Below are 111366 nucleotides of genomic sequence, written 5' to 3' on the forward strand. Positions count from 1 at the left end.
CATGTCGGCGTAGCGGTAGGTGTCCTCCACGAACGCGCAGGTCACCCGGATGCCGGCGACGTCGAGCACCCGCTCGCGGATCGCCGCGAGGTCCGGCGGGCAGCCGGTGCGGGTGGTCTTCTCGACCAGGCTGTCCAGCGACTTCAGCCGGGTCTTGACGTGCTCGACCGGCCCGTAGCCGTGGGTGGCCTCGAACTCCTCGCGCAGGATGGTGATCTTGGTGAGCACCTCGTCGATGCCGAACTTGTACTGCAGCAGGAACGCGTCGAGGCGCCGCTGCACGCCGCGCACCACGTCGTCGGGACTCGTGCCGGGCTCCGGCTCGCCGACCAGGGCACGGAAGAACTGCAGGTACGGCCCCGGGGCCGTGTGCCCGGCCGGTGGGGCGGGTGGCGCGGGCGCGGGGTCGGCGGGCGGGGGCATGGGGACAGCCTGCCGTAGTGCTGCCCGGAGCCGGAAGGAACGAAGTCCAGCGCTCCTCCCTGCCGTGCCGCGTCCTTGCAGGTCAGCGGGCTGCCCGGTCAGGCTCGACCGAGCTCGTTCCTTCCGGCTACGTCGCGGCGGGCGAGGTCAGGCCCGGCGGCGCCAGCGCGCGCGACCCGCGCGGTCGCGCAACCGCCCGACGGGGGTCCATCCGCCGCGCAGGCCCTCGGCGTCGGGCTGCGGGGCGCGCACGTTGCCGTCGTGGTCGGCGACCCGCGGGCCGCGGACCGCGACCCGGTCGACCAGCGGGTTGACCAGGCGGTCGTAGACGACCGGCATGAACCGGAAGCCGGTGACGGCGAGCAGGTTGACCGGGCCGACGTGGGTCATCCGGCGCGGGTGGTCCAGCGCGCGGACGCAGGCCGCGGCGACCCGCTCGGGGAGACGACCGGCGGCGGGGCGGACCCGGCGCTGCCGCCGTAGGTCGCGGCCTGGTGGTAGATCGGGGTGTCGACAGCGCCGGGGAGGACGATGCTGACGCCGATCCCGCGCTCGCGGCGCACCTCGAGCTGGAGGCCCCGGACCAGGCCGAGCTGGCCCCACTTGGCGGTGCAGTAGGCCGTCATCGACGGCACCGACATCTCCGCGAGCAGCGAGCTGACGACGACCAGCTGGCCGCCGCCCTGGCGCCGGAAGACCGGCAGCACGGCCTGCGCGAGGTGGACGGTGCCGATCACGGCGGTGTCGACGACGGCGGCGAAGACGTCGGCCGGCACCTGCTCGACGGTGCCGTAGGCCATGGTCTGGGCGGAGGTGACGACACCGTCGAGGCGGCCGTGGTCGGCCACGCAGCGCTCGACGGCGGCGTCCACGGAGGCGGCGTCGGTCACCTCGAGGGCGACCCCGGTCGTCCCCCCGCCGAGCTCGGCGGCCACCGAGGCCACGCGGCCGGCGTCGCGGGCGCCGACGACCACCGTGTCGCCGCGCTCGACCAGCTGGCGGGCGGTGGCCAGGCCGATGCCGGAGGTGCCGCCGACGACCAGGACGACGCGGGGACCGGACGGGGTGGAAGGCATGCGTCGAGGCTAGGCCGGGACCGGGGGAGGGTCCGCTCACCCTCCTGCGGAGGCCGGAGCGGTCAGGCTGGGGGGATGACTCCCCCGAAGATCGCCGGGCTCGCCCTCCGCTCCCTGGTCCCGCTGCCGGTGCTGCCGCGCTCCGTCCCGGCCGGGCAGGTGGTCGTGGTGACCGGCGCGTCGAGCGGGATCGGGCGCGCCACCGCGGTCGAGGCGGCCCGCCGCGGGCACCACGTCGTCCTCGCCGCACGCCGCCAGGAGGTCCTCGACGAGGTCGCCGCCGAGTGCGACCAGGTGGGGGCCGCGTCCACGACGACGGTGGCCACCGACGTCGCCGACGACGGGGACGCCGCGGCGCTGCTGGCCGCCACGCAGGAGGCGCACGGCCGGGTCGACGCCGTGCTGCACTGCGCCGGGGTGGTCACCTACGGCCGGGTCGAGGAGACCGGGGCCGGCGACTTCGACCAGGTGCTGGCCACCAACATCTCCGGCACGGCCAACGTCGCGCGGCACACGCTGCGGCTGATGCGCGAGCAGGAGCGCGGCACGCTGGTGCTCGTGGGGTCGTTGCTCGGCCACGTCGCGGTGCCGGAGATGACGCCGTACGTCGTCTCGAAGTGGGGGGTCCGTGCGCTGGCCCGCCAGCTGCACATCGAGAACCTGGACCTGCCCGACGTGCACGTCTGCCTGGTCTCGCCGGGCAGCGTCGACACCCCGATCTACGACAGCGCCCTGGACGCGGCGGGCGGGGTGAACTCGGCCCCGCCGCCCGCGATCAGCCCGGAGCGGGTGGCCGGGGCGGTGCTGGCGCAGCTGGCCTGGCCGCGCTCGCAGACCCAGACCCAGCTGAGCAACTACGGGCTGATGCTGGGCTTCGGGCTGGCGCCGTGGGCGTGGGACCGGGTGGTCGGCCCGGCGTTCCGGCTGGTCTCGCGCCGCACCTGAGGCCTCAGCGCAGGCGGCGTACGGCGAACCGGTCCCCGGGGTCGGCGATCGCGTCCTGCGCGGCGACCAGCGCGATCTCGCGGGTGCCCGCCGCCACCGTGGCCTCGAGGACCGCGAACACCGCCGACGTGGTCAGCGACAGCGCGCGCTCGGGCGAGCCGGTCGTCCGCAGGTGGGCGAGGTAGAGCGCGGCGGTCACGTCGCCGCAGCCGTTGGGCGCGATCGGCAGCAGCGGGGTGGTGACCGCCCAGGCGCCGGCGTCGGAGACGGCGACCACGTCGAGCGTCCCCTCCGCGGTCTCGTCGTGCACGACGCTGGTGACCAGGACGTCGCGGGGGCCGCGCGCCCGGACCACGTCGACCGCGGCGAGCACCTCGTCGAGGGTGCGGGTCGTGGTGCCGGCCAGGAAGTCCAGCTCGAAGTGGTTCGGCGTGACGACGTCGGCGGCGGGCACGACGGTGTCGCGCATGAACTCCGGGATCCCCGGGCGCACGAACATGCCGCGCCCCACGTCGCCCATCACGGGGTCGCAGCAGTACACCGCCGCCGGGTTGGCCGCCTTGACCCGCGCGACCGCGTCGAGGACGACCTGGCCGACGGCGGGGTCGCCCAGGTAGCCCGACAGCACCGCGTCCGCCTCGCCCAGCACCCCGCGCTCCTCGATGCCGGTGATCACGTCGGCGACGTCGGAGGGCGCGAGCAGCGGCCCGCGCCAGGCGCCGTACCCGGTGTGGTTGGAGAAGTGCACGGTGAGCACCGGCCAGACCTCGTGGCCCAGCCGCTGCAGCGGGAAGGTCGCCGCGGAGTTGCCGACGTGGCCGTAGGCCACCGAGGACTGGATCGAGAGGATCTTCACCCCCGGATCGTCCCGCCCCGCCGTACGCCCCGGCAAACCCACCCGCCGAGATGACGCTCGCGGACAGCCGAGATGACGCTCGCGGCGCCTCGAGGTGACGATTCCGGCCCTCCGGGAGCCGGGTCCGGACGGGCTCAGGCGTCGGGGATGCGCCAGTCGAGCGGCGTGCCGCCGCGCTCCGCGAGCAGCCCGTCGACCGTGCTGAAGGGCCGGGAGCCGAAGAACCCGCGGCTGGCCGACAGCGGCGAGGGGTGCGCCGAGGTCACGCACGGCACGTCGCCCAGGTACGGCTGCAGGGCCTGCGCGTCCTTGCCCCACAGGATCGCCGCGAGCGGTCCGCCGCGCTCGGCGAGGGCGCGGATGGCGGCGCCGGTGACGTCCTCCCAACCCTTGCCGCGGTGCGAGGCCGGCTCGCCGGGCCGCACGGTGAGCGACCGGTTCAGCAGCATCACGCCCTGGTCGGCCCAGGCGGTGAGGTCGCCGTGGGAGGCCGGCTCGATGCCGAGGTCGTCGTGCAGCTCGCGGTAGATGTTGACCAGGCTGCGCGGCACCGGCCGCACGTCCCGCTCGACGGCGAAGCTGAGGCCGATCGGGTGGCCGGGGGTCGGGTACGGGTCCTGGCCGACCACGAGCACGCGTACGTCGGCCAGCGGCCGCTCGAAGGCGCGGAAGACGGCCTCGCCGGCGGGGAGGTACGGCCGGCCGGCCGCGAGCTCCTCGCGCAGGAACCGGCCCATCGCGCCGATCTGCTCGTCGACCGGGGCCAGGGCCTCGGCCCAGTCGGGGGCGACGAGGCCCTTCTCGACGAGTCCTGCCAGTGCGCTCATGCCCGGGACGCTACCGGCGCGCCCGCCCACCCCCGGGGTGTCCGCAAGCGTCACCTCGAGGCGCCGCGAGCGTCATCTCGGCTGTCCGCGAGCGTCATCTCGGCGGGGCGATGGACCGGTCCGCGGGGGCGGGCCTAGGTTCTGGCCATGTCCTCCAGTCACGCCGCACCCGCCCGGATCACCCACCTCGTCGCGGGGAGGGCGTGGGAGGGGACCGCGGCGCGGACCAGTGCGGTGCACGACCCGGCGACCGGGGAGCAGACCGGGGAGCTCGACCTGGCCTCGGCCGACCTGGTGGGCGAGGTGGTCGCCGGCGCGCACGCGGCGTGGCGCGAGCAGTGGGCCGACGTCTCGCTGGCCCGGCGCACCTCGGTGCTGTTCCGCTTCCGCGAGCTGCTGCGCCGCGACCAGGAGAAGATCGCGGCCCTGATCACTGCCGAGCACGGCAAGGTGCTCGACGACGCGTTCGCCGAGGTCGGCCGCGGCCTCGAGGTCGCCGAGCTGGCCTGCGGGATCCCGCACCTGCTCAAGGGCGGTCACACCGACAACGCCTCCGCCGGCGTCGACGTCTTCTCGCTGCGCCAGTCCCTCGGCGTGGTGGCCGTGATCTCGCCGTTCAACTTCCCGGCGATGGTGCCGCTGTGGTTCGTGCCCCTGGCCCTGGCCTGCGGCAACGCCGTCGTCCTGAAGCCGTCCGAGAAGGACCCGTCCGCGACGTTGGCGATGGCCGCGCTCTGGACCGAGGCCGGGCTGCCGGACGGCGTGCTCAACGTCGTCAACGGCGACAAGGAGGCCGTCGACGCCCTGCTGACCCACCCGCAGGTCAAGGCCGTCAGCTTCGTCGGCTCGACCCCCGTCGCCCGCTACGTCTACGAGACCGGCACCGCCCACGGCAAGCGGGTCCAGGCCCTCGGCGGCGCCAAGAACCACATGCTGGTGCTGCCCGACGCCGACCTCGACCTGGCCGCCGACGCCGCGGTCAACGCGGGCTTCGGCTCCGCCGGCGAGCGGTGCATGGCCGTCTCGGCCCTGGTCGTCGTGGAGCCGGTGGCTGACGACCTGGTCGCGCGGATCGCCGAGCGCGTGGGGCGGCTGCGTACGGGCGACGGGCGTCGTGGCTGCGACATGGGCCCGGTGATCACCCGCGAGGCCCGCGACCGGATCGCCTCCTACGTCGCGGCCGGCGCTGAGGACGGCGCGACGGTGGTCGTCGACGGTCGCGAGGGGGAGTACGACGCCGACGGTGACGGGTTCTTCATCGCCCCGAGCCTGGTCGACCACGTCACCACCGACATGAGCGTCTACACCGACGAGATCTTCGGCCCGGTCCTGGCGGTCCTGCGGGTCGCCTCGTTCGACGAGGGGCTGGAGCTGATCAACGCCAACCCGTACGGCAACGGCACCGCGGTCTTCACCCACGACGGCGGCGCCGCCCGCCGCTTCCAGCGCGAGGTCGAGGTCGGGATGGTCGGCGTCAACGTGCCGGTGCCCGTCCCCGTCGCCTACTACTCCTTCGGCGGCTGGAAGAGCTCGCTGTTCGGCGACACCCACGCCCACGGCACCGAGGGCGTGCACTTCTACACCCGCGGCAAGGTCGTCACGCAGCGCTGGCCCGACCCGAGCCACGGCGGCGTCGACCTCGGCTTCCCGAGCAACACATGACCCGAGGCACGCAGCCGCACCCGCTCGTGGTCACCCTGGTCCTCGACGACGACACCACCGCCCGGTTCGAGGCCGAGCGCACCGCGCTCTTCCCGGCCGGGCGCACGAAGGTCGGCGCCCACCTGACGCTGTTCCACGCGGTGCCCGGCGAGCGCCTCGACCTCGTCCGCGCGCAGGTGGCGGAGCAGGCGCGCCGCGCCCCGTTCACGCTGCCCGTCACCGAGGTGATGGCGCTCGGCAAGGGGGCGGCGTACCGGCTCGACAGCCCCGACCTGGTCGCCCTCCACGCCGACCTGCAGCGCGCGTGGTGGGACGACCTGACCAGACAAGACCGCCAGCCGCTGCGCCCGCACGTCACGGTGCAGAACAAGGTCGACGCCGACGTCGCCCGCGCGACCGTCGACCGGCTGCGGGCCGACTTCACCCCGTTCACCGCCACGGGCGAGGCGCTGGCCGTCTGGCGCTACGTCGGCGGGCCGTGGGAGCCGGTCGAGCGGTACGCGTTCGCGCCGCCCGCCCCCTGAGCCGCCAGGGACTGTCCCGTCCCCGGCCCGTCAGGGGGCGAGGCTGCGCGAGCCGCCGGAGCCGTACCGCCGGCGCGGGCTGGTCCCGATCACGCCGGGGTCGCCCGGCGCCACGTCGCCCGAGGTCTCGTCGAGCCACTCGTCGAGCGCCGGCCAGGTCGTGGTCGCCGCGGCGCGACCGGTGAGCAGCCCGAGGTGCCCGCCGGGCACGATCTCGAAGCGGGTCTGCGGCGCCCCGGTCAGCAGCGGCTCGACCGCCTTGACCGCGGCGACCGGGGCGATCCGGTCGTTCGCGCCGGCGACGACCAGGACCGGGACCGCGACGTCGGCGAGGTCCACCTCCAGCCCGTCGGCCGCGTAGGTGCCGCTCGCGAGCCCGGTGCCGCCGAGGAAGCGGTGGTAGAGCTGCCCGTACGCGCGGCCGGGGTAGGCCTCCATCCGGCGACGGAACCGCTCGACGGCCTGCAGCTGCGCCCAGTACTCGCCGTCGTCGACGTGCACCGCCAGCGCGAGCGGCCGGGCGACCAGGCGTTGGACGGGCGGCAGCTGCACGGCCCAGGAGGCCAGCGGCGGGGTGCCGCCGAGGGCGCGGTAGCCCTGGCGGAGCAGCCCGCCCCCCTCGGTGGGGTCGATCAGGGGCCGCGCCGGCGCCACCATCGGGACGAGGTCGGTGTCGACCGGGGACCCCAGCACGGTCACGGACGCGAGCGGCAGGTCGGCGTCGTGCGCGGCGGCCAGCAGCGCCATCGTGCCGCCGAGGCTCCAACCGACCAGGTGCACCGGCCGGCCGCCGGCGTGCGCCGAGGTCTCGCGGACCGCGGTGGTCACGGCCTCGGTGACGAAGGGGGCGAGGGCCAGGTCGCGGTCGCGGAAGGGGACCCGGCCGTACTCGACCAGGTAGGTCGGCCGGCCGCCGCCGACCAGGTGCTCGACCAGGGAGCAGCCGCGGCGGAGGTCGTAGGCGAGGTCGGGTGCGGCCAGGGACGCCACCAGCAGCACCGGGTCGCCGTCGGTGTGCGCCGAGCCCGGGCGGTAGTGGTGCACCGTGGCCAGGTCGTCCTCGTGCACCGTGGTCCGCGGGTGGGGGCGCAGGTCGGCGACCCCGCCGCGCAGCACCCGCCGCCCCAGGGTGCCGGCCGCGGCGACGAGCTGATGGGGCTTGGGCACCAGGTCCATGTCCCGACGGTAGCCGAGCAGGGCCGGGTCCGGGTCCGTGCCCGGCACCACCCGGCGCGCAGGGGTACCGGGTGGTGCCGGTGCCCGGGGCGGGGGAGTAGACAGCCCCCATGAGCACCCCCGTCCGTCGTACGGCCCTCGGGGCGCTCGCCGCGCTCGGCGCCGTGGCTGCCCACGACCTGGTCCAGAAGAAGCACGCCGTGCTGCGCAACTTCCCGGTGGTGGGCCACGCCCGCTACCTGGTCGAGCGGCTCGGCCCCGAGCTGCGGCAGTACGTCGTGGCCTCCAACGACGAGGAGCGTCCCTTCAGCCGCGACCAGCGCCGCTTCGTCTACGCCTCGGCCAAGATGGAGAACGCCTACGTCGGCTTCGGCACCGACAACGACGTCGAGCGGACCGTCGGCTACCCGGTCGTCCGGCACCGCACCTTCCCCGAGCAGCCCGTGGGCGTGATGCCGCACGACGGCGACGACGTGCACCTGCCCGGCGCCAAGGTGCTCGGGGGTCCGCGCGGGCGCCGGCACGCGTTCCGCCCGGCCTCGCTGGTCAACATCTCCGGGATGAGCTTCGGCTCGCTGTCGGGACCGGCCCTGGAGGCGATGAACCGGGGGGCGCACGCGGTCGGGGCGTGGCACAACACCGGCGAGGGCGGCCTGTCGCGCCACCACCAGCACGGCGGCGACCTGGTCTTCCAGGTCGGCACGGCCTACTTCGCCTGCCGCGACGACCAGGGCCGCTTCGACCTCGACGCGCTGGCCGACCTGGTGGCAGCCAACCCGGTGGTGGCGGTCGAGATCAAGCTGTCGCAGGGCGCCAAGCCGGGCCTGGGCGGGATGCTGCCGGGCGCGAAGGTCAACCACGAGATCGCCGAGGCGCGCGGGATCGAGGTCGGCGAGGACTGCGCCTCGCCTGCCCGCCACACCGCCTTCCACGACGTCGACTCGATGCTCGACCTCGTGGAGCGGATCGCGGACCGCACGGGCCTGCCGGTCGGGATCAAGTCGGCGGTCGGCGACCTGCACTTCTGGGACGAGCTGGTCGCGGCGATGGCCGACGGGACCCGCGGCGTCGACTTCGTGACCGTCGACGGCGGCGAGGGCGGCACGGGCGCCGCGCCGATGCTGTTCTCCGACTCGGTGGCCTACCCCTTCCGGCTGGGCTTCGCCGAGGTCCGCCGCCGCTTCGACGAGGCCGGGATCGCCGACCGGGTGACCTTCATCGGCTCCGGCAAGCTCGGCATCCCGGAGAACGCCCTGGTCGCGCTGGCGCTCGGGGTCGACCTGCTCAACGTCGGCCGCGAGGCGATGCTGGCCGTGGGCTGCATCCAGGCCCAGAAGTGCCACACCGACCACTGCCCGACCGGCGTGGCCACCCAGAAGGTCCGCTACACCCGCGGCCTGGACCCCACCGACAAGAGCGTGCGGGTCGCCAACTACGTCCGCTCGCTGCGCCGCGACCTGTCGAAGGTCGCGAGCGCCGTCGGCGTGCCGCACCCGGCGCTGATCACGACCGACGACCTCGACGTGCTCGAGGGCGACCGGCGGCGCACCGGCCTCGGCGAGCTCTACGGCTACGGCCCCGGCGGCGGCCGGCTCGGCGACGCGCTGACCGAGGACCTGCGCCGCCTGATGGCCGGTGGCGGGCCCGGCCGGACCGAGGTCAGCTCCCCGGCGGGTTGAGCTCCTTGTCGTGGACGTTGTCCACGTCGCTGAGCATCCGCATGAACTCCGCGGCCCAGGCGGCGACGTCGTGGGCCAGGATCGTCTTGCGCATCGCCTTCATCCGCTTGGTCAGCTCCTTGTCGCCGGCCTCGAAGGCCTGGAGCAGCGCGGTCTTCATGCCGTCGATGTCGTGCGGGTTGACCAGCCACGCCTGGCGCAGCTCGGCGGCGGCCCCGGCGAACTCCGAGAGGACCAGCGCCCCGTCGTCGTCGAGGCGGCAGGCGACGTACTCCTTGGCGACCAGGTTCATCCCGTCGCGGTACGGCGTGACGACCATGACGTCGGCCATCCGGTAGAGCGCCGCCATCTCCTCGCGGGGGTAGGAGGAGTGCAGGTAGCTGATCACCGGGCGCCCGATCCGGCCCAGGTCGCCGTTGATCCGGCCGACGAGGCGGTCGATCTCGTCGCGCAGGATCCGGTACTCCTCGACCTGCTCGCGCGAGGGCACCGCGACCTGCACGAACACCGCGTCCTCGACGTCGAGGTGGCCGTCGCGCACCAGCTCGGAGAAGGCGCGCAGCCGGGCCACGATGCCCTTGGTGTAGTCGAGCCGGTCGATGCCGAGGAACACCTTGCGCGGGTTGCCGAGCTGCTCGCGGATCGCCGCGGCGCGCTCGGCGACGGGCTCGGAGCGGGCCAGGGTCTCGAAGCCCTTGGCGTCGATCGAGATCGGGAACGCCTCGGCGCGCACGGTCCGCCCGTCGGGCAGGTAGACGAGCTCCTTGTGCGTCTTGTGCCCGACCCGCTGGCGCACCAGGCGTACGAAGTTCTGCGCGCCGCCGGGCAGCTGGAAGCCGAGCAGGTCGGCGCCGAGCAGGCCCTCGAGGATCTGGCGACGCCACGGCAGCTGCTGGAACAGCTCGGCCGGCGGGAACGGGATGTGCAGGTAGAACCCGATGCGCAGGTCGGGACGCAGCTCGCGGAGCATCTGCGGGACCAGCTGCAGCTGGTAGTCGTGCACCCAGACCGTGGCGCCCTCGGCGGCCAGCGACGCGGCCTTCTCGGCGAAGCGCCGGTTGACCGAGACGTAGACGTCCCACCACTCGCGGTGGAACTCCGGCTTGGCCACGAGGTCGTGGTACAGCGGCCACAGGCAGCCGTTCGAGAAGCCCTCGTAGAAGCCCTCGATCTCCTCGGCGGTCATGCTCAGCGGGACCAGGTTCATCCCGTCGTCCTCGAACGGCTCGAGGTCCTGGTCGGTGCCGCCGGGCCACCCGATCCAGGTGCCGTCGTTGGCCCGCATCACCGGCTCGATGGCCGTCACGAGACCGCCGGGCGACTTGCGCCAGGTGGTGCTCCCGTCGTCGTTCTTGACCCGGTCCACGGGCAGGCGGTTGGCCACGATCAACAGGTCTGAGGTCACCTCGTCACCCTAGGGCCTGGACCTGCACCGCCCGGTGCACTCCTGGGGGTGAGAACGGGGCGCGGGCCGGGTACGCCGGGGGTCGGTCGCCGGGGTCAGTCGCCGGGGTAGCGGATCCCGACCTGGGCGCGGACGGCGTCGAGCTGTCGCATCAGCGCCGTGGTCTGCGCGTGCGGGACCATCGGGCTCTCACGCAGCCCGGCGCGCAGGCAGCGGCCGACCTCGGCGGCCTCGTTGCCGTAGCCCCGGCCGAGCACCTCGCCGACCGGTGCGAGGTGCTGCTCGCCGCCGCCGTGCGCCTCGCCCTGCTCGTCGTCGCCGGCGGCCGGGACGAACACCGCGCCGTCGGGGTGGTGGAAGGAGCCGAGCAGGTCGATCCGGCCGCGGTCGGTGGCCAGCGCCGCGGTGCGGTCCGACCACGAGGTCAGCGACGCCGACGAGGTGGCCAGCGCGCCGCCGGGGTGGCGGGAGAGCACGGTGACGTCGAGGTCGACGGCGTCGTCGGAGAGCGCGGCCAGGGCGGTGGTCTCCTCGGCCGGGCCGAGCAGCAGGTGGGCCAGGGTCAGCGGGTAGATCCCCATGTCCAGCAGGGCGCCGGCGCCGAGGGCGGGGTCGACCAGGCGGTCCTCGGGCCCGGCGTCGACGCGGAAGCCGAGCTCGGCGCGCAGGTGGCGCGGGGTGCCGTACGCCCCGGTGGCCAGCGCCTCGACGAGCCCGAGGACGACCGGGTGGCAGGCGGTCCACATCGCCTCCATCAGGAAGCGGTCGTGCTCGGCGGCCAGCGCGACCATCGTCTCCCAGTCGGCGGCGCGCAGGGCGACCGGCTTCTCGCAGAGCACGTGCTTGCCGGCCTCGAGCGCCAGGCGCACGTGGTCGAGGTGCAGCGAGTGCGGGGAGGCGACGTAGACCACGTCGACGGCCGGGTCGGCGACCAGGGCGGCGTACGACCCGTGCACCGCGGGCGGGTCGACCGGGTCCGGCCCCAGCACGTCGTGGACCAGGGCGGCGGCACGGTCGGCCGAGCGTGCCCCGACCGCCGCGAGCCGGGCGCCGGGCACGTGGGCCAGGTCGGCGGCGAAGGTGCGGGCGATCTTGCCGGCGGCCAGGACGCCCCAGCCGACGGGACCGGGGGTGCCGGGGGAGGGTGTGCTCACCGGCGCGACGCTAGTCCACCGCGGGCGGAGGCGGGTGTCGCGGCGTTGCGAATGACATCGCTGTGGTTCGACGCCTACAGTGAGCGTCGCACCACTCGACGATCAGGGAGAACACCGCGATGGACGCTCAGCGCGACACCGGGGCCGAGCAGGCCGGCGGCCTGCCACCAGCCTCGCTCAGCGAACGCGACCAGGCGATCCTCGAGTTCGAGCGCCAGTGGTGGAAGTACGCCGGCGCCAAGGAGACCGCGGTCCGCGAGCAGTTCGACATGAGCTCGACGCGGTACTACCAGGTGCTGAACGCCCTGATCGACCGTCCCGACGCGCTCGAGTCCGACCCGCTGCTGGTCCGCCGGCTGCGTCGCCTGCGCTCGCAGCGCCAGCGCCAGCGCTCGGCCCGCCGTCTCGGCTTCGAGGTCTGAGGCCCATGAGCACTCCGCGTCGTACCCCGTCCACGCACCCGTCCCGGCCCGCGCCCCGCCGTGCGCGCAGCGAGCGCGGTGTGGCCCTGCCCTCCCCGGTCGTCCTGCTCTCGATCGTGGCCGTCGCGATGGCTGCGGTGGCCTACCTGTTCACCCAGGGGTCCCCGGAGACCGAGCGCGAGGTCGCCATCGTCAGCCGTGACGAGACCCCCAGCGCCGCGCCCTCGCCGACCGAGACCCCCTCGCCCAGCCAGGAGCCGAAGGCCGAGCCCGAGAAGAAGACCCCGCCGCCGGTCAAGCGCGACCAGATCTTCGTGACCGTCTTCAACAACTCCGGGATCACCGGGCTCGCGGGCCAGGTCGGCGGCACCGTCTCCGAGGCCGGGTGGCAGGTCGCCGGCACCGACAACTGGTACGGCTCGGTCACCGCCACCACCGTCTACTACCCGCCGCAGCTCGAGCGGGCCGCGCGTCAGCTCGCCCTGGACGTCGGTGTCGACCGGGTCCAGCCGGCCGTCGCCGGCATGGGCGGCGACCGCCTCACCCTGATCCTCACCGCACCGCTGGGCTGATCACCGGGCCGCGGCCCGGACGGGGCCGGGTGCGTGGTTGGCTACCTCCCGTGGAATTCACCACCGAGCGCGGGGAGCAGCGCTACGCCGCCCTGGTCCGTGCCCTGCCCGACGTCGTCGTCGGCCTCGACTTCGACGGCACGCTGGCCCCGATCGTGGAGGACCCCGAGTCCGCCCACATCCACCCCGACGCCGCGGCGGCGCTCCTCGAGCTGGCCGACCAGGTCCTCGCGGTCGCCGTGATCACCGGCCGGCCGGCCCGGCAGGTGCTCGACCTCGGCGGTCTCGAGGAGGTCGGCCGCGGCTTCGCCGAGCGGGGCTGCGAGCTGTTCGTCTTCGGCCAGTACGGCCACGAGCGCTGGAGCTCGTCGTCGACCCGCGTGGTCTCGCCCCGCCCGCCGGACGGGCTGGCCGCCTTCGAGCGCGACCTGCCGGCCGTGCTGCGCCGCCACGACGCCGCCGAGGCCTGGGTGGAGGAGAAGGGCCTCGCCGTCGCCGTGCACACCCGGCGGCTGCCGGACGCCAAGGAGGCCTTCGAGCGGCTGCTGCCGGCGCTGCGCGAGCTGGCCCGGGCCCACGACCTGACCCTCGAACCCGGACGCAACGTGATCGAGGTCCGCTCCCCGGGCGCCCACAAGGGCCAGGCCGTCGACCGGCTGGTCGAGGAGCTCGACGCGCAGGGCTTCGCCTTCGCCGGCGACGACCTGGGCGACCTGGAGGCCTTCGAGGCGCTCGGCCGGCTCGACGACCGTGGGCTGAGCACGCTGCGGGTCTGCTCGGCCTCCGACGAGGAGAGCGCCCTGCTGCCCCACGCCGACGTGGTGGTGCACGGCCCCGACGGCGTGGTCGAGCTGCTGCGCCAGCTGGTCGCCGACGCCGGCACCCGCCGGGACTGACCCGCCCCGGGCGGCCTGGGGGGCGTACCGGCCCGGCCGGCGCGCCGCCACGTGCCGGGCGACTTGACGCGTGAGTTCCCGGTCAGTGGTCGACGCAGCAGGCCTGCTGGTGGCGGGCCTCGTACGGCACCAGCCCGCGCGCCCCGCGCTGGACCAGCAGCACGCAGCCGCGGTCGGTCCAGGTCGGGCGGGCCCAGCCGTCGAGGTGCAGGACGCTGTCCGGGGACACCTCGCAGCCGGCCAGGCCCTCGACCCGCTCCACGGCGGTGGTCGACTCGACCTGCCGGACCGTCAGCGATCCGGCGAGGCGGTCGTGGCCGGCGAAGCGGACCAGCCTGCCGGAACGGCGCTGCTCGTGCTCGGCCAGCGCCAGCCACGCGCCGCCGGGGTCGCGCCCGGGACTGGTCAGCCGGATGCTGGCCGTCTGCACCACGACCGCGGAGGCCGCCAGCTCGCGGCCGGCCCGGGTGAGCAGGGCGGCCGCCAGCGTGGTGTCCAGGTCGGGCGTGGCGTGCCACGTCGCCACCACCACCACCCGGGGCCGGGGGCCGGGGGCCAGGTGGGTGCTGGCTACCGCCGGCTCCGGCACCCGGCCCAGCGTGGCCGCCCGCACCCACCCGCACACCCGGTCGACGAGGGCGTCGGCCGCGGCGTGGTCACGGCAGCCCGCGTCGACCGCCAGCCGCAGGGCGGCGACCGGCGCGGGGGCGAGCAGGGAGGCGGGGGCCACGGCGACGCTCATCGGACCGGTGCCACCCAGACCGGGTTCGTGTAGAACCACAGGTCCGCCCACGGGTCGGCGTCGCCGACGACGTCGATCGCCGGCCCGGCCGGGTCCACGTCCGCGCCGAGGAAACCGGGCTGCTGACGGTTGCCGTCGGTGCCACGCAGCCGCACGTAGAAGGCCTCGTCGGCCTCCCCGAGGTCGTAGCGCAGCCGGAAGGTGCCGGTGCGGCCCGAGGTGTCCCACTGCTTGACGACCTTCGTGTCGGGCGCCAGGAAGCGGTCGGGGTCGGCCGTGGCGGAGCCGGACCGGGTCTCGACCGCGCCGCGGACCAGGTCCACCCGGTTCAGCGACGGGGTGAAGCCCGCCCAGTTGGGCAGCGGCTGCGAGGTCACGGTGACCACGAGCTGGACCCGCTCGCCGCGGCGCGGGGCCAGGGTCCCGCCGAGGGTCGCCTCGCGCATGCCGTCGCGACCACGGGCGCGGACCGTGACGTCGACGGCCTCGACCAAGCGGCCGTGGTCGACCCAGATCCGTCCGGCGCGCATGCCCGCCATCACCGCGGCGTAGCCGCGACGGGTCGCCCCGACGTGGGTGCGCCCGTAGAACCCGGGCCAGAAGTCGCCGGCCGCCAGGTTGATCTCCCCGGCGTAGACCGGGTCGCCGTAGCGGCCGTCGGCGTCGAACTGGGTGCGGTCGGAGCCGTCGGGGCGCCGGGAGGTGTCGCTCCAGTTGACGTGGGAGTCGGAGTTGGCGCTGATCGACCAGGGCTTGCCCTCGGCCAGCAGGCTGTCCCACAGCCCGCCGACGGTCGAGGTCATGAAGTCGAAGCCGCCCCAGGTGCGGTAGCTCTCGGGCGGGAACCCGGGGAAGGAGTCCGGCCGGGCGGCGTTGCCGTAGTACCCACGGGCCTCGCCGGGGCCGTACCCGGCGGGCAGGCCGGCGGCCTGGTGGCCCGGGGCACCCTCGAAGCCGATAGCGATCCTCGGGTCGGCGTCGCGCCAGGCCCGGATCTCGTGCGGGCTGTCGATGCCGTTGCGGGAGGGGTGGTTGGCCAGGAACAGGGCGTCGTCGACGCGGCGGCGGTCGACCTGCCGGCCGAGCCACTGCACGCCGGCCACGGCCAGGGCCTCGTCGGGGTCGGTGGCCACGCCGCCGTCGAAGCGGTTCTCGAACTGCTTGAGCACCGTGACCTCGTTGTCGCCGGGCGCCACGAAGACGGTGCCGTGCTCGGCGGCGGGGATGTTCCACTCCAGGCCCTGGAAGATCAGGGTGCCGGCGAGCTCCTCGCGCGCCGCGCGGATGTCGGGGTTGACCAGGTCGACGCCGAGGCGGGCGTGGGTGGGGCCGCCGTGGTCGGTGATGACCATCCAGTCCAGGCCGTACGCCGCGCCGTGCTGCGTCTGGTCGAGCACGGTGTACTGCCCGTCCGAGGAGTGCTGGGTGTGGATGTGGTGGTCGCCGGCCAGCCAGAACCGGACCGGGCCGCCGCCCTTGCCGGGGCGGGCGACGGGCGAGGGGGCGGCGGCCGCGGACCCGGCGCCGACCCCGGTCATCCCGGCCATCCCGAGCGCGGCGGTGCCGCCGGTGACGCCGGCCATCCGCAGCAGGTTGCGGCGCGACAGCTCCGACGGGGACAGGTCCCGGTCCGGGACGCCCTCGGCGTCGGCGGCCGCGACGGACGCGGTCAGGCCGTCGACCGGACGGTGCTCGTGCGGGTGCTCGTGCGGGTGCCCGTGCGAGTGGGTCTCGGCGTGCGCGTGGTCGGGGGTGTGGGCATCGTGCTCGTGCTCGTGGGTCATCGGTGGTTCTCTCTCCGAGGGGGTCGCGTGGCCTGGGCGCCGGACCCTGAGGGGCCACGGTCGCCCTCGTCGTCGGCCGCACGGCGGACGGACGGTGAACCGTCGGCGCCGTCCGCATGTCGGTACGGGGTGACGCATGCTGAGACGGGGGCCTGTACTGTCGAGCGCAGCTCATCAAGAGGGACTGAGGGAACGGCCCGTCGAAGTCCCGGCAACCGCCACGAGCCTCCGCCCAGCTACCCGCCCGGACCCCCGGACGGCAAGCAGGGGTGAGTGGAAACGGTGCTAACTCCGGCCCGGTGCGAAAGTCGCCCGGGGAAGATGAGGAGGAGGTTTCTCATGAGCGCCCTGACTGCCGAGAAGACCGGGGTCCCCGACCCCGACACGAACGGTGAGACCGCCGGCCTGCGCGAGCGCGCGTTCGGCAACGCCACCGGCCTGAGCTGTCGCGAGTGCGGCCACGAGGTCGAGCTCGGCCCGCACTACGCGTGCCCGGAGTGCTTCGGCCCCCTCGAGGTGGCCTACGACTTCCCGACCGTGACCCGCGAGGAGATCGAGGCCGGCCCGCGCAACATCTGGCGCTACAAGGCGCTGCTGCCGGTGCCCGACGACATCGAGCAGAGCCCCAACATGGAGCCCGGCTTCACCCGGCTGCTCCGGGCCGGCAACCTCGGCCGGGAGCTCGGCCTGAGCAACCTGTGGGTCAAGGACGACTCGACCAACCCGACGAACTCCTTCAAGGACCGCGTCGTGGCCTGCGCGCTGAGCGCCGCGACCGAGTTCAAGGCGAAGGTCTTCGCCTGCCCCTCGACCGGCAACCTGGCCAACGCCGTGGCGGCCGCCGGGGCCCGCGCCGGGATCAAGACCGTGGTCTTCATCCCCAGCAACCTGGAGAAGCCCAAGCAGGTCAACTCCGCGGTCTACACCGAGCAGCTCGTGGCCGTCGACGGCAACTACGACGACGTCAACAAGCTGGCCTCCGAGATCGCCGGCGAGGAGGACGGCTGGGCGTTCGTGAACGTCAACGTCCGCCCGTTCTACGCCGAGGGCTCCAAGACCCTGGGCTACGAGATCGCCGAGCAGCTCGGGTGGCGCCTGCCCGACCAGGTCGTCATCCCGGTCGCCTCCGGCTCCCAGCTGACCAAGGTGCACAAGGCCTTCGGCGAGCTGGTGCGCCTCGGCCTGGTCGAGGACAAGCCGGTCAAGATCTTCGGCGCCCAGGCCACCGGCTGCTCGCCGGTCTCGGTCGCCTTCAAGGACGGCGTCGACGCGATCCGCCCGGTCAAGCCGGACACCATCGCCAAGAGCCTGGCCATCGGCAACCCCGCGGACGGCATCTACGTCCTCGACGTCTGCCGCACCACCGGCGGCGCGGTCGAGGACATCACCGACGACGAGGTCCGCCAGGGCATCCTCCTGCTGGCCCGCACCGAGGGCATCTTCACCGAGACCGCCGGCGGCACCACCGTGGGCGTGCTGAAGAAGCTGGTCGAGACCGGCCAGCTGGACCCCGACGCCGAGACCGTGGTGATCAACACCGGGATGGGCCTGAAGACCCTCGACGCCGTCGCCGACCACGTCGGTCCCGCCGCCACGATCGCCCCGTCGTACGCCGCGTTCGTGGCCACCGGCATCGCCTGAGCCGGGCCCACGGCCCGCGCTGCACCACCCGTCCGTACCCCCGACACCCGAGGAGACCTGCACCCGTGAGCGTGTCCGTCCGCGTCCCGACCATCCTGCGCAGCTACACCGGGGGTGACTCCGAGGTCTCCGCCGAGGGCGCCACCCTGGCGGAGGTGCTCGACGACCTCGACGCGTCGTACGCCGGGATCCGCGCCCGGATCCTGGACGACAACGGCAAGCTGCGCCGCTTCGTCAACGTCTACGTCGGTGACGAGGACGTGCGCTTCCTCGACGACCTGGCCACGCCCACGCCCGACGGCGTGAAGGTCTCGGTCATCCCCGCCGTCGCGGGGGGCTGATCGCGTCCCGACACGCGCTGCACACGACGACGACACACGCCGTTCAAGCGCGTGTGGTGTAACCGTCCGGTGACCCATCGACAACGACTGATCGTTCTCGGCGTGGGGGCCGCCGTCGCCGGCGTGACCGGCGGAGGCGGCTTCTACGGCGCCCGCGAGCTGCTCCACCGCCAGGCCGAGCACGCCCGTCGGCTGATCGGCAAGCCGCTGGGGGAGACGCCGCCGCAGGCCGACCGGGTGTGGAAGAGCTCCTACGAGGGCCGCCCCGTCGAGCTGCTGCTCCTCGGCGACTCGATCGCCGCCGGCCTCGGCGCCGACCGGCGCAAGGAGACCCTCGGTGCGCGGCTGGCCAAGGGGCTGGCCAAGCGGCTGGGACGCCCCGTACGCCTGCGCACCGTCGCCGTCGTCGGCTCGGAGTCCGCGGCGCTGGCCGCCCAGCTCGACGGCCTGCCGGCGACCTACCGGCCCGACGTGGCGGTGATCGTCGTCGGCGGCAACGACGTCACCCACCGGGTGCCGGTGGCCGACAGCGTCGAGTCCCTCGCGGTCTGCATCCGTCGGCTGCGCGCGGTCGGCACCGGCGTCGTGGTCGGCACCTGCCCGGACCTCGGCCTGCTGCGCCCGGTGCCGCAGCCGCTGCGCAGCCTGGGCTCGCGCGCCTCGCGGCAGCTGGCGGCGGCGCAGGAGGTGGCGGCGGTGGTCGCCGGGGCGTACGCGGTGTCCCTGGCCCGGGTCGTCGGCCCGTTCTTCATCACCAACCCCGACGAGATGTTCAGCCTGGACCGGTTCCACCCCAGCCCGCTGGGCTACAAGCGCACCGCCAGCGCCCTGCTGCCCTCGGTGCTGGCCGCGCTCGGCGCGGCCGAGGAGGTCCCGTTCGGGCACCTGGCCCCCGTCCCGGTGTGACCCAGCCGGTCGCGCGGGCCGGCACGGCACGAGGATGGGCGACGTGAGCACCCGACCGACCGTCCTGCTGGCCACCTTCGACCTCCTGCCCGCCGGCGAGGGCGGCGGGCACCTGCTGCCCGAGGCGCTGGGTGCCGCCGGCGTCGACGCCTCCTGGGCGGTGTGGAGCGACCCGGCGGTCGACTGGGCCGCGGCCGACCTGGTGGCGGTCCGCTCGACCTGGGACTACCACCGCCGGCTGCCCGCGTTCCTGGCCTGGACCCGCCGGGTGGAGGCCGACGGCCACCTGCTCGGCAACGCCGCGGTGATGGCGTGGAACGCCGACAAGTCCTACCTGCTCGACCTGGCCGAGGACCTGCCGGTCGTGCCCACCGAGCTCGTCGACGCACCCGGCCTGGTCCCGGCGCTGGAGGCCGGGCTCGCGCGCCACGGCACGGTCGTCCTGAAGCCCCGCACGGGGGCCGGCGGCACCGGCGTCGTGGTCGCGTCGCGGTCCGACGACCCGCGGCTCTCCGCGCTCGGCGGGGACGCCTGGCTGCTGCAGCCGTTGGTGGCCTCGGTGCGCACCACCGGCGAGCGGTCGCTGTTCGTGCTCGACGGCCGGGTCGTCTCGCAGGTCGACAAGGTCGCCGCGGGCGAGGACGACGAGGTGCGGGTGCACCCGCGCTACGGCGGCATGATGCGCCCGGTCGCCCCCGACCCGGCGGCGGTCGCGCTGGCCGAGCGCACGATGGCGGTGGTGGGGGAGCGCCACGGCGGGCCGCTGCCGTACGGGCGGGTGGACCTGCTCGAGGTCCACGGCGAGCTGTGCGTCAGCGAGGTCGAGGTGATCGAGCCCGGGCTCTACCTGGACCTGGTGCCGGGCAACGCCACGGCGTTCGCCGCCACCGTGGTGCGGGCGCTGGCGGCCCGCTGATCCCGGGCGTACCTCGCCGTGACGTTTGCACTCGACGGGGCCGAGTGCTAGACATTTCGCTGGCACTCTTACCATGAGAGTGACAAACCGAAGCGGTGCAAGCTGAGGTCCACGCGCCGGCGAGAAAGGGTTCGCCGGAGCCGCTGGACCGTCCGTCGCGGGCAGCCCACCGACTCGGTCCCACCGACTCTAAGCGTGAGGAATCGCAGGAGTTATGCCGAAGCTGATTGCATTTGACGAAGAGGCCCGGCGCGGCCTGGAGCGTGGCATGAACACGCTCGCCGACGCCGTGAAGGTCACCCTCGGTCCCAAGGGCCGCAACGTGGTCCTGGAGAAGAAGTGGGGTGCCCCCACGATCACCAACGACGGTGTGAGCATCGCCAAGGAGATCGAGCTCGAGGACCCCTACGAGAAGATCGGCGCCGAGCTGGTCAAGGAGGTCGCCAAGAAGACCGACGACGTCGCCGGTGACGGTACGACCACCGCGACCGTCCTGGCCCAGGCCATGGTCCGCGAGGGCCTGCGCAACGTCGCGGCCGGCGCGAACCCGATGAGCCTCAAGCGCGGCATCGAGGCTGCGGTCGCCGCGGTCTCCGAGAAGCTGCTCTCGATGGCCACCGACATCGAGACCAAGGAGCAGATCGCCGCCACCGCGTCGATCTCCGCCGCGGACCCGATCGTCGGCGAGATCATCGCCGAGGCGATGGACAAGGTCGGCAAGGAAGGCGTCATCACCGTCGAGGAGTCGAACACCTTCGGCCTTGACCTCGAGCTGACCGAGGGGATGCGCTTCGACAAGGGCTACATCTCGGCCTACTTCGTCACCGACACCGAGCGGATGGAGACGGTCCTCGAGGACCCCTACATCCTGATCGCCAACCAGAAGGTCTCGAACGTCAAGGACCTCCTGCCGATCCTCGAGAAGGTCATGCAGTCGGGCAAGCCCCTGCTGATCCTCTCCGAGGACGTCGACGGCGAGGCGCTCTCGACCCTGGTCGTGAACAAGATCCGCGGCACCTTCAAGTCCGTGGCCGTCAAGGCCCCCGGCTTCGGCGACCGCCGCAAGGCCATGCTGCAGGACATCGCGATCCTCACCGGCGGCCAGGTCATCTCCGAGGAGGTCGGCCTCAAGCTCGAGTCGACCGGCCTCGAGCTGCTCGGCCAGGCCCGCAAGGTCGTCATCACCAAGGACGAGACCACCATCGTCGAGGGTGCCGGCGACCAGGACCAGATCGCCGGTCGGGTCAACCAGATCCGTGCCGAGATCGAGAACTCCGACTCCGACTACGACCGCGAGAAGCTGCAGGAGCGCCTGGCCAAGCTGGCCGGCGGTGTCGCGGTGATCAAGGTCGGCGCGGCCACCGAGGTCGAGCTCAAGGAGCGCAAGCACCGCATCGAGGACGCCGTGCGCAACGCCAAGGCGGCCGTCGAGGAGGGCATCGTCGCCGGTGGCGGCGTGGCGCTGGTCCAGGCTGCGGCCGAGGCCTTCGCCAAGCTCGAGCTCGAGGGCGACGAGGCGACCGGTGCCAACATCGTGCGCTACGCGACCGAGGCCCCGCTGAAGCAGATCGCGATCAACGCCGGCCTCGAGGGCGGCGTCGTGGCGGAGAAGGTGCGCAACCTGACCCCGGGTCACGGCCTCAACGCCGCGACCGGCGAGTACGTCGACATGCTCGCCGAGGGCATCATCGACCCCGCCAAGGTCACCCGCTCCGCGCTGCAGAACGCCGCCTCCATCGCGGCGCTCTTCCTCACCACCGAGGCCGTCGTGGCCGACAAGCCGGAGAAGGCCGGGGCCATGCCCGACCCGTCCGGCGGCATGGGCGGCATGGACTTCTGAGTCCCGCCGCTGCGTGAGCAGCACCCGCACCACCTGCACCACCCGACGGCCCGTCCGAGCACTGCTCGGGCGGGCCGTCGCCACGCCGAGATGACGCTCGCGGACAGCCGAGATGACGCTCGCGGACAGCCGAGATGACGCTCGCGGACAGCCGAGATGACGCTCGCGGCGCGTCGAGATGACGCTTCCGGCGCCCCGTCGTAGCCCGGGTCGTCCCGGCTACCAGGAGTACGCCGGGGTGCCCGCCTCGCCCGGGTCCGGCTGGCCCCGGCCCTGGCCCTGCCTGTCGCCGACGCCGGTCTGGTCGTCCCGGTCCTCGGCCCGTTGACGGCGCTCCTGGCCGCGGTCGTTGCGCTCGCGCAGCTCGCCCTGCCGGGCGGCCTGCTCCTGCTGGCCGGCGCCCTGCCGGCCGTCGGAGCCGGGGGGCGCCTCCGGGGGTGCCTCCGCCTGCTCGTCGGAGTCCGCGGCCTCCTCGGCCGCTGCCTGCTCCTCCAGCGCCGCGAGGGCCTCCGCGGCCCGCCCGTCGCTGGCGGGGCAGTCGGCCAGCGCCCGGACGCCCCGCGACGGTGCGCCGGCCGCGCCGTGGGCCAGCGCCAGGTCGGTCCGCACCCGGCACTCTTGCGCGGCCGGAGCCAGGGCCAGGGCGTCGGTGTAGCCCCGCACCGCCCCGGCCGGGTCGCCGGCGCGGAACCGCGCGGTGGCCTCGTCGTACGGCGCGACCCACGGCTCCAGCACGTTGAGCGTGCGGTTGGCGGCGTACGCCTCCACGGCCCGGGCGGGCGCGCCGTCGTCCAGCGCCCCCCGGCCCTCCGCGTCGTGGTGCAGCACCACCGCCACCTCGAGCGAGAGCGCCGCGGCCGCCAGCGCCGGCAGGACGCCGGCCAGCAGCAGGCGCCGTCGCCAGGCCTCGCGCCCGCTCACCGGGCCGCCTCCCGCCGCGCGGCCCGCCCGAGCGCCGCCTCGTGACGGGCCTCGAGCCAGCGCCGCCAGCCCAGCCGCAGCTCGGGCAGGGCCAGCAGGAGCAGCAGCGCCCCCCAGACCCAGCCGAGCTGCCGGCCGGGTACGGCGGGGGCGACGTCGGCGTACGCGTCGCCCCGCAGCCGCTCGGCCGCCGCGTCGATCGCGGCCTCGCCGGCCGGCGTGACCTCACCGGTGCGGGGCAGGTAGTCGCCGCCGACCTCGTCGGCGATCCGGGTCAGGGCGACGTCGTCGCGCCGGGAGACCGCGGGCGCCCCGGTCGCGGGATCGGTCACCGGGCCGCTGCCGTCGGGGAGCGGCATCCGACCGCCGGCCGGGGTCCCGTAGCCCAGCACCAGGGCCGCGTCGGCCGGGCCGGCCAGCGCCGCCCAGGACCCGGCCGGGCCAGGCGCGGTGTCCTCGCCGTCCGTGAGCACGACGAGCAGCTGCTGCGGGTCCGGCGTCGCGGACCCGGCCGGCGCCCGGTCGGCGGCGCCGCCGAGGATCCCGGCGAGCAGGGGGACGGGCCGGGCCAACGCCGAGCCGGCGCCGGTCGTCGGCGCCTCGGGGCGGAGGGCGTCGAGCTCGGCGCCCAGCGCCTCCCGGTCGGTCGTGAGCGGCAGCTCGACCTCGGCCCGTGCGCCAAAGGCGACCAGCGAGAACCGGGCCGCCGGCAACGCACCGGCCAGGGCCGCGACGTCGGCCCGGGCGGCGAGCAGCCGCGACCCGGCCGGGTCGTCGTCGGCCGCCATCGAGGTCGTCCGGTCGACGGCGACGACCACCTCCAGCGGGGGCGTGCCGGTCTCGTCCGGTGCCGCCACGTCGCCCACGCCGAGGAGCAGCGCCGCGAGCACGCCCAGCAGCGCCAGGCGCCGCAGGCCGACCAGCACGAGGACTCCGAGCCGCCTCATCGCGCACCCCGGCCGGCCGTGCGGCCCCGGCCGCCGAGCGCCAGCGCAGCGCCGACGACCCAGGCCAGCACCACGAGCACGACCCCGGCGCCGGCCACCACGGCCGCCCACCCGGGGGCGTCGGCCCGTACGGAGCGCGGCGGCAGCTCGACGCGCGCGCGCTCGAGGGCGTCGATACGCGCCACGACCGCGTCGGTGCCGCCGTCGCTGCCGACCAGCGCCAGCAGGCCGCCGGTCGCCTCGGCGGCCCGGGCCAGCTCCGCGCGCGCCGCCTCACGCCCGGGCCCGGCGAGGTCGGGGGCGCCGACGGCGTAGACCAGGACGTCGCGGCGGGCGGCGTACGCCGCGGCCCCGTCGAGGTCGTAGACCGACGCCCCCAGCGGGTCGTTGTCGGAGGACAGCACCACCGCCCGGGCCCGCTCCTCCTCGGGCCGGTCGAAGCGCTGGGCGCACGAGACCAGGCCGTCGCCGATCAGGGAGGCGCGCGGGTCGGGGAGCTGGACCCCCGCGAAGTACGACTCGTCGCCCCCCGCGAACGCCCGCTCCGCGACGGCGAGCTGGTCCAGGACGTAGTCCCGGTCCTCGGTCAGCGGGAACACGGTGACGGCCGCGCCGCTCCACAGGGTGAGCCCGACCCGGTCGCCCTCGAGGTCGCCGACCACGTCGCGGACCGCACGCACCACCTCGACGTTGTCGTCGTCCATCGACGCGGAGGCGTCCAGGCAGAGCATCACGTCGCGGCTGCGCTCCTCGCCCCGCTCGGTCCGCTCGACCTGCGGCCGGGCCACGACCACCGCCGCCCCGGCCACCGCCACCAGCGCCCCGAGCGCGAGCAGCGCACCGAGCGCCCGCCGCCGCCGTACGAGCACGCGGTGCCGCGGCAGCGCCCGGAGCCGCGCGACGTGCGCGACCAGGACCGGGTCGGGCCGCCCGGGCCGCCCGGGCCGCCGCGCGCGGCGGACCCGCCACCCCCACCACGCCAGCAGCACGACGACCAGGACCAGGACCGCGGGCAGCACCAGCGGCCAGGCGAGCGCGTCGGGCCACCGCAGGGCGATCACTCCCACGTCGTCACCAGCGTGCGGGCGCGGGCCAGGGAGCCTGCGAACCGGTCCCGGGCCAGCGCCTCGCCGGGCGCGAACTCCGGCGGGTAGACCTCCGCGAGCAGCGCCGCGAGCTCCTCCGGGCCGTCGCGCCGGGCGTCGGCCAGGGTCATCGCCCGGGCCGGCCTGCCGGTCACCGCGGCCAGGTAGGCGCGGACCGCGTCGCTGACCTCCTGGTGCCCGGCCCGCGGCGACCTGCGGCCGGCGGCGACGGCGTCACCCACCTCGTCGAGCCGCGCCAGGGCGTCCTCCCGGGCGGTACGCCGGGCCCGTCCCGCCGCCGGCCGGTCGCCGTCGCCGGGTCGCCGTGGCCGGGTGGCCACGAGCACGACGACGTAGTAGAGGACGACCAGCAGCACGGCTCCGGCGGCGACCAGCGCCCACGGCACGGCGTACCCGACCGGGCCGGCGACGTCGCCGACGGCCCGCACGTCACCGGCGGCGGCCACGGCGGTGCCTCTCGAGCAGGCGCAGCACCGCGCGCACGGCGTCGTCCTCGTCGCCCACCCGCTCGTACGACGCCCCCGCCGCCGCGGCCGCCTCGGCCAGCGCGCGGGTGCGGACGGCGGTGCCGGCGGCGTGCTCGGACCGCAGCCGGCGGTCCTCGCGCAGCCAGGACGGCAGCGGCGCGCCGGCGTCGAGGTCCCACGTGCCCCCGGCCAGGGCGGGGTCGGTGGGGTCGAGCTCGCCGATCCCGGCGACGAGCACCTCGTGCTGCGCGACCAGGCGTCGCAGCACGACCACCAGGTCGGGCGAGGCGTCGACGTCGTCGCAGACCACCAGCAGGATCGTGCGCCGCCGCACGGTGCGGGCCACGTGCTGCAGCAGCCCGACGAGGTCGGTGGGGGCGGCCTCCGACGTGGTCGCGGCGTGCGCGGCCTGCAGGCAGCGCTCGAGGTGCGCGGCCCCGCCGGCCGGGCGCAGCACGTGGTGGCCCCCGGCGTCGCCGTGGGCCAGGGACACCGCGTCGCCGTGGCGCACCGCCAGCCAGCCGACCAGGCCCGCGACCAGGGCGGCGAGGTCGCGCTTGGCGGTGGCTCCGGCACCGGTGCCGTCCGGGCCGGGGCGGCGGTGGGCGGCCATCGACCGGCCGGTCGGCACCACCAGCAGGGCGGTGTGGCGGCGGTCGGCGACGTACCGCTTGACCAGCAGCTCCCCGCTGCGCGCGGACGCCTTGGGCTCCAGGTCCTTCGGGTCGTCCCCGCGGACGTAGGGGCGCAGGTCGGCCAGCTCGATGCCGCGACCGGTGTGCACCGCGGCGTACCCGCCCTCGAGCATCCCGCGCACCAACCGGTGCGCGGGCAGCGCCAGGCGGGCCTGGACCCGGGGGACGAGGGCGGTCACCGGGCGGGTCAGGGGGTCGGGACGGCGGCAAGGACCGCGTCGACGACGACCTCGGGGCGCACCCGGTCGGCGACGGCCTCGAACGACAGGTGCAGCCGGTGGCGCAGCACCCCGTGGGCCAGCTCCCGTACGTCCTCGGGCACGACGTAGTGGCGCCCGTGCAGGACCGCGAGCGCCCGGGCGACCTGGAAGAACGCGATCGAGGCGCGCGGGCTGGCGCCGGTCTCGACGTAGCCGCCGAGCTCGGGTCCGACCAGCGACCCGACGGCCCGGGTCCCGGCCACCACGTCGACGATGTAGCGGCGCACGGCCGGGTCGACGTAGACCCGGTCGACCAGGGCCTGCAGCGCCTCGACCTCGCCGGGGCCGACCACCGCTGCGACCGGGCTGGTCTCGCGGCCCAGCGTGCCGGCGTCGACCCGGTCCAGCACCCCGACCTCCTCCTCGGCGGTCGGGTAGTCGAGCACCTCCTGGAGCAGGAACCGGTCGAGCTGGGCCTGGGGGAGGACGTAGGTGCCCTCCTCCTCGAGCGGGTTCTGCGTGGCCAGGACCAGGAACGGGCGGGGCAGCGGGTGCACCTCACCGGCGATCGAGGTCTGTCGTTCCTGCATCGCCTCGAGCATCGCCGACTGCGTCTTGGCGCTGGCCCGGTTGATCTCGTCGAGGAGCACGACGTGGGCGTGCACGGGGCCGAGCTGGGTGGTGAAGGTGTGGTGGCGCGGGTCGTAGACCTGGGTGCCGACGATGTCGCTGGGCAGCAGGTCGGGCGTGCACTGGATGCGGTTGAACGACGCCCCGACGGCCTCGGCCAGGGTCGAGGACGCCAGGGTCTTGGCCAGCCCGGGGACGCTCTCGACCAGCAGGTGACCCTCGGCCATCAGGGCCACCAGCAGCGCCCGTCGCAGCCGGTCCTGGCCGACGACCCGGCTGGCGAAGGCGGCGGTGACCCGGCCGAGGACGTCCGCGGCCGCCGCCAGCTCGTCGGGGGTCAGCGGGTCGGCGGCGTGAGCGGCGGGACGGGTGCTGCCGAGCGACATCGGCCGCGCTCCTCACGCTCCGGGACCAGGGGCAGCCGGGAACGCCCCGGGGGAGCGGCCGGCAGGCCCCATTGTGGGGGGTACGGGGGTGCACCGTCCCCCGCACCGCCGAGATGACGCTCGCGGACAGCCGAGATGACGCTCGCGGCGCGTCGAGATGACGGTTCCGGCGCGCCGCACCCCTCGACGTCCCTCAGCGGAAGACCCAGTGCCGCAGCGCGACGAAGCGGAGCACGGTCACGGCGAGGTTCGCCGCGGTCAGCACCACCACCTCCAGCGCCGCGGAGCCGTTCGCCGACGAGGGCAGCGCCGCCAGCGCCAGGGACGTCACCACCAGGCCGGCACCGAGCACCACGAGTCCGCCGGCCTGGTGCTGCAACGCCCGGTCGGGTCCGCGTACCCCGAAGGTGAACCGTCGGTTGGCCGCAGTGTTGGCTACCGCGGTGAGCAGCAGCGCGAGCACGTTCGCGGCCTGCGGTCCGGCCGGCTCGCGCAGGACGAGGTAGAGCCCGGCGTACGCCAGCGTCGAGAGGACCCCGACGACCAGGAACACCGCGAGCTGGCTGCCCAGGCGCCCGCGTCCGGCGTCGGCGCTCGTATGCCCCAGCTGCTCGGCGACCTCGCGCAGCGGCAGCCGGCCGCGCAGCAGCGCCGTGCCGAGGCGGGCCACGCCGCGCAGGTCGTCACGGGCGGTGCGCCACACGTCGACCGTGCTCCCGGGGTCGTCGCGCCAGTCGACCGGCACCTCGTGGATCCGCAGGCCGGCCCGCTCGGCCAGGACCAGCAGCTCGGTGTCGAAGAACCAGCCCTCGTCCTCGACCAGGGGCAGCAGCTCGCGCGCCACCTCGCGGCGTACGGCCTTGAACCCACACTGGGCGTCGCGGAACCGCGTCCGCAACGACCCGCGCAGCAGCAGGTTGTAGCCCCGGCTGACCACCTCCCGCCGCGGCCCCCGCTCCACCCGGGAGCCCCGGGACAGCCGCGAGCCGACCGCCAGGTCGGAGTGCCCGCTGACCAGGGGCGCGACCAGCGGCAGCAGCGCGTTGAGGTCGGTGGACAGGTCGACGTCCATGTAGACCAGCACCGCGCTCCCGGACGTCGACCACACGCGGCGCAGCGCCCGTCCGCGGCCGCGCTCCTCGAGCCGCACCGAGCGGACCTCCGGGTACGCCGCGGCCAGCGTCCGCGCGATCTGCGGCGTCCGGTCGGTGCTGGCGTTGTCCGCCACGGTCACCGTGAAGCTCCACGGCATCCCGCGCAGGTGCTCCACCACCCGTCGCACGCTCTCGCCGAGCTGCTCCTCCTCGTCGAGCACCGGGATCACCACGTCGAGGACGGTGGCGGCCTCGGCCTGCGCCTTCCGGGCGCCCTCGCCGTGCAGGTCGACGGCGGTCACGCCGTGCCTCCCGACAGGTCGTAGAGCGTGGTGCCGTCCACGGTGGTGGCCGTGAAGGTCGCCTCCACCCAGTCGGTGATCTCGCTGCTGCCGTCCCCGCCGGGCGCCGTCCCGCCACCCTCGGTGGCCAGGAACCAGTGCACCTGCCCGTCGGCGACCAGCTCCTGGAACTCAGCCAGGGTCGGGCTCGGGTCGGAGCCGTTGAACCCACCGATCGGCATCACCGAGCGCTCCGTGGCCAGCTGGTAGCCGGAGGCGTTCATCGCACCGACCGTGGCGGCCACCCAGGTGTAGTCGTCGGCGTCCTCGAGCAGCACCGCCGTCAGCTCGGCGGACGGGGTGGTGGCGCTGAGCAGGCCGCCCCCGCCACGCGACGTCCCGCCCGTCGGGGGCGCACCGGTGGGACCGCCGGGCACCCCGCCGGGCGGGGGCGTGCCCGGGAACCCGCCCGTGCCGCCCCCGGGCATCCCGCCCGTGCCGCCCCCGGGCGTCCCGCCGGGGCCGCCCGCCGGCATCCCGGGCATCCCGCCGGGGCCGCCCATCCCGCCGGCGACCTCCGGGCCCGCGCTCGGGATGGAGCCGGTGTGCGGGGTCGCGGCGGTGTCGACGGCGTACGCCGCCGGGCCGCCCAGGGAGGCCAGGACCCCGATGGTCACCGCGGCGGCCACCAGGACCCGCGGCAGGAGGGACCGGACCGCGAGCCCGACGGCCGCGAGGAGGCCGCCGACGAGCACGACCCACCGCAGCCACGGCAGGAAGTCGGCGCTGCGCCCCAGCAGCACGAACGCCCACGAGGCCGTGGCCGCGACGGCCAGGCCGAGCAGCGCCGAGGCCGTCCGGGTCCGGGCCTGCCACAGCGCCCACGCGCCGGTGCCGACCAGCGCCGCGACGGCCGGCGCCAGCGCCACGCCGTAGTAGGCGTGGAAGATGCCGGCCATCAGGCTGAAGGTCAGCCCGGTGACCAGGAGCCAGCCGAGCCAGAGCAGGACCGAGGCGCGGGCCAGCGGGTGGCGCCGGGTGCAGGCGAGGGCGGTGAGGCCGAGCAGCAGCGCGGCCGGGACCAGCCAGGAGGCCTGCCCGCCGTTCTCGGCGTCGAAGAGGCGCAGCAGCCCGGTCTGGCCCCACCCGCCCCCGCCTCCGACGGACCCGGTCTCGTCACCCGTGAGCCGGCCGAGACCGTTGTAGCCCAGCGTCAGCTCGAGGATGGAGTCGCCCTGCGAACCCCCGACGTAGGGCCGCGACCCCGCCGGGACGAGCTCCACGACGGCCACCCACCAGCCGCCGGCCACGACCATCGCGCCGAACGCCACGAGCAGGTGGGCCAGGCGCCGCACCAGCGGCACCCCGGCGAGCAGGAGGTAGACCAGGGCGAGGGCGGGCAGCACCAGGAAGGCCTGCAGCATCTTGGTCAGGAAGGCCAGGCCGACCAGCGCGCCGCCGAGCGCGAGCCAGAGCGCCGGCCGCCCGGTCCGACCGGCCGCCACGGAACGGCCGGCCTCGACCCCGCGCAGCGTCGCCCACGCCGAGCCCGTCAGGAGCAGGGTCAGCAGGGCGTCGGGGTTGTCGAAGCGGAACATCAGCACGGCCACCGGGGTCAGCGCCATCGTCGCGCCGGCGAGCAGGGCGGCCTCGTCGGAGCCGGTGGTGCGCCGCACGACGCGGTGCAGCAGCGCGACGGTGGCGACCCCCATCAGCGCCTGGGGCACCAGCAGGCTCCACGACGACAGCCCGAAGAGGCGTACCGACAGCGCCATCGGCCACAGCGACAGCGGCGTCTTGTCCACCGTGATCGAGCCGGCCGCGTCGCTGGCGCCGTAGAAGAAGGCCGACCACGACTCCGAGCCGGCCTGCGCGGCCGCGGCGTAGAACGAGTTGCCCCAGCCGTTGGCGCCGAGGTCGACCAGGTACAGCGCGGCGGTCGCGAGCAGCAGGACGACGTACGCCGGGCGCGCCCACCGCGGGCGGTCGCCGCCGGGCGAGCCGAGATCGGACCCGGGCGTACGGGCGGGGGTCGGCGGACTGGCGGGAGGGACCGCCGGGAGCGGCGGGCGCATGTCGGTCGAGGTCATGGCGACCACGCTCGGCGGCGGCGCTGGCACGGGCGTGTGGTCGTGCTGTGGCGACGCTGTGAAGTCCGGAGCACGGGGCGAGACGCGCCGCAAACGTCACCTCGAGGCGCCGCGAGCGTCATCTCGGCTGTCCGCGAGCGTCACCTCGGCGGGGCTGTGCCAGGCTGGCCGCGTGGCGGGCGGGGACGGGTTCGAGGCCCGGGTGGAGCCGCTGCTCGAGCCGCTGCGGCGGTTCCTGGCGCGGCGTACCGACCCCGACACCGCCGAGGACGTGCTCGCCGAGACCCTGCTGGTGCTGTGGCGCCGCCGCGACGAGCTGCCGGTGGGGGAGGGTGCGCTGCCGTGGTCGTACGCCGTCGCCCGGCTGTGCCTGGCCAACGCCGACCGGTCCGCGCGCCGGCGTCGGCGCCTGGCCGCCCGGGTCGCGGTCGTCGACCCGCCCCCGAGCACCACCGACCACGCCGACCACGCCGACCACGCCGGGGACCCCGGTGACCCGCGCGCCGACCTCGTCGCGCCCGCCCTGGCCGCGCTGCCGGCGACCGACGCCGAGGTGCTGCGGCTCTGGGCCTGGGAGGAGCTGGCCCCCCGGGAGATCGCGGTGGTGCTCGGGACCACGGCGAACGCCGTCTCGTCGCGGCTGTCCCGCGCCCGCACCCGGCTGGCGGCCGAGCTCGCGCGACAGGACGACGCAGGTGCCGGACATAGGCCGACGACGAGGGGGGACCGATGACCGACGACGACCTGCGGGCGCTGCTGCGCGCCGCCGACCCGGCGCGTGCCCTGCCGCCCCTGACCGACACCGAGCGCACCCGTGCCCTGGAGGCCGCCATGACCGAGCACGACCCGCACCGCACGCCCGACGGGTACGCCACCCGGGAGGCCGGGACCCGCCACCGCCACCCGCTGACCTGGGTGGTCGCCGCGGCCGCCGTCCTGGTCGTCGCCGGCGTGGGGTGGGCCGGGGTGCGCGCGCTCGGCGGACCGGAGGAGGTCGCCGGTTCCGAGGCCGGTGCTCCCACCAGCACGGCGCCGACGGCCGACCCCGACCCGACGACCGACGTGCCGGGGCCGACCGGCGAGGCGGTCCGGCTCACCGTCCCCGACACGGGGCTCGGCGCGCGCTGCATGGTGCCGGACGCGCGGGTCCTGCAGAACCAGGACCTGGCCTTCGAGGGCACCCTGACCGAGTCCACCGACGCGGGCCTCGTCTTCGAGGTCGGCACCTGGTTCCGCGGCGGCGAGGCCGCGACGGTCGAGGTCGACCCCGTCGACGACCGCCTCCGCCAGCTGCTGCTCGCCCCCGAGTTCACCGAGGGCGACACCTACCTGGTGTCCGCCTCGGGCGGGTCCGTCACGCTCTGCGGCTTCAGCGGCGAGGCCGACCCGGGCCTGCGCGCGCTCTACGACCGGGCGTTCTCCTGAGAACCCCGGGCGGCGTCGGCGGTGCAGGCACGGCCGGGCTGCTCCTCGCCGCCGGTGCCGGCAGCCGGATGGGCCTGCCCAAGGCGCTGGTGCGCGACCCCGACGGCCGGCCCTGGCTCGACCGCGCGGTCGCCGTGCTCCGCGACGGCGGTTGCGACCGCGTCGTGGTCGTGCTCGGCGCGCGGGCCGAGGAGGCCCGTCCGCTGGTGCCCGCCGGGGCCGAGGTGGTCGTGGCCGACGGGTGGGCCGAGGGCCTCTCCGCCTCCCTGACCGCCGGCCTCACCCACCTCGGCCAGCCCGCCGACCAGCGGCCCGCGGCCGCGCTCGTGCTCCTGGTGGACCTGCCCGACCTCGTCCCCGCCGTCGTCGTCCGGCTGCTGCCGGAGGCGGCGCCCGGGGCGCTGGCCCGCGCGGCGTACGACGGGGAGCCCGGCCACCCGGTCGTGCTGGGCCGCGACCACTGGGCCGCGGTGACGGCCACCGCGGAGGGTGACGAGGGCGCGAGGGCGTACCTGCGGGCGCACCGCGCCGAGGTCCGCCTGGTCGAGTGCGGCGACCTCGCCACGGGGGCCGACCAGGACCGCCCGGCGCCCTCCTAGAATCAGCGTGTGACGCCCACGCACCTGCTGACCTCGCTGGCCTCGCTCTCGGCGCCGACCCTGCTCCCCGCCGCGCTCGAGCCGGGCGACGTCCGCGGGATCGTGTGGAGCATCCTGGCGACCGTCGTCGGCGTCGTCGCGCTGGTCCTCGGGGGGCGCCAGCTGCGCACCTGGGTCGCCGGCGGTCCGGTGCACCGGCAGTGGCCGACCGTGGAGGGCGTCGTGGTCGGCACGACGGGACGGCCGCGCGCGTTCACCGGGGAGCAGCGGGTCACCGAGGGCGCCCGCTACCGGGTGGTGCGGCACCCCGACCAGGACGGTGTGCAGACCGAGACGGCCGTCCCGCCGGCCGTACGCCGCCCGCACCCGTCCGGCGCCCCGGTCACCCTCCACGTCGACCCGTCCGGCCGGTCGACACCCGTGGCCGCGCACAGCCTGCTGCCGCGGATCGTGGCGCTGCTCGCCCTCGGCGTCGTCCTGCTCGGTGGCGTGCTCGTCCACTGGTTCTTCTGAGGGTGCGGCCCTGACGGTGCGCCTCCAGCCGCTCGCGCGGCGCCGGCTCGCGGGCCTCGGCGCCGCGGGTGAGTCCTGGCTGGCCGCGCTGCCCGGCCTGCTCGACGAGCTCGAGCAGGAGTGGGGCGTCCGGGTGGAGCGGCGCTCGCTGCCCGGCGGCAGCAACGGGCTGGTGGCCCCGGCCACGACGGCCGACGGGCAGGCGCGGGTCGTCAAGGTCGCCGCCCCCGGCGTCGACCTCGCCCGCCAGGCGGAGGTGCTGGGCGCGGCCGCGGGCCGGGGCCACGTCCGCCTGCACGCGCACGACCGGCGGCGCCAGGCGCTGCTGCTGGACGGCCTCGGGCGGTCGCTGGCGCAGACCCCGCTGCCGGTCGAGGACGTCGTCGCCGCCCTGACGGCGACCCTGGTCGAGGCGTGGGCCGCGCCGGCCCCGCCGCTGCCGGCGCGGGTCCGCGACCGCGCCGCCGACCTCGCCCGTGGCCTGGACGACCTCGCCGCCCGGTCCGAGCACGACGCGTCGCCCGCCGTCCTCGACCACGCCCGCCGGTGCGCCGCCCGCCGGTCCGCGGCGCACGACCCGGCCCGCTGCGTGGTCGCCCACGGCGACGCCCACCCCGCCAACCTCCTGCGCGCGCCGGACGCGCCCACCGGGTGGCTGCTGGTCGACGCCGAGGGCACGGTCGCCGAGCGGGCGTACGACGTGGGGGTCGCCCTGCGCGACCTCTCCTCGGCCCTGCAGGAGCCCCCGACGGCCGCAGGACGGCTGCGCGGCTGGTGCGTCCAGGCGGCCGCCGCGACCGGCACCGACCCCGACGCGGTGTGGGACTGGGCCTTCCTGGAGCGGGTCTCGACCGGCCTCTACGTCACCTCGATCGGCTCGCGCGCGGTCGGCCGCCCGATGCTCACCTCGGCCGCGGCGGTGCTCGCGGGGCGCTGAGCAGGCACCCCGGCAGCACCCGGTCCGGGACGGGTCAGGCCCGGCGGATCCGGATCGCGCCCTTGGCGGTGGACGGGTCGACGACCTTCCCGCCCTGGGTGACGACGACCTCGCCCGCGGCCACCATCCGGCGCGCGGCGCGGCGGGCCGGCTCCATCAGCTCGCGCCAGCCCTCGTCGTCGGTGGGCCCGACCGCGCGGGCCGCGTCGGAGGGGCAGATCGTCTTCCCGCGGGCGCGGGCGGCGAGCAGGTCGCGGATGCTCTGCTCGAGCGCCTCGTCGGTACGGCTGACGCCCCGCTTGCGGCAGGCCGTGGAGCAGTAGCGCACCTGGTCCCAGTCGCGCTCCCACTTCTTGCGCCACTCGATGGTGCGTCCGCACGACGCGCAGGTCTTCGGCTCCGGGGTGCTCACCGCTGCAGTCTGCCCGCGCGCCGCGGGCCCGCGCGGGTGGTCCCGTCCGCCCTGGGGGCGCCGCGAGCGTCACCTCGAGGCGCCGCGAGGGTCATCTCGGCTGTCCGCGAGCGTCATCTCGGCGGTGACCAACCACACGCCAACAGCCCCCGACCTAGGTTGTGAGCATGGTGACACTGGCGTCCTCCCCGGACCTGTCCCCGGCCTCCATGGCCGAGCGCCTGCGCGGGACGGGCTACCTCGCCGACGCCGAGCTGGCGACGGTGGCCTTCCTGGCCGTCAAGATGCAGCGCCCGCTGCTGCTCGAGGGCGAGCCCGGCACCGGCAAGACCGCTCTCGCGGAGGCGCTTGCGGAGTCGTTCGGGCTCCCGCTGGTGCGGCTGCAGTGCTACGAGGGGATCGACGCCAGCCAGGCCCTCTACGACTGGGACTTCCCGCGCCAGGTGCTCCACCTGCGCGCGCTCGAGGCCGCCGGCGGTGCGGGCAGCGGGGTCGAGGAGGCCGAGAAGAGCCTGTACGACGAGCGCTTCCTGCTGGCCCGCCCGATCCTCGCCGCGCTCCAGCAGAGCCCCGCGGTGCTGCTGGTCGACGAGGTCGACCGCGCCGACGACGAGTTCGAGGCGTTCCTGCTGGAGGTGCTCTCGACCTACCGGGTCTCCATCCCCGAGCTCGGCACGGTCGCGGCGACCGAGCCGCCGCTGGTGGTGCTCACCTCCAACCGCACCCGCGAGCTGCACGACGCCCTGAAGCGTCGCTGCCTCTACCACTGGATCGACCACCCCGGCCTCGAGCGCGAGGTCGAGATCATGCGCTCGCGCGCGCCCGAGATCGGCCACGTGCTGGCCCGCCAGGTCGTCTCGCTGGTCCAGGACCTGCGCGCGCGCGACGACCTCGAGAAGCCGCCGGGCGTCGCGGAGACCCTCGACTGGGCCCGCGCCCTGGCCCACCTCGGCGCGACCGAGCTCGACCTCGAGACCTCCGCGGCCACGCTCGGGGCGCTGGTGAAGTACCGCGAGGACGCCGACAAGGTCCGCCACGCCCTGGACCAGGTGATGCGCACATGACGGTCTCGGTCAGCGCCGGGCTCCTGGGCCCCGGACCCGACGAGATCCTGCTGGCCTTCACCACCGCGCTCCGCGCGGCGGGCGTGCCGGTGACCTCCGACCGCTCCCAGACCTTCCTGGCCGCCACGTCGGTGGTCGGGCTCGACGACGTCTCGGCGACCTACGCCGCGGGGCGCGCGACGCTGTGCGGCTCGCCCGACGACCTCGACCGCTACGACCAGGTCTTCGAGGCGTTCTTCGACCACCGGGCCGGGCTGCCCCGCGCCCGGAACGCCTCCCCGCCCGACCGGGCGGTGCCGACCACGCTGCCCCTCGACGACCCCGCCGGCGGCGGTGCCGGCGAGGAGGAGGCCGACGACGTGGTGCGGGCCAAGGCCAGCGGCGCCGAGGTGCTGCGCCACCGCGACGTCGCCACCCTCGACGCCGGGGAGAAGAGCCGGCTGGCGGCCATGTTCGCCACCCTCCAGCCGCGCCCGCCCCGCCGCCGCACCGCGCGGCACCAGCGCTGGCACCGCGGCGAGGTCGACGCCTCGCGCACGCTGCGGGCCAGCCTGCGCCGCCTCGGCGAGCCGACCGAGATCGTGTGGCGCCGCCGCACCACCAAGCCGCGCCGGGTGGTCCTGCTGGTCGACGTCTCCGGCTCGATGAGCGGGTACGCCGACGCGCTGCTGCGCCTGGCCCACCGCACCACCACGGTGCTGGCGGCCCGCGGCGGCCAGGTGGAGACCTTCACCGTCGGCACCCGGCTGACCCACCTGACCCGCGCGATGCGGCTGCGCGACCCCGAGCGCGCGCTGGTGGCCGCCGGGGACGCCGTCTCCGACTGGTCCGGCGGGACCCGCCTGGGCGAGACGCTCAAGGTGTTCGTGGACCGGTGGGGCCGGCGCGGGCTGGCCCGCGGCTCGGTCGTGGTGATCTTCAGCGACGGCTGGGAGCGCGGCGACTGCCGGCTGCTGGGCGAGCAGGTGGCCCGGCTGCGGCGCGTCTCGCACCGCGTGGTCTGGGTCAACCCCCACCGCGGCAAGGACGGCTACGAGCCGGTGCAGGCCGGCGTGCTGGCCGTGCTGCCCCACGTCGACGACTTCCTGGCCGGGCACTCCCTGGCGACGTTCTCCGAGCTGGTGGAGGTGGTGGCCCGTGCGTGAGGTCCTCGAGGAGCTGATGACCTGGTGGGAGGCCGGCGAGACCGTCGGCGTCGGCACCGTCGTCGCGACGTTCCGCTCCGCGCCCCGCCCCCCGGGCGCCTCCATGCTGGTCGGCCCCGACAAGTCCGCGGTCGGCTCCGTCTCCGGCGGCTGCGTCGAGGGCGCGGTCTACGACCTCGCCGGCACCGTCGTCGGCACCGGCGAGGCCGTGCTGGAGCGCTACGGCGTCTCCGACGACGACGCCTTCGCCGTCGGCCTGACCTGCGGCGGGATCCTCGACGTGTTCGTCGAGAAGGTCTCGAGGGAGACCTTCCCCGAGCTCGGGGAGATCGCCGACGACATCCGGTCCGGTCGCCCGGTCGCCCTGGCCACCGTGGTCGACCACCCGGACCCCGCCTGGGTCGGGCGCCGGCTGGTGGTCCGTCCCGACGAGGCCGGCGCCGGCTTCGGGATGGGCTCGGCGCGCGCCGACGACGCCGTACGGGACGACGCCCTCGGGCTGCTCGCCGCCGGCACCAACGCGACGCTGACCTACGGCCCCGACGGGGAGCGCCGCGGCGAGGGCATGCGGGTCTTCGTGTGGGGCTTCGCCCCGAAGCCGCGGATGCTGGTCTTCGGCGCGATCGACTTCGCCGCCGCGGTGGCCCGGGTGGGGGCGTTCCTCGGCTACCACGTCACCGTGTGCGACGCCCGGCCCGTGTTCGCCACCCGCAGCCGCTTCGCCCACGCCGACGAGGTCGTCGTCGACTGGCCGCACCGCTACCTCACCGCCGAGCAGGAGGCCGGCCGCGTGGACCAGCGCACCGTGGTCACGGTGCTGACCCACGACCCCAAGTTCGACGTCCCCCTGCTCGAGGTGGCGCTGCGCCTGCCCGCGGTCGCCTACGTCGGGGCGATGGGCTCGCGGCGCACCCACGACGACCGCACCGAGCGGCTGCGCGAGGCCGGTCTCACCGACGAGGAGCTCGCCCGGCTCTCCAGCCCGATCGGCCTGGACCTCGGCGCGCGCACGCCCGAGGAGACCGCGATCAGCATCGCCGCCGAGATCGTCGCCGCCCAGTGGGGCGGCACGGGCGACCGCCTGGCCACCCGCGCCGGCCGGATCCACCACTAGGCCCGCCGTGCACCCCGACGACGCACGCACCTCGACGGCCCCGCCCCGCGGGCGTAGGTTGACCGCACCTGCCCGGGGGAGCCACCGATGACCGTCACCGACGCGCGTCGCCAGGGCGTGGTGAAGTTCCACGCCCCCGAGCTGGTCGTCGGTCACGGTTCGCTGGCCGAGGCCGGCTTCAGCGCCGCCCGGCTGGGCGCGCGTCGGCCCTTCGTGGTCACCGACCCCGGCATCATCGAGGCCGGCTGGGCCGACGAGCTGCTGGGCCACCTCCGCGACGCCGGGCTGGACCCCGTGCTGTGGCACGCGCTGACGCCGAACCCCAAGGACCACGAGGTGCGCGCGGCGTTCGCGCGCTACGTCGAGTCCGGCGCCGACGTGGTGGTCGGGATCGGCGGCGGCTCGGTGATCGACGCCGCCAAGGGCGTCGCGGTGCTGCAGGGCAACGGCGGCGACATCCTCGACTACGCCGGCGTCGACCGGGCCACCCGGCCGATCCCGCCCCTGGTGATGATCCCCAGCACGTCGGGCACCGGCGCCGACGTCTCGCAGTTCTGCATCGTCACCGACACCGAGCGGTCGGTGAAGATCACGATCATGGGACGGGCCCTGGTGCCCGACATCTCGATCACCGACCCCCGGCTGCTGGTGACGATGCCCGAGGACCTCAACGCCGCCACCGGGCTGGACGCGCTCACCCACGGCATAGAGTCGTACGTCTCGCTGGCCCACAACCCGCTGGCCGACGTGCACGCGCTGAACGCCGTCGGGCTGGTCTGCCGCCACCTGCGCTCGACGATGACCCACCCGCGCTCGGAACCGGCCCGCGCCAAGATGGCGCAGGCCAGCCTGGAGGCCGGCCTGGCCTTCACCAACGCGATCCTCGGCGCCACCCACGCGATGAGCCACCAGGTCGGCGGGCTGCTCGACGCGCCGCACGGCGTGGTCAACGGGGTGCTGCTGCCGCACGTGATCCGCTACAACGCCCGCGCCACCCCGGACCGGTTCGTGGCGCTGGCCGCCCAGGCCGGGCTGCCGGTCTTCGGGATGCCCGGGGAGGAGGCCGCCGAGCTGCTCGCCGAGCACGTGCGGCGGCTGGCCGACGACGTCGGCGTCCCGCGCGGGCTGCGCTCGCTGGGGGTCACCGAGGAGGACGTCCCCGGTCTGGCCGTGACGACGCTCGGCGACGCCTGCCTGAGCACCAACCCCCGCCTGGCGTCGGCCGCCGACGTCGAGGCCCTGTTCCGCGCGGCGCTGTGAGCGGCCAGCCGGTCGGCCCGACCCGGTCCGACCCGCCGCGCCCGGACCCGCCGCGCCCGGACCTGGCCACGCTGACCGGGGTGCGCTCCGGCAAGGGGTCCTACTACCGCGCCTACGTCCGCTCCGACGAGCGGCTGCAGCAGGCCGTCCGGGCGATGGACTCGATCTCGCGGGCGCTCGTGCGCACCGTCCAGGGCCCCCGGGGGCTGCTCGAGGAGGTCGTCCGCGCGGTCGGCACCCACCTGGCCGCCGAGTGGGTCGTGCTGGCCCTGGCCGACGGCCAGCTGCCCGGTGCGCGACCCCGCTTCCTGGTCCTGCACCGCGACGGGGTGCCCGTCGACGACGAGCGGCTGCTGCCCCCGCCGGTACGGCGCGAGCTGGGCGCCGTGCGCGCCGGGCACGCCCGCCACACCGACGACTCCGGGTGGGTCCGTGTCCCGATGTCGCTGGAGGGCCGCCCGATCGGCAGCCTCGCCGCCCGGCACGGCCTCGCCGTCGACCCCGAGCCCAGCGACCTGTCGGTGCTGCGGATCCTGGCCAACCAGGCCGCGGTCTCCCTGCACACCTCCGAGCAGTACCAGGCCGGCGTCGCGCTGCACCGCCGCGCCCAGCGGGTCTACGACGAGGCGCAGGCCCAGGCCCGCGACCTCGCGCTGCGCACCGACGAGCTCCGCCGCGTCGAGCAGCGGCTCCTGCTGGCCCACCAGCGCGAGATCGTCGACGCCGAGCGGCACCGGATCGCCCGCGAGCTGCACGACAGCGTCACCCAGTACGTCCTGTCGGCCGGCATGCAGCTCGAGGTCGCCCGCGGTGAGCTCGCGGCGCTGGGGGCCGGCGCGGCCACGGCGACGGTCTCGGTGGCCACGGCCAAGCAGCTCGCGGCCCAGGCCGTCGAGCAGCTCCGCCGGGCGATCTACGCCCTCAGCCAGTCCTCGCGCGACACCGTCTCCACGCTGCCCGAGCTGCTGGCCGACGTCGCCGAGCACCACCGCGGCCACCTCAAGGTCCAGGTCCGGGTCGAGGGCGACGTCCAGGGGCTGCCGGCCGACGCCGACCACGAGATCGCCCGCGCGGTGGCCGAGGCGCTGTTCAACACCGCCACCCACGCCCGCGCCACCCGCGCGGTGGTGCGGCTGCGGTACGCCCCCGACGAGCTGCGGGTGCACGTGGCCGACGACGGCTGCGGCGACCCCACGACGCTGAGCCGGGTGCTGCGCGTGCAGCGCACCGACACCAGCGGCCGGCACCGGGGGCTGGCCAACATCGAGAGCCGGGTCCTCGAGCTCGGCGGCCGGATCGCGTTCCGCCGCGCCCGGCTGGGGGGCGTGCGCATCGAGCTGCGCGTGCCGCTGCCGATCGACCTCCCGGCCACCGCGGGCACCATCTCGGGCCTGCTCGACACCGCCGCGTCCGCGACGCCGCGCCCCTCCGTACCACCCGTGCACGACCATCCAGGGAGCACCGCATGAGTCCCACCTCGACCCGACCCCGTACGCCCGACGCCGCCGGCGGGACCACGCCGGCGGCTCCGGTGCGGATCATGCTCGTCGACGACCACGCGATCGTCCGGCAGGGACTGCGCTCGATCCTGGGCCGCGAGTCCGACCTCGAGGTGGTCGCCGAGGCCTCGACCGCACCCGAGGCGCTGGTCGTCGTGCGCCACGCCCGCCCGCAGATCGTGCTGCTCGACCTCAAGCTCTCCACCTCCTCCGACGCCGAGGGCCTCGAGCTGTGCGCGCAGCTGGTGGCCGAGCACCCCGAGGTGCGGGTGCTGGTGCTGACCACGTTCCTCGACGAGCAGCTGGTGCTGACCGCGATCCGGCTCGGTGCGAAGGGCTACGTCGTCAAGGACGTCGACACCACCGGCCTGATCCGCGCCATCCGCGACGTCGCCCGCGGCGAGAGCGCCTTCGACCCCCGCTCGGCCGCGGCGATGGTGCGGGGCCTGAATGCCCCGGCGCCCCAGGAGACCACCTCCTCGCTGACGGCCCGCGAGACCGAGGTGATGGCCCTGCTGGCCCGGGGCCAGTCCAACGGCGAGATCGGGAGGTCGCTCTACATCTCCGAGACCACCGCGAAGTTCCACGTCGGCAACATCCTGCGCAAGCTCGGCGTCTCCCGGCGCGCCGAGGCGGTCTACGAGGCCAGCAAGCTCGGCGTGATCTGAGCCGCTCACGCGCCGGCGTGCCACCGTTCGAGCGCCTCGCGCTCGGTGATCTCGGCCTCGACCCACGGCGCCGGCGGGGTGACGACCCAGCGCCGCGGACCGCGCGAGACCAGGGCCCGCGCCCGGGCGCGGACCAGGCGGGCCACGACCAGGTCGGGGTCGTGCAGGTCCCGGCCGGTCACCCGGGTGACCTCCAGGCCGGCGTCCCGGAGGTCCTCGTCCTTGACGGCGTCGCGCGACGACCGACGGTCACCGCGGTGCTCTGCGCCGTCGTACTCCACGACGAGCCCGGCCTCCTGGTCGAGCAGGTCGGCGACCCCGAGGAGGCGACCGGCCGGGTCCCGCACGGCGCAGTTGACCAGGACCGCGGCGGGCAGGCCCGCGCGGCCGACGGCGAGGAGCCGTAGACGGGTCTCGGCGGGGGAGCGGCTGTGCTCGGAGGCGAGACGAAGCGCCGCCCGTACCTGACGCAGCCCGGGCAGCCCCGGTCGGGCCAGGAGCTCGCGCGCGAGGCGTACGGGGCTGCTGATCGCGGCGGCCATCGCCATGTCGGCTGCCACGACCGCCTCGACGAGGTCGGGAGCCAGCCGCATCGCGTCGACGACCGCGCGGTCGCGTCGGGTGCGGCGGGCTGGCCCGCGGGTCACCTGCTCGGGCCCGAGACGGGTACGGACGACCAGTGCACCCGCCCCGGGGCGGAGCCGGGCGACGGGTCCGAGGTCGAGGGGGACCGGGAGGCGGGTCCGTCCGTCCGGGGCGAGCCCGTCGAAGAAGCTCCCGCCCCACAAGCGGCAGGCGGCCCACCCCGTCACAGCACCCCCGGGCGGCAGCCGGGCGGCCTGCTCGGCGATCCGCTGCTCGGGCAGCTCGTCGCTCACGCTGCTCGGGACGAACAAGCCTCGCGACGTCCGCCGCCAGCCCGGTCCGGCAGCCTGGCCACGCGTCGGCCCCGCCCGGCCCGCGGGGTCGACCGGGACCGGGTGGACGACGTCGTCCCGGGGCGGGCATCGGGGGTCCCAGCGGTGCATCCCCCGAGCCTGTCGGGTCGTGGGGCGAGCTGCCGCGCTCGTCCACAGGGTTCCCGTCCGCGTTGACACCGCACGCAGGCGCCGCGCCCTCCAGGACCTGCGAGCGGTGTCAACGCGGGGCGTACCCCTGTGGAGGACCCTCCGGGTGCCTCAGCGGTCGAGGACCAGCCACCCGCCGTGGTGCTCGTCGACGGCGTACGCCCGGGCGCGGCCGTCGCGGACGGCGGCCTCGCCCCAGGTGACCAGGTCGGCGACGCCGACGGTCCGGACGTGGCCCCAGGTCTCGTCGGCCTCGTCCTCGAGGGGAACCGCGACGACCACGCGGTGGCGGGCCAGGCGCAGCGCCTCGGCGACGACGCGGTCGCCGTGGTCGGGCTCGAGGTGCTCGAGCAGGTGCAGGGCCAGGACGGTGTCGGCGCCACGGTCCGGGCCGGGGTAGTGGGCGGCGTCGGCGACCACGGTCGTCAGCGGCACCGCCAGGCGCGTGGCCACCCGGTCGAGCAGCGCCACGGTGCCGGACGAGACGTCGGAGGCGGTCACCCGCCACCCGGCGCGGGCCAGGCGCAGCGAGAGGAACCCGAAGCAGGAGCCCAGCTCGAGGACGTCGTGCCCGACGACCAGGGAGGTGGCGCGCTCGTAGACCGGGGCGTACTCCTCGATGGTGCCGTGCCCGGAGCCGCCGGCCGCCACGGCCGAGTCCCGCGCGACCTCCTCCTCCACGCGCGCCATCGTCGCGCGGTAGAACCCCTCCCAGGCCGTCAACGGGTCGGCCTCGCCCGAGAGCACGATCCCGGTGAAGAGCCGCTCGAAGAGGTCGGCGCCGCGCAGCCAGCCCGGTCCGAACAGCTCGGCCGCCAGCAGCCCGGCCAGGTCGTCGTCGACCTCGGCGGGGGCGAGGACGTGCTCCAGGTGGACCAGGTCGCCGCGGACCGCGAGGTCGAAGTGCGTCGTACGCACGGTGCGCAGCGCCCGGCGCGGACGCTGCGGCCCGACGGCCCGCACCTCGACCAGGCCGTCGCGGTAGACGCCCCGCTCGCCCGGGAGGGCGGGGGCGAGGGGGTCGATCGGCGGCACGGGGCCGGGGGCCAGGCTCACGACGCCCCCGTCACCCGCAGCGAGGTCGACGCCTTCTCCAGCCCGGACAGGTTGCGCACGACCTGGACCCGGTCGCAGTACTCGGCGTAGGCCGGCAGGTCGCACCCGCCCAGGCCCCAGCTGTAGCGGGGCTCCGGGGTGAGCCAGATGGTCGACCGGGCGCGGCGGGTGAGCTCCTCAAAGGCGCGCATGCCGGGGTCGTTGCCGTTGCCGCGCCCGTCGCCGAGGACCAGCAGGGTCGTGCGGCGGGTGACCACGGAGCCGTACTGCTCGAGGAAGGTCTCGAACGCCGAGCCGTAGTCGGAGTCGGCGTCCACGTCGAGCACGCCGCCCGCGGGCAGGCCGGCCATCACCAGCGACAGCGCCTCCTCGATCCGGTGCTCGGCGAAGAGGTCGCTGATCTCGACGAGGTCCTGGACGAAGGCGAAGCTGCGCACGGACGCGGCCACCGACTGCAGGCTGTGCACGAGGTGGAGGGTGAAGCGGGCGGTCGAGCGGACCGAGAGCGAGACGTCGGCCAGCACCAGCAGGCGCGGCCGGTCCTCGACCTTGGCCACGGTCACCGGACGGAAGGGGACGCCGTCGTACTTCATGTTCGAGCGCATCGTGCGCCGGCCGTCGACGACGCCCCGGGCGGCCGCGCGACGCCGCGGGCGGGGCGCGCCGTGCAGGCTGCGCAGCAGGCGCCGCAGCGCCTCCTCGAGGTCGGCGCGCTCGCGCTCGTCGACGGTCTCGGCCTGGGCGGCCTCGATCTCGCGGCCCTCCAGGTCGCGGTCCAGCGACATCAGCCGCTCGAGGTGGTCGCGCAGGGTCTCGGGCAGCTTCTCCATCCACGGGGCCAGCGCCTCGCGGAGGGCGGCCAGGCTGGCGCCCTTCTCGTCGTCGGTCGTGTCCTCCTCGGAGATCTCGTTGACCCGCTCGTCGATCCACGACAGCAGCGCGATCTCCTCGGCCACCGACAGCTCGACGTCCAGGCGCAGCCCGGGGGCCGAGACGAGGTCGCCGGGGTTGCCGGGGTTGTGCATCCGGCTGGTCGACAGCTGGACCCGGGCCATCTCGCCGGCCTGGTCGGTGGTGTCGTTGGACAGCACGATCTCGTCGGTCAGCGCCGCGACGTCGATCTTGTTGGCCTCCTGGTGCAGGTTGAACTGCTGGGCCATGTCCTCGGGCTTGAAGAACTCCTTGATGTCGTCGGGCTTGCCGTGCGAGTGGCCGTCCTCGGGGACGTCGCCGGGCTCCTCCGAGAGCGTGAAGTCGTGCAGGTCGCCGTCGTCGGTGAGGTCGTCGTGGGCGTGGCCGTGACCGTGGCCGGTCTCGTCCTCGACGACGGCGCGCAGGCCGAAGAACTTGTCGAAGACGTCGTCGAAGACCTCCTGGTCGCGGCGGTCCTTGACCAGGCTCACCGCGAGCGCGGCGTGCAGCACGCTCCGCTGCTCGAGCACGCTGGGCTGGGCCACGGCGTGCATGGCGTCGATCACCTCGGCGGTGCTGATCCGGACCCCGTGCAGCCGCAGCAGGCGGACGAAGCGGTGCAGCGCGCCCTCCACGAGCCGGCGCCCCTCAGACCGGCCGGCGGCGGGTGGGGAACGAGCGGGCGCCCTGGCTGCTGGGGACCTTCTTGGCCGGGGCGCTGCCGGCGGGCTTGGTCGGCCGCCCGTTGTAGCCGCCCTCGTGCCGCCCGGGCTGGTCCTTGGCCGCGCGCTTGGCCTTGCCGTCGACGTCGCCGTCGTCGGCCACCGGGGTCCGCGCGGGCGCGGCCGGGGCGGGCTCGTCGTCGTGGCCGTGGCCGTGACCGTGGCCGTGACCGGTCAGCGAGTCGGGCACCGTCGCGTTCGGGTCGACCATGCGCGGGATCGCGTCGAGGGCCTTGGTGAGGTCGCGCTCGTACTTCACGACGACGTTGAGGGTGGAGGAGAGGACCTCGGCGGTCAGCTCCTCGACACCCAGGACCGCCAGCGTGCGGGCCCAGTCGATGGTCTCGGAGATGCTCGGCGCCTTGCGCAGCTCCAGCTCGCGCAGGGAGCGCACGATGCCCACCAGGCGTACGGCCAGCGACTCCGACAGCCCGGTGTCCTTGGAGCGGATGATCTCCAGCTCGCGCTGGGCGCCGGGGTAGTCCAGGAACAGGTGCAGGCAGCGCCGCTTGAGCGCCGCGGACAGGTCGCGGGTGTTGTTGGAGGTGAGCACGACGTACGGCTTGTGCTTGGCCACGACCGTGCCGATCTCCGGGATGGAGATCTGGAACTCGGCCAGCAGCTCGAGCAGCACCGCCTCCAGGGCCTCGTCGGCCCGGTCGACCTCGTCGATCAGCAGCACGCAGGGCTGGTCGGAGTCGATCGCCTCGAGCAGCGGTCGGGGGGCCAGGAAGCGCTCGGAGAAGAACACCGAGTCCTGGGCCGCGATCTTGTCGACGGCCTCGGCCAGCGTGTTCGTGTCGGCGACGACCTGGCCGATCTTCTCGCGCAGGATCTGGGTGTAGAGCAGCTGCTTGCCGTAGTCCCACTCGTAGAGCGCCTTGGTCTCGTCCTGGCCCTCGTAGCACTGCAGCCGCAGCAGCCGGCGCCCCGTGGCCTGGGCCAGGCTCAGCGCGAGCTGCGTCTTGCCGACCCCCGCGGGTCCCTCGAGCAGCACCGGCTTGTCGAGCCGGGTCTGCAGGAAGACCGTCGTGGCCAGCCGGTCGTCGACCAGGTAGCCGTGCTCGGCGAAGCGGGCCTTGGTGTCGGCGACGTCGGCGAAGTCGGGGGCGGGGTCGGCGAGGGTCAACGTCAGCTCCGGGAAGTGGTGGGGGTGGTGGTGCGGGAGACGGGTCGGGCGGCGCCGCGGTGCGGCGCCGCCCGGGGAGGACGGCTCAGATGAGCAGGTCGTCCAGGTCGCCGTTCATGCAGTGGTCGACCACGGGCTGCACCGTCTCGAAGGTGCACTCCTTGGCGTTGCCGGGCGTGCAGGCGTCGCCCAGGACGTGGTTGGTGATCCGGGCCACGTCGGCCTCGTCGCCGCTGATCACCTTGGCGTTCTCGTAGAACGCGGTCGGGCCCTGGCCCAGGCGGTTCTTGGAGTAGCTGTCGGCGGTCACGTCGACGAACCGCTCGGTGATCCCCACGTCGCGCAGCAGCCGGATCGAGGCGGCGAGCGCGGCGTCGGCGGCCTGGATGTCGGTCATGCCGTGGGTGTCGATGTCCATCGCGCGGGCGATGTCGGCGAACCGCTTGTACTGGCTGGGCATGTTGAACGCCCAGACCCGCGGCAGCGCGATCGCGTTGTTGAGGCCGTGGTGGGTGTCGTAGAAGGCGCTCACCGCGTGCGAGATCGAGTGGATGATGCCGAGGCCGCCGGAGTTGAACGCCTGGGCGGCGATGTACTGGGCGTACATCATCCCCTCGCGGCCGGCGAGGTCCTGGCCGTTCCACACGGCCTGGCGCAGGTGCTCGTTGGTCAGCTTGATCGCGTGCAGCGCGTTGCCGAGCGAGGGCTGGAAGTTCAGCCGGGAGACGTACGGCTCGGAGGCGTGCGCGAGCACGTCGAACCCGCACTGGGCGGTGTAGTCGACCGGGCAGTCGAAGTAGAGCACCGGGTCGTCGATCGCCAGCGAGGTCACCGAGGCGTCGTCGAAGGCGACGTACTTGTGCGGGTTGTCCGGGTCGGTCGTGGTGTCGGTGATGACGTAGGCCCAGGACGTCTCCGAGCCGGTGCCGGCCGTGGTGGAGACCGCGATGTGCGGCGGGTTCTTCGGGTTCTCGGACATGTTGAAGCCCTCGAACTCGTTCACGTTGCGGCCGTCGTGGGCCACCGAGACGCGGGCGCCCTTGCAGGCGTCGTGCGAGGAGCCGCCGCCGATGGAGACGAACGAGTCGCAGGCGTTCTCCTGGTAGAGCTTCACCGAGTCCATGACGTTGTAGTCCTTGGGGTTGGACTCGACCTTGTCGTAGACCACCACCTCGAGACCGTGGTACTTCATCGACTCGACGATCTTGTGCACGATGTCGGTGCCGCGCAGGCCCGACGTCATGACGAGGGTCTTGCGGAAGCCCATCTTGAGGGCCTCCGGGCCGATCATCTCGTGCGCCCCCGGCCCCATCAGGGCTCGGGGGAACGGGTGGAACTCCTTGATCGGGAACGGCTTGAGCAGCTCGTCGACCTGCATGTCGGATCCTCCTGGGGGTGTGGCGATGGGCTCTCGGCGGACGCTAGGAGTGACCCACCCCACACGCCAGACGAGGATCCGAAGACTCCTCCGCGGGCGGGGGCCGACCCTGCCCGTCCGGGCAGGTGCCCCGGGTCCCACGGACGGCGCGCCCCGGGGCCCGGTGGTCGGGGCGGCGGGGACCGGTCACGATGGCCCGCGATGACCACGCCGCCCCCCGCCTCCACGCCCGTCCCCGAGGGCACCGGTCTGCGCCTGCTGCCCGGTGCCCGGCTGGGCTCCCGCGCGCCGGACGGCAGCCGGACCCTGACGGGGTACGGCGCCGACCGCGTCCTGCGGCTGGTGCCCCGCGCGGCCGGGATCGTGGCCGGGCTGCCGGCCCTGCTCGAGGACCCGGTCGGCCGGCGGCTGGCCCGCACCCTGCTGGACGCGGGCGTGGCCGAGCCGTGGTGGCCCGACGCGGCGCCCGCCGACGACGCCGAAGAAGCCGGCGACGCCGGGGCCGGGGCCGGGGCCGGCGTGACCGTCGTGGTGCCGGTGCACGACCGCCCGGACGAGCTGGCCCGGCTGCTGGCCGCGCTGCCGGGAGGCCCGGGTGGGGTGCCGGTCGTGGTCGTCGACGACGCCTCGGCCGACCCCGGCCCGGTCGCGGCCGTCGCCGCGGCGCACGGCGCCCGGCTGCTGCGGCACCCGGTCAACCGCGGGCCGGCCGCGGCGCGCAACACCGGCCTGGCCGCCGTCACGACCCCGCTGGTGGCCTTCGTCGACTCCGACGTGGTGCCCGAGCCGGGCTGGCTGGGGACCCTGCGCCGCCACCTCGACGACCCCCTCGTGGCGGTGGCCGCCCCCCGGGTGCTCGCGCTCGAGGGGCTCCCGTCGGCGGACCGCCTGGCGCGGTGGGTGGGGGCGTACGAGACCGACCGCTCGTCGCTCGACCTGGGACCCCGCGCCGCCCAGGTCCGCCCCCGGGCGCCGGTCTCCTACGTCCCGAGCGCCTGCTGGCTCGCGCGGGTCGAGGCGCTCGGGGACGGGTTCGCCGAGGAGCTGCGCAGCGGCGAGGACGTCGACCTCGTCTGGCGCCTGGTCGCCGCGGGCTGGCGGGTGCGGTACGAGCCCGCGGCGCGGGTGCGCCACGACCACCGTGCGGGGCCGGCGGCCTGGCTGCGGCGCAAGGCGTTCTACGGCGGCTCGGCGGCCGACCTCGCCCGCCGCCACGGCGACGCCGTGGCCCCGGTCGTGCTGACGCCGTGGGCGGCGGTCACGGCCGTCGCCCTGCTGGCCCAGCGCCGCTGGTCCGTGCCGGTCGCGGCGGCGGCGTGGGGCACCGCGACCGTCGTGCTCGCCCGCCGGCTGCCCGGCGAGCGACCCGCCGCGGACGCCGCCGTGCTGGCCTCCCGCGGGGTCGGGGCGGTGCTGACCCAGACCGCCGCGTCGCTGACCCGCCACCACTGGCCGCTGGCCGTCCTGGCCGCCACCCGCTCCCGGCGGGCCCGCCGGGCGCTGCTGGTCGCGGCGCTGGGGGAGGGGCTGTGGGACCACCACCGGGTCGGGGCGACGCAGTCGCCGGCGGCCTACGTCGTCGCCCACCGTCTCGACGACCTCGCCTACGGCGCAGGGGTCTGGGTCGGCGCGGTGCGCGCCCGCTCGCCCCGGGCGCTGCTGCCGGTGCTGCTGCGCCGGCGCACGGGTGGCTAGTCCGGCGCGCGAACGCGTGAGGCCCGTCACAGGTCCGGTGCTAGGTTCGCCAGGACCGAGGTAACGGCACCGGGAGAGTCGATGGGGACAGACGAGCTGCACACCCGGAAGGTCCAGACGCTCAAGGCGTGGACCTCCTTCGTGGAGAACGGCGACTCGGCCGACTCGCTGGTGCGGCCCGAGATCCTCTCCAGCTGGACCCGCTCGGTGGCCGCGGTGCCCACCGGGGTCGAGGCGGCGCCGATGGCCGACGAGGACGAGACCGCGTCGCTGTGGCAGGACTCCCCGCTGCAGGAGGCGGTGGCCGGGGTCGAGGCCGAGCTGCGGCGCACCGCCGCGGACGGCGACCTGGTCCTGGCCGTGACCGACGCCCAGACCCGGATCCTGTGGACCTACGGCGGACGCGTGATGCGACGCAAGGCCGAGGCCGTCAACTTCGCTCCCGGCGCTCGCTGGGACGACCAGTCGGTCGGCACCAACGCCCTGGACCTGGCCACCCGGATGGCCACCCCGTCGATGGTGTTCTCCGCCGAGCACTACGCCCCGATCGTGCACAACTGGGTGTGCTGGGCCGCGCCCGTCTTCGACCCCCACAGCGGGCGCCAGATCGGGGTCATCGACCTGTCGACCACCTGGGACCGCAGCCACCCCATCGGGCTGGCCACCGCCCGGGTGATGGCGCGGCTGATCGAGTCGGCGATGCCGCGCTCGGCCCACCAGCCGACCGCGCTGGAGGACCTCATCGGCCAGGGCGACGACGCCGGCCCGGTCGGCGGCGCGCTCGAGGCCGAGCCGGGCCTGGTGATGCGCCTGCTCGGCACCGCCGAGGTGCGCCACGACGGCCAGCGGCTGCTGCTCAACCGTCGCCAGACCGAGATCCTCGCGCTGCTCGCGCTGCACCCCGAGGGCCTCTCGCTGGACCGGCTGCACGCGCTGGTCTACGGCGACCAGGCCGTCACGCTCTCCACGCTCAAGGCCGAGGTCTCGCACCTGCGGGCCGCGCTCGGGGGCCAGCTGGCCTCGCGGCCGTACCGGCTCACGATGCCGGTGACCACCGACGTCGACCGGGTGCTGGACCTGCTGCGCGCGGGCCAGGTCGCGCGCGCCGTCCGGGCCTACGGCGGCGACCTGCTGCCCGGCACCAACAGCCCGGCGCTGTCCGAGCTGGCCGACTACGTCGCGGTCGCCCTGCGCGAGGCGCTCCTGGTCGACCCGGAGCCGGCCGCGGTGCTGCGCTACTCCGACCTCGCCCCGTACGACACCGAGGTCGTCGAGACCTGCCTGTCGGTCCTGGGGGACCGGCACCACCCCGCGAAGCCCCTGCTCAAGGGCAAGCTCGCGGCCGCCTCGCGCTGAGCCCGGGCCGCCGCGGCACCCCAACCATCGGCCAACCGTCGCGACCTAGCGTCAGCATCACGAGAGACCCACGTCACACGCGGGTCCGGTGACCGCCCGTGCTCACGCACGGCAGCCCACGCAAGGGAGCGAGCAGGCCATGGCGAAGATCAGCCTCACCGTCGACGGATCGAAGGTCTCCGACGACGTCGAACCCCGTACGACCCTCGTGCAGTACCTGCGCGAGAAGCTCGGCAAGACCGGCACGGTGGTCGGGTGCGACACCAGCAACTGCGGCGCGTGCACGGTGCACCTCGACGGCACCTCGGTGAAGTCCTGCAACGTGCTGGCCGTGCAGGTCGACGGCGCGTCGGTGACCACGATCGAGGGCCTGGCCAAGGACGGCCACCTGCACCCCGTCCAGGAGTCCTTCCGCAACTGCCACGGCCTCCAGTGCGGCTACTGCACGCCGGGGATGATCATGCAGAGCGTCGCCCTCCTGGAGGAGAACCCCGACCCCACCGAGGAGGAGATCCGCCTCGGGCTCGAGGGCAACCTGTGCCGCTGCACGGGCTACCAGAACATCGTCAAGGCCGTGAAGGAAGCGGCCGGCACGCGCGCCGGCGCCTCCACCGCCGGTGCCGTCGCAGAGGAGATGGACTCATGACCACCACCCAGGACCGTCCCGTCGTCGCCAAGGAGATCGGGCAGGAGCGCCGCCGCAAGGAGGACCAGCGCCTGATCACCGGGCGTACCCGGTGGACCGACAACATCGTGCTGCCCGGGATGCTGCACCTCGCGATGGTGCGCAGCCCCTTCGCCCACGCGAAGATCACCTCGATCGACAAGACCGAGGCGGAGGCCTCGCCCAACGTGGTCGCGGTGCTGACCGGCGCCGACCTCGGCGAGAGCCAGGGCGTGCTGATCAACGCCTGGGCGATCACCACCGACCAGGTCACCCCGACCCACCTGCCGTGCCCCAGCGACAAGGTCAGCTTCGCCGGCGAGATCGTGGCCGTCGTGGTGGCCCGCACGCAGGCCGAGGCCCGCGACGCCGCCGAGCTCGTCGACGTCGAGTACGAGGAGCTCCCGGCCGCGCTGGACCTGAAGAAGTCCGCCAACGACGAGGTGCTCGCGCACCCCGACCTGGGCACCAACAAGTCCGCGTTCTGGAAGTTCGACTCCCTCGAGGCCGGCACCGGCAGCGGCATCGACGAGGCGATCGAGAAGGCCCGTTCCGACGGCGTCGTGATCGAGCGCGAGTACCGCCAGCAGCGCCTGATCCCGGCGTTCATGGAGCCCCGCTCCACGGTGGTCGACCCGACCGGCGAGCAGATCACCATGTGGTCGGCCACCCAGGTGCCGCACATCCTGCGCTTCGCGCTGGCCGCGACCACCGGGGTGTCGGAGTCCAAGATCCGCGTGATCGCCCCCGACGTGGGCGGCGGCTTCGGCGGCAAGCTCCAGACCACCCCGGAGGAGTGGCTGACCTTCGCCATCGCCAACCGCCTGGGCAAGCCGGTGAAGTTCACCGAGACCCGCTCGGAGAGCCTGATGGTGGCCCACCACGGTCGCGACCAGTGGCAGAAGCTGACCCTGGCCGCCGACAAGGAGGGCAACGTCCTCGGCCTCAAGGTGGACCTGCTCGCCGACCTCGGGGCGTACGTGTCCCTCGTCGGCGGCGGCGTGCCGGTGCTCGGCGCGTTCATGTTCAACGCCATCTACAAGTTCCCGGCCTACCAGTTCAACTGCCAGACGGTGCTGACCAACAAGACCTGGACCGACGCCTACCGCGGCGCCGGACGGCCCGAGGCCACCTTCGGCATCGAGCGGATGATGAGCGAGCTCGCCGCCGAGCTCGACATGGACCCGCTCGAGCTGCGCGAGAAGAACTGGATCAAGCACGAGGAGTTCCCCTTCACCACGGTGGCCGGGCTCGAGTACGACACCGGCAACTACGAGGCCGCCACCGCGCTTGCCCGCGAGATGTTCGGCTACGACGACCTGCGCGCCGAGCAGAAGCGTCGTCGCGACGCCGGCGACAAGGTCCAGCTCGGCATCGGCATCTCCACCTTCACCGAGATGTGCGGCCTGGCCCCCTCCCGGGTGCTCGGGCAGCTCAACTACGGCGCCGGCGGCTGGGAGCACGCGTCGGTGCGGATGCTGGCCACCGGCAAGGTCGAGGTCGTGACCGGTGCCTCCGCGCACGGCCAGGGCCACGAGACGGCGTTCAGCCAGATCGTGGCCGACCGGCTCGGGGTCGCCTTCGACGACGTCGAGGTGCTGCACGGCGACACCCAGATCGCGAGCAAGGGCCTGGACACCTACGGCTCGCGCTCGCTGGTCGTCGGCGGCGAGGCGCTGGTCAAGGCGGCCGACAAGGTCATCGAGAAGGCCAAGCCCGTCGCGGCCCACCTGCTCGAGGCCTCGGTGGACGACATCGAGTTCGAGGGAGGCCGGTTCACGGTCCGGGGCACCGACCAGGGGATGGCCATCGGCGAGATCTCCGCGGCCATGTTCTCGGCGCACGACTACCCCGAGGGCATGGAGCCGTCGCTGGACTCCGAGGCCACCTACGACCCGGTGAACTTCAACTACCCCCACGGCACGCACCTGTGCGCGATGGAGGTCGACACCGAGACTGGTGCGGTCAAGATGCGCAAGTACGTCTGCGTGGACGACATCGGCAACGTGATCAACCCGATGATCGTCGCGGGCCAGGTCCACGGCGGCCTGGTCCAGGGCATCGCGCAGGCGCTCTGGGAGGAGGCGGTCTACGACGACGCCGGGACCCTGGTCTCCGGCTCGTTCGTCGACTACCTGCTGCCGACGGCGGCCGACACGATGAACTACGAGGTCGACCACACCACCACCCCGTCGATCACCAACACGCTCGGCACCAAGGGCGTGGGCGAGGCGGGCACGATCGCCTCCACCCCGGCCGTGGTCAACGCCGTGGTCGACGCCGTGCGCCACCTCGGCGTGAACGACATCCAGATGCCCTGCACGCCCGAGCGCGTCTGGAAGGCCGTCAACGGCGTCGGAGCGGGGGGCGAGGACCCGACCGAGGGTGCCGCCGCCGCGCACTTCGACCCGGCGACCGGCATGGAAGGCACCACCGACCGCACCACTGGAGGGACGCAGGCATGATCCCCGCACCGTTCGAGTACCTCGCGCCCACCACGGTCGAGGACGCCCTCGCGGCCCTCGCCGAGCACGGCGACGACGCCAAGATCCTCGGGGGCGGCCAGAGCCTCCTGCCCGTGCTCCGGATGCGCCTCAACGCACCCGAGATGGTCATCGACCTCGGCAAGATCGAGTCGATCCGGGGCATCCGCGACGACGGCGACGCGATCGTCATCGGCGCGATGACCACCCACGCGGCGGTCGGCTCCGACCCGCTCGTGGCCGAGCACGCCGCCCTGGTGAGCAAGGCCGTCGAGCACCTGGCCGACGCCCAGATCCGTCACCGCGGCACCTTCGGCGGGGCCCTGGCCCACGCCGACCCGGCCGGCGACCTGGGGGCCCCGGCGCTCGCGCTCGGCGCCCAGTTCGTGATCGCCGGTCCGGGGGGCACGCGCACCGTCGAGGCCGACGACTTCTTCGTCGACCTCTTCGAGACCGCCATCGGCGAGGACGAGATCCTCACCGAGGTCCGCATCCCCAAGCACACCGGGTGGGGCGCGCACTACGAGAAGTTCGTGCGGGTCGCGCACCAGTGGCCGATCGTGGCCGTCGCCGCGGCGGTCCGGGTCGAGGGCGGCGTGATCGCCGAGGCCCGCGTCGGGCTGACCAACATGGGCAACACCCCGCTGCGTGCGCGCAGCGTGGAGGCGGCCCTGGTCGGCGTGCAGGCCACCGAGGACGCGGTGCGGGAGGCGGCCGGCAAGGCCGCCGACGGCACCAACCCGCCCTCGGACCTGAACGGCGAGTCGTCGTACCGCAAGCACCTGGCCACCGTGCTGACCCGGCGCGCCGTCGTGACCGCGGCGGGGGGCTGATCACTCGATGGACCTGTCCCACTCGTTCACCGTCCCGACCCCGGTCGACGCCACCTGGGCGCACTTCCAGGACCTGGGCGCGCTCGCGGAGTGCTTCCCCGGGGCCACCATCGGCGACTACGACGAGCAGAACTTCTCCGGCACGGTGAAGGTCAAGCTCGGTCCGATCGCCCTGGTGTACTCCGGGAGCGGCACCTTCGTGGAGAAGGACGACGAGGCCCACCGGTTCGTGGTGGACGCCAAGGGCAAGGACAAGCGAGGCAACGGCACCGCCGGCGCCAAGGTGACGCTGTCCATGCAGGACGCCGACGGCGCCACCGACGTGCAGGTCCTCACCGACCTCAACGTCACCGGCAAGCCGGCGCAGTTCGGCCGTGGCGTGATGCAGGACGTCTCCGACAAGCTGCTCGGCCAGTTCGTGGCCTGCTTGGAGAAGACGCTGTCGGACGGACCCGCCGAGGCCCCGGCCGCGGCGGGGACGGAGTCGGTGGCGGGGACCTCCGCCGGCGACGAGGCGCAGGGGGAGCCGGCCGTCGTGGCGGCCTCCCCGGCGGCCTCCGGGGGCGAGGCCCCGGCGACGGCTCCGGCCGCCCCGCGGCCGGCGGCGCCCCGCCCGGCACCGGCGAAGGAGGACGACGCGCTGGACCTCGGCGCGGCGGTCATCCCGATCCTGGTCAAGACCTACGGACCGCAGGCCGCGATCGCCCTCGTGATCGCGGTGCTGGCCTACCTGGCGGGCAAGCGCCGCTGACACGCAGACAGTCCCTGACGAGCTCGTCGCGGATCACCTCGATCCAGCACGACCTCGTCAGGGACTGTCGCTGTCTCAGCCCTGGACGGGGGGTCCGGTCAGGACTGGTCCTCCTCGGACAGGTCCCCGGCCCACAGGGTGTGGAACGTGCCCTCGCGGTCGGTGCGCCCGTAGGTGTGCGCGCCGAAGTTGTCGCGCAGGCCCTGGATCAGCGCGGCCGGCAGCCGGTCGCGGCGCAGCGCGTCGAAGTAGGCCAGCGACGAGGCGAAGGCCGGGGTCGGCACGCCCACCCGCGCGGCCGTCGCGACCACCTCGCGCCAGGCCTCCAGCCCGTCCCGCACGGCGTCGGCGAAGTAGGGGTCGACCAGCAGCGAGGGCAGGTCGGCCCGCTCGGCGTAGGCGTCCACGATCCGGTTGAGGAACTGGGCCCGGATGATGCAGCCGCCGCGCCAGATGGTGGCCATGTCGCCGAGGTCGACGTCCCAGTCGTTCTCCTCGCTGCCGGCCTTGATCTGGTCGAAGCCCTGGGCGTAGGCGACCACCTTGGAGGCGTACAGCGCCGCGCGGACCTGGTCGACGAACGTGTCCCGGTCGACCTCGACGCGTGCCAGGTCGGAGCCGAACGTCTGGGCCGCCGCCGCGCGCTGCTCGGTGTGGCCGGAGATGCTGCGGGCGAAGGTGGCCTCCGCGATGCCGGTGACCGGCACGCCAAGGTCGAGGGCGCTCTGCACGGTCCAGCGCCCGGTGCCCTTCTGCTCGGCGGCGTCCCGCACGACGTCGACGAAGGGTGCCCCGGTGTCGCCGTCGGTGTGGGCGAGCACGTCGGCGGTGATGTCGATGAGGAACGACTCGAGGTCGCCGTCGTTCCACTCACGGAAGACCTGCGAGATCTCGGCCGGCTCCAGCCCGCCGACGGTGCGCAGCAGGTCGTACGACTCCGCGATCAGCTGCATGTCGGCGTACTCGATGCCGTTGTGCACCATCTTGACGAAGTGCCCGGCTGCGCCGGGGCCCACGTGGGTGGTGCACGGGGTGCCGTCGACCTCGGCGGCGATCGAGGTGAGCACCGGGCGCAGGCGCTCCCAGGCGTGCTCGGAGCCGCCGGGCATGATCGAGGGGCCGTTCAGCGCGCCCTCCTCGCCGCCCGAGACGCCCATCCCCACGAAGTGGAGGTCCTTCTCGGCCAGGGCGGCCTCGCGGCGCACGGTGTCGTCGTAGTGGGCGTTGCCGGCGTCGACGACGATGTCGTCGGGGTCCAGCAGCGGGACCAGCTCGTCGATCACCGCGTCGGTGGGGGCGCCGGCCTTCACCATGATCACGATGGCGCGAGGCCGCTCGATCGCGGCCACGAACTCCTCGAGGGTCTCCGTCGGCACGAAGTCGCCCTCGTCGCCGAACTGCTCGACGAGGCTCGTCATCTTCTCGGTGGTCCGGTTGTGCACCGCGATGGTGTGGCCCTGCCGGGCGATGTTGCGCGCGAGGTTGCGGCCCATCACCGCCAGGCCGGTCAGGCCGATGGTGGCGCGGGCGTCGGTCGTGGAGGTGGTGTCAGCCATGTCCGGTCCAACCGCGCGGGGCCCGCTGGTGTTCCGGACCGCCGGCCACCGGGCCCGGTGGCGGGGTCAGAACACGTTGAACGGGCGGAACTGGACCGACAGGCGCGGCCCGGCGGAGGCCACCTTCGGCACCGCGTGCTCCCACGTGCGCTGGCAGGACCCGCCCATCACCACGAGGTCGCCGTGGCCCATCTCGAAGGACCGGGACGCCCCGCCGCCGCGCGGGCGCAGGGCGAGCCGGCGCGGGTCGCCGACCGAGACGATCGCGACCATCGTGTCGTGGGTGCTGCCGCGGCCGATCGTGTCGCCGTGCCAGGCCACCGAGTCGCGCCCGTCGCGGTAGTAGCAGCAGCCGGCGGTGCGGAACGGCTCGCCGAGCTCGGGCAGGTAGTGGGCGCTGAGCGCCTCGCGCGCCGCGGTCAGCACCTCGTGGGGGAGGTCCTCGTCGATCATGTAGGTGTGCACCAGACGGGGCACGTCGACCAGCCGGTCGTACATCTGGCGCCGCTCGGCGCGCCACGGCACCTCGCGCACCAGCGCCGCCATCACCTCGTCGGCGCTCGGCAGCCAGCTGCGGCGGACGTCGACCCACGCCCCGTCGCCGAGCACGACCCGCTCGACCCCGTCGAGCACGAGGTGACCCCCTGCCGGGCGGGCCTGGTCGGCCTCGTCGGCGGCGTCGGCGAAGAGCGTGGTCTGGAAGTCCATGCGACGATCGTACGCCTCGGGTCGAACAGGTGTTCGACGCAGGTCTCCGCGTGTCGGCCCGGGTGGGCCGGTCAGCCGAGCGAGCGCTGGATCTGCTCGACCGTCTCGTCGGCGAGCGCCTCGACCCTCCGCCGGATCACCAGCGGCACGACCACCTTGAGCGGGAAGGAGAAGTCGAAGGTGGCGCGGTAGCGCACCGCCGTCCCGGTGCCGTCGGCCTCGAACCACAGGTGGTCCGTGGCGGTCGTCCGCCCGTTGCGCCCCCGCAGCTCCACCTCGGACGGCGGCCGGTGGGTGACGGTCTCGTAGACCAGCTCGACGCGGCGCCCGAGGAACTCCGAGGTGTTCGCCCACGTCGTGCCGGCCCCGCCGTCGCCCGCCAGCCGGGTGGTGGTCACCGTGCCGGGGTCCCACTCCTGGGTCGTGGTGAAGTCGGCGAAGTAGGCGAAGACCTCCTCGACGGGGCGGGGGACGGTGAACCGACGCTCGACGTGCATGCCGTGAGACTAGGGCGCCGACCCGATGACGGGTGGTCCGTGTCGCGCCCCGGTGGGATCCTGGTCCCGTGACCACCATCGAGTCCGCGCTCGACCTGGCTGCCGCGCACGGGCTGCACCTGGTCGCCGAGGGGGCCACGGTCGACGAGGCAGGCCTGGACTACCGGGTCGTCAAGGCCGCGGACGACGCCGGTCTCCGCTGGGTGCTGCGCCTCCCGCGTCGCCCCGACGTCTCCGCGGGGATGGCTGCCGAGGTACGCATCCTCGACCTGGTCGCCCCGGTGCTCGCCGCCGGTGGCGTCGCGGTGCCGGACTGGCAGGTCTGTGCCGCCGACCTGGTCGCCTACCCGCTGCTGCCCGGCGCGCCCGGTCTGACGCTGTCGGCGAGCGGCGAGCCCGTGTGGCACATGGACCCCGCCAGCCCGGACTACGCCGCCCGCCTGGGACGTCTCCTGGCTCGCCTGCACGACGTGTCGCCCGAGCAGGCCGCGGCGGCGGGGGTGGAGGTGCGCACCCCGGCCCAGGTCCGGCAGGCCTGGCGGGACGACGTCGCGAGGGTGCACGACGCCTTCCCCGTCGCGGCCGGGACGGCCGCGAGCTGGGAGGACTGGCTGGCCGACGACGCCTGCTGGCCCGAGGAGACCGTGATGACGCACGGCGAGATCTACCCCGCCCACGTCCTGCTCGACGACGACGGCGCCGTCGTCGGTGTCCTGGACTGGACCACGGCCCGCGTCGACGACCCGGCCCGCGACCTGTCCGCCCAGTACGGCGCGGCGGGCCCCGACCTGCTCCGGGCCACCCTGGAGGCCTACGCCGACGCCGGCGGGCGCGTCCACCCCGGTCTGGCCGACCAGGCCAGGCACCTCTGGGACGCCGCCCCGATCGCCTACGCGCTGCACGCGCTGCTCACCCGGGACGACGGCGATCTCGCGGCCGCGGCCGCGCTGCTGGACCCGCGGGGCTGAGCCGCCCACGGGGTGGCCACCGGTCAGGGGGGACCGGGCAGGCTGGGGGCATGACCACCGCCCACGAGGCCGCCCCGCAGGTCGCCGCCCGGGTGCGGAACCTGACGAAGTCCTACGGCTCCGGCGACGCGCGCGTCGTCGCCCTCGACGACGTGAGCGTCGACCTCGAGGCCGGCCGCTTCACCGCGGTCATGGGCCCGAGCGGGTCGGGGAAGTCGACGCTGATGCACTGCTGCGCGGCGCTCGACCGGGGTGACTCCGGGTCGGTGGTGATCGGGGAGCAGGACCTGACCACGCTGAAGGACGCCGCGCTGACCCGGCTGCGGCGCGAGGAGGTCGGGTTCGTCTTCCAGTCCTTCAACCTCGTGCCGACCCTCACGGCGCGGGAGAACATCCTGCTGCCGCTCTCCATCGCGGGCCGCAAGCCGGACCCGGGCTGGTTCGACGTCGTCATCGACACCGTCGACCTCCGCCCACGGCTGACCCACAAGCCGAACGAGCTCTCCGGCGGCCAGCAGCAGCGCGTCGCGGTCGCCCGGGCGCTGATCAGCCGCCCGCGGATCGTCTTCGCCGACGAGCCCACCGGCAACCTCGACTCGCGCTCGGGCGCCGAGGTGCTCTCGCTGCTGCGGGCCGCGGTCGACGACCACGGCCAGACCGTGGTGATGGTGACCCACGACCCGCTCGCGGCGGCGTACTGCGACCGCGTGCTCTTCCTCGCCGACGGCCGGGTGGTGCACGACCTCGAGCGGCCCGACCGCGAGCAGGTCCTGTCGGTGATGGCCGACCTGGCCGCCGCGCCCCCGCAGGTCGGCTGAGCGCGTGCTCGTCGCCAGCCTCAAGAGCCTGCTCGGGCGCAAGGTGCGCCTGGTGATGAGCACGTTCGCGATCGTCCTGGGCGTCGCCTTCGTCGTCGGGTCGCTGGTCTTCTCCGACACCCTCGACCGCAGCTTCACCGCGCTCTTCGACGCCACCGTCGGTGACGTCGTGGTCCGGCCCGCCGGCGGCGGCGGGACCGACGGCGTGCCGGGCACGGTGACGGTGCCGGCCGGCCTGGTCGACGAGCTCGCCGCCCTGCCCGGCGCCGCGCGAGCCGACGGCAACGTCGCGGCGATCGGGGTCTACGTCGTCGGCGCCGACGGCAAGGTCGTCGGGGGCGTCGGCCCGCCCGCGCTCGGGGAGAACTTCAGCGACGCCCCGGCCGCCGGCGGGCTCGAGGGCCTCAGCATCGTCGAGGGCCGCGCGCCCGCCGCCGAGGGCGAGGTCGTGCTGGACACCCGCACCGCCGAGCAGGCCGGGTACGCCGTCGGCGACAGCGTGCCGCTGCTCACCGCGACCGCCACGCCCCGGCTCGAGGTCGAGCTGGTGGGCCTCTCCGGGTTCCCCGGCGGTGGCTCCCTGAACGGCGCCACGCTGGCCTCGTTCGCCACCCCGGTGGCCCAGGACCTGTTCCTGCAGGGCGAGGACGCCTTCAGCGACGTGTGGGTCACCGCCGCCGACGGCACCTCCCAGGAGGAGCTGGCCGCGCAGGCCTCGGCGGTGCTGCCCGACGACGTCGAGGCCGTGACGGGGGAGCGGGCCGCCGACGAGGCCGCCAGCGGGCTGCTCGAGGCGGTGTCGTTCCTGACCACCTTCCTGCTGATCTTCGCCGGCATCGCGCTGGTCGTCGGCGCCTTCCTGATCGTCAACACCTTCTCCATCCTGGTCGCCCAGCGCAGCCGGGAGCTGGCCCTGCTGCGGGCCCTGGGCGCCTCCCAGCGCCAGGTGACGGGCTCGGTGCTCCTCGAGGCGCTCCTCCTGGGCCTGCTCGGCTCCACCCTGGGCCTGGGGCTCGGGGTGCTGCTGGCGCTCGGGATCCGCGCCGTCTTCAGCCGGGTCGGCCTCGACCTCGCCGGGCAGGGCCTGGTCTTCGAGCCCCGCACGGTCGTGGCGGCGTACGGCGTGGGCGTCGTCGTCACCCTCCTCGCGGCCCTGCTCCCGGCGCTGCGCACCGCGCGGATCGCCCCGGTCCAGGCGATGCGCGACGACGTGGCACTGCCCGAGAGCTCGCTGCGCGCCCGCTTCCTCGGCGGGGTCGCCCTGGCCGTCGTCGGGGCCGGGGTGCTGGCGGCCGGGCTGTTCGCGACCGTCCCGCGGCCGGGCTGGTGGGTCGGCGCCGGCGTGCTCCTGGTCCTGCTCGGGGTGGCCGCGGCCAGCCCGGTGCTCAGCCGCCCGCTGCTGCTGGGTGCCCGCGCGGCGTACGCCCGGGCCTTCGGCAGCATCGGCAACCTGGCCGGGCAGAACTCCCTGCGCAACCCCCGGCGGACGACCGCGACGGCCTCGGCGCTGATGATCGGCCTGACCCTGGCCTGCACGATGGCGATCATCGGCGACTCCGCGAAGGCGTCGGTCGACCGCGCCGTCGAGGAGGGCTTCGTCGGCGACTTCGTGGTCAGCAACGTCTTCGCCGGCGCCTTCTCCCCGTCGGTGGCCGACGAGATGGCCGACGTCGACGGCGTCGCGGAGGTGGTGCGCCAGCGCGTGGTCCGCGCCGAGGTCGGCGGGGTCGGGACCCAGGGCGTCGTCGGCACCGACCCCGGCAGCCTGGTCACCCTCGAGGTGGACGTGGTGGACGGCGAGACGGACCTCGCCCGGGGCACGGTGCTGCTGGAGGAGGGCTTCGCCGCCGACGAGCGCCTCGGCGTCGGCGACGAGCTCACGGTCGACGTGCCGGCGGGGGAGCGGTCCTGGCGGGTCGCAGGGCTGTTCGCCGAGAACCCGATCGTGTTCTTCCCGGTGCTGACCTCGGTGGCGACGCTCGACGGCGCCGGCTTCACGCCGCAGGACAACCTGGTCGTGGTCGACGCCGACGACCGCCTCGACGCCGCCGGGCGCGACGTCGTGCAGTCCGACCTCGAGGCCGTGGTGGCCGACCAGCCGATCGTGACCGTCAAGGACCAGGCCGCGTTCGCCGCCGAGCAGCGCGAGCCCGTCGACCAGTTCGTGCTGCTGATCTTCGCCCTGCTCGGCCTGGCGCTGCTGATCGCCGTGCTCGGGATCGTCAACACCCTGGCCCTGTCGGTCCTGGAGCGGACCCGCGAGATCGGGCTGCTGCGGGCGATCGGGGTCACCCGGGTCCAGCTGCGCTGGATGGTGACCCTGGAGTCGGTGGTGATCTCCCTGCTCGGCGCCGTGCTCGGCGTGGTCCTCGGCGTGGTGTTCGGGATCGCGCTGATGTACGCGCTGCGCGAGGAGGGCCTGGAGGTGATCAGCGTGCCGGTCGGACAGCTCGCGCTGTTCCTCGCGCTGTCGGTCCTGGTCGGGATGCTCGCCGCGGTGCTGCCGGCCCGACGGGCCGCCCGCCTCGACGTGCTCGGGGCGATCGCGACCGAGTGACCCGGGCGACCGGGCGACCGGGCGACCCCGGGGATGCCCCCCTGGGTGTCGGTCGCCACCACCCCGGTCCCGCCGGCGAGACCGGGGACCGGTGTTCCCGCGTCGTGCCCTGCTGACCTGCGAGGACGTGGTCGTCGGCCGGTCCGTCAGGGGTGGACGGGCTTGTGCGGTTCTGGTGACGGGGGCGCCTCCGCGCGCCTAGGGTGGCGACGTGACCGAGACGACCACCGATCGCCGCGCCGACGGCCGGGCCCTGAAGCACGTGCAGGTGCGCGAGTACGTCCGCGACCTGGTGGCCGGGGCCGCACCCGGTGCGGCGGCGCCCTCCGAGCGCGAGCTGGTGGCGATGTTCGGCGTGGCCCGGATGACCGTGCGCCAGGCCCTGGACACCCTGGTCACCGAGGGCGTGCTGGAGCGGATCCCCGGCCGGGGCACCTTCGTGGCCCGCCCGCAGCGCAACCGCGGCCGGATCAGCGGCTTCACCGAGGACCTCCGTCGCCGCGGCGTCCTCGCCGAGTCCCAGACCCTGCTGGCCCGCCGCGAGCAGGCCGGTCCCGGCGTCGCCCGCGCGCTCAGCCTGACCGAGGGCGACGCCGTCATCCACTGGCGCCGGCTGCGTCGCGGCGACGGCACCGTGGTCTGCGTCGAGGACGCCTACCTCACCGAGATCCTGCTGCCCGGCTTCCTGCAGCAGGGCATGCCGACCAGCCTGTACGCCGACCTCGAGGCCCGCGGGCTGCGCCCGACCTGGGCCGAGGACTCCATCACCGCCGACGTCGCCGGGCCCGAGGAGGCCGCGCTGCTCGAGATCGAGCCCGGCTCGGTCGTGCTGCGCCACTCGCGCCGCGCCGTGTCCGGCGAGAAGGTCGTCGAGGTCTCCCGCAGCGTCTACCGCGCCGACCGCTTCACGCTCTGGCTCCAGATCTGCGGCTGACCCGCCGAGATAACGCTCGCGGACAGCCGAGATGGCGGTTCCGGCGCCTCGAGGTGACGGCTCCGGCGGGGCTCAGCCGCGCCACGACCCGAGCGCGCCGAGCGGGGCCGCGACGGTGTCGGTCTCCTCGCAGACCCAGTGCGCGTCCGGCCCGCCGAGGTCGGGCTGGATGTAGAGCGCGTGCTCCGGGGCGTCCTCGCAGCCCAGGCACAGCGGCCACCGGCCGACCGTGTCGAGCAGCGCGTCCTGGACGTCCTGCGCGACGAGCCCGGCGACGTACACCTCGCCGGCCGGCCACTGCTCGGCCCACCAGGTACGCGAGGAGCAGGCCTCCTCGAGCGCGGAGACGGCGGCGGGGCTGGCCTGGCGCCGCGCCTCCAGATCGGCCAGGACGCGCGCGCGGGCGGCGAGGATGAGGGCGACGTCCATGGGCCAAGTCTGCGTGGCCGGGCAAGGCGCCCCGGCGAGCGGCCCGCGACGGCCTACCCTGGCGCCATGAGCGACGTCGCGGCCGGGGGCCACCCGGGCTCCGCCGGGCCGCTGCCGGTCCGGGGCCTGCTGGAGGTCGCCGTGACCCACCCGCGCGACGTGCCGGGGTGCGTCGAGGGCGGGGCCGACCGGCTCGCCGTGGTCGCGCCGGGGGCGTCGTACGCCACCGCGCCCGAACCGGCCCTCGTCTCGGCCGTCGCCCGGTCCAGCGGGCTGCCGGTACGCGCCCTGCTGCGCCTGCCGCCCGCCGACGGCGCCGCACCGTACGCCGCCGACCCGGCCTCCCTGGACCAGCTCGCGGACCTCGCCCGGGAGTACGTCGCGCTGGGCGCCGAGGGCGTCGTGCTCGGCTTCCTCGACGCCGACCTCGAGGTCGACGTGTGGGCCTGCCGCCGGCTGCTGGCCGCGGTGCCGGGGACGCCCTGGACCTTCCACCGCGCCATCGACGACACCCTCGACCCGGTCCGCTCCTGGGGCCGCGTGGTCGACCTGCCCGGGGTCACCTCGGTGCGCTCCGGTGGCTCCCCGCAGGGCCTCGCGCACGGCTACGAGGACCTCCTCGCCCTGGCCCGGCGGTCCCTCGAGGTCGCCCGGCTGCTGATGCCGGCCGGCGGGCTGTCCGCCGAGCACGTCCCGTGGTTCGCCCGCGAGGGCGTCCGCCAGCTCCACCTCGGCACCCAGGTCCGCCCCGGTGCGAGCTACCGCTCCTACGTCGACGCGGGGTACGTGCGCTCGTGGCGGCGCCTGCTCGACGACGCCGTCGACCGCGACCAGCGCACCGACTGGGCCGGCACGTGATCCTGATCGACCCCCCGCTGGTGGAGTGGCGCGGGAAGCGGTGGTCGCACCTGGCCTCCGACACCTCCTTCGAGGAGCTGCACGCCTTCGCCCGGGAGGCCGGGATCCCCGAGCGCGGCTTCGACCGCGACCACTACGACGTGCCCGAGGAGTGGCACGCCGACGTCGTCGCACGCGGCGCCGTCGAGGTGACCTCGCGGGTGCTGGTGGTCGCGCTGGTGCGCGCCGGGCTGCGGCGCCGCAAGAGCCAGGCCTGAGGGCCCGTCGACCGGCCGGTCGCCCCGGCCCGGGGTCAGGCCCGGGAGACCACCACCTCGGGCTGCAGCCGGTCGAGCTCGGCGAGCACGTTGGACCGCGCGGTCTCCTCCCACGCCGCAGCGGCGCGGGCGGTGTGGAAGAGCCGCGGCTTGGCGAGCAGGTCGACCAGGACCGCGGCCCGCCCCCGGGCGAAGTCCTCGTCCCCGACGTGGGCGTACTCCCGGCGCACCGCTGCGACGTACTCGGCGTACCGCTCCGGCCCAGCCGCCAGGATGGCCAGGTCGGCGTCCGAGAGCGCGCAGCCCGCGGCGTCGTCCTCGGCGGGCGCGTGGGTCTCGGTCATCCGGACCAGGCGGGCGACCTCGGCCACCACGTCGTCGGCCACGAGGCCGGGCAGGGCGTGCTCGGCCCAGGAGGCCGAGCGCTCCTCGGCGTCGCGCTCGCCGTCGTACACGCCGTCGTGGAACCACGCCGCGAGGCGGACGGCGGTGTCGTCGGCACCGGGATCCTCGGTCAGGTCGTCGAGCCGGGCGAGGACCTCGTCGAGGTGGCGCAGGTCGTGGTAGCTGCGGTCGCTGCCGCCGTAGGCCGCCAGCAGCTCGGCCCGCAGCGCCTCGGCGGCGGGGTCCGGGTGGTCGGCCAGCGGCCAGGGCAGGGCGTGCGGCGCGCGCGGGCGGTCCCGCGGGGGATGGTCGGCGTCGGGCATCGTCCTATTCAAACAGCCTGGGGCTCCTCGAGCGCAGCCGGCGGCGACATCGCCCAGCGGATCGTGCCGGTCGCCACGGACCCGAGGACGCGGACCACGGTCCGCTCGGTGACCGGCAGCCGCGGCAGCCGCAGGGGCAGCCGCGTCCAGCCCGGCATCAGGCCGACGGCGGCGGCGCACAGCACGGCGTACGGAGCCCGCGCGGCCAGCGGGAGCGGAGGCTTCAGCAGCAGGTAGCGGACGGCCTCCCGGGCCTCCTGGGTCCCGCGCAGCTCGGGTCGGAAGGCGGCCATCCGCTCGTCCAGCTCGGCCTCGGTCCGCGGCGGGTCGACCACCCCGAGACGGGCGGCGACCTCGCCGACCTGGGCCACGTAGGTGTCGCGCTCGTCCTGGGTCAGCGTGGCCGCGCCGTAGACGGTGAAGGCGTGGAGGAAGCTGTCCACCTCGGCGACGTGCACCCACATCAGCAGGTGCGGGTCCGAGGCGGCGTAGGCCGAGCCGTCGGGCATCGTCCCGGTGACGCGGCGGTGGATCGAGCGCACGACGTCGACGGAGCGCTGCGCGTCCTCGGCGGTGCCGAAGGTGGTCACCGCGAGGTAGTGGCTGGTGCGCGCCAGCCGCCCCCACATGTCGCCGCGGTAGCCCGAGTGGTCCGAGACGGCCTTCATCGCGGCCGGGTGCAGCGTCTGCAGCAGCACCGCCCGCAGGCCGCCCACGAACATGGAGGCGTCGCCGTGGACGACGTGGATCGGGCTGCCGGGCTCGAACCAGCGCTCGCCCTCGGAGCCGTGGATCCGCTCGCGGTGCTGCGGCCCGTCGGGTCCGGCCACCCGGGCGAAGATCGCCTCGCCGAGCCGGTTGCGCACGCCCTGCATCATGCTCACGACGCTACCCGTCGCCACCACCACCCCCGGCGGCCGTCAGGGGTGGTGGTGGCGACGGTGGGGCGCGGTCCGGGGTCGGCTCAGTCGCCCTTGACGTTGACCAGCTGGCGCAGCACGTGGCGCACCTCGACCAGGTCGGCGGCGTCGGCCATCACCTGGTCGATGTCCTTGTAGGCCGCCGGGATCTCGTCGAGGAACGCCTCGCTGTCGCGCCACTCGATCCCGGTCATCGCCTCCCGCAGCTGCTCGCGGCTGAAGGTGCGCCGGGCCCGCGAGCGGGAGTACGCGCGACCCGCGCCGTGGGGCGCCGAGCGCAGCGCGACGGGGTCGCCGCGACCCGTGACGACGTACGACGCGGTGCCCATCGACCCGGGGATCAGCCCGGGCCTCCCGGCGGAGGCGTCGATGGCGCCCTTGCGCGAGAGCCACACGTCGCGCCCGAAGTGCCGCTCGCGCTCGGTGTAGTTGTGGTGGCAGTTGACCTCCTCGGTGCGCTGCACCGCGGTGCCGGTCCACTCCTCCACCTGCCGCACGACCCGGTCCATCATCTCCTCGCGGTTGAGCAGCGCGTAGTGCTGCGCCCACCGCATCTGGGCGACGTAGGCGTCGAACGCGTCGGTGCCCTCGACGAGGTACGCCAGGTCGCGGTGGGGCAGCGGCACCCACCACTGCTCGCACAGCCGGCGGGCCACGCCGATGTGGTGCTGGGCGATCTTGTTGCCCACCCCGCGCGAGCCGGAGTGCAGGAACAGCCAGACGCGGTCGACCTCGTCGACGGAGATCTCGATGAAGTGGTTGCCCGAGCCGAGGGTCCCCAGCTGCAGCTCCCACCGCTTCGCGTAGGTCGCGGGGTCGAAGCCGGCCTCGGCGGCCGCGGCGGCGAGGACCTCCAGGCGGGCCCGGGTGTGCTCGCGGCTGACCGTGCGGTTGGCGCCCCCGGCGGAGACCGGGACAGCCCGCTCGACCTGCTGGCGCACGGTGCCGAGGTCCTCGGGCAGCTCGTCGCGGGTCAGCTGGGTGCGGACCGCGATCATGCCGCAGCCGATGTCGACGCCGACCGCGGCCGGCATGATCGCGCCGAGGGTCGGGATGACCGACCCGACGGTCGCGCCCAGGCCCAGGTGGGCGTCGGGCATCAGCGCGACGTGGGGGTGCACGAACGGCATCGAGGCCGTCGTCACCGCCTGCTCGCGGGTGCCCTGCTCGAGCTCGGAGGCCCAGCTCAGCAGGGTGGGGGTGATCTTCTCCATGGTCCTTCCGTCCTGTCACGCCGGTGGCGGGCCCGCCGGGCGCGGGCACGGTCGGAGAACCTAGGAGGGGGCAAACCGGTTGCGCACGTGGTTTCCCCGGTGCTCCGGTCCCGGACCGCCCGGGTCGTGTGCCCCAGCACGCTCCAGGGGTCGGCCTCAGGCACACGACCCCACGGCTCGGGACCACTCAGGCGGCGGGGGCGCTCATCGTGCGCAGCAGCACCGTCTGCGGCATCGCCCGCAGGGCCTCGACCGTGCCGTCGTCGAGCGGGGCGGCGACGTCGGTGACGACGTAGCCCTGCTCGCCGCGGGTGGCCAGGGCCTGGCCGAGGATGTTGACGCCGGCCTCGGCGAAGGCGTGGTTGACCTCGGCCAGCACCCCGGGGACGTTCTGGTGCAGCAGCGTGACGCGGTGCGTGCCGGGCTCCGGGGCGGTGCCGGCCGTCGGGAGGTTCACGCTGAGCTCGGTGGAGCCGTGGCGGGCGTAGCCGACCAGCTTGCCGGAGACGAAGTGCCCGATCTCCTCCTGCGCCTCCTGGGTGGAGCCGCCGACGTGCGGGGTGAGGATCACGTTGTCCAGGCCGCGCAGCGGCGAGTCGAACCGGTCGCCCTGCGCCTTGGGCTCGATCGGGAAGACGTCCATCGCCGCGCCCGCGATGTGGCCCGACAGGATCCGCTCGCGCAGCGCCTCGGTGTCGACGAGCATCCCGCGGGAGGCGTTGATGAACAGCGAGCGCGGCTTCATCAGGTCGAAGAAGACGGGGCCGAAGAGCCCGGCGTTGCCCGGGCGGCCGTCGACGTGCAGGGAGACGACGTCGGCGGTGGCCAGCAGCTCCTCGAGGCTGCCCATCCGGCGGGCGTTGCCGTGGGCGAGGCGGTCGGCGATGTCGAAGTAGACCACGCGCATCGCCAGCGCCTCGGCGACGACCGAGAGCTGCGAGCCGATGTTGCCGTAGCCGACGATGCCGAGGGTGCGTCCGCGGATCTCGTGGCTGCCGGCGGCCGACTTGTCCCAGATGCCGTCGTGCATGCGGGTGGTCTTCTCGGCCAGGCGCCGCGCCAGCATGATGATCTCGCCGATGACCAGCTCGACCACGCTGCGGGTGTTGGAGTGCGGGGCGTTGAAGACCGCGACGCTGTGGGCGGTGGCCGCGGGCAGGTCGACCTGGTTCGTGCCGATGCAGAAGCAGCCGACGGCGTCGAGGTCGGGCGCGCCGGCGAAGACCCGCTCGGTCAGGTGGGTGTTGGACCGGATCCCCAGCAGGGAGACCCCCGGCAGCGCCGCGAGCAGCTCGTCCTCGCTCATCGACGCCTTGCGGAGCTCGACCTCGTAACCGGCGTCCTCGAGACGGGCGACGGCGGCGGGGTGGATGTTCTCGAGCAGCAGCGCCTTCATGGGGCCAAACCTAGGGGCTCCGCGGGCCGCACCCCGCAACGGGACGCCATCCGGACGCCACCCCCGGGAGGCGTACGGGTGCTCAGCCTGGCAGCCGTGCGGTCAGCAGGTGCTGCAGCCGGGGCTCGTGCCCCGGGGCCGCGCCGGTCTCCCGGTCCAGCTCCAGCAGGGCGTGCAGCGGGGTCACCTCGACGTCGACGAGCCCGCTGTCGCGCAGCAGGTCCGCGGTCGGCTCGATCGACCCGGCCTCCGCGAGCGGCAGCACCCGCCGGACGCGGTCGTCGTACGCCGCCCCGAACGGCCCCTCGGCGCCGGGCAGGCCCCCGGGGAACCACGCGCTGTCGACCATCGCCAGCCGCCCGCCCGGGCGCAGCAGCCGCTGCCACCGGCGCACGGCGGCCTCCGGCTCGCGCAGGGTCCACAGCAGGTAGCGGCTGACGAGTACGTCGAACGTGCCCGGGAGGTCGGGGTCGGCGGCGTCACCGACGACGAACCGGGGCGGGTTGGCCATCCCGCCGGCCCGGCGCCTGGCCAGCCGGACCATCTCGGTGGACAGGTCGAGCCCGGTCACCCGGTGGCCCAGGCGGGAGACCGCGATCGCGGCGTGCCCGCTGCCCGTGCCGAGGTCGAGCACGTCGACCGGGTCGGCGGGCAGCGCGGAGGACCAGACGTCGGCCCAGAGGTCGGCCTCCGCGTCGCGACCGGGCCGGTGCTGGGCGGCGTCGTACGCCGGGGCGCGGTCGTCCCAGTAGGTGGTGATCTGCTGCTGCACGCTCATCGGGTTCCTCCGGCGGGGGTCGGGTGGGGCTGGTCGGTGCGGGGGTCGGTGCGGGGGTCGGTGCGGGGGTCGGTGCGGGGGTGGAGCAGCAGGTGGCTCTCGCCGTCCACGACGACGCGGCGCACCCGGATGCCGTAGACCGGCTCCAGCACCTCGGGGGTCAGCACGTCGGCGGCCTCCCCGGAGGCGACCACGCGTCCGTCGCCGAGCAGGGCGACGTCGTCGCAGTAGCGGGCGGCCAGGGCGAGGTCGTGCAGGACGACCACGCAGGTCGTGCCCAGGCCGCGGACCAGCGCCATCACCTCGTGCTGGTAGCGCACGTCGAGGTGGTTGGTCGGCTCGTCGAGCAGCAGGTGGGTGGCCTCCTGCGCCAGGGCGCGGGCGATCAGGACCCGCTGCCGCTCCCCGCCGGACAGGCCGGCGAAGGCGCGCGGCCCCAGGTGGTCGGCACCGACGCGACGCAGCGCGTCGGTCGCGGCCCGGTGGTCGGCGGCGCCGGTGCGCTGGAAGCTCCCCAGGTGCGGGGTGCGCCCCAGCAGCACCATCTCGCCGACGGTCATCGTCGACTCGCCGCCGTGCTCCTGGACGACGACGGCCAGCCGCCGGGCCGCCTCCCGGGGCCCGAGGTCGCCCACGGTCGCCCCGTCCACCTCGACCCGACCGGTGGGCGAGCGCAGCGCCGCGTGGAGCAGGCGGAGCAGCGTGGTCTTGCCGCTGCCGTTGGGCCCGATCAGGCCCAGCACGCGCCCGGGCCGGGCGTCGACGTCGACGCCGGCGAGCACGGGTGTCGAGCGGCGACCCGCGCCGTAGGCGAAGGACAGGTCGCGTCCGGTGATCACGAGCCGGCGCCGGGAGCGGTGGCGTCGATGATCCGCTCGAGGCCCTCGACCGCCAGGGGCGACGGCGGCTCGGTGAAGTTGAACAGCTGGGTGACCAGGGCGTCCTCGCGGACGGCGGTGAGGTCCTCCGCGCCCGGCAGGGACGTCACCGCGTCCTCGACCGCCGCCGGGTCGCCGGCGCTGTGCAGCAGCACGAGGACGTCGGGGTCACGGCCGAGGAGCTCCTCGGGGCCGACCTCGAAGACGCGCTCGTCCACGTCGTCGAAGACGTTCTGGAAGCCGGCCGCCTCGAGCTGGGGCTGGGCCATCGACCCGGTGCCGTACGCGTAGGTCACGCCACCACCCACCGTCGGGTAGAGCACCGCGGCGGTGCGGGTCGGCCGGTCCGCGACCTCGGCCTCGAGGTCGGCCAGCCGCTCCTGCATCGCAGCGACGGCCTCCTCGGCCCGCTCGGGCTCACCGAACACCTCGCCGTAGAGCGCGGTCTGCGACCAGACGTCGTCGAAGGACGGCCGTGCACCCCCGGTGTCGCACAGCGCCGGCTCCTCGACCAGCGGCACGTCCACGGCCTCCAGCGCCCCGCGGGACAGGTTGTCCACCTCGCCGAGGACGAGGTCGGGGCGCTGGGCCACGACGACCTCCTTGCTGATCTGGAGGTGCCCGGAGGTGTCCAGCTCGTCGGTGAGCAGCGGGACGTCCTCGAGCTCGGCCAGGGTGGCCTCGTCGTAGTACTCGGCGGGGAACTCACCGGCACGGGCCACGACCCGGTCCATCGCGCCGAGCTCGTGCAGGAACGGCACGGCCGCGCTCTTGAGCATCACCACGCGCTCGGGCGGGGCGTCGAAGGTCAGCTCGGCACCGCAGTTCTCGACCGTCACCGGCTCGGGGAAGGCGGTGCCGGCGGACGCGCCGTCCGAGGCGGCACCGGCGCCGCAGGCCGAGGCCAGGGCGGTGGTGGCCAGCACGGCCGTGGGCAGGAGCGGTCGTCGGGTCATCGGGGGTCTCCTCGGGATCGGGGTCAGGCGCTGGCGGCGTGCAGGCGACGGATGAGCACGAGCAGGAACGGGGCGCCGACGACCGAGGTGATGATCCCGATCGGGATCTCCTGCGGCGCCAGCAGCGTGCGGGCCGCGACGTCGGCCCAGACCAGCAGCACCGCGCCCATCAGGGCTGCCACCGGCACCACGCGGGCGTGGGTCGAGCCGACCGCGCGGCGGGCCAGGTGCGGCACCACCAGGCCGACGAAGCCGATGCTGCCGGCGGCGGCCACCACCACGGCCACGCAGAGCGAGACCACGACGAGCAGCAGCGTGCGGAACCGGTCGGGGCTGATCCCGAGGGTGTGGGCCGTCTCGTCGCCGACGGCGAGCGCGTCCAGGCCGCGGCCCCACAGGGTCAGCACGGCGGTCGACAGCAGCACCACGACCACGACGGCGCCCAGCGGGCCGTCCCACTGCGCCAGGCCGAGGGAGCCGAGGAGCCAGAACAGCACCGACCTGGCGCCCTCGGCGGAGCCGGAGGCGAAGACCAGGAAGCTGGTCAGCCCGGACAGCGCGTACCCGACGGCGACGCCGGCCAGCAGCATCCGGATCGAGGTGACCCGCCCGCCGCTGCGCGCCACCAGGAAGACCAGCATCGAGGCGGCCAGCGCCCCGAGGAAGGCGCTGAGCGAGAGGGCGTACTGGCCGAGGCCGGCCAGTGCGCCGAACAGGATGGCCGCCGCGGCGCCGCTGGAGGCGCCCGAGTTGATCCCGAGCAGGTACGGGTCGGCCAGCACGTTGCGGACCATCGCCTGCAGCGCCACCCCGCAGACCGCCAGGCCACCCCCGACGGCCACGGCGAGGAGCACTCGCGGCAGGCGCACCTGCCAGATGATCGCGTCCGCCGACGGGTCCCAGGTCACCTCGCCCGGGAGGCCGACCAGGTGGTGCCCGAGCACCCGCACGGTCGTCAGCGGGTCGACCGCGACGGCCCCCGCCGCGACCCCCGCCACGACGGTGAGGGCCAGCGCCGCGCCCAGGCCGACGAGCCAGGCGGTCGTACGCCGGGAGCGCGCGCGCAGGCCCAGCGGGTCGTCCGGGGCATCGGTGCGTCCGGGGGCGGGCGCCGGGAGCGTGTTGTTGCGCATAATGTGCAACAACGTATCGGGTGCACTAACGTGGCTCACCTGGTGGTGGGCTCGCCACCGACACCGTCCGCCCCGGGGCCTGGAGACCCGGGGCGGACGGCGCCCCCACCGCGGCGGTGAGGCGGTGAGGCGGTCAGGCCGGCAGGTCCTCGGCGTCGACGATCCGGTAGGCGTACCCCTGCTCGGCCAGGAAGCGCTGCCGGTTCTGGGCGAACTCCGCGTCGACGGTGTCGCGCGCCACCACCGCGTAGAAGCGGGCGGTCTGGCCACCGGCCTTGGGCCGCATCAGCCGACCGAGGCGCTGGGCCTCCTCCTGGCGCGAGCCGAACGAGCCCGAGACCTGGATCGCCACCTCGGCCGAGGGCAGGTCGATGGAGAAGTTCGCGACCTTGCTGACCACGAGCAGGCCGATCTCGCCGGAGCGGAACGCCTCGAAGAGCCGTTGGCGCTCCTTGACCGTGGTGTCGCCCTTGATCAGCGGGGCGTCGAGGGTGGCGGCGAGCTCGTCGAGCTGCTCGATGTACTGCCCGATCACCAGGGTCGGCTGCCCCCGGTGGCGCTCAACCAGCTCACGGACCACGCCGGTCTTGTGGGGCGTGCAGGCGGCCAGGCGGTAGCGCTCCTCGGGCTCGGCGGTGGCGTAGACCAGCCGCTCGTTCTCGGGCAGCGTCACCCGGACCTCGACGCAGTCGGCCGGGGCGATCCAGCCCTGCGCCTCGATGTCCTTCCACGGGGCGTCGTACCGCTTGGGGCCGATCAGGCTGAACACGTCGCCCTCGCGGCCGTCCTCGCGCACCAGCGTCGCGGTCAGGCCGATCCGGCGGCGGGCCTGGAGGTTCGCGGTCATCCGGAAGATCGGTGCCGGCAGCAGGTGCACCTCGTCGTAGACGATCAGGCCCCAGTCGCGGGCGTCGAGCAGCTCGAGGTGGGGGAAGACGCCCTTGCGGCGCATCGTCAGGACCTGGTAGGTCGCGATGGTGACCGGGCGGACCTCCTTGACGGCCCCGGAGTACTCCCCGATCTCGTCCTCGGTGAGGCTGGTCCGCTTGATCAGCTCGTCCTTCCACTGCCGCGCGCTGACGGTGTTGGTGACGAGGATCAACGTCGTGGCCTTGGCGTGGGCCATCGCGGCCGCGCCCACCATCGTCTTGCCGGCGCCGCAGGGCAGCACCACGACCCCGGAGCCGCCGTTCCAGAAGGAGTCGGCCGCGTCGCGCTGGTAGTCCCGCAGCTGCCAGGAGGTCTCGTCGAGGTCGATCTCGTGCGCCTCGCCGTCGACGTAGCCGGCCCAGTCCTCGGCCGGCCAGCCCAGCTTGAGCAGGGCCTGCTTGAGGTTGCCGCGCTCGGAGGCGTGGACGACCACCGTGTCGTCGTCGAGCCGGGCGCCGAGCATGCCCTGGACCTTCTTGGCGCGCAGCACCTCCTCGAGCACGGGCCGGTCGGTGCTCGACATCACCAGGCCGTGGGTGGGGTGCTTCTCCAGGCGCAGCCGGCCGTAGCGCGCCATCGTCTCGGCCACGTCGACCAGCAGGCTGTGCGGCACGCTGTAGCGGCTGAACTCCAGCAGCGTGTCGACCACCTGCTCGGCGTCGTGCCCGGCGGCGCGGGCGTTCCACAGCCCCAGCGGGGTCAGCCGGTAGGTGTGCACGTGCTCGGGGGAGCGCTCCAGCTCGGCGAACGGCGCGATCGCCTTGCGGCAGTCCGCCGCCCGCTCGTGGTCGATCTCGAGCAGGAGGGTCTTGTCCGACTGGACGATGAGGGGGCCGTCGTTCACCCCGGAAGCCTACGAGCCCCGCAAGCCGCCCGGTCACCCGTGAACGCCGAGATGACGCTCGCGGACAGCCGAGATGACGCTCGCGGCGCGTCGAGGTGACGCTCGCGGTCAGTCCGGGACGGCCTGGACCGAGTGGATCCGGTGCACCGCGAAGGAGCGGACGTCGTCGGCGCGGTGGTCGTAGGCCACCAGGCTGCCGCCCTCGACCGAGCGCGGGTCGACCAGCCGGTCCGAGCGGGTGCCCTGGTTGTCGACGTAGGTGATCAGCACCGCCTCCCCGGCCTCGACGGCCTCCCGCAGCGCGGTGAGCGCCCCCGACGGCGTGAGCGAGGCCGGTGCGGCGCCGACGGACCCGGCGTCGCCGCCCGTACGCACGCGTCCGGCCCGGTCGCCGGAGCGGACCGCGCTGACCACGGCCCCGGCGGCGGCGCCCTGGCGGGCCGAGCGCACGGCGGTCGTCCGTTCCCTTGGGGCCCGCGCCCGCAGCAGGTCGGGCCGCGTCACCTGCACGGTGCCGTCGGCGGCCTCGACCACGGGCGCCGCGCCGAGCTCGCGCAGCCGGGGGAGGAGGACGTCGAGCGGGGTGTCGCTGACGACCACGGTCGGGGCGATCCGGCGCAGCCCGAGCGCGCCGGCCTTGGGGTGGTGGACCAGCGTGGTGAGCGCGGCCTCGTCGTCGGAGCGCAGGAACGCCTCGGCGTGCCCGAGCCGGACCGTGCCGTAGGTGCGGACCGTGTCGTCGACCAGGTAGGTCAGCGGCTGCGGCACCGGGGTCCGCGAGATGGTGCCGAGGAACTCGTGCACCTCCGCGGCCGACCAGCCCACGTCGAGGGCGCGGCGCACCGAGGCCGGGGTGAAGCGGTAGGTGGTGGCGCCGCCGCGCGACTCCACGTCGGCCAGCAGCTGCAGGCGGCGGGCCAGCGACGACTCCAGCGGGCCGGGAGCGACGGCGGTGAGGTCGGCCTGCACCAGGACGTGGTCGACCGGCTCGGGCAGCAGGTCGTCCAGGACCGGGCCCGGGTCCTCCCCGGCGACGAGCAGCGCCGCGTACGACGCGAGCCCGCCGAGCGCGACCAGGCCCAGCGACGCGGCCTCGGTGAGGGCGTCGGCGAGCTCCTGCTCGCGTGCCGCCGGCCGCCGGGGACGCAGCCACCGCACCCGGGAGACCAGGGAGGGCACGCCGGTGCCCGCGGCCAGCACCGTGCCGTCCTCGAGACCGTGCAGCGCGGCCAGGGCCATCGCGCGGGACTCGGTGACGGTGCGGCTGGTCAGGCCCGGGGCCAGCGCGTTGCGGGGCTTGTCGGCCTCGTCCCGGCTGCCGACCAGCGCGGGGGCGCGCGGCGTGGTCAGCCAGGCCCGGGCCAGCGCGGCCCAGCGGGTGGCGGTGACCTGGGTCGACCAGGCGTCGAAGGCGTCGGTGGGCACCCACAGGGCGTTGCCGTCGCCGCCGGCGCGCTGGGCCAGCAGCCCGGCCGCGCCCGCGACCTCGACCAGCAGCGCCGCGGTCGGCTCGTCGACGTGCAGCAGCCGCGCGGTGGCCTTGAGGTCGCGCACCCCGAGCCCGCCGCTGCGCAGCGCCGGCGCCGGGTCGGTGCCCCAGTGGTCCAGGAGCAGCTCGACGCGGCGCACCGTCTCGAACGCGGCGCCCGCGGCGGTGCGGTCGACCAGGGCGGGGGAGCGCTCGGCGGTCGCGAGCGGGGGGACGGTGTCGACCGGGTCGCGGGTGGTCCGGGCGCCGCGGAGGGCCAGGCCGACCTGGCCGGGCAGGACCACCGCGGACCCGCCGCGGGAGACCAGCAGCCGTCGGGCCAGCAGCTCCTCGGCCGGGGTGGCGGCCTCCTCGGTCGTCACCCGCAGCCGCGAGGCGCCGGACGTCGCCTGGCCGCCGGAGCCCTCGACGTGGTCAAGCAGGGCCCGCGCGGGCGCGGAGAGCTGGGCGAGCAGCGCCGGAACCTCGTCCGCCGCGGGCGCCTCGGCGGCCGGCGGGAGCAGCCCGCTCACGGCCGCCCAGGTCGGGGCGAGGGCCAGGCCCTCGGCCACGCCGGACAGGGCCCGCACCCCGGTCGGCGTCCACCAGGCCAGGGCCAGGTCGACGACCCGGTCCAGCGCGGCGCCGGCCGCGGCCTCGTCGGCGTGCACGACCGCGAGCACCTCCTCGCGGGTGGCGGGGCCGACCACGGCGACCGCGTCGAGCACGTGCAGCTCGAGCCGGTCGAGCAGGTCCAACGCCCGGAGCAGCGAGACCCGTACGGTGGCCCTCGACGCCAGCTGACCGAAGTCGTGAGGAGCCGGGGTGGCCAGATCGGGACGTGCGAGGAGCAGCCGGGTGAGACGTTCGTCGTCCCACCCGCGCAGCTGGTCGGCCAGGGAGCGGTGCCCCGGGGCCTCGGTCGGAGTGCCCATCGGGCCAACGTTACCGACTCCCCGGGGCGGGGTCGCAGGGTGAGTGCCCCCAAGCAGGTCCGCCTCCTCCACGGCGCGACCTCCCACGTCGGCCTGGTCCGCGAGGCCAACGAGGACTCCCTGCTGGTCAGCCCACCCGTCTTCGTGGTCGCCGACGGCATGGGCGGCCACGACCGCGGTGAGGTGGCGAGCGCGCTCGCCGTCGAGGCGCTGGCCGTGGTGGCCGGCCAGGAGCCGGGGGACGCCCGCGCCACCGCGGACGCCGTCGACGCGGCGCTGCGGGACGCCCAGCAGCGGGTGGCGGCCTACGACGCGGAGCAGCGGGCCGCTGGTGCGCGCCGCTTCGCCTCCGGCACGACGGTGGTCTCCGCGGTGCTGAGCACCTACGACGGTGCGCCGGTGTGGGTGGTCAGCAACCTCGGGGACTCCCGGGCGTACGGCACCGACGGCACGTCGCTGGTGCGGCTCAGCGTGGACCACTCCCTGGTGCAGGAGCTCCTCGACGCCGGCTCGATCACCCCCGAGGAGGCCCGGGTGCACCCCGAGCGGCACGTGGTGACGCGTGCGCTGGGGGCCTCGGGCGCGGTCGGGGCCGACCACGTGCTGGCGCGCCTCGACGTCGCCCCCCGGCTGCTCCTGTGCTCCGACGGCATCACCGACCTCGTCGACGACGACACGATCGCCCGGCTGCTGGCCGCTGCACCCGGGCCCCAGGAGGCGGCCGACGCCCTGGTGGCGGCCGCGCTGGCCGCCGGCGGGATCGACAACGCGACCGCGGTCGTGGTCGACGTGGTGGGATGGACCTCCCCCGACGCGGGACGCCGCGACGTGCCCCAGGTCGTGACCGACGCCGCGACCGTGCCCATGCCCGTGCTCGACTGAGCGCTTCCGAGAGCGGAGACCCCGGTGACCGACACCACCCCGACCTGGTCCTACGAGCCGGGGGAGCACCTCGCGGTGCTCGGCCCGCACCTGGCCGTCGTCGTGCCCGCCGACCAGCGCGCCCTCGCCGCCCGGATCTGGCGCGTGATGGACGCCGGCGGGGACCTGCTGGCGGTCGTCGACGTGCTGGCCGCCGGTGGCCTGGGCGCGCTGGCGGGCGCGGCCGTGGTGGCGTGGGAGGGCGAGGACCGGCTGACGGTGCTGGCCCGCGGCACGGACCCCCAGGTCGTCGTACGCAGCGGCGAGGGCACCGCCCTGGTCGACGGCACGGGTGTCCGCACCTGGACCGAGCGCTCCTTCGACCGGGTGCGGTCGGTGTCGGTGCTGGCCGGCGACCGTGGGTCCGAGGAGCAGGACGGGCCGGGCGAGGTGCTCGGTCTCGGCGCGGGTCTGGTCCGCGTCTCCCGGGTCGCGCGGACCGTGGCCGACCCGCTCGGCGGACGCAGGCTGCTGGAGGCCGCGGGACTCGGGACCGACCCCGACCCCGACCCCCCGACCGAGCCGGACCCGGTCAGCGCCCCGGTGGCGCAGGGCCCGGTCGAGCCGCCCCAGCCGACGCTGGCCCCGGCCGACCAGCCGACCGAGGCGCACGCCGTGCTGCCGGGCCCCTGGGGCCCCGCCGAGGCGCGTACGCCGCTCCTGCGGGTCTCGGACGGGCGGGAGGTGGTCGTCGACGCGGTGGTCGTGGTCGGTCGCTCGCCCGGGCCGCGCGACCGGCACGCGGGGGCACCGCCGCGGATGCTGCGCCTGGAGAGTCCCCAGCAGGAGATCTCGGGCACCCACCTCGAGGTCCGTCCCGGCACCGGCCCGGACGCCGGCGCCGCGGTCGTGACCGACCTGGGCTCCACCAACGGCACGGTCGTCGAGCACGCCGACGGCGCACCGGAGGCCCTGGTGCCCGGGGTGGGCGTCGCGCTCGGGCCGGGCGCGGTGGTGCACGTCGGTGACGGGGTCACCCTGACCCTGCTGAGCCCCGCGGACTAGACGCGCCGCCCCCGGCGCGGACCGGCCCGGGGGCCTACTCGGCCGCGCTGGGTGCCGGCACGTCGGCGAAGGCGTCCGGGCGGGAGACGAAGCGCGCGTGGCTCGGGGGCCAGGCCAGGGCGAAGACCTTGCCGACCACGAGGTCGTCGTCGACGTAGGCGTCGGACTCGTCGCAGTCACCGCCCGGCCGCACGCACAGGCGTACCGAGGAGTCGGCCGAGGCGCTGCGGTTGTCGCCCATCACGAACAGGGAGCCCTCCGGGACCGGCCCGGCCTCCCAGCGGCAGGAGCCGCCGCCGGGCATGGGGCCGTCGCAGAGGCGTTGCGGCGCGATGAAGCCGGACTCGTCGACCGGCTCGCCGTTGATCTCCAGGCGGCCCTGCTCGTCGCAGCAGCGGATCACGTCGCCCTCGACGCCGATCACCCGCTTCACCAGGTGGCCGCCGGAGGGGTAGAGCCCGATCGCGGACAGCGCCCGGGTCGGCAGGGAGGTGGGGCCGGAGTCCTCGCTGGGGCCCAGCCAGTCGCCCGGGTCCTCGAAGACGACCACGTCGCCACGCTCGGGGGTCCCGCTGAACCAGTAGGACGGCTTCTCGACCAGGATCCGGTCGTTGACGACCAGCCCGGGCCGCATCGAGGACGACGGGATGTAGAAGGCCTGGACGAAGAAGGTCTTGATGACCAGCGCGAGGACCACCGCGACGACCAGCAGGACGATGGTCTCGGCCCAGAGCGGCAGCTTGCGGCGGGCTCCGGAGGTCACGGGGGCAGAGCGTACGTCACCGCACGGCGGCTCGGAGGCGGTACGCGCACCTCGCCCGGCGGCTGGCTACCGTGGTCCGGCGTGACCCAGGTCTGGTACGTCTCCTACGGCTCGAACATGTCCGCGGCCCGCCTCGCCTGCTACCTCGAGGGCGGCTGCCCGCCGGGCGGCTCGGCGGCCAACCCGGGCGCGCGCGACCGCACCCTGCCGACCCGCTCGGTGCCGGTGGACCTGCCCGGGACGACGTACTTCGCCGGCGACTCGCCGCAGTGGGGCGGCGGGGTGGCGTTCTACGACCACGACACCCCGGGGCGGACGGCCGCGCGCGGCTACCTGGTCACCCGCCAGCAGCTCGCCGACATCGCCGCGCAGGAGATGTACCGCGTCCCCGCCGACGGCGACCCGCTCGAGCAGGTGCTCCTCGAGCCGCTGCCGGCGGGCCGGCACACCGTCGGCCCCGGCCACTACGAGACGCTGGTCGAGGTGGGCCGCCACGAGGGCCTGCCGATGATCACCTTCACCTCCCCGCACGGCACCCACGCCGTGGAGCACGTCGCGCCGGGCCAGGCCTACCGCGACACCCTGGCCACCGGGCTGCGGGAGAGCCGTGGGTGGGACCAGGCGCGCTCGGCGGCCTACCTGGACGCCCTCCTGCCGAGATGACGCTCGCGGACAGCCGAGATGACGCTCGCGGACGGTCGAGGTGACGCTCGCGGACAGCCCCGGCGACGTCAGGGGCTGGCATCAGGGGCGGCGGCGCGGAGGCTTCCGGGCGGTGACGACCACCGCGCCCGGGGCGGGCTCGCCCGGAGCCGCCGCCGTCACGACCACCTCGTCGAGCAGCGCCTCGCCGAGGGCGGCGACCACCCGCCCGGCCGCGGCCGCGGGCACGGTGGCGACCAGGCGGCCGTACGGGCGCAGGCCCGCGCGGGCCATCCGCGCGGTGCGCACCGGGTCGGGGGTGCTCGCCAGCACCCCGGGCGCCCACGCGAGGTCGTAGGCCTCGAAGGGGAGCCTGGCCTGCTCGAGGTCGGCCTGCTCGAAGAGGACCCGGTCCTGGCCGTCGCCCGCGCGGGGGGCGAGGGCGCGGGCACGGTCCAGCGCGTCGGGGTCGAGGTCCAGCGCGAGCACCGAGCGTGCGCCGGCACCGACCAACCACCGGGCGGCCGCTCCGTCGCCGCAGGCCAGGTCGACGACGTCGGCGCCCGCCACGTCGCCCAGTGCGGCGGCGAGCTGCTCGAGGGCGCCGGGGGTCACGGCGCGACGACGACCGGGATCCGGGACCGGCTGCGGTCACCACCGCGCCACACGACGTAGCCGTCGTCGGCGCGCGCCGGACCCGTGCGGGTGACCGTGAAGGTGGCCGACTCACCCGGTCCGAGGCGCACGGCGAGCGGCCGGACCTGGACCGGGGTGGAGAAGCCCCGCGCCTCGGAGGAGAAGTAGAGGGCCTCGTCGGCGGTGTTGCGGATCGTCCGGGTCGCGACGCGGTCGCTCCCGCCCAGCAGCACCGAGGGGGTGTTGGGCGCCCGCCCGTCGCCGTCCAGCCAGGCGCGGTAGCCGCCGACGGGCTGCGGGTAGTCGAGCCGTACGTCGGCGGCACGGTCGAGGTCGACCCGCCCGGCGCCCGAGTCCGACGGCGACCCGCCCGCGGTGGGCAGCGCGCGGGTGGCGAGCGCCGAGCGGACGCGCACGGCGTCCCAGCCGGGCTCGCGGGCCCGCAGCGCGGCCGTCGCGCCCGCCGCCCAGGCCGTGGCCGCGGAGGTGCCGGTCACGACGCCCCACCCCGGGTCGCCGTCGGTGGCGGGGACCGCGCCCAGCAGGCCGCTCGCGGGGGCCGCCACGTCCGGTTTGAGGACCGGCCCCGCGGGGTCGCCCGCCGCGGACCACGCCGACGGGCCCGAGGGGCGGTCGCGCCCGGTGACGACCAGGGCCGCGCGGGCCTCCGGCGTACGCCGCAGCGCGCGCAGCAGGGTGCGGCCGTCGGCGGCCGTCAGGTGGACGGTGGGCACGGCGTGGAAGTCGGCGAACAGCGACCGGCCGGTCCGGTTGACCAGCACCATGCCGGCGCCGTCGGCGAGGGCGACGGTGCCGGACTTGTCGACGCGCCCGACGGCGCCGCGCTCGCACACGACGACCGCCCCGGACACGACGGCGGCGTCCAGCGACCCCGGGGCGCACACCGCCGCGCGACCCGGAGCGGCGCCCTCGGCCGCCGCCGCGCGGCCGGTGACGAGGGGGGCCGGCGGCAGCCCGTCGCGCGCGGCGGTCAGCCCGCGCAGGACGGGCCCGTCCACGACGCGGACCAGGCCGACCGGCTCGAGCCCGGGAGCGGCCCCGACCGTGGTCACCCAGGCGACGTCGTGCGCCGCGGGGAGCGCCGGGTCGTTGCCGGCGGCCGCGAGCACCGCGACGTCGGCCTCGGCCGCGCCGAGCAGGGCCCGCTCGAGGGTGTCGACCGCGGCGCGGGCGGTCCCGCCGGCCACCGAGAGGCTCAGCACATCCACGCCGTCCGCGACCGCACGGTCCACCGCGGTCACCAGGTCGGCCGTCGAGCAGCCGTCGTCCTCGGGGTCCGGGGCGCTCCAGCACGCCTTGTAGACGGCCAGGCGCGCGTCGGGTGCCTGCCCCCCGGTCGTGGTGGGCAGCTGTCCGGGAACCCGGACCGGCACGCCCGCGTTGCCGGCCGCGATCGAGGCCATCTGGGTCCCGTGGCCGAGGTCGTCGCGCGGCGAGAGGCTGCTGCCCGAGCGGAGGTCGTCGCGCCCGAACCCCTCGACGAACCACTGGGCGGCCGCGACCTTGCCGCCGCAGTCCGACGGGGCCCACCCGGGGTCCGTGCCGCCGGCGCAGCCGCCGACGAAGTCCGCCGGCTCCCGGCCGAGCGAGGGGAGCGTGGTGAACGAGGCCGAGCGCGGCGCGATGCCCGAGTCGACGACCCCGACGACCGTGCCGCGCCCGCCGCGGGCGGGCCCGCCGCCCCCGGGCCCGGGGCCGACGGCGGTCCCCGGGCCGACGGCGGCCAGGGGGCGTACGGCGTCGGCCTCCACCAGGGTCACCCGCGGGTCCGCGGCGAGCAGGCCGGCCTGGTCGGGGTCGAGCCGGACCGCGACGCCGTCGAGCGCGGTCGTCCAGCGGTAGACCGGGGCGGGCGCGCCCACGGTGGCCAGCACCGCGTCCTGGCGGTCCCGCATCCGCTCGCGTGCGGCCGCGTCGCTGCCGGGCTGCCCGGAGGTGCCGGGGCCGGACAGCGTCACCAGGTGCAGCCGGGCGCCGGTGTCGGCGCTCCCGGTCGCGTGGTCCGCGCCGGCAGGGCCCGCGGTGACCAGTCCGGTCCCGAGCGTGCCGGCCAGGGTGGTGACGAGGGCGGCCGCGAGGATGGCGCGCGTGCGACCCGCCCCGGTCGTGCCCGCGGTCCGTCCCACCGTCGCCCCCTGGGTCTCCGTCGGGCCCACGGCGGGCCCGGCTGTCGTCGGAACCTCCCATTGTGTCCCACCCGCCCCACCGGCGCACCGGATCGCCACCTGACGGGCCTTCTAGGCTGGTGGGCGTGCGCACCACGATCGGGTTCGACCTCGACATGACCCTGATCGACACCCGCCCGGGGTTCCGGGCGACGCTGGCCGCGCTCGGCGACGAGCTCGGGGTCGCCCTGCCGCTCGACGACCTCTCGGAGCGCCTCGGTCCGCCCCTGGACGCGACGCTCGGGCCCTACATCGACGCCACGCTCCTCCCGGCCGCGATCGCCCGGTTCCGCGTGCTGTACGTCGACCACGCGATCGCGCCCGTGCCGGTGCTGCCCGGCGCGCACGAGGCCCTGGCCGCCGTGCACGACCGCGGGGGGCGGGTGGTGCTGGTGACCGGCAAGTACGCCCCCAACGCCCGCCGCCACGTCGAGCACCTGGGGCTCGCGGTCGACGTCCTGCACGGGGAGGTCTGGGGCGTCGGCAAGGCGGACGCGCTGCGGGCCGAGGGCGCGGTGGCCTACGTCGGCGACCACGTGCACGACGTCGAGGGCGCACGGGCCGCCGGCGTGCTCAGCGTGTCGGTGCCGAGCGGGGGGTGCGACGCCGCGGAGCTGCGCGCGGCCGGGACCGACGTGGTGCTCCCCGGCCTGGCCGACCTCGCCGCCTGGCTGGACACCGGGTGGCCGGGTGGGCTCGCCACGACCGGCCGGTAGGCTGCGAGGTCGTTCCCGGTCCCGGGGGCGTCAGACCGGGAGGATGCCGCCGTGCCCACTGGCAAGGTCAAGTGGTTCGACACCGAGAAGGGCTTCGGGTTCCTCTCGCACGCCGAGGGCCCGGACGTCTACGTCCGCGCCGAGGCGCTGCCCGAGGGCGTCACCACGCTGAAGGCCGGCACCCGGGTCGAGTTCGGCATCGCCCAGGGCCGCCGCGGCGACCAGGCGCTGCAGGTCCGGGTGCTGGACGAGCCCACCTCGGTGGCGCGCAACCAGTCCCAGGCCAGGCGGCGCCGCCCCGACGAGATGGTCCCGATCGTCGAGGACCTGATCCGCCTCCTCGACGACGTGGGGGAGTCCTACCGCCACCAGCGGCACCCCGACCCGCGGACGGCGCGCCCCACGGCCAAGCTGCTGCGCGCGCTGGCCGACCAGCTCGAGCAGTAGGACCCGCGCCCGCCCGAGGGCTCAGAGCGGGGCCAGCCGGCCCTGGTCGGCCTGCGAGCGCGGCCGTCCGAGGAGCACGAACACCGACCAGGCGACCAGCACCGCGCACGCCAGGCCCAGCCCGAGCTGCGGCACCAGGGGCAGCACGATCCCCACGAAGCCGCCGACGACCCAGGCCAGCTGCAGCGTGGTGTCGCTGAGCGCGAACGCGCTGGCCTGCACCCGGGCCGGGACGCTCTCCTGGATCGTGGCGTCGAGCGACACCTTGCCCAGCGACTGCGCGAGACCGGCCACCAGCCCGAGGCCGAACAGCGTCGGCAGGCCGTAGAACAACGCGCCGAGCAGGGCCATCCCGGCGTCGGCGAGCAGCGCGACGACCACCATCACGGCAGGGTCGATCCGCTTGGCCAGCGACGCCGCCAGGATCCCCAGGGCGTTGCCGATCCCGGCGCCGCCGGCCACCACGCCGAGCAGCAGCTCGGGACGGTCCTCCCAGCCGGCGATCGGGTTCTCGCGCAGCAGGAACGCCATGAACATGATCAGGAACCCCGACATCCAGCGCGGCCCGCAGTTGGCGCGCAGCGCGAACGCCACCGACGCCGGGATCCGCGTGCTGCGGCGCTCCCGGGCGCGTCGCCAGGCGGCCTCGCGGCGCGTCTCGGACGGCGCCGGTGCAGGGTCGGGGAACGAGCCGGGCGGCTGCTCCAGGGTCGGGTCGGCGGCCTCGTCGCCGGCCTCGTCGCCGGCCTCGTCGGCGGACAGGTCGGCGGACAGGTCGGCGGGGTGGGGGTCCGGCTCGCGCGCGGCGTCGGGGTCCAGCGGCCCCCCGTCGTACGACGCGGGGACCACCTGGAGGGGCACGGTCGGCTCGGCGGCCGCCGCGTCGCGCCGCTCCACCCCGGCGTCCGGCCGCGGGACGGGGTCCGGCTGCTCGCGCATCGACATCGCCGTCTCGCCCTCGGAGGAGTCGACCCCGCCGGGCAGGAGGATGGCCAGCACGGTCGCGACCACGAACAGCAGGAACGCGTAGCGCAGCGCCCACTCCGAGCCCGCCGTCGCCGCCAGCGCGGCGATCGGGGCGGAGACCAGCGCGCCGACGATGCCCGACAGGGAGACCCGGCCGTTGGCCTTGACCAGCGTCAGCGACGACGGCAGCAGCCGTGGGACGGCGGCGGCGCGGGTCACGCCGTACGCCTTGGAGGCCACCAGCACGCCCAGGGCGGCGGGGAACAGCAGCGCCGAGTCGCTGGTCACGGCACCGGCCAGCACCCAGCAGAAGAAGGCGCGCAGGGCCATGGTCGCCCCGATGGCCCACCGTCTGCCGTGGCTGAAGCGGTCCAGGAACGGTCCGATCAGGGGGGCGACGACCGCGAACGGCAGCATCGTCAGGACCAGGAAGAGCGTGACCTGGCCGCGGGCCTCGCCGGTGGGGACCTGGAAGAACAGCGTGCCGGCCAGGGCGATCGCGACCGCGGCGTCGCCGGCGGTGTTGAAGGCGTGCATCTCGATCAGCCGCGAGAGCCCGGACTGGTCGGCGCCCTCCGCTCGCGCCGCACGCCGAGCCTGGAAGACGGTGAAGCGACCGGCGCGCCCGGTCACCCGGGCCGCGCTCCCCACGCCGCGACCGGTCGCCCGGACGCCGCCGGCCACGCCGCTGCCCAGGCCGCGGGCGACCCGGCCGGCCCGCGCCGACCTGCTGGTCCCCGGCGTGGTGGGCGCCTCCGGCCCGGACGCCGGTCCGGACGCGGGGTCCCCGCGCGGACCCCGGTCGGTCCCGGGAGCGGAGGTGCCGGGGCGGTCCGAGCTCATGGGTCCATCCTGCCCCTCGCCGGGGACGTCGTCGTGGGACACCCCGACCCCCGCGCTGGAACCGTCCGGTCCGATCCGTCAGACTCTGCGGCGTGAGGACCCTGACGCGACGCCCGCCCGACGCGACCGCCGCCGGTGCGGTCGACCTCGCCCGCTCGGCGCTGCTCGAGGAGGTCGGGAGCGGTGACGTGGGCGAGCACCTCGGCACCGACAACGAGGGCGACCGCCTGGTCACGCACCGCTTCGGCTGCACCCGCACCGGCTACCGCGGGTGGCACTGGTCGGTCACCGTGGTCCGCGCCTCCCGCCAGAAGAACGTCACGGTCGACGAGATCGTGCTGGTGCCCGGCGACGAGGCCATCGTGGCCCCGGCCTGGGTGCCCTACCGCGAACGGATCCGCCCCGGCGACCTCTCCCCGGGCGACCTGCTGCCGGTCGAGGAGGAGGACCCCCGCCTGGTCCCGACCTACTCCTTCGGCGACGACCCGCTCGACACCGACGAGAAGGCCCAGGTCCGTCAGGTCGCGGGCGACCTCGGCCTCGGCCGGGTCCGCACGCTCTCGCCGGAGGGTCGCGACCTCGCCGCCGAGCGGTGGTACGACGGTGACCCCGGTCCCGAGGCTCTGATCGCGAAGTCCGCGCCCCAGTCCTGCGACGGCTGCGGCTTCCTGGTGCGCCTGGCCGGACCGCTCTCGCTCATGTTCGGGGTGTGCGCGAACGGCGACGCCAACGACGACGGCCGCGTGGTCTCCCTCGACCACGGCTGCGGCGCGCACTCGGAGGCCTCCCTCGGCCGCAAGCACGACCCGCAGCCGCTGCCCGAGCACGTGCTCGACACGCTGCTGGACGACGTCGAGACCTTCTAGGTCCGCAGGGGCCGCAGGCGCGTCAGGCGCGGTCGGTCCCGCGGGCGAGCACCCACACGACGTACGAGTCCGTCGGCGGGTGCAGCTCGTAGGAGCCGTACCGGGCGTCGACGTGCAGGCCCGCGGCCGTCGCGTCGGCGACGAAGTCCGCGGGCGCGTAGTCGCGGCTGGTGGTGGGGCCGTCCACCGGGTGGAAGCCGAGGAGCACCCGGCCGCCCGGTGCCAGCAGGTCGTGCAGGCGGCGCAGCACCGCCACCTCGGTGCCCTCGGCGACGAAGACCATCACGTTGCCGACGGCGACCACGAGGTCGAAGGCCTCCGGGGCGCCCGCCGCCGCCAGCATCCGGGCGTCCACGTCGAGGACATCGACCGGCAGCACCGGCAGGTCGGGGTACGTGGCCTGCGCCCGGGCGACCAGGCCGGCGTCGGGCTCGACGGCCAGCACGTGGTGACCCCGCTGCTGCAGCGCCGCCGCGACCCGCCCCATGCCGGCGCCGGCGTCGAGCACCCGTGCGCCCCGCGGGCACAGGGCGTCGGCCAGCCGGGCCTCGCCCTCGACGTCCTCGCCCTCGGCGACCAGCGCGGCGAAGGTCTCGGCGTAGTAGTCGTTGTCCGACCCGCCGGCGGCCCAGCGGGTGGGGCGGGCCGTCACGGCTGCGGGTCCGCCGGGTCGGCGGGCAGCGGGGGCTCGGGGGCGACCGCCGTCGCGGCCTCGGCCGCCCCGAGGTGCACCTCGCGGGTCTGGCGCAGGTGCCGCCGACGGCGGCAGTACTCCAGGCCGAGGAAGCCGAGGCCGACCCCGGCCAGGCAGGTCCACAGCCACCACAGCCGGTCGGAGGACTCCAGCCGGCCGTAGAAGGGGAGCAGGGCCACGAAGGCCACCACGAACAGGCCGATGCCGACCTCGACCGTGCGCACCCCGTCGACGTCCAGCGGCTCGACGTCGGCGACGAGGTACGTACGACGGCCGATCTCGTGCGCCACCGGTCCGTCGTCGCGCAGCTCCACGCCCCGCACGCTAGCCGAAACACGCCCGTCACCAGCGCGGTGGCCGGTTCTGGCACCCTGCTGCCGTGACGCACACGCCCAGCGCCCCCGCCGCGCGCCCCACCGGCCTGGACCGGTTCTTCTCCATCTCGGTCCGTGGCTCCACCCTCGGCCGCGAGCTGCGCGGGGGAGTGGTGACCTTCGTGACGATGGCCTACATCGTGGTGCTGAACCCGCTGATCCTCGGGTTCGTGCCCGACATCGACGGGCAGTACCTCGGGGGCGGCACCGAGCCCAACCTCCCCGCGATCGCCGCCGGTACGGCGCTGGTGGCCGGGGTGATGAGCATCCTGATGGGCACGGTGGCCAACTTCCCGCTGGCGATCGCCACCGGGCTCGGGCTGAACGCGTTCGTCGCGGTCGCCATCGCGACCCAGATGACCTGGGCCGACGCGATGGGCCTGGTGGTGATCGAGGGCCTGCTGATCCTGGTGCTGGTGCTGACGGGGTTCCGGGCGGCGGTCTTCCGGGCCGTGCCCGGGCAGCTGAAGGTCGCCATCTCGGTCGGGATCGGGCTGTTCATCGCGCTGATCGGCTTCGTCGACGCCGGTTTCGTCTCCCGCATCCCCGACGTCGCGCAGACCACCGTCCCGGTCCAGCTCGGCACCGGCGGGCAGCTGCAGGGCTGGCCGGTCGCGGTCTTCGCGATCGGGCTCGTCCTGGTCGTCGCGCTGTGGGTGCGCCGGGTGCGGGGGGCGATCCTGATCGCGATCGCCGCCGCGACCGTGCTGGCCGTGGTGGTCGAGGCCGTGCTCGACCTGGGCTCGGCCGCGGACAACGGCCCCGGCGGCTGGATCCTGACCGTGCCGAGCCTGCCGGACTCCGTCGGCTCCCTGGCCGCGCTGCCCGACTTCGGCACGCTGGGGGAGTTCAACCTGCTGGGGTCCTTCGACCGGATCGGCCTGGTCGCCGCGCTGCTGCTGGTCTTCAGCCTGATGCTGGCCGACTTCTTCGACACCCTCGGCACGATGACCGCGATCGGGGCCGAGGCCGGGCTCCTCGACGAGGACGGCGCGCCCCCGCGCACCCAGCAGATCCTGGTCGTCGACTCCGTGGCCGCGGTCGCCGGCGGCGTCGGTGGGGTCTCGTCCAACACCAGCTACATCGAGTCCGCCGCCGGGGTCGGCGAGGGCGCCCGTACGGGCCTGGCCTCGGTGGTCACCGGCGTGCTGTTCCTGCTGACGGTCTTCCTGGCCCCGCTGGTCGCGGTCATCCCGTCGGAGGCGGCCGTCCCCGCCCTGGTGCTGGTGGGCTTCCTGATGATGCAGCAGGTCGGCGAGATCACCTGGTCGGACCCGGAGATCGCGATCCCGGCCTTCCTGACCATCGTGCTGATGCCGTTCACCTACTCGATCAGCGTCGGCATCGGCGCCGGGTTCGTCGCCTACGTGCTGATCAAGCTGGTGCTGGGCAAGCCCCGCGAGATCCACCCGCTGATGGGCCTGGTGGCCGTGCTGTTCCTGGTCTACTTCGCGATCGAGCCCCTCACCGCGCTGCTCACCTGACCGCCGAGATGACGCTCGCGGACAGCCGAGATGACGCTTGCGGCGCGTCGAGATGCCGTTCGCGGCGTGCCAGGCTGGCCCGGTGCTGCCCGCGACGTGCCTGAGCCTGCACCGGCCGACCCGCCCCACGGGTGCCGCGGTGCTGGTCCTCGCCGGCTCGAGCGGAGCACGGGAGGACGAGCGGGCCGGTCTCCTCGCCGAGCACGGCGCCGTGGCGCTGGCGCTGCGGTGGTTCGGCGGCCCGGGACAGCAGCCGGGGCCGTACGAGGTCCCGCTCGAGACCTTCCACGAGGCGGTCGACCTGCTCGAGCAGGAGGGTGAGCGCCTCGGGGTCCTGGGCTCGTCCTTCGGCGCGGAGGCCGCGCTCCTGGCCGCAGCCCGCGACCTCAGGACGGTCCACGTCGCGGCGCTGGCCCCCACCCCGGTGGTGTGGTCCGGCGTCGACGAGGTCACCGGGCGGGGGACCTCGCACTGGACCTGGGGCGGGGAACCGGTGCCGTACGTCCCGTTCGACGCGGCGTGCTCGCCGAGCACCGACCCGCCCTCCTTCCGCCCCCTCTACGAGCAGAGCCTGCGCACCGCCGCGGACCGGGTCCCCGCCGCGACCATCGCCGTCGAGGAGATCGGCGGCGACGTGCTGGTGGTCGGTGGCGAGGACGACCAGGTCTGGCCGGGGGCCGACTTCGCCCGGGCGGTGGCCGACCGGCGGAGCCCCACGGGCTCGACACCGCGGTGGTCACCGCGCCCGCGGCCGGCCACCGGGTCGTCCTGCCGGGGGAGCGTCCCGTACGCCGGGGGCGCGTCATGACCCGCGGCGGCACCCCGGCCGCCGACGCCGCGCTCGGCCTCGCGGCCTGGCCGCACCTGTGCCGCGTGCTCGGGCTCCGGGCCGAGGGGGCCCGATGACCACCCCGCTCGCCACGCTCGACCCGGGCCCGCGCCGCTACGCCGTGCACCGCGCCCGCCGCGCGGACGTCCCGGCCCTGGTCGCCCTGCTGCGCGACGACCCGCTCGGCCGTACTCGGGAAGGAGTCGACCTCGGACCGTACGAGACCGCCTTCGAGGCCGTCGACCGCGACCTGGCGCACCTGCTGGTCGCCGTCCGGGACACCGACGACGCGGTGGTCGCGACCCTCCAGCTCACGCTGCTCCCGGGGTTGTCGCGCGCGGGCGCGACCCGCCTGCAGGTCGAGGGCGTGCGCGTCCGCGCCGACGCCCGCGGCGCAGGACTGGGCGCGGCGCTGCTGACCTGGGCGGTCGCGTGGGGCCGGGACCACGGAGCGACGCTGGCCCAGCTGACGACCGATGAGCAGCGCCCCGCCGCCCGCCGCTTCTACGAGCGGCTCGGCTGGGTGGCCACCCACACCGGCATGAAGCTCCCCCTGGTCTGACCGCGAGCGTCACCTCGGCGCGCCGAAACCGTCATCTCGGCTGTCCGCGAGCGTCACCTCGGCGGGAATGCTTAGCAAGGGCAATGACTTATGCTCACGACATGCCGACCGTCGCCCACGCCGCCCGCACCGACGCGGGGCTCGCCTCCGAGCTCCGCCTCTCCGTCATGCGCCTGCGGCGACGCCTCGCCACCGAGCGGCACCCCGACAACGAGCTCTCGCTCGGGGCGATGACCGTCCTCGGCTGCCTCTTCCGCCACGGCGACCTGCCGGTCGGCGAGCTCGCGGCACGCGAGCTGGTCCGGCCGCCGAGCATGACCCGCACCGTCAACGCCCTCGCCGACCTCGGCCAGGTCGAGCGACGACCCCACGACACCGACCGCCGCCTGGTCGTGGTCCACCTCACCGACCTGGGCCGCGCCACGGTCCTGGCCGACCGCCGTCGCCGCGACGCCTGGCTCGCCCGCCGCCTGCGCGACCTGACCCCCGAGGAGCGCGAGGTCCTGCGCCGGGCCGCCCCGCTCCTGGAGAGGCTGTCCAGCTAAGTGAGCCCCACCTTCCGCTCCCTGGCCCACCCCAACTACCGCCGCTACGCCGCCGGCAACCTGATCTCGAACACCGGGACCTGGATGCAGCGCGTCGCGCAGGACTGGCTGGTCCTGCTGCTGGCGACCAACGACGCCGCCGCCATCGGGATCACCACCGGGCTGCAGTTCCTGCCGTTCCTGCTGCTCTCGCCGTTCGCCGGCCTGGTCGCCGACCGGATGCCCAAGCGCCGGTTGCTCCAGCTGACCAACATCGGCATGGCCGCACCCGCGGTCGTCCTGGGCCTGCTCGCCGTGACCGGGACCGCCCAGCTCTGGCACGTCTACGTCCTGGCCTTCCTGCTCGGCGTGGCCTCGGCCTTCGACGCCCCCGCCCGTCAGTCGTTCGTCTCCGAGATCGTCGACGCCGACGACCTCTCCAACGCCGTGGGCCTGAACTCCGCCGGGTTCAACGCCGCGCGGCTGATCGGCCCGGCGGTCGCCGGCCTGTCGATCGCCGCGCTCGGCTCCGGCGTCCAGGCCACCGGTGCGGTGATCCTGCTGAACGGGCTGTCCTACGCCGCCCCGGTCTGGTGCCTGGCCGCGATGGACCCCCGGCTGCTCCACGTGGCCACCCCGGTGGGTCGCAGCCCCGGCCAGATCCGCGAGGCCGTCGCCTACGTCCGCGGCCGCCCCGACCTGCTGCTGATCATGGGCGTGGTGCTCTTCGCCGGCATGTTCGGGCTGAACTTCCAGATGACCTCCGCCCTGATGGCCACCGAGGTCTTCGACAAGGGCTCGACGGAGTTCGGCCTGCTCGGGACCTTCCTGGCGGTCGGCTCCCTGGGCGGGGCGCTGGTCGCGGCCGGCCGCGTCCGCGTCCGCCACCGGCTGGTCGTCGGGGCCGCGCTGACCTTCGGCGCCGTCGAGGTCGTCGCCGGGCTGGCGCCGGCCTACTGGGTCTACGCCCTGCTGTGCCCGGTCCTCGGCCTGACCGCGCTGACCATGATGACCAGCGCCAACACGTTCATGCAGATGAACACCGACGACGGGATGCGCGGGCGGGTGATGGCGCTCTACCTGATGATCTTCATCGGCTCGACGCCGATCGGCGCCCCCCTGATGGGCTGGGTCGGGGAGGTCCTCGGGGCCCGCTGGACCCTGATCGGCGGGGGAGCGGCCACGATGGTCGGGGTGGCCGCGACCAGTGCGGTCTACCTGCTGCACCACCGCCGTACGCTCGCCCGTGGCGGGCCGGCCGCCGGCGACCGCGACGAGGCCCAGGCGGCCGCAGCCGCGTTTTGACCCTCCTGTTGCCGCCCGGTAGCCTCGGTTCTCGTGTCTGGGTCACCCAGACCGTCGAGCGCGCCCCAGGGTCCCGAACCGGGTCCCACCCGCAGATCTGACGAGTCCGGCCGAGCAGGCCGCTCGCGGGCGGGGTGCGGTCCGAGGCACACAGCAGCAACGCAGTACCGCCGTGCCCGGCAGGTCGCCGGGTTCTGATGAGCAACAGGAAAGAGAACCACCAGGTGCCCACCATCAACCAGCTGGTCCGCAAGGGCCGTGCCGACAAGGTGTCGAAGAGCAAGACGCCTGCGCTCAAGGGTTCGCCCCAGCGCCGCGGTGTCTGCACCCGCGTCTACACCACGACCCCGAAGAAGCCGAACTCCGCCCTGCGCAAGGTCGCCCGCGTGCGCCTGTCCAGCGGCGTCGAGGTCACCGCCTACATCCCCGGGGTCGGCCACAACCTCCAGGAGCACTCCATCGTGCTCGTCCGCGGCGGCCGGGTGAAGGACCTCCCCGGCGTCCGGTACAAGATCATCCGCGGCTCGCTGGACACCCAGGGCGTCAAGAACCGTAAGCAGGCCCGCAGCCGTTACGGCGCGAAGAAGGAGAAGAGCTGACATGCCGCGCAAGGGTCCCGCTCCGAAGCGCCCGATCGACATCGACCCGGTCTTCGGGTCCCAGCTGGTCAGCCAGCTCGTGTCGAAGGTGCTCGTCGACGGCAAGAAGCAGGTCGCGCAGCGCATCGTCTACACCGCGCTGGAGGGCTGCCACGAGAAGAACGGCACCGACCCGGTGGTCACGCTCAAGCGTGCGCTGGACAACGTGAAGCCGGCCATCGAGGTCAAGTCGCGCCGCGTCGGCGGCGCCACCTACCAGGTCCCGATCGAGGTCAAGGGCACGCGAGGCACCACGCTCGCGCTGCGCTGGCTCGTCGGCTACGCCGCGGACCGTCGTGAGAAGACGATGTCCGAGCGGCTCATGAACGAGATCCTCGACGCCTCCAACGGCCTCGGTGCCGCGGTGAAGAAGCGCGAGGACACCCACAAGATGGCCGACTCCAACAAGGCCTTCGCCCACTACCGCTGGTGACCACCGGGCGCCGGCCCCCGCCGTACGACCCGGGCCGGCCGGCCCCGACCACCCCCGTCCTCGACGCAAAGGAAGCGTGAGCCCTCGTGGCTGTCGACATCACCACAGACCTGAACGTGGTCCGCAACATCGGGATCATGGCGCACATCGACGCCGGCAAGACGACCACCACCGAGCGGATCCTCTTCTACACCGGTATCTCCTACAAGATCGGTGAGGTCCACGACGGCGCGGCCGTCATGGACTGGATGGAGCAGGAGCAGGAGCGTGGCATCACGATCACCTCCGCCGCCACCACGTGCTGGTGGAAGAAGCACCAGATCAACATCATCGACACCCCCGGTCACGTGGACTTCACCGCCGAGGTGGAGCGCTCGCTGCGCGTCCTCGACGGCGCGGTCGCCGTCTTCGACGGTGTCGCCGGCGTCGAGCCCCAGACCATGACGGTCTGGCGCCAGGCCAACAAGTACTCCGTGCCGCGGATGTGCTTCGTCAACAAGCTGGACCGCACGGGCGCGGACTTCTTCCGCTGCGTCGACATGATGGTCGACCGGCTGAACTCCACCCCGCTGGTGCTGCAGCTGCCGATCGGCGCCGAGTCCGACTTCCTCGGGGTCGTCGACCTCGTCGGGATGCGGGCGCTCACCTGGCGCGGCGAGACCACGATGGGTGAGGACTACACCGTCGAGGAGATCCCCGCCGAGCTGGCCGAGCAGGCCGCGGAGTACCGCGAGAAGCTGCTCGAGACCCTCTCGGACGCCGACGACGTGATCATGGAGAAGTTCCTCGACGAGGGCGAGTTCTCCGTCGAGGAGCTGGAGGCGGCGATCCGTCGCGCCACGCTGGCCGACAAGGTCAACCCGGTGCTGTGCGGCACGGCCTTCAAGAACAAGGGCGTCCAGCCCCTGCTCGACGCGGTCGTGAAGTACCTCCCCTCGCCGCTGGACGTCGAGGGCATCGTGGGCCACTCGGTCAAGGACGAGGACGTCGAGATCGTGCGCAAGCCGTCCGACGACGAGCCGTTCTCCGGCCTGGCCTACAAGATCGCCTCCGACCCGCACCTGGGCAAGCTGATCTACATCCGCGTCTACTCCGGCAAGCTGGAGGCCGGCTCGACCGTGGTGAACTCGGTCAACGGCCGCAAGGAGCGGATCGGCAAGGTCTACCAGATGCACGCCAACAAGCGTGAGGAGATCGCGTCGGTCGGCGCCGGGCAGATCGTGGCGGTGATGGGTCTGAAGGACACCAAGACCGGTCACACGCTCTCCGACCCCCAGCACCAGGTCATCCTCGAGTCGATGACGTTCCCGGCCCCGGTGATCGAGGTCGCGATCGAGCCCAAGACCAAGAGCGACCAGGAGAAGCTGGGCACCGCGATCCAGCGGCTGTCCGACGAGGACCCCACGTTCACCGTCAAGGCGGACGAGGAGACCGGTCAGACCATCATCGCCGGGATGGGCGAGCTCCACCTGGAGATCCTGGTGGACCGGATGCGTCGCGAGTTCCGGGTGGAGGCGACCGTCGGCAAGCCGCAGGTGGCCTACCGCGAGACCCTGCGCCGCGAGGTCACCAAGCACTCCTACACCCACAAGAAGCAGACCGGTGGGTCGGGGCAGTTCGCGAAGGTCGTCATCAACCTCGGGCCGAACATCGACCCCGAGACCGGCACCGGCGCGGGCTACGAGTTCGTCAACAACGTCTCCGGTGGCCGCGTGCCCCGCGAGTACATCCCGTCGGTGGACCAGGGCGGCCAGGAGGCCATGGAGTTCGGCATCCTCGCCGGCTACCCCATGGTCGACGTGAAGTTCACGCTCGAGGACGGCGCCTACCACGACGTCGACTCGTCCGAGCTGGCCTTCAAGATCGCCGGCAACCAGGCCTTCAAGGAGGCCGCCCGCCAGGCCAAGCCGGTCCTGCTCGAGCCGATGTTCGCCGTCGAGGTCATCACCCCCGACGACTTCCTCGGCACCGTGATCGGTGACATCAACAGCCGACGCGGCCAGATCCAGGCGCAGGAGGAGCGGCACGGCGACATGGTCGTCAACGCCCTCGTGCCGCTGTCCGAGATGTTCGGGTACGTTGGCGACCTGCGGTCGAAGACCTCGGGTCAGGCGTCGTACTCGATGGAGTTCGACTCGTACGCCGAGGTTCCCACGAACGTCGCCGACGAGATCATCAAGAAGGTGCGCGGCGAGTAGCGTCCGCGTTCCTCGGCACACGCACACCCGTACGAGTCAGTCAACAGACACATCAGGAGGAGCCACAAGTGGCTAAGGCGAAGTTCGAGCGGAACAAGCCGCACATCAACATCGGCACCATCGGTCACATCGACCATGGCAAGACGACGTTGACCGCAGCGATCTCGAAGGTCCTGCACGACCAGGACCCGGTCGGCAACCCCAACACCGAGGCCTTCGACATGATCGACAAGGCCCCGGAGGAGCGTCAGCGCGGCATCACGATCTCGATCGCACACATCGAGTACCAGACCGCGGGTCGCCACTACGCCCACGTCGACTGCCCCGGTCACGCGGACTACATCAAGAACATGATCACCGGCGCGGCCCAGATGGACGGCGCGATCCTCGTGGTCGCCGCCACCGACGGCCCCATGCCCCAGACGCGTGAGCACGTGCTGCTCGCCCGCCAGGTCGGCGTGCCCGCCCTGGTGGTCGCGCTCAACAAGTGCGACATGGTCGACGACGAGGAGCTCATCGAGCTCGTCGAGATGGAGGTGCGCGAGCTCCTCTCCGAGTACGAGTTCGACGGCGACGAGATCCCCGTCGTCCAGGTCGCTGCCTTCCCGGCGCTCAACGGCGACGAGAAGTGGGGCCAGTCGGTCCTCGACCTCATGCAGGCCGTCGACGACTACATCCCGACCCCGGCCCGCGAGACCGAGAAGCCGTTCCTCATGCCCGTCGAGGACGTCTTCACGATCACCGGTCGCGGCACGGTCATCACCGGTCGCATCGAGCGCGGCATCGTCAAGGTCAACGAGGAGGTCGAGATCATCGGCATCCGCGAGAAGTCGCAGAAGTCGACCGTGACCGGCGTCGAGATGTTCCGCAAGCTCCTCGACGAGGGCCAGGCCGGCGAGAACGTCGGGCTGCTCCTGCGCGGCACCAAGCGCGAGGACATCGAGCGCGGCATGGTCGTCATCAAGCCGGGCACGACCACCCCGCACACCAACTTCGACGCGAGCGTCTACATCCTGTCGAAGGAGGAGGGTGGCCGTCACACGCCGTTCTTCAACAACTACCGTCCCCAGTTCTACTTCCGGACCACGGACGTGACCGGTGTCGTGACGCTGCCCGAGGGCACCGAGATGGTGATGCCCGGTGACAACACCGAGATGACCGTCGAGCTGATCCAGCCGATCGCCATGGACGAGGGCCTGCGCTTCGCGATCCGTGAGGGTGGCCGCACCGTCGGTGCCGGCCGCGTCACCAAGATCACCAAGTGACGAACCCCGCGACCTAGTCGCACCTGCACCACCACGAGAGGCCTCGCCCGTCGGGCGGGGCCTCTCGTGCGTCCCGCCCCGTACGACGTCCCGCCCGTACGCCGCCCGAGCAGCACGCCCGCCCCGTGAGGAGCCAGATGACCGAGCACGCCACGCCTCCGCGTCCGCACCACAAGCTCACCGAGGACGGTCGGCGGATGCGGGAGGTCCTCAGCTACTCGCGCCGCGGGGCCCGGTTCACCCCGCGCCAGCAGGCCGCCTGGGACCTCCACCACCACCGGTGGGTCCTCGCCGAGGAGACCGTGGCCGCCGACGGGTTCGCCTGGGAGCAGGCGTTCGGGCGCCGGGGCCCGATGGTCGTGGAGATCGGCTCGGGCGTGGGGGAGGCCACCGCCGCCCTGGCCGCGACCCGTCCCGAGGTCGACGTGCTCGCCCTCGAGGTCTGGAACCCCGGGGTGGCCGACACGCTCTGGAAGCTCGCGGACGTCGGCGCCGAGAACGTACGGCTCTGCACCCTCGACGCCGCCTGGACCCTCGCCCACCGGGTGCCCCCGCGCAGCCTCGAGGAGGTCTGGACGTTCTTCCCCGACCCGTGGCCCAAGACCCGCCACCACAAGCGTCGGCTGGTCCGTGCGGACTTCGCCCGGATGGTCGCCGACCGGCTGGTCCGTGGCGGGACCTGGCGCCTGGCCACCGACTGGGGCGACTACGCCACCCAGATGCGCGAGGTGCTCGACGCCGAGCCCGGGCTGGTCGGGGGCGTGGTCGAGCGGTGGGACGAGCGGCCGGTGACCCGGTTCGAGCGCAAGGGCCTCGACGTCGGGCGCGCGATCACCGACCTGGCCTACACCGCCCGCTGACGGGTCAGCCGCTCGCGGAAGGCCCGCTCACGGCCCAGCCGCGCCTGGTCGCGCTCGCGCCTGGTCGCGACCACGGCGGCCAGCACGGCCGCCGGCGGCGCGTCGGCCGGCGGGGGCGGGGCGACGTACGGCGCGACCTGCGCCCACAGCGCGTCACCGACGCGGGTGCGGGAGACCGGGTCCATGGTGGCCAGCCGCCCGAGGTACTGCCGGACGGCGAGCGCGAGGCCGGTCGGCAGGGCGGACACGTCGGCCGCGCGGGCCCACCCGGCCAGCGGCGGCGGCATCGCCGGCGGCGCGGGCAGGCTGAGCCGGAACCGGTCGCGCACGACGTACGTGCCGGCCGCCAGGTCGCCGAGCCGCTTGCCGCGACCGTTGACCAGCGCGGTGAAGAACGCCGGGGTGCCGAGCAGCACGTAGAGCTCCACGACGCCGATCAGCGACCGGGTGAACGCGTGCTGGAAGGAGATCGGCCCGGCGTCGTCGCGCACGGTGCGCAGCCCCAGGGCGAGCTTGCCCAGCGTGCGGCCCCGGGTGAGGGTCTCCATCGTGGTCGGGAAGACCAGCAGCACCGACACGAGGGTGCCGATCGAGGCCACGGTCAGCAGGGCCTCGTCGGTCTGCAGCGCGGCCAGCGTGAAGACGAACAGCGCCACCAGCAGCAGCACCAGCGCGACCACCAGGTCGATCGTCCCGGACGCGATCCGCGCCCCGAGGCCGGCCGGCGGGAGGTCGAGCGCCACGGCCTCGCCGGTGACCAGGTCGTCGCTGGTGACGGTGGCGAGCTCGGGCGCGCGGGGCGCGGTGGCGGGTCCGGCCGGAGGGCCTGCGGGCGTCGACATGGTGGACCTAGGCTAGCGGCGTGGACCTCGACGCGTACGTGCTCGAGCACGCCGGCCAGTGGCAGCGTCTCGAGCAGCTCACCCGGCGCGGCAGGCTGACCGGTGCCGAGGCCGACGAGCTGGTCGAGGCCTACCAGCGCGTCGCCACCCACCTCTCCGTGGTGCGCACGCAGGCGCCGGACGCCCAGGTCGTGGCCTACCTGTCGGTGCTGCTCGCCCGGGCGCGGACCCGGGCCGCGGGCACCCGGGTCGGCACCTGGCGGGCCGTGCGCAGCTTCGTGACCGAACGGTTCCCGGCTGCGCTCTACCGGCTGCGCTGGTGGTGGCTGGGCTGCCTGGCCGGCAACGTCGTGGTGACCGGCGTGATGATGCTGTGGCTGCTGGCGCACCCCGACGTCGAGCAGAGCCTGCTCAGCCCGGCCGAGATCGACCAGCTGGTGCAGGAGGACTTCGCGGGCTACTACAGCCAGTACGCCGCGGGCAGCTTCGCCACCCAGGTCTGGGTCAACAACGCCTGGGTGACCGCGCTGTGCCTCGCGCTCGGGGTGCTCGGCCTGCCCGTGCTCTGGTTGCTGTTCCAGAACATGGCCAACCTGGCGGTGATCGGCGCGATCATGACGCGCAACGACGCGGGCCTGCAGTTCTGGGGCCTGCTGCTGCCGCACGGGCTGCTGGAGCTCACCGCGGTCTTCGTGGCCGCCGGGGTCGGGCTGCGGCTGTTCTGGTCCTGGGTGTCCCCGGGCAGCCTGAGCCGGAGCCGCTCGATGGCCCGCGAGGGGCGTACCGCCGCGACCGTGGCCCTCGGCCTGGTCGGGGTGCTGCTCGTCAGCGGGCTGATCGAGGGGTTCGTGACGCCCTCGGGACTGCCCACCTGGGCCCGCCTGGCGATCGGCGTGCTGGCCGAGCTGGTCTTCCTGGCCTACGTCTTCGTCCTCGGCCGGGCCGCCGTCCGCCGCGGCCACACCGGCGACCTCGGCGCCGACCTGCTCGAGGACACGGTGGCCACGCGTGCCTGACCCCAGCGCCCCATCGCCCGGGGCCGCCGTGGAGGTCCGCGACCTCGTCAAGCGCTACCCGAAGCGCCCGACCAACGCCGTCGACGGCGTCTCCTTCGCCGTCGCACCCGGGGAGATCTTCGGGCTGCTCGGGCCCAACGGCGCGGGGAAGACCACCACGATCGGGATCCTGACCACCCGGGTGGCGCTGACCTCGGGCTACGCCGGGGTCGGCGGCGTGGACGTGGCGGCGGACCCGGTCCGGGCGCGCACCGTGATCTCGGTCGTGCCCCAGCGGCCCAACCTCGACCGGTCGCTGAACGCCCGGCAGAACCTGCTCTTCCACGCCGCCTACCACGGGATGGGACGGGCCGAGCGGGGCCGACGGGCCGACGAGCTGCTCGAGCGGATGGGCCTGGGCGACCGCGGCAAGGACAAGGTCGACAACTACAGCGGGGGGATGGCGCAGCGCCTGCTGATCGCCCGCGCGCTGATGCACCGGCCGCAGGTGCTGTTCCTCGACGAGCCGAGCACGGGGCTGGACCCGCAGGCGCGGCTCTTCGTCTGGGACCAGGTGCGCGAGCTCCGCGCCGCCGGGACGACCGTGGTGGTCACCACCCACGACATGGACGAGGCCGCCGAGATCAGCGACCGGGTCGGGATCATGGACCACGGCACCCTGCTCGCCCTGGACACGCCCGACGCCCTGACCCGCACGCTGCCCGGGGACTCCACGGTCGACCTCGTGCTGGGCGACGTCGCCGCCGCCCGGGAGCCCGACCTGCGCGACGCGCTGGGCGGCCTGACCGGCGTACGACGGGTGGAGGACGTGGGCGGGGACGCCGCCCGGCCGCCGGGGGAGCGGGACCTGCGGGTACGGCTCTACCTCGACGTGCCCGGGGCGTCGGTGCTCGGGTCCGCCGCGGAGGCGGTCGAGCGGCACGGCGCGCGGCTGCTGTCGGTGGCCCTGGGCGAGCCGACCCTCGAGGACGTCTTCATCTCGCTCACCGGGAGGGACCTGCGATGACCGCGCCCACGGAACCCGAGGCCGCCGCACTGGTGCCGGCGGCCCCACGCAGCCCGTCGGTCGGGAAGGCGTTCCTTGGCCTGCTGGGACGCGACGTCTTCGTCACCGGACGCGAGCTGGGCAGCTTCCTGGCCCAGGTGCTGCTGCAGCCGATCTTCCTGCTGTTCGTCTTCGGCAAGGTCCTCGGCGACCTCGGCTACGTCCAGGGCGGGTTCGAGCTGGTCCTGCTGCCGGGCGTGATCGCCTTCACCGGCTTCCTGACTGCGCTCCAGAACACCGCGCTGCCGCTGGTCATCGACTTCTCCTTCACCAAGGAGATCGAGGACCGGCTGCTCGCACCGCTGCCGACGTCCCTGGTGGCGGTCGAGAAGATCGTCTTCGCGACCCTGCGCGGGCTGATCGCCTCGGCGATGATGTTCCCGCTCGGGCTGCTGATCCTGGGCTCGGTGCCGATCACCTGGGCGGCGGTGCCGCTGGTCTCGCTCGGGCTGGTCCTCGGCTCCCTGGTCGGGGCCGCGCTCGGGCTGGTCCTCGGCACGCTGGTCACCGCGTCGAAGATCAACGTGGTCTTCGCGGTCGTGCTGACGCCGCTGCTGTTCACCGGCTCGACCCAGTTCCCGTGGAGCCAGCTCGACGGCCTGCGGTGGTTCCAGGTGGTCTGCGCGCTCAACCCCCTGACGTACGTCAGCGAGCTGGTCCGCGGCCAGATGGTGCCGCAGGTCGAGTCGATCCCGGCGTGGGTGTGCCTGCTGGCCTGCGTGGGCTTCCTGGTGCTGTTCACCGCGGTCGGCCTGCGCGGCTTCCGCCGCCGCGCGGTCGACTGAGGGACGGTCCGGGCGCCGCGAGCGTCACCTCGAGGCGCCGCGAGCGTCATCTCGGCCGGTCGGGAGCGTCACCTCGTCAGAGCAGGCCGCGGGCCTTCAACGACAGGTAGTGGTCGGCCAGGGCCGGGGGGAGGTGCTCGGCGTCGGCGTCGACTACGTGGACCCCGAGGCCGGCGAGCAGCTCGGCGGTGCGGACGCGTCGGCGCAGCTCCTGCTCGGCGGCGGCCGCGGCGTAGACCTCGCCCACGTCGTCGCGGCGGCGCGCCATCCGCTCGAGCTCGGGGTCGCGCACCGAGGCCACCACGACCCGGTGGTGCGCGGTCAGCACGGGCAGCACGGGCAGCAGGCCCTGCTCGACCGCGGCCGGCTCGAGCGGGGTCAGCAGCACGACCAGGGCGCGCTGGCGGCCCAGGGCCGACACGGCGCCGGCCAGCGAGCGCCAGTCGGCCTCGGCGATGACCGGCTCGAGGTCGGCCAGGACGTCCTGCATCCGCCCGACCACCTCCCGCGTCCCGGCGGTACGCAGGCGGGCGCGGACCCGGCGGTCGCCGGCGACGAGGTCGACCCGGTCGCCGGCGCGGGCGGCCAGTGCCCCGAGCAGCAGCGCGGCGTCCATCGCGGAGTCCAGCCGCGGCACGTCGTCGACCCGCCCGGCCGAGGTGCGCGAGGTGTCGAGCACCAGCACCACGCGCCGGTCGCGCTCGGGCTGCCAGGTGCGGACCACGACGTCGCGGTTGCGGGCGCTGGCGCGCCAGTCGATCGAGCGCACGTCGTCGCCGCGGACGTACTCCCGCAGCGAGTCGAACTCGGTGCCCTGCCCGCGCACGCGCACGGCGGCGCGGCCGTCGAGCTCGCGCAGCCGGGCGAGCCGCGAGGGGAGGTGCTTGCGCGAGTCGAAGGGCGGCAGGGAGCGCACGGTCCCCGGCACGTCGAGGGTGGCCTGGCGTGCCACCAGCCCGAGCGGGCCGCGCGAGCGGACCGTCACGCCCAGCGCACGGAGGTCGCCGCGGCGGGTCGGCTGCAGCGCGGTGCGCAGCCGCAGCGCGGCCCCGGGTCGCAGGTCGACCAGGTGCCGGTCGTCGCCGGCGCCGGCGCTGGGCGGCCAGGCGTCGCGCACCAGCAGCCGCAGCCGACGGGTGCCGGGGTTGCGCGCCAGCACCTCGGTCGCGGTGGGGTGGCCCAGCCGGACGGGGCCGACCTCGGCGCGCTCCAGCACGACCGTCGACGGGCGGGGGGCGGCGTACCGGTCGACCGCGCACACCACGGCCACCACGAGCAGCCACAGCCACAGCGTGGAGGCCGAGGGGCGCAGCACCAGCGGCAGCAGCCCCAGCAGCACCAGCAGCGGGACCCGTCCCGAGAGCGCCATGCTCAGCGGGGGACGGGCACGGAGGCCAGCGCGGAGCCGAGCACCGCTCCCACGTCGACGCCCTCGAGCTCGGCCTCGGGTCGCAGCGCCAGCCGGTGCACGAGCGTGGCGTGCGCCAGCGCCTTCACGTCGTCGGGCGTCACGTAGCCGCGCCCGGTCAGCCAGGCCCAGGCCCGCGCGGCGCGGAGCAGCGCGGTGGCGCCGCGGGGGCTGACCCCCAGGCCCAGCGACGGCGACTGCCGGGTGGCCCGGGCGATGTCGACGACGTAGCCCGCGACCTCCGGCGCGACCTGCACCCGGGTCACCGCCTGCTGGCCGGCCAGCACGTCCTCGGCGCCGGCCACCGGACGGACGCCGGCCGCGGCGACGTCCCGGGGGTCGAAGCCGTCCGCGTGGCGGCGAAGGATCTCCATCTCGTCCTCGCGCCCGGGGATCGGCAGCACCACCTTGAGCAGGAACCGGTCCAGCTGGGCCTCCGGCAGCGGGTAGGTGCCCTCGTGCTCGACGGGGTTCTGGGTGGCCGCGACCAGGAACGGACGGGGCAGCGGGCGCGAGACGCCGTCCACCGAGACCTGGCCCTCCTCCATCGCCTCCAGCAGCGCCGACTGCGTCTTGGGCGGGGTCCGGTTGATCTCGTCGGCCAGCAGCAGGTTCGTGAAGACCGGGCCCTCGCGGAAGCTCAGCGCGCCCGCACCCGAGTCGATGACCATCGACCCGGTGATGTCGCCGGGCATCAGGTCGGGGGTGAACTGCACCCGGCTGGTGCGGACCGACAGGCTGGCGGCCAGCGAGCGGACCAGCAGCGTCTTGGCCGTGCCGGGCACGCCCTCCATCAGCACGTGGCCGCCGCACAGCAGCGCGACGAGCAGCCCCGACACCGCGGCGTCCTGCCCGACGACGGCCTTGGCGACCTCGGCCCGGACGGCGGCCAGGCGTTCCCGGGCCTCCGGGTGGGCCGGCGGCGGCGTCGGACGGGTCGCCTGCTGGGGGTCGGCGGGGACCTGCGGGGTCGGGGGTGCCGTCGGGTCGTGCTCGGGGCTGGTGCTCACGGGTGGCGTACCTCTCGGTCGAGCCGGTCCAGGTCCTGGGCCAGCGTGATCAGGTCGTGGTCGGTGGTGGGCGTCGGGGCGTCCGGGTCCAGCAGCGCCGCGACCCGACCGGCGTCCTGCCCGGTCGCGGTGGCCACGGCGCGGACCAGGGGCTCGACCCGGTCGGCGCCGCCACCGGCGGCGCCGAGACCGAGCCGCTCGGCCAGGCGGGCCCGGGCGGCGGCCCGCAGCGCCGTGGCCGCGTGCGGCCGGTCGCCGGCGCTGCGGTAGAGCCGCCCGCGGCTGCGGGTCGTCTCGACCGCGCGGACGACGACCGGCAGCGCCTCGACCGACAGGGGGCCGAGGCGCCGCCCGCGCCAGAGCGCGACCGCGAGCATCGCGACCAGCCCCAGGACGAGGCCCGGCAGCAGCCAGGGCGGCAGCAGGGAGCGCACGGAGACGGCGTCGCCGGGGGCGAGGTCGGTCAGGTCGGGGACGTACCAGACCAGGCGGTCGCCGCCGCCCAGCAGGCGCAGCGCGAGCGCGGCGTTGTCGGCGCGCAGCACCTGCTCGTTGGTCAGCGCCTGCGCCGCGCCGAGGACGACCTCCCCGTCGTCGCCGACCAGCAGGTGGCCCCCGGAGCCGTCGGGGAAGCAGCCCGGGCCGGGGAAGGCGGTGGCCGCGTCCACCTCCAGCGAGAGGTCGTCGAGGCGGTCGCCGGTGCTCCCGGCCGCCCCGGGCGCGCTGCAGGCGGCCGGGACGGGCCCGCCGCCGGGGACCGAGATCCCCGGCGGGGTGCCCAGCGCCCCGCTGGCCGCCGGGCCCGGCTCGAGCAGCACGAGGAGGCCGGGGCGGGCGTGCTCGCGCAGCCGCTCGACGGTGCTCCGGCCGAGGTCGTCGGTGGAGGAGACGACCACGGTGGTGGTGGTCGTGACCTCGGCGGCCTCCAGCGCGGCCGCGTCGCGGACCACCTCGACCTCGACGCCCTGCTCGGCGAGGACCTCGACCAGGGCCGCCGTCCCCTCCCGGCCGGGGTTGTCCGGGTCGAGCGGGGTGGTGGTCTCCGGGTCGCCGCTCAGCGCCACGACGACCGCGAGCAGCAGCAGGACCACGAGCGCCAGCAGGACGGTGCCGCGCCGGCGCCGCCACCACGACCGGGTCGTGCCGGGGCCCGGGGTCGCGCCGGGGGAGGCGCCGGTCGCCGTGCCCTGGACCGCGCTCACCGCCGCACCCCTCCCAGCTCGTCGTCGAGGGCCAGGACGTCGCGGGCCTGCTCGGCGGTCGCCGGCAGGCCGCCGTAGAGCACGGCGTCGAACAGCTCGGCCGCCCGCGTGAGCCGGCCGGTCGCCGCGGTGCCCGGTCCGGTGCCGGACGGCCCCCCGGTCAGGTCGGCCACGACCTCGCGCGCCGTGGCCCCCGGGTCGTCGCTCAGCGCACCCTGCTCGACCTGGCGCCGGGCCAGGGCGCGGAACGCCTCGACCAGCGCCTCGGCGCTCTCCCCGTCCGCCAGGAGCTGCTCGGCCCGGGCGCGCAGCTGTGCGGACCCCACCGGTCCGGTCGCGATCACGTCACCGGTCGCGGCGCGCACCCGGGCGGTGCGGCGAGCACGGGAGGCCAGCAGCGCCAGGGCGATGACGAGCAGGACCAGCAGGACCATCGCCACCAGGGCCGACACCGCCGGGACGCCCTCGGCGGCCTGCAGGCCGGCGTCGAGCCGGCGCCCGATCCAGCCCAGCACGGTGCTGATCGGGTCCTCGCGGTAGCGGGGCTCGAGCAGCTCGCGACGCAGCAGCGAGCGGCCCTCGTCCCCGGAGGGGTCCAGCGGGGGAGCGGAGCGCAGCACCCGCTAGGCCCCGGTGATCCCGGCCTCCGACATCAGGGTGACGTCGTAGGCCTCCTTGCGCATCCGCTGGTCGAGGTACTGCAGCGTGGTCACGACGGCGGTGAAGGGGGAGGTGAAGGCGGTGGAGAGCACGGTGCCGAGCGCCTGGCTCGCCACGCCGAGGAGCAGGGCGTACTCCGGGGTCGCGAAGCTGAGGACCTGCGCGACGATCTCCACCGGGAGGGACACCACGAAGCCCGCGATCCCGACCACGATCGAGGTGACCAGCGAGATCCCGAGGACCCGCCAGAACTGCCGCCGGCTGAGCCGCCAGCTGCGCGCCAGGGCGCTGCCGATGCCGATCCGCTCGAGCACCAGCGCGGGCGTGGCCAGCAGCACGACGCGGACGTAGAGGAAAACCGACGCGACGACCAGGAGCAGGCCCGACAGGACGGCGTAGCCGACGACCAGCGCCGTCCCGGCGCCTGCGACGACGAGCCCCACGATGGTGGACCCCCACAACCCGTAGGCGAGCACGTAGGCCAGCGCGACCAGCACCACCAGCCCCACGAGGCGCCAGCGGCGACCCCGCGTCATGGCCCACGCCTCGCCCAGGCCGATCCGGCGCCCGACGGCCGCCTGGTGGGTCACGTGCGCGATCAGCCCGGTCACCAGCAGCAGGCCGACCTGCAGCAGCACGACGCCCACGGCCTGCGAGGCGACATAGGCCACCAGGCTCGTGCTCAGCCCGCCGGACGGCAGCCCGGTGGTGGGGTCGACCGACGTGCCGACCGACGCCGTGATGGCCGACGTCGCCACCAGGGGGACCGCCATCGCCACGACGGCCACCAGCAGCGCGGCGAGCACGGTCGCGCGCGGGTTGAACCGGATGATCCGGAACGCGCCGTCGAACATGTCACCGAGGCCGAGCGGGCGCAGCGGGACCGCGCCGGGCTTGTGGGCCGCCCCGAGCATCCCCGGGCCGGGCTGCCACCCGGGGCCCGCCGGCTGCTGGGGGTACGGCTGCTGGGGGTACGGGGGCCCCGCCGGGGGCTGCCAGCCCGGGGGCGGCTGCTGCCCGTACGGCTGCCACCCCGGGGGAGGCTGCTGGCCGTACGGCTGCTGCCCCGGAGGCGGGACGGACCCGTGGTCGGACATGGCACCCCTTCTCCCAGCCACGCGCCCGGGACCGGTCCCGGGGCCGACGACGCGGCTGGCCCGGTCGGTGCCAGGATCCTCTCAGGTCGGTCCGTGCCGGGGGGCGGAGCCGGCGGGATCGGGCAGGATCGGTCTCGACCGGTGCCGATCAGCGGCACCCGGGCGGCCCGATTTGTGGCCCTCGGGGGGATCTGTCAAGATAGTTCGGTTGCCACGGCAGGTTTCGCCGCGGCGCCGCACATCTTGACTCCTGAATCGCGTCTCCCGACATCGTCGCCCTCACGGGCCGGTGTCACGTGGTCGGTGTCTGGCACGTGCCGGCGTCGCCGGGGGGACCCGACCAGGCCGACACGAACCCCGTCGGCCACCACAGGCAGATGACCCCGGACCTCGGTCCTGTTTGCTCGAAGTCTGAGCGACACGCCCGACCGCGGGGGTCGGACGCAGGTGGGAGGCGACCGGGTGGGACCGACTCAAGCCGGAGGACGTCCCGAACCAAGCAGGGCACGAGCGAGTGAAAAGGACGAGAGAGACCTATGGCGGGACAGAAGATCCGCATCAGGCTCAAGGCCTATGACCACGAGGTGATCGACACCTCGGCGCGCAAGATCGTGGACACGGTGACCCGTACGGGCGCCCAGGTCGCCGGCCCCGTGCCGCTGCCGACCGAGAAGAACGTGTACTGCGTCATCCGCTCGCCCCACAAGTACAAGGACTCGCGCGAGCACTTCGAGATGCGCACCCACAAGCGGCTGATCGACATCATCGACCCCACGCCGAAGACGGTCGACTCGCTCATGCGACTCGACCTCCCGGCGGGCGTCGACATCGAGATCAAGCTCTGAGTTCGAGGACAGCGACATGACTATCGAGCGCAACGTCAAGGGACTGCTGGGCACCAAGCTCGGCATGACCCAGCTCTGGGACGAGAACAACAAGATCGTGCCGGTGACCGTGGTCTCCGCCGCGACCAACGTCGTCACCCAGGTCCGGGCACCCGAGAACGACGGCTACAACGCCATCCAGGTCGGCTTCGGCGAGATCGAGGGCCGCAAGGTCAACAAGCCGCAGGCCGGACAGTTCACCAAGGCCGGCACCACCCCGCGCCGCCACGTGGTGGAGATCCGCACCGCGGACGCCTCCACCTACACCGTGGGCCAGGAGCTGGCCGTCGACACCTTCGCCGTGGGCGAGGTCATCGACGTGACCGGCACCAGCAAGGGCAAGGGGTACGCCGGTGTGATGAAGCGTCACGGCTTCCACGGCGTCGGTGCCTCGCACGGTGCCCACCGCAACCACCGCAAGCCCGGCTCGATCGGCGCCTGCGCCACCCCGGGCCGTGTCTTCAAGGGCACGCGGATGGCCGGCCGGATGGGTAGCGACACCGTCACCACCCAGAACCTGACCGTCTACGCGGTCGACGCCGAGAAGGGCCTGATCCTGCTCAAGGGCGCCGTCCCCGGCCCCCGCGGCGGACTCCTCGTCCTCCGCTCGGCCGCCAAGCTCACCCAGGAGGCCTGACCATGGCTGTCAAGACCGTCAAGGTCGACCTGCCGGCGGAGATCTTCGACGCGAAGGTCAACGTCCCGCTGATCCACCAGGTCGTCGTCGCCCAGCAGGCCGCGGCCCGCCAGGGCACGCACGCCACCAAGACCCGCGCCGAGGTGCGGGGCGGTGGCGTGAAGCCCTACCGCCAGAAGGGCACCGGTCGCGCCCGCCAGGGCTCGATCCGCGCGCCCCAGTTCGTCGGCGGTGGCACGGTGCACGGCCCGCAGCCGCGGTCCTACGACCAGCGCACCCCCAAGAAGATGAAGGCCGCCGCCCTGCGCGGTGCCCTCTCGGACCGGGCCCGGGACGGTCGCATCCACGTGGTCGAGTCCCTGGTGGGTGGCGACAAGCCCTCCACCAAGCTGGCCTCCGCCGCGCTGCGCGAGATCAGCGAGCGTCGCCGCTTCCTGGTCGTGCTCGAGCGCACCGACCGCCTCACCTGGCTCTCGCTGCGCAACGCGCCCGAGGCGCACCTGCTCTTCTCGGACCAGGTCAACACCTACGACGTGCTGGCCAGCGACGAGATCGTCTTCACCCAGGGCGCCTACGACGCCTTCGTCGCCGGCGCGAGCCGGACCGGCGCCACGACCGAGGAGGCCTCGAAGTGAGCACCCTGCACAAGGACCACCGCGACGTGCTGCTCGCCCCCGTGGTCTCCGAGAAGAGCTACGGGCTCCTGGACGCGAACAAGTACACCTTCCTGGTGCGCCCGGACGCGAACAAGACCGAGATCAAGATCGCCGTCGAGAAGATCTTCGACGTCAAGGTGACCTCGGTGAACACGCTCAACCGCGCCGGCAAGACGCGCCGCACCCGCTACGGCATGGGCAAGCGCAAGGACACCAAGCGCGCGATCGTCAGCCTCGCCGAGGGCCACCGCATCGACATCTTCGGGGGTCCGGTCTCCTGACCGGGCAGCTGGATACGAGGACTTAAGACATGGCTATCCGCAAGTACAAGCCGACCACCCCGGGCCGTCGTGGCTCGTCGGTCGCCGACTTCGTCGAGATCACCCGGACCACGCCGGAGAAGTCGCTGACGCGACCGCTGCCCAAGAAGGGCGGTCGCAACAACCAGGGCCGGATCACCACCCGGCACCAGGGCGGCGGGCACAAGCGTGCCTACCGCATCATCGACTTCCGTCGCTACGACAAGGACGGCGTGCCGGCCAAGGTCGCGCACATCGAGTACGACCCCAACCGCACCGCGCGCATCGCGCTGCTGCACTACGCCGACGGCGAGAAGCGCTACATCGTGGCGCCTCGCGACCTCGGCCAGGGCACCGCGGTGGAGTCCGGCCCGAACGCCGACATCAAGCCCGGCAACAACCTGCCGCTGCGCAACATCCCGGTCGGCACCACGATCCACTGCGTGGAGCTGCGTCCCGGCGGCGGTGCGAAGATCGCCCGCTCCGCCGGCATCAGCGCCCAGCTGGTCGCCCGTGAGGGCTCCCGAGCCACGCTGCGGATGCCCTCGGGCGAGATGCGCTTCGTCGACGTGCGCTGCCGCGCCACCGTCGGTGAGGTCGGCAACGCCGAGCAGTCGAACATCAACTGGGGCAAGGCCGGGCGCATGCGCTGGAAGGGCAAGCGCCCCACTGTCCGTGGTGTCGTCATGAACCCCGTCGACCACCCGCACGGTGGTGGCGAGGGCAAGACCTCCGGTGGTCGCCACCCGGTCTCGCCCTGGGGCAAGCCCGAGGGTCGTACGCGCAAGCGCAAGAGCAGCGACGCCCAGATCATCCGCCGCCGCAAGACCGGCAAGAAGCGCTGAGTAGGGAAGTAACGAGATGCCTCGCAGCCTGAAGAAGGGCCCCTTCGTCGACGACCACCTTCAGAAGAAGGTGGACGCCGAGAACGACAAGGGCAGCCACAACGTGATCAAGACCTGGTCGCGCCGCTCGATGATCGTGCCGACCATGATCGGGCACACGATCGCCGTGCACGACGGGCGCAAGCACGTCCCCGTCTTCGTGACCGACTCCATGGTCGGTCACAAGCTGGGCGAGTTCGCCCCGACCCGCACCTACCGCGGGCACGCCAAGGACGACCGGAAGGGCCGCCGCCGCTGACGCGGCGCGACCCCGACGAGACTGGAGACAACGAGCCATGAGCGTTACCGAGCGCAGGCGCACGAGCGCCCGTCGCGAGTCGCTGCTCGGCGACCAGCCGGGCGCCTTCGCGACCGCACGTTTCAACGGCATCGCCCCGATGAAGGCACGCCGGGTCGTCGACCTGGTCCGCGGCCTTCCCGTGGACGAGGCCCGCGCCATCCTGCGGTTCGCCCCGCAGTCGGCGTCCGAGACGGTCTACAAGGTGCTGGAGAGCGCGATCGCCAACGCCGAGACCACCGAGGGCCTGCCCGCCGACGACCTGGTCGTCTCGGTGTGCCGGGTCGACGAGGGTCCGACGATGAAGCGCTGGCGCCCCCGGGCCCAGGGCCGGGCGACGCGGATCAACAAACGCACCAGCCACATCACCCTCGCGGTGCAGCCGGCCTCCGTGGTCGCTGCCAGCCGCGGCGCCAAGAAGGGACGGACGGCCTGATGGGCCAGAAAATCAACCCGAAC

The 111366-nt window shown here is 74.7% G+C and carries 111 protein-coding genes, 1 pseudogene and 1 riboswitch (2 of these 113 running past the window's edge); of the genes and pseudogenes, 62 read left to right on the plus strand and 50 right to left on the minus strand.

Annotated elements, in window-relative coordinates:
• The 3 genes from ENKNEFLB_RS04625 to ENKNEFLB_RS04635 form a co-directional block, all read right to left on the minus strand.
• Window positions 1-423 carry the 5' portion of a GTP pyrophosphokinase gene (locus tag ENKNEFLB_RS04625; protein WP_214058121.1) on the minus strand. Its footprint begins 333 nt before the window's first position, so 423 of the gene's 756 nt are visible here — the first part of the coding sequence; the start codon lies at window positions 421-423; its stop codon lies off the left edge, out of view.
• Window positions 424-570: 147 nt separating this feature from the next.
• A complete protein-coding gene (locus tag ENKNEFLB_RS04630) occupies window positions 571-813 on the minus strand; it encodes a hypothetical protein (RefSeq protein ID WP_214058122.1) in 243 nt (80 codons plus the stop codon).
• Window positions 810-1499, minus strand: coding sequence for an SDR family oxidoreductase (locus ENKNEFLB_RS04635; protein WP_214058123.1), 690 nt, complete (start codon window positions 1497-1499; stop codon window positions 810-812). The genes ENKNEFLB_RS04630 and ENKNEFLB_RS04635 overlap by 4 nt, the downstream gene beginning before the upstream one ends.
• 75 nt (window positions 1500-1574) lie before the next feature.
• Between ENKNEFLB_RS04635 and ENKNEFLB_RS04640 the strand changes: the two genes are divergently transcribed.
• Window positions 1575-2444: an SDR family NAD(P)-dependent oxidoreductase gene (locus ENKNEFLB_RS04640; RefSeq protein WP_214058124.1), complete on the plus strand. Its 870-nt coding sequence runs from the start codon at window positions 1575-1577 to the stop codon at window positions 2442-2444.
• 4 nt (window positions 2445-2448) lie between these two features.
• Here ENKNEFLB_RS04640 and pdxY read toward each other — a convergent pair whose 3' ends face one another.
• Together pdxY and ENKNEFLB_RS04650 are read right to left on the minus strand one after the other, a co-directional pair.
• Window positions 2449-3300, minus strand: coding sequence for a pyridoxal kinase PdxY (pdxY, locus tag ENKNEFLB_RS04645; RefSeq protein ID WP_214058125.1), 852 nt, complete (start codon window positions 3298-3300; stop codon window positions 2449-2451).
• A 134-nt stretch (window positions 3301-3434) separates the two neighbouring features.
• A complete protein-coding gene (locus tag ENKNEFLB_RS04650; protein ID WP_214058126.1) occupies window positions 3435-4127 on the minus strand; it encodes a uracil-DNA glycosylase in 693 nt (230 codons plus the stop codon).
• A 147-nt stretch (window positions 4128-4274) separates the two neighbouring features.
• On the opposite strand from ENKNEFLB_RS04650, the gene ENKNEFLB_RS04655 reads away from it, so the two are divergent.
• Both ENKNEFLB_RS04655 and ENKNEFLB_RS04660 read left to right on the plus strand, forming a co-directional pair.
• Window positions 4275-5789 (plus strand): CoA-acylating methylmalonate-semialdehyde dehydrogenase, encoded by a 1515-nt coding sequence (locus ENKNEFLB_RS04655; RefSeq protein ID WP_214058127.1) that lies wholly within the window; start codon window positions 4275-4277, stop codon window positions 5787-5789.
• The gene (locus ENKNEFLB_RS04660; RefSeq protein ID WP_214058128.1) at window positions 5786-6313 is read left to right on the plus strand and encodes a 2'-5' RNA ligase family protein; all 528 of its coding nucleotides are present in this window, start codon (window positions 5786-5788) and stop codon (window positions 6311-6313) included. The genes ENKNEFLB_RS04655 and ENKNEFLB_RS04660 overlap by 4 nt, the downstream gene beginning before the upstream one ends.
• 30 nt (window positions 6314-6343) lie before the next feature.
• Here the strand turns inward: ENKNEFLB_RS04660 and ENKNEFLB_RS04665 are convergent, their stop codons facing one another.
• Window positions 6344-7489, minus strand: a complete 1146-nt coding sequence (locus ENKNEFLB_RS04665; protein ID WP_214058129.1) for an alpha/beta fold hydrolase — start codon at window positions 7487-7489, stop codon at window positions 6344-6346.
• A 110-nt stretch (window positions 7490-7599) separates the two neighbouring features.
• Here ENKNEFLB_RS04665 and ENKNEFLB_RS04670 point away from each other — a divergent pair, with 110 nt between their 5' ends.
• Window positions 7600-9168 (plus strand): FMN-binding glutamate synthase family protein, encoded by a 1569-nt coding sequence (locus tag ENKNEFLB_RS04670; RefSeq protein ID WP_214058130.1) that lies wholly within the window; start codon window positions 7600-7602, stop codon window positions 9166-9168.
• Here the strand turns inward: ENKNEFLB_RS04670 and ENKNEFLB_RS04675 are convergent.
• Window positions 9149-10573, minus strand: a complete 1425-nt coding sequence (locus ENKNEFLB_RS04675; protein ID WP_214058131.1) for an alpha,alpha-trehalose-phosphate synthase (UDP-forming) — start codon at window positions 10571-10573, stop codon at window positions 9149-9151. The two genes, ENKNEFLB_RS04670 and ENKNEFLB_RS04675, sit on opposite strands and share 20 nt — an antisense overlap.
• A gap of 95 nt (window positions 10574-10668) precedes the next feature.
• Window positions 10669-11727 (minus strand): Gfo/Idh/MocA family protein, encoded by a 1059-nt coding sequence (locus tag ENKNEFLB_RS04680; protein WP_214058132.1) that lies wholly within the window; start codon window positions 11725-11727, stop codon window positions 10669-10671.
• Window positions 11728-11846: 119 nt separating this feature from the next.
• On the opposite strand from ENKNEFLB_RS04680, the gene ENKNEFLB_RS04685 reads away from it, so the two are divergent.
• The 3 genes from ENKNEFLB_RS04685 to otsB are packed head-to-tail and all read left to right on the plus strand — an operon-like array spanning window position 11847 to window position 13617.
• A complete protein-coding gene (locus ENKNEFLB_RS04685; protein WP_214058133.1) occupies window positions 11847-12149 on the plus strand; it encodes a DUF3263 domain-containing protein in 303 nt (100 codons plus the stop codon).
• A gap of 5 nt (window positions 12150-12154) precedes the next feature.
• Complete coding sequence (locus ENKNEFLB_RS04690; protein ID WP_214058134.1) at window positions 12155-12721, plus strand: LytR C-terminal domain-containing protein; 567 nt, start codon at window positions 12155-12157, stop codon at window positions 12719-12721.
• Window positions 12722-12771: 50 nt separating this feature from the next.
• Window positions 12772-13617, plus strand: coding sequence for a trehalose-phosphatase (gene otsB, locus ENKNEFLB_RS04695; RefSeq protein ID WP_214058135.1), 846 nt, complete (start codon window positions 12772-12774; stop codon window positions 13615-13617).
• Between the two features lie 82 nt (window positions 13618-13699).
• On the opposite strand, the gene ENKNEFLB_RS04700 is transcribed toward otsB, so the two are convergent.
• Window positions 13700-14347, minus strand: a complete 648-nt coding sequence (locus ENKNEFLB_RS04700; protein WP_214058136.1) for a hypothetical protein — start codon at window positions 14345-14347, stop codon at window positions 13700-13702.
• An 8-nt stretch (window positions 14348-14355) separates the two neighbouring features.
• On the minus strand, window positions 14356-16143 hold the full coding sequence (locus ENKNEFLB_RS04705) for a CehA/McbA family metallohydrolase domain-containing protein (protein ID WP_214058137.1): 1788 nt from the start codon (window positions 16141-16143) through the stop codon (window positions 14356-14358).
• Between the two features lie 168 nt (window positions 16144-16311).
• A riboswitch (SAM riboswitch) is annotated at window positions 16312-16471 on the plus strand.
• An 11-nt stretch (window positions 16472-16482) separates the two neighbouring features.
• Here ENKNEFLB_RS04705 and thrC point away from each other — a divergent pair.
• The 5 genes from thrC (at window position 16483) to groL (ending at window position 21787) form a co-directional block, all read left to right on the plus strand.
• On the plus strand, window positions 16483-17784 hold the full coding sequence (thrC, locus tag ENKNEFLB_RS04710) for a threonine synthase (RefSeq protein ID WP_214058138.1): 1302 nt from the start codon (window positions 16483-16485) through the stop codon (window positions 17782-17784).
• 65 nt (window positions 17785-17849) lie between these two features.
• Window positions 17850-18125: a MoaD/ThiS family protein gene (locus tag ENKNEFLB_RS04715; protein WP_214058139.1), complete on the plus strand. Its 276-nt coding sequence runs from the start codon at window positions 17850-17852 to the stop codon at window positions 18123-18125.
• A 102-nt stretch (window positions 18126-18227) separates the two neighbouring features.
• The gene (locus ENKNEFLB_RS04720; RefSeq protein ID WP_246535842.1) at window positions 18228-19031 is read left to right on the plus strand and encodes an SGNH/GDSL hydrolase family protein; all 804 of its coding nucleotides are present in this window, start codon (window positions 18228-18230) and stop codon (window positions 19029-19031) included.
• Window positions 19032-19074: 43 nt separating this feature from the next.
• Window positions 19075-19947 (plus strand): ATP-grasp domain-containing protein, encoded by an 873-nt coding sequence (locus tag ENKNEFLB_RS04725; RefSeq protein WP_214058141.1) that lies wholly within the window; start codon window positions 19075-19077, stop codon window positions 19945-19947.
• Between the two features lie 214 nt (window positions 19948-20161).
• Window positions 20162-21787, plus strand: a complete 1626-nt coding sequence (gene groL, locus ENKNEFLB_RS04730) for a chaperonin GroEL (RefSeq protein ID WP_214058142.1) — start codon at window positions 20162-20164, stop codon at window positions 21785-21787.
• Window positions 21788-22006: 219 nt separating this feature from the next.
• Here the strand turns inward: groL and ENKNEFLB_RS04735 are convergent, their stop codons facing one another.
• The 8 genes from ENKNEFLB_RS04735 to ENKNEFLB_RS04770 form a co-directional block, all read right to left on the minus strand.
• On the minus strand, window positions 22007-22708 hold the full coding sequence (locus tag ENKNEFLB_RS04735; RefSeq protein WP_214058143.1) for a hypothetical protein: 702 nt from the start codon (window positions 22706-22708) through the stop codon (window positions 22007-22009).
• Window positions 22705-23655: a VWA domain-containing protein gene (locus ENKNEFLB_RS04740; protein ID WP_214058144.1), complete on the minus strand. Its 951-nt coding sequence runs from the start codon at window positions 23653-23655 to the stop codon at window positions 22705-22707. Before ENKNEFLB_RS04740 ends, ENKNEFLB_RS04735 begins: the two co-directional genes overlap by 4 nt.
• The gene (locus tag ENKNEFLB_RS04745) at window positions 23652-24722 is read right to left on the minus strand and encodes a VWA domain-containing protein (protein WP_214058145.1); all 1071 of its coding nucleotides are present in this window, start codon (window positions 24720-24722) and stop codon (window positions 23652-23654) included. The genes ENKNEFLB_RS04740 and ENKNEFLB_RS04745 overlap by 4 nt, the downstream gene beginning before the upstream one ends.
• A complete protein-coding gene (locus ENKNEFLB_RS04750; RefSeq protein ID WP_214058146.1) occupies window positions 24713-25207 on the minus strand; it encodes a hypothetical protein in 495 nt (164 codons plus the stop codon). Before ENKNEFLB_RS04750 ends, ENKNEFLB_RS04745 begins: the two co-directional genes overlap by 10 nt.
• Window positions 25191-26102, minus strand: coding sequence for a DUF58 domain-containing protein (locus ENKNEFLB_RS04755; RefSeq protein ID WP_214058147.1), 912 nt, complete (start codon window positions 26100-26102; stop codon window positions 25191-25193). The genes ENKNEFLB_RS04750 and ENKNEFLB_RS04755 overlap by 17 nt, the downstream gene beginning before the upstream one ends.
• A gap of 8 nt (window positions 26103-26110) precedes the next feature.
• A complete protein-coding gene (locus ENKNEFLB_RS04760; protein ID WP_214058148.1) occupies window positions 26111-27139 on the minus strand; it encodes an AAA family ATPase in 1029 nt (342 codons plus the stop codon).
• Window positions 27140-27332: 193 nt separating this feature from the next.
• Window positions 27333-28535, minus strand: coding sequence for a bifunctional glycosyltransferase family 2/GtrA family protein (locus ENKNEFLB_RS04765; protein ID WP_246535843.1), 1203 nt, complete (start codon window positions 28533-28535; stop codon window positions 27333-27335).
• Window positions 28532-30604: a glycosyltransferase family 39 protein gene (locus ENKNEFLB_RS04770; protein ID WP_214058149.1), complete on the minus strand. Its 2073-nt coding sequence runs from the start codon at window positions 30602-30604 to the stop codon at window positions 28532-28534. Before ENKNEFLB_RS04770 ends, ENKNEFLB_RS04765 begins: the two co-directional genes overlap by 4 nt.
• Window positions 30605-30776: 172 nt before the next feature.
• Here ENKNEFLB_RS04770 and ENKNEFLB_RS04775 point away from each other — a divergent pair, with 172 nt between their 5' ends.
• Genes ENKNEFLB_RS04775 through ENKNEFLB_RS04795 form a run of 5 tightly spaced genes read left to right on the plus strand, consistent with a single transcriptional unit; the run spans window position 30777 to window position 34078 of the window.
• On the plus strand, window positions 30777-31337 hold the full coding sequence (locus ENKNEFLB_RS04775; protein ID WP_246535844.1) for an RNA polymerase sigma factor: 561 nt from the start codon (window positions 30777-30779) through the stop codon (window positions 31335-31337).
• Entirely contained in the window at window positions 31334-32029 is a 696-nt protein-coding gene (locus tag ENKNEFLB_RS04780) for a hypothetical protein (RefSeq protein ID WP_214058150.1), read from the plus strand. Before ENKNEFLB_RS04775 ends, ENKNEFLB_RS04780 begins: the two co-directional genes overlap by 4 nt.
• 38 nt (window positions 32030-32067) lie before the next feature.
• Window positions 32068-32628, plus strand: a complete 561-nt coding sequence (locus ENKNEFLB_RS04785; protein ID WP_275955960.1) for a nucleotidyltransferase family protein — start codon at window positions 32068-32070, stop codon at window positions 32626-32628.
• Window positions 32629-32637: 9 nt separating this feature from the next.
• Window positions 32638-33141: a DUF3592 domain-containing protein gene (locus tag ENKNEFLB_RS04790; RefSeq protein WP_214058152.1), complete on the plus strand. Its 504-nt coding sequence runs from the start codon at window positions 32638-32640 to the stop codon at window positions 33139-33141.
• Between the two features lie 16 nt (window positions 33142-33157).
• Complete coding sequence (locus ENKNEFLB_RS04795; RefSeq protein WP_214058153.1) at window positions 33158-34078, plus strand: aminoglycoside phosphotransferase family protein; 921 nt, start codon at window positions 33158-33160, stop codon at window positions 34076-34078.
• 34 nt (window positions 34079-34112) lie between these two features.
• Here the strand turns inward: ENKNEFLB_RS04795 and ENKNEFLB_RS04800 are convergent, their stop codons facing one another.
• The gene (locus tag ENKNEFLB_RS04800; RefSeq protein WP_214059323.1) at window positions 34113-34490 is read right to left on the minus strand and encodes a DUF2256 and DUF3253 domain-containing protein; all 378 of its coding nucleotides are present in this window, start codon (window positions 34488-34490) and stop codon (window positions 34113-34115) included.
• A 167-nt stretch (window positions 34491-34657) separates the two neighbouring features.
• On the opposite strand from ENKNEFLB_RS04800, the gene ENKNEFLB_RS04805 reads away from it, so the two are divergent.
• The 6 genes from ENKNEFLB_RS04805 (at window position 34658) to ENKNEFLB_RS04830 (ending at window position 41240) form a co-directional block, all read left to right on the plus strand.
• Complete coding sequence (locus tag ENKNEFLB_RS04805; protein ID WP_214058154.1) at window positions 34658-35554, plus strand: AAA family ATPase; 897 nt, start codon at window positions 34658-34660, stop codon at window positions 35552-35554.
• Window positions 35551-36699, plus strand: a complete 1149-nt coding sequence (locus ENKNEFLB_RS04810) for a vWA domain-containing protein (protein WP_214058155.1) — start codon at window positions 35551-35553, stop codon at window positions 36697-36699. Before ENKNEFLB_RS04805 ends, ENKNEFLB_RS04810 begins: the two co-directional genes overlap by 4 nt.
• Window positions 36692-37813: an XdhC family protein gene (locus ENKNEFLB_RS04815; protein ID WP_214058156.1), complete on the plus strand. Its 1122-nt coding sequence runs from the start codon at window positions 36692-36694 to the stop codon at window positions 37811-37813. Before ENKNEFLB_RS04810 ends, ENKNEFLB_RS04815 begins: the two co-directional genes overlap by 8 nt.
• Before the next feature lie 87 nt (window positions 37814-37900).
• Window positions 37901-39073 (plus strand): iron-containing alcohol dehydrogenase, encoded by a 1173-nt coding sequence (locus ENKNEFLB_RS04820; RefSeq protein WP_214058157.1) that lies wholly within the window; start codon window positions 37901-37903, stop codon window positions 39071-39073.
• Window positions 39070-40542 (plus strand): MadS family sensor histidine kinase, encoded by a 1473-nt coding sequence (locus ENKNEFLB_RS04825; RefSeq protein WP_214058158.1) that lies wholly within the window; start codon window positions 39070-39072, stop codon window positions 40540-40542. Before ENKNEFLB_RS04820 ends, ENKNEFLB_RS04825 begins: the two co-directional genes overlap by 4 nt.
• A complete protein-coding gene (locus tag ENKNEFLB_RS04830) occupies window positions 40539-41240 on the plus strand; it encodes a MadR family response regulator transcription factor (protein WP_214058159.1) in 702 nt (233 codons plus the stop codon). The genes ENKNEFLB_RS04825 and ENKNEFLB_RS04830 overlap by 4 nt, the downstream gene beginning before the upstream one ends.
• Before the next feature lie 5 nt (window positions 41241-41245).
• Here ENKNEFLB_RS04830 and ENKNEFLB_RS04835 read toward each other — a convergent pair whose 3' ends face one another.
• The 5 genes from ENKNEFLB_RS04835 to mdo form a co-directional block, all read right to left on the minus strand.
• A complete protein-coding gene (locus ENKNEFLB_RS04835) occupies window positions 41246-42118 on the minus strand; it encodes a PDDEXK family nuclease (RefSeq protein ID WP_214058160.1) in 873 nt (290 codons plus the stop codon).
• A 300-nt stretch (window positions 42119-42418) separates the two neighbouring features.
• Complete coding sequence (mftM, locus tag ENKNEFLB_RS04840; RefSeq protein ID WP_214058161.1) at window positions 42419-43363, minus strand: mycofactocin oligosaccharide methyltransferase MftM; 945 nt, start codon at window positions 43361-43363, stop codon at window positions 42419-42421.
• A complete protein-coding gene (locus ENKNEFLB_RS04845) occupies window positions 43360-44910 on the minus strand; it encodes a VWA domain-containing protein (RefSeq protein ID WP_214058162.1) in 1551 nt (516 codons plus the stop codon). The genes mftM and ENKNEFLB_RS04845 overlap by 4 nt, the downstream gene beginning before the upstream one ends.
• A 13-nt stretch (window positions 44911-44923) precedes the next feature.
• Entirely contained in the window at window positions 44924-46126 is a 1203-nt protein-coding gene (locus ENKNEFLB_RS04850) for an AAA family ATPase (RefSeq protein ID WP_214058163.1), read from the minus strand.
• Between the two features lie 85 nt (window positions 46127-46211).
• Window positions 46212-47504 (minus strand): NDMA-dependent methanol dehydrogenase, encoded by a 1293-nt coding sequence (gene mdo, locus ENKNEFLB_RS04855; protein ID WP_214058164.1) that lies wholly within the window; start codon window positions 47502-47504, stop codon window positions 46212-46214.
• 201 nt (window positions 47505-47705) lie between these two features.
• Here mdo and mftF point away from each other — a divergent pair, with 201 nt between their 5' ends.
• The 6 genes from mftF to ENKNEFLB_RS04885 all read left to right on the plus strand — a co-directional run bounded on the left by mftF (window position 47706) and on the right by ENKNEFLB_RS04885 (window position 55286).
• Window positions 47706-49199, plus strand: a complete 1494-nt coding sequence (gene mftF / locus ENKNEFLB_RS04860) for a mycofactocin biosynthesis glycosyltransferase MftF (protein ID WP_214058165.1) — start codon at window positions 47706-47708, stop codon at window positions 49197-49199.
• An 81-nt stretch (window positions 49200-49280) separates the two neighbouring features.
• Entirely contained in the window at window positions 49281-50555 is a 1275-nt protein-coding gene (locus ENKNEFLB_RS04865; protein ID WP_214058166.1) for a sigma-54-dependent transcriptional regulator family protein, read from the plus strand.
• A gap of 139 nt (window positions 50556-50694) precedes the next feature.
• Window positions 50695-51201: a (2Fe-2S)-binding protein gene (locus tag ENKNEFLB_RS04870; RefSeq protein WP_214058167.1), complete on the plus strand. Its 507-nt coding sequence runs from the start codon at window positions 50695-50697 to the stop codon at window positions 51199-51201.
• A complete protein-coding gene (locus ENKNEFLB_RS04875) occupies window positions 51198-53684 on the plus strand; it encodes a xanthine dehydrogenase family protein molybdopterin-binding subunit (RefSeq protein WP_214058168.1) in 2487 nt (828 codons plus the stop codon). The genes ENKNEFLB_RS04870 and ENKNEFLB_RS04875 overlap by 4 nt, the downstream gene beginning before the upstream one ends.
• Window positions 53681-54535, plus strand: coding sequence for an FAD binding domain-containing protein (locus ENKNEFLB_RS04880; RefSeq protein ID WP_214058169.1), 855 nt, complete (start codon window positions 53681-53683; stop codon window positions 54533-54535). Before ENKNEFLB_RS04875 ends, ENKNEFLB_RS04880 begins: the two co-directional genes overlap by 4 nt.
• 7 nt (window positions 54536-54542) lie before the next feature.
• Window positions 54543-55286, plus strand: coding sequence for an SRPBCC family protein (locus tag ENKNEFLB_RS04885; protein ID WP_214058170.1), 744 nt, complete (start codon window positions 54543-54545; stop codon window positions 55284-55286).
• Window positions 55287-55384: 98 nt separating this feature from the next.
• Here the strand turns inward: ENKNEFLB_RS04885 and gndA are convergent, their stop codons facing one another.
• The 3 genes from gndA to ENKNEFLB_RS04900 all read right to left on the minus strand — a co-directional run bounded on the left by gndA (window position 55385) and on the right by ENKNEFLB_RS04900 (window position 58047).
• Entirely contained in the window at window positions 55385-56842 is a 1458-nt protein-coding gene (gene gndA / locus ENKNEFLB_RS04890) for an NADP-dependent phosphogluconate dehydrogenase (RefSeq protein ID WP_214058171.1), read from the minus strand.
• Between the two features lie 66 nt (window positions 56843-56908).
• Window positions 56909-57550 carry an alpha-ketoglutarate-dependent dioxygenase AlkB gene (locus tag ENKNEFLB_RS04895; protein WP_214058172.1) on the minus strand — a complete coding sequence of 214 codons (642 nt, stop codon included), beginning with the start codon at window positions 57548-57550 and terminating at the stop codon, window positions 56909-56911.
• A 71-nt stretch (window positions 57551-57621) separates the two neighbouring features.
• A complete protein-coding gene (locus ENKNEFLB_RS04900; RefSeq protein ID WP_214058173.1) occupies window positions 57622-58047 on the minus strand; it encodes an SRPBCC family protein in 426 nt (141 codons plus the stop codon).
• Between the two features lie 68 nt (window positions 58048-58115).
• Here ENKNEFLB_RS04900 and ENKNEFLB_RS04905 point away from each other — a divergent pair, with 68 nt between their 5' ends.
• The 4 genes from ENKNEFLB_RS04905 to ENKNEFLB_RS04920 all read left to right on the plus strand — a co-directional run bounded on the left by ENKNEFLB_RS04905 (window position 58116) and on the right by ENKNEFLB_RS04920 (window position 63324).
• Entirely contained in the window at window positions 58116-59015 is a 900-nt protein-coding gene (locus ENKNEFLB_RS04905; protein ID WP_214058174.1) for a macrolide 2'-phosphotransferase, read from the plus strand.
• A gap of 50 nt (window positions 59016-59065) precedes the next feature.
• Window positions 59066-59833: an ABC transporter ATP-binding protein gene (locus ENKNEFLB_RS04910; RefSeq protein ID WP_214058175.1), complete on the plus strand. Its 768-nt coding sequence runs from the start codon at window positions 59066-59068 to the stop codon at window positions 59831-59833.
• Window positions 59834-59837: 4 nt separating this feature from the next.
• Window positions 59838-62390, plus strand: a complete 2553-nt coding sequence (locus ENKNEFLB_RS04915; protein WP_214058176.1) for an ABC transporter permease — start codon at window positions 59838-59840, stop codon at window positions 62388-62390.
• A 211-nt stretch (window positions 62391-62601) separates the two neighbouring features.
• Complete coding sequence (locus ENKNEFLB_RS04920) at window positions 62602-63324, plus strand: GntR family transcriptional regulator (protein ID WP_214058177.1); 723 nt, start codon at window positions 62602-62604, stop codon at window positions 63322-63324.
• Between the two features lie 72 nt (window positions 63325-63396).
• Here the strand turns inward: ENKNEFLB_RS04920 and ENKNEFLB_RS04925 are convergent, their stop codons facing one another.
• Window positions 63397-63753 (minus strand): hypothetical protein, encoded by a 357-nt coding sequence (locus tag ENKNEFLB_RS04925; protein WP_214058178.1) that lies wholly within the window; start codon window positions 63751-63753, stop codon window positions 63397-63399.
• A 66-nt stretch (window positions 63754-63819) separates the two neighbouring features.
• Between ENKNEFLB_RS04925 and ENKNEFLB_RS04930 the strand changes: the two genes are divergently transcribed.
• Together ENKNEFLB_RS04930 and ENKNEFLB_RS04935 are read left to right on the plus strand one after the other, a co-directional pair.
• Window positions 63820-64611, plus strand: a complete 792-nt coding sequence (locus tag ENKNEFLB_RS04930) for a copper homeostasis protein CutC (RefSeq protein WP_214058179.1) — start codon at window positions 63820-63822, stop codon at window positions 64609-64611.
• Window positions 64608-64868, plus strand: a complete 261-nt coding sequence (locus ENKNEFLB_RS04935; RefSeq protein WP_214058180.1) for a DUF4031 domain-containing protein — start codon at window positions 64608-64610, stop codon at window positions 64866-64868. Before ENKNEFLB_RS04930 ends, ENKNEFLB_RS04935 begins: the two co-directional genes overlap by 4 nt.
• 35 nt (window positions 64869-64903) lie before the next feature.
• Here the strand turns inward: ENKNEFLB_RS04935 and ENKNEFLB_RS04940 are convergent, their stop codons facing one another.
• From ENKNEFLB_RS04940 to ENKNEFLB_RS04985, 10 genes are all read right to left on the minus strand, one after another.
• Window positions 64904-65575, minus strand: a complete 672-nt coding sequence (locus tag ENKNEFLB_RS04940; RefSeq protein WP_246535845.1) for an HD domain-containing protein — start codon at window positions 65573-65575, stop codon at window positions 64904-64906.
• A gap of 8 nt (window positions 65576-65583) precedes the next feature.
• Window positions 65584-66453 carry an oxygenase MpaB family protein gene (locus ENKNEFLB_RS04945; RefSeq protein ID WP_246535978.1) on the minus strand — a complete coding sequence of 290 codons (870 nt, stop codon included), beginning with the start codon at window positions 66451-66453 and terminating at the stop codon, window positions 65584-65586.
• Between the two features lie 86 nt (window positions 66454-66539).
• A complete protein-coding gene (locus ENKNEFLB_RS04950) occupies window positions 66540-67709 on the minus strand; it encodes an RtcB family protein (RefSeq protein WP_214058181.1) in 1170 nt (389 codons plus the stop codon).
• Window positions 67710-67896: 187 nt separating this feature from the next.
• Window positions 67897-69105 carry a phosphoglycerate dehydrogenase gene (serA, locus tag ENKNEFLB_RS04955; RefSeq protein WP_214058182.1) on the minus strand — a complete coding sequence of 403 codons (1209 nt, stop codon included), beginning with the start codon at window positions 69103-69105 and terminating at the stop codon, window positions 67897-67899.
• An 82-nt stretch (window positions 69106-69187) separates the two neighbouring features.
• Window positions 69188-69883, minus strand: a complete 696-nt coding sequence (locus tag ENKNEFLB_RS04960; RefSeq protein ID WP_214058183.1) for a class I SAM-dependent methyltransferase — start codon at window positions 69881-69883, stop codon at window positions 69188-69190.
• Complete coding sequence (locus ENKNEFLB_RS04965; RefSeq protein ID WP_214058184.1) at window positions 69880-70722, minus strand: ABC transporter ATP-binding protein; 843 nt, start codon at window positions 70720-70722, stop codon at window positions 69880-69882. The genes ENKNEFLB_RS04960 and ENKNEFLB_RS04965 overlap by 4 nt, the downstream gene beginning before the upstream one ends.
• Entirely contained in the window at window positions 70719-71717 is a 999-nt protein-coding gene (locus ENKNEFLB_RS04970) for an ABC transporter substrate-binding protein (RefSeq protein ID WP_214058185.1), read from the minus strand. The genes ENKNEFLB_RS04965 and ENKNEFLB_RS04970 overlap by 4 nt, the downstream gene beginning before the upstream one ends.
• A 23-nt stretch (window positions 71718-71740) precedes the next feature.
• Window positions 71741-72850: a FecCD family ABC transporter permease gene (locus tag ENKNEFLB_RS04975; RefSeq protein ID WP_214058186.1), complete on the minus strand. Its 1110-nt coding sequence runs from the start codon at window positions 72848-72850 to the stop codon at window positions 71741-71743.
• Window positions 72851-72983: 133 nt separating this feature from the next.
• Window positions 72984-74624: a DNA repair helicase XPB gene (locus tag ENKNEFLB_RS04980; RefSeq protein WP_214058187.1), complete on the minus strand. Its 1641-nt coding sequence runs from the start codon at window positions 74622-74624 to the stop codon at window positions 72984-72986.
• 108 nt (window positions 74625-74732) lie between these two features.
• Entirely contained in the window at window positions 74733-77027 is a 2295-nt protein-coding gene (locus ENKNEFLB_RS04985) for a helicase C-terminal domain-containing protein (protein ID WP_214058188.1), read from the minus strand.
• 39 nt (window positions 77028-77066) lie between these two features.
• Here ENKNEFLB_RS04985 and ENKNEFLB_RS04990 point away from each other — a divergent pair, with 39 nt between their 5' ends.
• The gene (locus tag ENKNEFLB_RS04990; RefSeq protein WP_246535846.1) at window positions 77067-77909 is read left to right on the plus strand and encodes a PP2C family protein-serine/threonine phosphatase; all 843 of its coding nucleotides are present in this window, start codon (window positions 77067-77069) and stop codon (window positions 77907-77909) included.
• Window positions 77910-77933: 24 nt separating this feature from the next.
• Window positions 77934-78953, plus strand: coding sequence for an FHA domain-containing protein (locus tag ENKNEFLB_RS04995; protein ID WP_214058190.1), 1020 nt, complete (start codon window positions 77934-77936; stop codon window positions 78951-78953).
• A gap of 34 nt (window positions 78954-78987) precedes the next feature.
• On the opposite strand, the gene lepB is transcribed toward ENKNEFLB_RS04995, so the two are convergent.
• Window positions 78988-79716, minus strand: coding sequence for a signal peptidase I (gene lepB / locus ENKNEFLB_RS05000; protein ID WP_246535847.1), 729 nt, complete (start codon window positions 79714-79716; stop codon window positions 78988-78990).
• An 81-nt stretch (window positions 79717-79797) separates the two neighbouring features.
• Between lepB and ENKNEFLB_RS05005 the strand changes: the two genes are divergently transcribed.
• On the plus strand, window positions 79798-80379 hold the full coding sequence (locus ENKNEFLB_RS05005) for a histone deacetylase (protein WP_246535848.1): 582 nt from the start codon (window positions 79798-79800) through the stop codon (window positions 80377-80379).
• An 81-nt stretch (window positions 80380-80460) separates the two neighbouring features.
• Here ENKNEFLB_RS05005 and ENKNEFLB_RS05010 read toward each other — a convergent pair whose 3' ends face one another.
• A complete protein-coding gene (locus ENKNEFLB_RS05010) occupies window positions 80461-80973 on the minus strand; it encodes a class I SAM-dependent methyltransferase (RefSeq protein WP_214058191.1) in 513 nt (170 codons plus the stop codon).
• The gene (locus tag ENKNEFLB_RS05015) at window positions 80970-83141 is read right to left on the minus strand and encodes a S8 family serine peptidase (protein WP_214058192.1); all 2172 of its coding nucleotides are present in this window, start codon (window positions 83139-83141) and stop codon (window positions 80970-80972) included. The genes ENKNEFLB_RS05010 and ENKNEFLB_RS05015 overlap by 4 nt, the downstream gene beginning before the upstream one ends.
• A 125-nt stretch (window positions 83142-83266) precedes the next feature.
• Here ENKNEFLB_RS05015 and ENKNEFLB_RS05020 point away from each other — a divergent pair, with 125 nt between their 5' ends.
• Together ENKNEFLB_RS05020 and ENKNEFLB_RS05025 are read left to right on the plus strand one after the other, a co-directional pair.
• Complete coding sequence (locus ENKNEFLB_RS05020) at window positions 83267-83896, plus strand: HAD family hydrolase (RefSeq protein ID WP_246535849.1); 630 nt, start codon at window positions 83267-83269, stop codon at window positions 83894-83896.
• 51 nt (window positions 83897-83947) lie between these two features.
• A complete protein-coding gene (locus ENKNEFLB_RS05025; protein WP_214058193.1) occupies window positions 83948-84343 on the plus strand; it encodes a cold-shock protein in 396 nt (131 codons plus the stop codon).
• A gap of 21 nt (window positions 84344-84364) precedes the next feature.
• Here ENKNEFLB_RS05025 and ENKNEFLB_RS05030 read toward each other — a convergent pair whose 3' ends face one another.
• Window positions 84365-86152: an MFS transporter gene (locus tag ENKNEFLB_RS05030; protein ID WP_214058194.1), complete on the minus strand. Its 1788-nt coding sequence runs from the start codon at window positions 86150-86152 to the stop codon at window positions 84365-84367.
• Window positions 86153-86244: 92 nt separating this feature from the next.
• Between ENKNEFLB_RS05030 and ENKNEFLB_RS05035 the strand changes: the two genes are divergently transcribed.
• The gene (locus ENKNEFLB_RS05035) at window positions 86245-87018 is read left to right on the plus strand and encodes a DUF3027 domain-containing protein (protein ID WP_214058195.1); all 774 of its coding nucleotides are present in this window, start codon (window positions 86245-86247) and stop codon (window positions 87016-87018) included.
• 22 nt (window positions 87019-87040) lie between these two features.
• Here the strand turns inward: ENKNEFLB_RS05035 and ENKNEFLB_RS05040 are convergent, their stop codons facing one another.
• Together ENKNEFLB_RS05040 and ENKNEFLB_RS05045 are read right to left on the minus strand one after the other, a co-directional pair.
• Window positions 87041-87670 (minus strand): class I SAM-dependent methyltransferase, encoded by a 630-nt coding sequence (locus ENKNEFLB_RS05040; RefSeq protein WP_214058196.1) that lies wholly within the window; start codon window positions 87668-87670, stop codon window positions 87041-87043.
• The gene (locus ENKNEFLB_RS05045) at window positions 87667-88026 is read right to left on the minus strand and encodes a DUF2530 domain-containing protein (RefSeq protein ID WP_246535850.1); all 360 of its coding nucleotides are present in this window, start codon (window positions 88024-88026) and stop codon (window positions 87667-87669) included. Before ENKNEFLB_RS05045 ends, ENKNEFLB_RS05040 begins: the two co-directional genes overlap by 4 nt.
• A gap of 65 nt (window positions 88027-88091) precedes the next feature.
• On the opposite strand from ENKNEFLB_RS05045, the gene ENKNEFLB_RS05050 reads away from it, so the two are divergent.
• The 10 genes from ENKNEFLB_RS05050 (at window position 88092) to trmB (ending at window position 98184) form a co-directional block, all read left to right on the plus strand.
• Entirely contained in the window at window positions 88092-89570 is a 1479-nt protein-coding gene (locus ENKNEFLB_RS05050) for an NCS2 family permease (RefSeq protein WP_214058197.1), read from the plus strand.
• Between the two features lie 82 nt (window positions 89571-89652).
• Complete coding sequence (locus tag ENKNEFLB_RS05055; RefSeq protein ID WP_214058198.1) at window positions 89653-90378, plus strand: acyl-CoA thioester hydrolase/BAAT C-terminal domain-containing protein; 726 nt, start codon at window positions 89653-89655, stop codon at window positions 90376-90378.
• A 94-nt stretch (window positions 90379-90472) separates the two neighbouring features.
• Entirely contained in the window at window positions 90473-90961 is a 489-nt protein-coding gene (locus ENKNEFLB_RS05060; protein ID WP_214058199.1) for a GNAT family N-acetyltransferase, read from the plus strand.
• A 101-nt stretch (window positions 90962-91062) separates the two neighbouring features.
• A complete protein-coding gene (locus tag ENKNEFLB_RS05065; protein ID WP_246535851.1) occupies window positions 91063-91506 on the plus strand; it encodes a MarR family winged helix-turn-helix transcriptional regulator in 444 nt (147 codons plus the stop codon).
• Window positions 91507-92790 (plus strand): MFS transporter, encoded by a 1284-nt coding sequence (locus ENKNEFLB_RS05070; protein WP_214058201.1) that lies wholly within the window; start codon window positions 91507-91509, stop codon window positions 92788-92790.
• A 224-nt stretch (window positions 92791-93014) separates the two neighbouring features.
• Window positions 93015-93389 (plus strand): 30S ribosomal protein S12, encoded by a 375-nt coding sequence (rpsL, locus tag ENKNEFLB_RS05075; RefSeq protein WP_214058202.1) that lies wholly within the window; start codon window positions 93015-93017, stop codon window positions 93387-93389.
• Window position 93390: 1 nt separating this feature from the next.
• Window positions 93391-93861: a 30S ribosomal protein S7 gene (gene rpsG / locus ENKNEFLB_RS05080; protein WP_214058203.1), complete on the plus strand. Its 471-nt coding sequence runs from the start codon at window positions 93391-93393 to the stop codon at window positions 93859-93861.
• Window positions 93862-93947: 86 nt separating this feature from the next.
• Complete coding sequence (gene fusA, locus ENKNEFLB_RS05085; protein WP_214058204.1) at window positions 93948-96059, plus strand: elongation factor G; 2112 nt, start codon at window positions 93948-93950, stop codon at window positions 96057-96059.
• Window positions 96060-96127: 68 nt separating this feature from the next.
• Window positions 96128-97324, plus strand: coding sequence for an elongation factor Tu (gene tuf / locus ENKNEFLB_RS05090; protein WP_214058205.1), 1197 nt, complete (start codon window positions 96128-96130; stop codon window positions 97322-97324).
• Window positions 97325-97461: 137 nt separating this feature from the next.
• Entirely contained in the window at window positions 97462-98184 is a 723-nt protein-coding gene (trmB, locus tag ENKNEFLB_RS05095; protein WP_214058206.1) for a tRNA (guanosine(46)-N7)-methyltransferase TrmB, read from the plus strand.
• Here the strand turns inward: trmB and ENKNEFLB_RS05100 are convergent.
• Window positions 98169-99026: an RDD family protein gene (locus ENKNEFLB_RS05100; protein ID WP_214058207.1), complete on the minus strand. Its 858-nt coding sequence runs from the start codon at window positions 99024-99026 to the stop codon at window positions 98169-98171. The genes trmB and ENKNEFLB_RS05100 overlap by 16 nt on opposite strands.
• Before the next feature lie 20 nt (window positions 99027-99046).
• Between ENKNEFLB_RS05100 and ENKNEFLB_RS05105 the strand changes: the two genes are divergently transcribed.
• From ENKNEFLB_RS05105 to ENKNEFLB_RS05115, 3 genes are read left to right on the plus strand one after another with little or no spacing between them, the layout of a single operon-like run.
• On the plus strand, window positions 99047-100042 hold the full coding sequence (locus tag ENKNEFLB_RS05105) for a stage II sporulation protein M (RefSeq protein WP_214058208.1): 996 nt from the start codon (window positions 99047-99049) through the stop codon (window positions 100040-100042).
• Window positions 100035-101048 carry an ABC transporter ATP-binding protein gene (locus tag ENKNEFLB_RS05110; RefSeq protein WP_214058209.1) on the plus strand — a complete coding sequence of 338 codons (1014 nt, stop codon included), beginning with the start codon at window positions 100035-100037 and terminating at the stop codon, window positions 101046-101048. The genes ENKNEFLB_RS05105 and ENKNEFLB_RS05110 overlap by 8 nt, the downstream gene beginning before the upstream one ends.
• On the plus strand, window positions 101045-101872 hold the full coding sequence (locus tag ENKNEFLB_RS05115; RefSeq protein WP_214058210.1) for an ABC transporter permease: 828 nt from the start codon (window positions 101045-101047) through the stop codon (window positions 101870-101872). Before ENKNEFLB_RS05110 ends, ENKNEFLB_RS05115 begins: the two co-directional genes overlap by 4 nt.
• A gap of 76 nt (window positions 101873-101948) precedes the next feature.
• Here ENKNEFLB_RS05115 and ENKNEFLB_RS05120 read toward each other — a convergent pair whose 3' ends face one another.
• The 5 genes from ENKNEFLB_RS05120 to ENKNEFLB_RS05140 all read right to left on the minus strand — a co-directional run bounded on the left by ENKNEFLB_RS05120 (window position 101949) and on the right by ENKNEFLB_RS05140 (window position 107249).
• A complete protein-coding gene (locus ENKNEFLB_RS05120) occupies window positions 101949-103241 on the minus strand; it encodes a DUF58 domain-containing protein (protein WP_214058211.1) in 1293 nt (430 codons plus the stop codon).
• A gap of 2 nt (window positions 103242-103243) precedes the next feature.
• On the minus strand, window positions 103244-104173 hold the full coding sequence (locus tag ENKNEFLB_RS05125; protein WP_214059330.1) for an AAA family ATPase: 930 nt from the start codon (window positions 104171-104173) through the stop codon (window positions 103244-103246).
• 113 nt (window positions 104174-104286) lie between these two features.
• Window positions 104287-105492, minus strand: coding sequence for a DUF4350 domain-containing protein (locus ENKNEFLB_RS05130; RefSeq protein WP_214058212.1), 1206 nt, complete (start codon window positions 105490-105492; stop codon window positions 104287-104289).
• A complete protein-coding gene (locus ENKNEFLB_RS05135; RefSeq protein WP_214058213.1) occupies window positions 105489-106112 on the minus strand; it encodes a DUF4129 domain-containing protein in 624 nt (207 codons plus the stop codon). The genes ENKNEFLB_RS05130 and ENKNEFLB_RS05135 overlap by 4 nt, the downstream gene beginning before the upstream one ends.
• 3 nt (window positions 106113-106115) lie before the next feature.
• The gene (locus ENKNEFLB_RS05140) at window positions 106116-107249 is read right to left on the minus strand and encodes a glycerophosphoryl diester phosphodiesterase membrane domain-containing protein (RefSeq protein ID WP_214058214.1); all 1134 of its coding nucleotides are present in this window, start codon (window positions 107247-107249) and stop codon (window positions 106116-106118) included.
• A 536-nt stretch (window positions 107250-107785) separates the two neighbouring features.
• On the opposite strand from ENKNEFLB_RS05140, the gene rpsJ reads away from it, so the two are divergent.
• The 8 genes and pseudogenes from rpsJ to rpsC form a co-directional block, all read left to right on the plus strand.
• Window positions 107786-108094: a 30S ribosomal protein S10 gene (rpsJ, locus tag ENKNEFLB_RS05145; RefSeq protein WP_026877498.1), complete on the plus strand. Its 309-nt coding sequence runs from the start codon at window positions 107786-107788 to the stop codon at window positions 108092-108094.
• Between the two features lie 16 nt (window positions 108095-108110).
• The gene (rplC, locus tag ENKNEFLB_RS05150) at window positions 108111-108770 is read left to right on the plus strand and encodes a 50S ribosomal protein L3 (protein ID WP_214058215.1); all 660 of its coding nucleotides are present in this window, start codon (window positions 108111-108113) and stop codon (window positions 108768-108770) included.
• Window positions 108771-108772: 2 nt separating this feature from the next.
• A pseudogene (gene rplD, locus ENKNEFLB_RS05155) lies at window positions 108773-109369 on the plus strand (50S ribosomal protein L4); the annotation flags it as partial.
• Between the two features lie 32 nt (window positions 109370-109401).
• Window positions 109402-109707, plus strand: coding sequence for a 50S ribosomal protein L23 (gene rplW, locus ENKNEFLB_RS05160; RefSeq protein WP_160005384.1), 306 nt, complete (start codon window positions 109402-109404; stop codon window positions 109705-109707).
• 29 nt (window positions 109708-109736) lie between these two features.
• The gene (gene rplB / locus ENKNEFLB_RS05165; protein ID WP_214058217.1) at window positions 109737-110570 is read left to right on the plus strand and encodes a 50S ribosomal protein L2; all 834 of its coding nucleotides are present in this window, start codon (window positions 109737-109739) and stop codon (window positions 110568-110570) included.
• Between the two features lie 16 nt (window positions 110571-110586).
• A complete protein-coding gene (rpsS, locus tag ENKNEFLB_RS05170; RefSeq protein WP_160005388.1) occupies window positions 110587-110868 on the plus strand; it encodes a 30S ribosomal protein S19 in 282 nt (93 codons plus the stop codon).
• 37 nt (window positions 110869-110905) lie between these two features.
• Window positions 110906-111343 (plus strand): 50S ribosomal protein L22, encoded by a 438-nt coding sequence (rplV, locus tag ENKNEFLB_RS05175; protein WP_160005390.1) that lies wholly within the window; start codon window positions 110906-110908, stop codon window positions 111341-111343.
• Window positions 111343-111366, plus strand: the beginning of a protein-coding gene (gene rpsC / locus ENKNEFLB_RS05180; protein WP_214058218.1) for a 30S ribosomal protein S3. 825 nt of this gene lie beyond the right edge of the window; 24 of the gene's 849 nt are visible here — the first part of the coding sequence; it begins with the start codon at window positions 111343-111345; the stop codon falls past the right edge of the window. Before rplV ends, rpsC begins: the two co-directional genes overlap by 1 nt.

The organism is Nocardioides aquaticus, from assembly GCF_018459925.1.
In the GTDB taxonomy this organism is placed as follows: domain Bacteria; phylum Actinomycetota; class Actinomycetes; order Propionibacteriales; family Nocardioidaceae; genus Nocardioides; species Nocardioides aquaticus.

What these genes read in the sequence shown, in the direction of transcription:
- ENKNEFLB_RS04630 (WP_214058122.1), bottom strand. Translation starts at nt 813, where the DNA reads ATGACCCACGTCGGCCCGGTCAACCTGCTCGCCGTCACCGGCTTCCGG.
- ENKNEFLB_RS04635 (WP_214058123.1), bottom strand. Translation starts at nt 1,499, where the DNA reads ATGCCTTCCACCCCGTCCGGTCCCCGCGTCGTCCTGGTCGTCGGCGGC.
- ENKNEFLB_RS04640 (WP_214058124.1), top strand. Translation starts at nt 1,575, where the DNA reads ATGACTCCCCCGAAGATCGCCGGGCTCGCCCTCCGCTCCCTGGTCCCG.
- ENKNEFLB_RS04650 (WP_214058126.1), bottom strand. Translation starts at nt 4,127, where the DNA reads ATGAGCGCACTGGCAGGACTCGTCGAGAAGGGCCTCGTCGCCCCCGAC.
- ENKNEFLB_RS04655 (WP_214058127.1), top strand. Translation starts at nt 4,275, where the DNA reads ATGTCCTCCAGTCACGCCGCACCCGCCCGGATCACCCACCTCGTCGCG.
- ENKNEFLB_RS04660 (WP_214058128.1), top strand. Translation starts at nt 5,786, where the DNA reads ATGACCCGAGGCACGCAGCCGCACCCGCTCGTGGTCACCCTGGTCCTC.
- ENKNEFLB_RS04665 (WP_214058129.1), bottom strand. Translation starts at nt 7,489, where the DNA reads ATGGACCTGGTGCCCAAGCCCCATCAGCTCGTCGCCGCGGCCGGCACC.
- ENKNEFLB_RS04670 (WP_214058130.1), top strand. Translation starts at nt 7,600, where the DNA reads ATGAGCACCCCCGTCCGTCGTACGGCCCTCGGGGCGCTCGCCGCGCTC.
- ENKNEFLB_RS04685 (WP_214058133.1), top strand. Translation starts at nt 11,847, where the DNA reads ATGGACGCTCAGCGCGACACCGGGGCCGAGCAGGCCGGCGGCCTGCCA.
- ENKNEFLB_RS04690 (WP_214058134.1), top strand. Translation starts at nt 12,155, where the DNA reads ATGAGCACTCCGCGTCGTACCCCGTCCACGCACCCGTCCCGGCCCGCG.
- ENKNEFLB_RS04705 (WP_214058137.1), bottom strand. Translation starts at nt 16,143, where the DNA reads ATGACCCACGAGCACGAGCACGATGCCCACACCCCCGACCACGCGCAC.
- thrC (WP_214058138.1), top strand. Translation starts at nt 16,483, where the DNA reads ATGAGCGCCCTGACTGCCGAGAAGACCGGGGTCCCCGACCCCGACACG.
- groL (WP_214058142.1), top strand. Translation starts at nt 20,162, where the DNA reads ATGCCGAAGCTGATTGCATTTGACGAAGAGGCCCGGCGCGGCCTGGAG.
- ENKNEFLB_RS04740 (WP_214058144.1), bottom strand. Translation starts at nt 23,655, where the DNA reads ATGAGGCGGCTCGGAGTCCTCGTGCTGGTCGGCCTGCGGCGCCTGGCG.
- ENKNEFLB_RS04760 (WP_214058148.1), bottom strand. Translation starts at nt 27,139, where the DNA reads ATGTCGCTCGGCAGCACCCGTCCCGCCGCTCACGCCGCCGACCCGCTG.
- ENKNEFLB_RS04770 (WP_214058149.1), bottom strand. Translation starts at nt 30,604, where the DNA reads ATGACCTCGACCGACATGCGCCCGCCGCTCCCGGCGGTCCCTCCCGCC.
- ENKNEFLB_RS04780 (WP_214058150.1), top strand. Translation starts at nt 31,334, where the DNA reads ATGACCGACGACGACCTGCGGGCGCTGCTGCGCGCCGCCGACCCGGCG.
- ENKNEFLB_RS04805 (WP_214058154.1), top strand. Translation starts at nt 34,658, where the DNA reads ATGGTGACACTGGCGTCCTCCCCGGACCTGTCCCCGGCCTCCATGGCC.
- ENKNEFLB_RS04810 (WP_214058155.1), top strand. Translation starts at nt 35,551, where the DNA reads ATGACGGTCTCGGTCAGCGCCGGGCTCCTGGGCCCCGGACCCGACGAG.
- ENKNEFLB_RS04820 (WP_214058157.1), top strand. Translation starts at nt 37,901, where the DNA reads ATGACCGTCACCGACGCGCGTCGCCAGGGCGTGGTGAAGTTCCACGCC.
- ENKNEFLB_RS04830 (WP_214058159.1), top strand. Translation starts at nt 40,539, where the DNA reads ATGAGTCCCACCTCGACCCGACCCCGTACGCCCGACGCCGCCGGCGGG.
- mdo (WP_214058164.1), bottom strand. Translation starts at nt 47,504, where the DNA reads ATGCAGGTCGACGAGCTGCTCAAGCCGTTCCCGATCAAGGAGTTCCAC.
- mftF (WP_214058165.1), top strand. Translation starts at nt 47,706, where the DNA reads ATGACCACGCCGCCCCCCGCCTCCACGCCCGTCCCCGAGGGCACCGGT.
- ENKNEFLB_RS04865 (WP_214058166.1), top strand. Translation starts at nt 49,281, where the DNA reads ATGGGGACAGACGAGCTGCACACCCGGAAGGTCCAGACGCTCAAGGCG.
- ENKNEFLB_RS04870 (WP_214058167.1), top strand. Translation starts at nt 50,695, where the DNA reads ATGGCGAAGATCAGCCTCACCGTCGACGGATCGAAGGTCTCCGACGAC.
- ENKNEFLB_RS04875 (WP_214058168.1), top strand. Translation starts at nt 51,198, where the DNA reads ATGACCACCACCCAGGACCGTCCCGTCGTCGCCAAGGAGATCGGGCAG.
- ENKNEFLB_RS04880 (WP_214058169.1), top strand. Translation starts at nt 53,681, where the DNA reads ATGATCCCCGCACCGTTCGAGTACCTCGCGCCCACCACGGTCGAGGAC.
- ENKNEFLB_RS04885 (WP_214058170.1), top strand. Translation starts at nt 54,543, where the DNA reads ATGGACCTGTCCCACTCGTTCACCGTCCCGACCCCGGTCGACGCCACC.
- gndA (WP_214058171.1), bottom strand. Translation starts at nt 56,842, where the DNA reads ATGGCTGACACCACCTCCACGACCGACGCCCGCGCCACCATCGGCCTG.
- ENKNEFLB_RS04895 (WP_214058172.1), bottom strand. Translation starts at nt 57,550, where the DNA reads ATGGACTTCCAGACCACGCTCTTCGCCGACGCCGCCGACGAGGCCGAC.
- ENKNEFLB_RS04900 (WP_214058173.1), bottom strand. Translation starts at nt 58,047, where the DNA reads ATGCACGTCGAGCGTCGGTTCACCGTCCCCCGCCCCGTCGAGGAGGTC.
- ENKNEFLB_RS04910 (WP_214058175.1), top strand. Translation starts at nt 59,066, where the DNA reads ATGACCACCGCCCACGAGGCCGCCCCGCAGGTCGCCGCCCGGGTGCGG.
- ENKNEFLB_RS04925 (WP_214058178.1), bottom strand. Translation starts at nt 63,753, where the DNA reads ATGGACGTCGCCCTCATCCTCGCCGCCCGCGCGCGCGTCCTGGCCGAT.
- ENKNEFLB_RS04930 (WP_214058179.1), top strand. Translation starts at nt 63,820, where the DNA reads ATGAGCGACGTCGCGGCCGGGGGCCACCCGGGCTCCGCCGGGCCGCTG.
- ENKNEFLB_RS04940 (WP_246535845.1), bottom strand. Translation starts at nt 65,575, where the DNA reads ATGCCCGACGCCGACCATCCCCCGCGGGACCGCCCGCGCGCGCCGCAC.
- ENKNEFLB_RS04945 (WP_246535978.1), bottom strand. Translation starts at nt 66,453, where the DNA reads ATGATGCAGGGCGTGCGCAACCGGCTCGGCGAGGCGATCTTCGCCCGG.
- ENKNEFLB_RS04950 (WP_214058181.1), bottom strand. Translation starts at nt 67,709, where the DNA reads ATGGAGAAGATCACCCCCACCCTGCTGAGCTGGGCCTCCGAGCTCGAG.
- serA (WP_214058182.1), bottom strand. Translation starts at nt 69,105, where the DNA reads ATGAAGGCGCTGCTGCTCGAGAACATCCACCCCGCCGCCGTCGCCCGT.
- ENKNEFLB_RS04960 (WP_214058183.1), bottom strand. Translation starts at nt 69,883, where the DNA reads ATGAGCGTGCAGCAGCAGATCACCACCTACTGGGACGACCGCGCCCCG.
- ENKNEFLB_RS04970 (WP_214058185.1), bottom strand. Translation starts at nt 71,717, where the DNA reads ATGACCCGACGACCGCTCCTGCCCACGGCCGTGCTGGCCACCACCGCC.
- ENKNEFLB_RS04975 (WP_214058186.1), bottom strand. Translation starts at nt 72,850, where the DNA reads ATGCGCAACAACACGCTCCCGGCGCCCGCCCCCGGACGCACCGATGCC.
- ENKNEFLB_RS04985 (WP_214058188.1), bottom strand. Translation starts at nt 77,027, where the DNA reads ATGGGCACTCCGACCGAGGCCCCGGGGCACCGCTCCCTGGCCGACCAG.
- ENKNEFLB_RS05030 (WP_214058194.1), bottom strand. Translation starts at nt 86,152, where the DNA reads ATGAGCTCGGACCGCCCCGGCACCTCCGCTCCCGGGACCGACCGGGGT.
- ENKNEFLB_RS05060 (WP_214058199.1), top strand. Translation starts at nt 90,473, where the DNA reads ATGACCACCCCGCTCGCCACGCTCGACCCGGGCCCGCGCCGCTACGCC.
- ENKNEFLB_RS05065 (WP_246535851.1), top strand. Translation starts at nt 91,063, where the DNA reads ATGCCGACCGTCGCCCACGCCGCCCGCACCGACGCGGGGCTCGCCTCC.
- rpsG (WP_214058203.1), top strand. Translation starts at nt 93,391, where the DNA reads ATGCCGCGCAAGGGTCCCGCTCCGAAGCGCCCGATCGACATCGACCCG.
- trmB (WP_214058206.1), top strand. Translation starts at nt 97,462, where the DNA reads ATGACCGAGCACGCCACGCCTCCGCGTCCGCACCACAAGCTCACCGAG.
- ENKNEFLB_RS05100 (WP_214058207.1), bottom strand. Translation starts at nt 99,026, where the DNA reads ATGTCGACGCCCGCAGGCCCTCCGGCCGGACCCGCCACCGCGCCCCGC.
- ENKNEFLB_RS05115 (WP_214058210.1), top strand. Translation starts at nt 101,045, where the DNA reads ATGACCGCGCCCACGGAACCCGAGGCCGCCGCACTGGTGCCGGCGGCC.
- ENKNEFLB_RS05120 (WP_214058211.1), bottom strand. Translation starts at nt 103,241, where the DNA reads ATGGCGCTCTCGGGACGGGTCCCGCTGCTGGTGCTGCTGGGGCTGCTG.
- ENKNEFLB_RS05140 (WP_214058214.1), bottom strand. Translation starts at nt 107,249, where the DNA reads ATGTCCGACCACGGGTCCGTCCCGCCTCCGGGGCAGCAGCCGTACGGC.
- rpsJ (WP_026877498.1), top strand. Translation starts at nt 107,786, where the DNA reads ATGGCGGGACAGAAGATCCGCATCAGGCTCAAGGCCTATGACCACGAG.
- rplC (WP_214058215.1), top strand. Translation starts at nt 108,111, where the DNA reads ATGACTATCGAGCGCAACGTCAAGGGACTGCTGGGCACCAAGCTCGGC.
- rplB (WP_214058217.1), top strand. Translation starts at nt 109,737, where the DNA reads ATGGCTATCCGCAAGTACAAGCCGACCACCCCGGGCCGTCGTGGCTCG.
- rpsS (WP_160005388.1), top strand. Translation starts at nt 110,587, where the DNA reads ATGCCTCGCAGCCTGAAGAAGGGCCCCTTCGTCGACGACCACCTTCAG.
- rplV (WP_160005390.1), top strand. Translation starts at nt 110,906, where the DNA reads ATGAGCGTTACCGAGCGCAGGCGCACGAGCGCCCGTCGCGAGTCGCTG.